The following is a 115,343-nucleotide window of genomic DNA, read 5'->3' as shown; positions in this document are numbered from 1 at the left end:
GACGGGCATGGAAATGCAACGGGGAAACTTGAAGGTCGCCGTCCTGGCATTGGTAGTCGCGGTCACCGCGGGGTGCAGCAGCGGCGGTGAGACGCCGGACGCGGCACCGAAGACCACCACGAGCGCGAGCGCACAGCCGGACACCGGGTTCGGGGGTGTCCCGCGGACGTCGGCTCCGAGCACGACGCCGCCCACGACCGAGCCGGCCGTCGAGCCGGTCAAGACCACCAAAACGGCCACGCCCACGAAGAGGCCGACCCAGGCCGGAGACTACAGCGAGTGGGTGCCCTACATGAAGGGCTGCCCCTACGACAATCAGGACATCGTGATCCAGGCCGGCACCCAGGTGGACGTCACCAAGGACGGCGTGCGGGACACGATCATCACCCGTACGTGCGAGGCCTCCACCTCGTACTGGGCGTCGACGATCGAGATCTTCAAGAACACCGGCAACCCGATCGGGGCCCAGCGCATCGGGGTGCTGCTCGAGGACGTGGCCAAGGCGGACGAGCCCGTGGTCCAAGAGGTGAACATCAAGAACGGCGTCATCGAGGTCATCGGCTACGGCACCAGCGCCAAGGGCTCGAAGTCGTGCCCCAACCTGACGCTGAACTACCGCTACGAATACCAGGGCGGCAGCTTCAAGCGGATCCAGCGCACGGTGGGCACGTCGCCCGAGTGCCTGCCCCAGACGCCGGGCGCTTAGAAGGCCCAGCGTTCGACCAAGGCCTCGTGGGCCTCGAGCCTTTCCTGCGTACGCTCCGGGTCGGTGCCGGCGATCGCGTCGAGCAGACTGATCGCCAGCACCACCACGGCCGCGTGCGAGTCGAAGAGCAGACCGGTACCGACGGGGGCCACGAGCAGCACGTCGGCGGCGTCCGCGAACGGGACGAGCGGGCTGTCGGCCACCACCACGGTCCGCAGGCCGAGCTGCCGGGCCAGCCGCAGCGCCCCCACCGTCGCGGCCGGGCACCGGGGCATGGCGAAGACGAGCACCGCCCCCGCGCCCTGCTGCCGCAACTCCAGCACGGCGTCGTCGAGGACGCTCGCGTCGGTGTGCACCTGCACCGCGGGCAGAACGCGACGAGCGAAATATCCGAAATACTCGGCCAGGGCGGCCGAGGCGCGCAGGCCGATCACGCCGAGCGGTGTCGTGGCCGCCAGCAACTCGACGGCTTGCGCCAGCCGCGGGGCGTCGAGCTCACGGCGTACGGCGGAAAGGTTGTCGATCTCCAGGTCGACGGCGCTGTGCGGAACCGCCGGACCGCCCTGGTGGGACAGCACCACCTCGCGCAGCGCGGTCCGGAACTCGGGATAGCCGGCGAAACCGAGCGCGGTGGCCAGCCGGGTGACGGTCGGCTGCGACACCCCGGCCTGCTCGGCGATCTCGATCGTCGACTGGAACGCCACGTCGGGGAACATGCCGAGCATGCGCTGCACGATCTGACGCTGGGTCGGAGAGAGCCGGTGCCGCTGGGCCAGATCGAGGAGCCAGTCCTGAGCCCGTACGGTATCGGGCTGTCTGTCCAGCGTCATGCACCCGCCCTGCGAGGAAGCTGAATACTTCGAAACACCAAGGTTATATGGTGCATTACATGATTCACACCCGCTTCCTCAACGGCGCCGACATCGAGACGCTGGCGATCACCCCGGCCGACGTGATCGCGGCCGTGGAGAACGTCGTGGCGGCCCACGGGCGTGGCGAGACGGTGTTCGAGCCACGCATGCACCTGATGCCCAACAACGGCGGGATCGGCCACTTCAACGTGCTGCGCGGCCACGTCGACACGCTCGGCGAACGTGGGCTCAGCGGGGTCAAGGTGGTCGGCGACTTCGTGCCGAACTACCAGCAGGGCCTGCCCAGCGAACTCGCGCTCATGACGCTGTACGACCCGACCAACGGCGTCCCCCTCGCCATCATGGATGCCACCTGGATCACCGAGGTGCGTACCGGCGCGATGACCGCGGTCGGCGCGAAGTACCTGGCCCGGCCCGACTCGAAGATCCTCGGCCACGTCGGCGCGCGCGGCACCGCCTTCGCCAACGTGACGATGCTCGACAGCCTGTTCCCACTCGAAGAGATCCGGGTCACGAGCCGCCGTCCGGAGTCGCGCGAGGCCTTCGCCGATGAGCTGCGCAAGGTGACCGACACGCCGGTGGTCGCGGTGGCTACCGCGGACGAGGCCTACGACGGCGCCGACATCCTGGTCGAGGCGTCCCGGCTGGAGAAACCAACCCCGCTTCTGCGTACGGCGGCGGTTCGCCCCGGCGCGTTCGTGGTCCCCTACGGCACAGTCAGCGCGGTCGAACTCGACCTGCTCGACGTGATGGACAAGGTGGTCGTCGACGACTGGCGCGAGTCGCGGTCGGGGCGGTTCGGAGCGTTGCGCGCCCACGTCGACTCCGGGCGGCTCAGCGAGGAGTCGCTCTACGCGCAGATCGGCGAGATCGTCAGCGGCCGGAAGCCGGGCCGCGAGACGCCGGACGAGCGCATCCTGTTCTGGCACCGCGGCCTGTCGATCCTCGACGTCGCGCTGGCCCACCTCATCCTGACCCGGGCCGAGTCCACCGACACCGGCACGATGCTGCGCTACCGATGACCAACAATTTTCCCGTACGCGGTGAGAAGCGCCCGAATCCACCCGAGCGCTTCTCCGTGCACAGCGACGAGCCTTTTCCCGTACGCGGTGACGAGCGCCCCGGTTCTCCTGTGCTGAGCATCGAGCGCCCGGCCGACCTCTCCCGCGCGGTCATCGGCGAGGTGGCGCGCGGCTCGTGCCGGATCGCGCTGGCACCCGCCCTGCTCGACGCCCTCGACGAGAGCCGCCGCGCCACACTGCGCGACCTGGCGGGCCGGGTCGTCTACGGGGTCAACACCGGGATGGGCGCACTCTCCGGCGTGCGCCTCGATCCGGAGGCTCAGGCCCGCCACCAGGACACCCTGATGACGGGCCGCGCGGTCGGCTCGGCTCCGTGGCTGCGCGTCGACCAGGCCCGAGCGGTAGTGGCCGCCCGCCTGCGAACCTTGCTGGATCCCGCGGCCGGCGTGTCCCCCGCGCTCTGTCAGGCGCTGGTCGCTCTGCTCGACGCCGGCGTCACGCCTGCCATTCCCGCGCGAGGCAACGGCGCCGCCGGCGAGATCATCCCCCTGGCCCACGTAGGCGCGGTCCTCAACGGCACGGGCCAAGTGCTGGCCTTGCCGGGCGCCACACCTCCCAACGCCACGCCTCCCGGGGTCGCTTCTCCCGGCACCACGGATGCGGCCGAGGCGCTCTCGGCGGCGGGCCTGACCCCGCGTCCGTTCGGGGCCAAGGAGGGCATCGCGTTCTTGGAGGGCGTCCCAGGCTTGACCGGCCTCGCCGTGGTGGCGAGCGATGCCGCCCGCACCCTGATCCGTCAGATCGTCGTCGGCGCCGCGGCCTCGCACACGGTCATCGGCGCCAGCCCCGACCCGCTGCACCCGGCCCTGGCCGACAGCCCCGAACTCCGCGACATCCTTGACGACCTGCGCAAACTCCGCGGCGACGCCCCCGCCCGAGCGTTGCAGGCGCCGGTTTCGTTCCGGGTCACCGCCCCCGCTCTGGCCGTCGCCGTGCGCGCCATCGACGCGCTCGACGCCGCCACCGAACGCGCCCTGACCGCCGTCACCGACTCCCCCGCCCACCTGGACGGCGAGTTCGTCGGCACGTTCGGCTTCGCCGGCACGGATCTGGTGGCCGCCGCGGGTGCGCTGACGACCGCGCTGGTCCACCTGGCCGAGTTGGGCACGGCCCGCCTGCACCGGCTGCTGGACCCGAACCTGACCGGCCTCAACCGTCAGCTCTCGGAGTCCCCCGGCCTGCACGCGGGCATGGCCACGGTCCACAAACGAGCCGTCGGCATCACCCACCGGCTGCGACGCTTCGCCACACCGGTGTTGTCCGGCGCGATGGAGACGTCGCTGGGTCAGGAGGACGTGCAGAGCTTCGGCTTCGAGGCCGCCGAATGCCTGGACGAGGCGATCACCGGCCTGCGCGAGGTGCTGGCCTGCGAGTTGCTGGCCGTCGTCCAGGCCGGCCGCCTAGGCGCCACGGCCCTGCTCCCCGACATCGACGCCCTGCTGCCCCCGGGAACCGCCGACCGCCCCTGGGGCCGTGACCTCGACCGCATCACCGAGCACCTGCTTCTCGACAACGCGGGCCGATAACGCATTCCCGAGCCGCACCCGCAGACCGACTCGCGATCACGCCCGGCGGTAGCGGATGTGCGTCGACAGCGGTGAGTGCAGCACCTCGACCGGCTCGTAGTCGAACGACTCGACCCCGTCGAACATGCGCTCACCCGAGTGCAGCAGAACCGGCGCGATGTCCAGCGTGAACTCGTCGATCACCCCGGCGTTCAGCGCCTGCCGCACCGCCGACGCCCCACCCGCGATGTCCACACCCTGGTCCCCCGCGGCCTCCTGGGCCGCCGCAAAGGCAGCATCGAAGCCCCCGGTGACGAAGTAGAAGGTGGTCCCACCCTCCATCGGGATCGGCTCGTGCTCGTAGTGGGTCATCACGAACACCGGCGCGTGATACGGCGGCTCGGCCCCCCACCACCCTTTCCAGTCCTCGTCCCAATCCCCGCGGATCGGCCCGAACATGTTGCGGCCCATCACATACGCCCCCCGCGGGCGCATGAGCCACTCGGCGGCGATCTTGTCGGCCTCGTTGGCCCGCGGATCGCCGATGTGCCAGCCGTGCAGCTCCCGCCCGCGCGTGCCGAGCGGATTGTCGCGGGCCTGGTCGGGCCCGGCGACGAAGCCGTCGAGCGAGATCGACATGTGGCTGGTGGTGAGTGGCATTCCGTACCCTCCGTCGGTTTGTCTCAGACCGCTGCGGTCGACCCTCGCACGACCAGTTCAGGGCGGAACAGCGGCGCGCCGCCCGGTTCCTCCAGCTGGTGGAGGGCGGCCTCGACGATCGCGTCCTCGTCCCAGGCCATGGTCGTCAGCCCGGGCTCGACCAGCACCGCCAGCTGGTGGTCGTCGTAGCCGATCACCGACAGGTCTTCGGGGATGCGCAGGCCCTCGTCGCGGGCGGCCCGATAGACCGCGAACGCCAGCGAGTCGCTCAGGCAGAACACGCCGGTCGGGCGGTTCGACCCGGCCAGCAGGTCGGTCACCGTCTCGACCGCGTCGACCGTGGCGGCGGGTGCCGTGATCGCGACCAGGTCGATGCCGAGCGCGTCGGCGATCTCGGGGGCGAGCAGCTGGGCCGGCCGCCCGGGTGTGGAGGGCAGCGCCGGCGCGAGCAGCCCGATCCGGCGATGTCCCAGTTCGACGAGATGGGCGAAGGCCGTCCGGACCCCGTACGCGTTGTCGAACAGCACACTGCCCGAACCGGGCCGGGCGGTCAGCGCGTCGCCGATCGACACCACCGTGACGTCGGGGCCGAGCAGCTGCCAGTAGCCCGCCGTCGGGTCGACCGGCGAGACCAGTGCCCCGTCGACCCGCTGGGCGGCGAACTGTTCGACGATGCGGCGTTCGAGCTCCGGGTCGGCGTCGGCGTCGGCGATCGACGCGTAGCGCCCCTTGCGGCGCAGCGCACGGGTCAGCAGCACCGAGAAGTCCTGCTGCCAGAGGTCACGCAGAGAGCCGGAGACCCCGACCCATCCCGTACGCCCGGAAGCCAGTGCCCGCGCGATCGGGTCGACCGTGTAGCCCATCTCGTCGGCGAGCTGCCGGACCCGCAGGATGGTGGCCGGTGACCCACGGATGCCGCGCAGCGCGTAGGAGGTGGCGGCGAGCGAGAGCCCCGCGGCGGAGGCCAGATCCTGCAGAGTCCGCCGCCCCTGCTGCCGTGACATCGGCCGAATGTAACACCGGACGTCAGCCCCCGCCGGCCCCGTTCGTCTCGACGCGGGCGATGAGTTGTTTGAGCCGCCCGATCTCGGCGGTCAGGGCGGCCCGGCCGCTGTCGGTGAGCGAGATCCAGGTGCGTCCGCGCCGGCCCTCGTAGCCCTTCTCGACCTCGACCAGCCCGGCCGTCTCGAGCACGTCGACGTGCTTGGACAGGTTGCCCGCGGTCAGTTCGAGGTGGTCGCGCAGATAGCCGAACTCGACCTTCCGCGCCTCGTGCGCGATGGTGAGGATCCCGAGCCGGACCCGCTGATGGACGACGTCGTCGAGCCCGTTGACGGGATGAGCCGAGTCGGTCATCGGACCGGCTGCTCGTCGAGAGGAGCCGACGCGGCCCGCCGTCGGCCGGCGAGGAAGAAGCCGATGCTGCCGAGCAGGAGCACGATGCCGTTGATGACCTGTTGCGGCAGGAATTCCAGTCGCGGGTCGGGCGAATGATATGCCCACCCGAAGTTGACGGGTACGAGCGCCACGATGAGGTAGCCGACGGTGAACGCGAGCAACGCCACATTGCGTTCGATCCGGGCCAGCACCAGCAGCGCGAGGCCCATGATGCCCCACGGCGCGAGGGTCCGGTCGAGCAGCAGGAACCAGCCGGGCAGGGGACCTTCCGGGGCGTCGTGGGTCGCGAGGTAGACGCGGATCGCGATCCCCGCGGCCAGGAACAGCCCGGTCAGCACGGCACCGGTGACCACGTAGGGCCGGACCCGGGCCCCGATGCCCCGTGCGCGGGCCGCCCGCAAGTAGAAGTAGGCGATCGCCGCGTAGGCCAGCAGCAGCGCCGGTGGCCAGAACCAGAGATAGGCCCGCCGGTCGAACGTGCACTCCATCATCTGCCCCTTGGGTAGCGAGATCGGAGGCAGGCAGTCGACCTTCATGGTGAACCAGTCGATCGGGATCGCCACCAACGTCAGCCCGGCCAGCACCAGCAACGCGACCCACGTGAGCCGCTGATCATGACGGACCTGCCGGGCGAGGCCGCGTGTGTCGGCGAGAAGCTGCCGCGGATCGGCGTCGGCGGGCAGCGAATTCGATGTCATGGCCAATAGGTTGCCATCACAAACCTGTTGGCGCTAGTCCCAACTTTCCGGTGTTTGAGAACACATTGCGCGAGGGTCGCGTGAAGCGCTTCACTTTCGTCACGTGTGAAGCGCTTCCCTACCCCGCGAGGAGGCACGATGTTGATCGACTGCCATCAGCACCTGTGGCCTGCCCGATTTGTCGACGCGTTGCGCCGCCGGCACACGTACCCGTACATGCGGGACTGGACGCTGTATCTCCCGGGCGAGGACCCGTACGAGATGGACCCGCAAGCGCACGACGTCGAGCTGCGCCGGAGCACCGAGCGCGCCGACCGGGTCCTGATCTCGCTGTCCAGCCCGCTCGGCATCGAGCACCTGCCCGCCTGCGACGGCGCCGAGCTGATCGACATCTGGCACGAGAGCGCGCTCGAGCTGGGCGACCCCTTCGAAGTGTGGGCCGCCGCGAGTGTCAGCGAGCTCGACCCGGACGGCCTGGCCAAGACCCTGCGCGACGAGCGGATCGCCGGCCTCCAGCTGCCCGCCACCGCCGTCGCCGACCCGGCCGGCATCGCGCACGTCGGGCCGCTGCTCGACGAGGCCCAGCGGGCGGGCAAGCCGGTGCTGATCCACCCCGGACCCGCGCCCGCCTGCGATCCCGGCCTGCCGATGTGGTGGCCGGCCCTGGTCCCGTACGTGTCGCAGATGCACCAGGCGTGGCTGGCCTGGCACGTCGCCGGCCGCAAGGACCTGCGCATCGGTTTCGTCGCGCTGGCCGGTCTGGCCCCGCTGCACCACGAACGCCTCGCCGCCCGTGGGGGCGCGCTCGGTGCCCTCAACGCGAACGTCTTCTACGAGACGTCGTCCTACGGAACCCGGGCGATCGACGCACTCATCCGCGTCGTCGGTGTGGACCCGATCGTCTCGGGTTCGGACCGCCCGTACGCGCAAGCCGTTGATCCCGGTCTGGGCGCCGCCTTCACGCACGCCCTCTTCACCGCCAACCCGCACCACTATCTGACAGGAGAACCGCGATGACCGTTCTGCCGGCCCTTCCCGGGCGGGTGCTCGACACGCACGAGCTCAAGCGCTGGGTGACCGAACTCGCCGACCGCCCGGAGCTGTGGGAACAGCATGTCAAGCACGACACCGGCAGCCGGCATTACGCGTCCTTCTACCGCGACAGCGACATCGACGTCTGGATCCTCTGCTGGAACGTCGCCGACGACACCGGCTGGCACGACCACGACACGTCGTCCGGTGCGGTCGCGGTCACCCGCGGCGCGGTCACCGAGGCCACGCCCCGGATGGGCGGCGAGCCGGTGACCCGGGTCGTCGAGGCGGGCCGGACGTTCGCGTTCACGCCCGACCACATCCACCGGATGGGCGGGGCGGTCGACGGGTCGGTGTCGATCCACGCGTACTCGCCCCCGCTGTGGCGGATGGGCCAGTACTCGATCAGCGCGGCCGGGGTACTGCGGCGCAAAGCGGTGAGCTACGCCGACGAGCTCAGGCCCATCGACGAGTAGTCGAGCACCGCACCCAGCTGAGGCAGCAGATCGGCCGCCCGCTCCAGATCGGGGCCGAGCGGCCGGTCCTCCTCGGCCGGGTCGAGCAGCTCGTGGGCCATCTCGAAGGCCTCGCGCAGCGGCCCGACGGTGAGCCGGCCCGGCGCCATCCGCAGCGCCCGCACGGCCGCCACCAGTTCGGCCGCCAGCAGCGTGGGGGCGAGCTGGGTCATCGTCCGCAGCGAGCGCGCACCCTGGGTGGCGAAGCTGGCGTGCTCCTCGAGCCCGAGCGAGATGCTCAGCGTGCCGGCCGCGGTCGGGGTCATGCCGACGCGGATCTCGGTCAGCAGGTCCTGCACCACGTACTCGCTGATCATCAGCCCGGAGCTGCCGGCCGGCCCGGAGGCCAGGAACGCGCGCAACCCGGTCAGGTCGGGACGCATCAGCAGGCCGAGGCGCGCGGTCGAGAGCGACAGCACCGGCAGGAACGCCCCGCGCGCCGCGTCCAGCGACGACGCCAGGGTCGCCGTGTGGAACTGCCCGTGATGCCGTACGCCCTCGGTGGTGACCAGGGGATTCTCGACCGCCGCGTTGATCTCCTCACGGAGCACGTCGTCCAGCGTCCGGGCGGCGTGGATGGCCGGGGCGGTCACCTGGGGCAGCACCCGCAGTCCGAACGGGTCCTGAATACGCACCGGCGCCGCGCACCCGGCCACGAGACGGCTCATCAGCCGCGCCACCTCGACCTGGCCCGGGTGGGCGCGGTTGCGGTGCACGCTGACCTCGTACGCCTCCGGGTTGCCCCGCAGCGCCAGGAAGCTCAGCGCCGCCACCACGACCGACGCGCGCAACTGGCTCTGCACCCGCTGCAGGGCGAGGGCGGCCGTCGCCACGGTCAGCGCGCTGGAACTGATCAGCGGCAGCGCGTCGGTGGCGTCGATCGTGGTGACCGGGCCCTTACCGTTCTGCCAGGGACGCTCGCCCGCCAGGGTCAGGCCGAGCTCGGCCAGCGCGGCCAGGTCGGCCGTGCCGATCGCACCCCATGAATGGATGGTCGGGACGGCGCCGTCGTGCAGCGCCTCGGCCAGTGCCTCGGCGACCCGGGGCGAGATGCCCGAGCCGCCGGCCAGGATCTGATTGAGCCGTACGGTCATGGCCGCGCGCGCCGTGATGTCGTCCTCGATGGGTCCGACCGCCGCGCAGTGGCTCCGCAGCAGTCTCAAACCGCGTTCCTCATCACTGGCTCGCTCGTGCCGGTTGGCGCCCACGCCGGTGTTGGCCCCGTAGACTGCGCCGTGCGCCCGAGCGTGTTGCAGCAGCGCATTACTGGTTCCGACCCGTCGCAGCGCGCCCGGATCGACCTCGACCCCGCATCGACCGGAGGAGATGGCCACCAGGCCGCCGATCGTCAAGCTTGCCCCATCGAGCCGTTCTGCCTGCATAGCGCCACCATCACACGTGTTACCAGAGCGTAAAGGCCGCTCCTTGGCCGTTGACATCCTATTCACTACACCTGAACTATGAATAGCTGTATTCATAAATCTGCCGCGGGAGTGCCATGATCACATTCGATGACGTCGTGAAGGTCTATCCCGGCGGCGGCACCGCGGTCGACCACGTCTCGCTCGAGCTCCCCACGGGCAAGCTGACGGTGCTGGTCGGGCCGTCCGGCTGCGGCAAGACCACCTCACTGCGCATGATCAACCGCATGATCAGCCCGACCTCGGGGCGCGTCCTGATCGACGGCAAGGACATCGCGGGTCAGGACGAGGCCCTGCTGCGCCGCGGCATCGGCTACGTGATCCAGAACGCCGGGCTGTTCCCGCACCGTACGGTGCTCGACAACGTCGCCACCGTGCCGGTGCTGCTCGGCAAGACCCGCCGCGAGGCCCGCACCGCCGCCCTGGGCCTGCTCGAGCGCGTGGGGCTGTCCGAGGAGTTCGCCAAGCGCTACCCGGCCCAGCTCTCCGGCGGTCAGCAGCAGCGCGTCGGCGTGGCCCGGGCCCTGGCCGCCGACCCGCCCGTCATGCTGATGGACGAGCCGTTCAGCGCGGTCGACCCGGTCGTGCGCGAGCAGCTGCACCGCGAGTTCCTGCGCCTGCAGCAGGATCTCGGCAAGACCATCGCGATGGTCACGCACGACATCGACGAGGCCATCAAGCTGGGCGACGTCGTCGCGATCTTCCGCCAGGGCGGCGTGCTGGCCCAGGTCGCCACCCCGCAGGAGCTGCTGGTGGCCCCGGCCGACGACTTCGTGGCCGAGTTCGTGGGGCGCGACCGCGGCATCCGGAGCCTGTCCTTCGACACCGCGGCCGAGCTGCCCGTGGCCGCCCTCCCCGACGACCTCGTGCTCGACGAGGCCGGTCGGCCCTCGGGCTGGCGCTCCGGGTCGCAGGTCCTGCCGACCGGTGGCACGTTCACCTCGTCCGACTCCCTGCGGCTGGTCACCGACCTGGCGATCACCTCGCCGGTCGGCACCGCGGTGCGGGTCAACGGGGACGGCAAGGCCGACGGCGTGGTGCGCCACCACGACCTCGCCGACTACCTGGCGGCCCGGCGCGCCTCATGATCACTTACCTCTCGAACAACTCCGAGATCATCTGGGCCGCGCTGCGCCAGCACATCGCGCTCGCGCTGATCCCGGTGGTGCTCGGCTTCCTGCTGGCGCTGCCGATCGGCTACCTCGGGGTGCGGTTCCCGTGGCTCTACCACCCGCTGGTCAACGTGGCCGGGGTGCTCTACTCGATCCCGTCGCTGGCGCTGTTCGTGTTCCTGCCGGTGGTGCTGGGCACGAAGATCCTGTCGCCGCTGAACATCGTGGTCGCGCTGACCATCTACACCGTGGCGCTGCTCGCCCGTACGGTGGCGGACGGTCTTCGCTCGGTCGACCGCCTGGTCACCGAGTCGGCCACCGCGATGGGCTACCGCCGCTTCCGCCGGCTGATCGATGTGGAGCTGCCGGTCGCGCTGCCGGTGATCCTGGCCGGCCTGCGGGTCGCCACGGTCTCCAACATCAGCCTGGTCAGCGTCGGCGCGCTGATCGGCATCGGCGGCCTCGGCCAGCTGTTCACCCGCGGCTTCCAGCTGTTCTACATCCAGCCCATCCTGGTCGGCATCATCCTGTCGGTGCTGCTGGCCGGTGTGGCCGACCTGATCATCGTGCTGATCCAGCGCGCGGTCACCCCGTGGACCCGCTTCCAGGGAGGCCGGGCGTGAACCTCACCTACCTGTTCGACCCGGCGCACTGGGACTTCTCGACCGGCAGCATCCCGCAGCTGATCGTGTCCCACCTCTGGTACGTGCTGCTCGCGCTCGTTCTCGGCACGATCATCGCGTTGCCGGTCGGCCTCTTCATCGGGCACACCGGGCGGGGCTCGTTCATCGCCATCAACGCGGGCAACGCCGGCCGGTCGCTGCCCACGCTGGGCCTGCTGATGCTGATGGTGACGCTGCTCGGCCTGGGGCTGCTCCCGGTGCTGATCGCGCTCACCGTGCTGGTGATCCCGCCGATCCTGACTTCCGCGTACGCTGGTCTGCGCACTCTGGACCACTCGGTGGTGGACGCCGCGCGGGGTGTCGGCATGCGGCCGATGCAGGTGCTGTTCCGGGTGGAGCTGCCGATGGCGTTGCCGGTGCTGATGAGCGGCTTCCGCAGCGCCGCCCTGCAGGTGGTCGCCACCGCGACGGTGGCCGCCTCGGTCGGCCTCGGAGGTCTCGGCCGGCTCCTGATCGACGGCCTGGCCGTCAACGACTACTCCCGAGTGCTGGCCGGCGCCATCGTCGTCGCGGTGCTGGCGGTCTTGCTCGACCTGATCCTGGCGCTCGCACAGCGCTGGATCGTCTCCCCGGGTGTCCGGGCTTCCAAGTGAAAGGTCCAACCATGTCACGTTTGCGTACCGCCGGCGCGGCCATCGCCGGCTTAGCTCTCACGCTCGGCCTCACCGCCTGCGGCGGCGGCAGCGACCCGCTGTCCAACGACGACACCGGCAGCAGCGCCGCCCCCGGCACCATCACGGTCGGCTCGGCCAACTTCGCCGAGAGCGAGCTGCTCGCCGAGATCTACTCGCAGGCCCTCGAGGCCAAGGGCGTGACCGTGAAGCGCCAGTTCAACATCGGCGCCCGCGAGCTCTACCTCAAGGCGCTGCAGGACGGCTCGATCGACCTGCTCCCCGAGTACAACGGCGCCCTGCTGTCGGCCCTGTCGTCGGGCGGCGCGCCCGAGGGCGTGAGCAAGCCCGAAGACGTGCTGGGCGCGCTCAAGAAGGTGCTGCCGTCGGGCACCGAGGTGCTCGAGCAGTCCCCCGCGGAGGACAAGGACACGCTCACCGTCACCGCCGACACCGCCTCCAAGTACAGCCTGAAGACGATCGACGATCTCAAGCCGGTCGCCAAGGATCTGGTCATCGGGGCCGGCCCCGAGTGGCAGGAGCGGTACCAGGGTCTCAAGGGCCTCAAGGAGGTCTACGGCATCGAGTTCAAGGAGTTCAAGCCGCTCGACGCCGGTGGCCCGCTGACCGTCAACGCCCTGGTCAAGAACCAGATCCAGGTCGGCAACATCTTCTCGACCGACTCGTCGATCGTGACCAACAAGTTCGTCGTGCTCGAGGACACCAAGAGCCTCTACCTGGCCGAGAACATCATTCCGCTGATCCGCACGACGGCCAACAACCCGACCGTCACCGGTGCGCTCAACGCGGTCTCGGCCAAGCTGACCACCGAAAACCTGACCAGCACGCTGGCCAAGGTCCAGGTGGACAAGCAGGACACGGCCGCCGTGGCCAAGGGCTGGCTGACCGAGAACGGTCTCGCCTGACCCGTAGTTCGACGACGGCGCCGCCCGGACCCCGGTCCGGGCGGCGCCTTTCTGTCTCCGGCGCGCGGCCGGGGCGCGGCGACTAGGGTGATCATGGTGACCGGGGACGCGCTGGCAACGTTCGTGGCGGCCGCGATGCCGCACTTCGTGGAGCGGGTGCCCGCCGCGCCGGCGCGGGTGCTCGGCCGCCTCGGTGCTTCCGGGCGGCCCGAATCGGCCCCCTTCCCGGAAGACGCCTTTCCGTACGTCGCGTTCGAGAGCTTCGCCCCGGACGACCCGGCCGCGCTGGTCGCCCTGGACAGGGTGGGCCGGCTGACGTCGGAACGCCTGCTCGGAGCCCTCGAGCTGGCGATCGGAGCCTATCCGTGGGGCGAGGCGCCGGACCTGCTCGACGGCATCCCAGGACCGCCCGACGAGTTCGGGTACTTCTCGGTCAGCGGCGGCCACGAACAGAGCGAGGCGTGGACGGCCGCGTCGCTGCTCGACCGCCTCCGCCCGGGCCTGGTCGACCGCACCGCCGATCTCGTACGCGAGCTGGCCGCTCACCCCGGAATCACTCCGCTGCTCGCCGTGCCGGCCGACGTGGTCGACGAGGACGCGATCGCCGCCGCGCACGGCGCCGCCTTCCTGGGCCTGAGCGTGGCCGTCGCCGGCGCGGTGGCGTACCGATCGGGCCTGTCGGCGCTCGCCGATCCCGCGGCGGCCTCCGTCGGCATGGCGGCCGGGGTGGCCGCGGTGCTGCTCGGCGAGTCGTCCATGCCACCGCGGTACGCCGAGGCGGCCCTGGCCAAGCGCCGGGCCGAGTACGTCCCCTTCGTCTTCTCGTCCGCCTATGCGGCGGTGGCCGGCCACCGTTTCGGACTGGTCGAGCACGGCCTGCCGGAAACGGTCGACTTCCGCACGAACGGGCTGGCCGCAGTGACCGACGGCGGCGTCGTGATCCGGACCGGCGTCGCCGAGGGTCAGGTCGAGATCGAAATGAACATGCTCGACGGGCCCCCGGACGAGATCGACGCCGGCTGGGAAGAAGTCGTCGACGTCAGCTGGCACGCCACCGAGGGCGGCGCCTCGGTGAGCGGACCCTATGACGACGACCTCGGGCCACGGCACATCACGCCGCCGTGGCCCGGCGACTATCGGGTCCGCGTGCACGCTCGCGGCCGGGACGACGACGCGGACGAAAGCTACAAGATCAGTGTGTGGAGCGGGCCCGCCGAGCCGGAGCGCGTGCACCGGCGGACCGACCGGCTCGGCCACCGGCTGCGCGGCGAGGTGGAACCGGTGCGCGTGCCCCGGCCCGAGCAGGCGTACCGGTGGATCCGCCGCAGCTCGCTGGTCGAGGCGGCGACGGTCACGGTCGTCACCGGGTCGACCCGGGAGCAGGTGCTGCGGGCGTTCGGCGCCGACCCCGCCCGCCCCCAGCCGTTCGGCGACATCCAGCGCGAGCTGGACGAGGAGTTCGACTACGGCGTCGGCCCCTGGGTCACCGTGCTCGAGACCGGCGGCGCGGTGCTGGTCGTGGAGTTCAACGGCTACGAGGGCGCCGAGTCCCGCGTGCTGGAAGCAGCGTCGTCCGGGGGCCGGGCGGCCAGCATGTACTGGAACGTCAACGCCGTCACCCGGCACTCGTTCGCCGAGCGGGGCCGGCTGCTGGCCACCTTCGAACATCCCGAGGAGGAGGATCTCCCGCCCGAGGTCAGCGCGGCCCTGGCCGGTCTCGACTTCGAGCGGATGGGCGAGTTCGCCGAACGTGGACTGGTGGGCGTCGAGCGCTTCACCGGCCACGGCATCACCCAGGCCGACCTGGCCCGCATCGAGGAGGCCGGCCTGGGCTACCGCGTCGTGTCCTGACCCGGCCTGCGTAGGCTGCAACGGTGAGCTCCCCCGTCGATGTCGATCTCGTGCTGGTCGGTGGGGGCGGTGCGGCCTCGCTCGTGCTCGCGGCGCTGGGGCGTCTCAACCCTTCTCCCGTACGGGTGGCGATCGTCGACCCCGTGCACAAGCGCGGCCAGGATCGGACGTGGGCGTTCTGGGGCTCGCCCGGCACGGAACTCGACCCGCTGCTCAGCGCGAGCTGGAACGACGTCGACGTGGTGACCCCGGCCGGGCGGCGGGTGCTGTCGCTGGCCCCGATGCGGTACGCGATGCTGCGCTCGGCGCCCCTCTACGAGCTGGCCGGGCAGGCGGAGAAGACCCTCGACGCGGTACGCGTGACGACGGAGGCCGGCCGGGTCGACGACGACGGTGACCGGGTGGTCGTGACCGATCCGGGCGGGGCTCCGATCGTACGGGGGAAATGGGCTCTTGATTCTCGCCCCCGCCCGCCGGAGCGGCCCGGACGGACCAACTGGTTGCAGCACTTCCGGGGCTGGTGGCTCGAGTCGGACCGGCCGCGGTTCGATCCGGATCGGGCCGTGCTGATGGACTTCCGGACGCCGCAGCCGGCTCGTGGCGTGTCGTTCGGGTACGTGCTGCCGGTGAGCGACCGGTTCGCGCTGGTCGAGTACACCGAGTTCTCGCCGGCCCGGCTGAGCGGCCCCGAGTACGACGCGGCGCTGCACGGTTACCTGGATCTGCTCGGGTTGGATCTCGCCGACTTCCGCGTCCGCGAGGTCGAGGACGGCGTGATCCCGATGACCGACGGCCCGTTCGAGTCCCGGCCGTCGCCGCGTGTGGTGCGGCTCGGCACGGCCGGTGGGGCGACGCGGCCGTCGACCGGCTTCACGTTCTCGGCCATGGCCCGGCAGGCCGACCAGATCGCGCGCGAGGTCGCCGCCGGAAGGCCGCCGGTGCCGGACCCGCCCTATCCGGCCCGGCACCTGTGGATGGACTCGGTGCAGTTGCGCGCGCTCGACCGCGGGCTGGTCGACGGGGTCGCCTTCTTCGAGCGGCTCTTCGACCGGAACCCGGCGTCGCTGGTGCTGCGTTTCCTCGACGGCACGACGTCGATGGCCGAGGATCTGCGGCTGATGGCGTCGACCCCTTTGGTGCCGATGACCCGAGCTGTTTTTTAGATCTCCACCAGCACTTTCCCGACGGTGCCGTTCTCGACCGCCTGGTGCGCCTCGCCGGTGCGGTCGAGCGGGAAGCGGACGAGCGGCAGGCCGTGCTCCTCACCCACCGGCAGCGCGCCGTCGGCGACGGCGGCCGCGACGTCCTCGATGCCGGCCGTGATCGCCTGCACGCCGACGGTGTAGAGCACCAGGAACTGGAACCGGCTGTTCAGGTTCATGTTCTGCCGGACGTCGAGCTCGACCGGCTGGCCGCCGTCGTTGGCGTAGGTCGCGATCGTGCCGCGGGTCTTGAGCACGGCCAGATCGAGGGCGAGGTTGGCGCCCAGGGCGACCTCGGCCACGATGTCGACCCCCTCCGGGGCCAGGCCACGGATCTCGGCTGCGGGGTCGCCCGCGCGGTAGTTGACGACGTGGTGGGCGCCGGCCGCGGTGGCGAGGGCGGCCTTTTCGGGACCGCTGACGGTGCTGATCACGGTGGCGCCGGCCCAGCGTGCGAGCTGGATCGCGGCGTGACCCACCGCGCCCGCGCCGCCCGCGGCGAGCACGACCTTGCCGTCGAGCGCGCCCGGCTGAAGCCGGCCCGGGCCGTCCTCGGCCACGGTGAGCGCCCGGTGCGCGGTCAGGGCGGGCACGCCGAGCGCGGCACCGACGTCGAAGCTCGCCTCGCCCAGCGGCACGGCCTGCCCGGCCGGGACGACGGTGAACTCGGCGGCGGTGCCGGTGGGCCGCCCGGCCGCGGCCATGAGCACCCAGACCCGCTGGCCGACCCGGCTGTCGTCCACACCCGCGCCGACCGCGTCGATCGTCCCGGCGCCGTCGAGGTGCGGGGTGACCTCGGGGAACTGCTTCGGGTTGGTGGCGCCGGCCCGGGTCTTCCAGTCGGTCGGGTTGACGCCCGACACGGCCACCCGTACGCGGACCTCGCCGGGGCCGGGCTCGGGCACCTCCCGGTCGACGAGCCGCAGCACCTCGGGTCCGCCGTTGTCGCTGTAGATGATCGCCTTCATGCCCCCGATTGTGCCCAGTTGCGGGCTGTTAGAACGCGTACGGCCCGAAGCGCCCCCACGCGACCACGGCGGCCAGGATCAGCAGGACCACGTTGGCGATCAACGGCTGGTTCTCCTTGCGGCGCGCGTGCACGACGATCGCGCCGACCATGATGATGACCAGGCCGGTGGCGGCCAGCGGGACCAGGATCGGCGCGATGTCGAGCAGCGCGGGCAGGGTCAGGCCGATCGCGGCCAGCACCTCGACCGCGCCGATCAGCTTGACCTGGATGTCGGTGTAGTCGTTGACCCAGCCCAGCCCCGACTCGGCCAGCTTGGCCCGGGGCTGCACCACCTTCATCAGACCGGCGGCGAGGAAGGCGGCGGCGAGCAGTCCGGCGATGATCCACAAAACGACGTTCACGAGGCCCTCCGGCCGATCGATGACTTCAAGCGTGAAGTGAAGGTACGCGGTGATCACTTAACGGCGCAAGTGATCGGCTACGCTCGGGGCATGGCGGCGCGATGGCTCGACGACGAGCAGGACCAGACCTGGATCGCCCTGCTGGCCATGATGATGCGGCTGCCGGCGGCGCTCGACGCCCAGCTCCAGCGGGACGCGGGCCTGAGCCACTTCGAATATCAGGTGCTCGCCGGGCTGTCCATGGCGCCCGGGCGCACACTGCGGATGAGCGTGCTGGCCGATTTCGCCGCGGGCTCGCTGCCACGGCTGTCCCAGGTGGTCACGCGGCTGGAGAAGCGCGGGCTGGTCCGGCGCTCGCCCGACCCCGGCGACGGCCGCTTCACCCTGGCCGTCCTGACCGACGAGGGCTGGGACAAGGTGGTCGCGACCGCGCCCGGGCACGTCGAAGAGGTGCAACGACTGGTCTTCGACCCGCTCACCCGGGCCCAGCAGCGCGGTCTGCGCGAGATCGGCCGGCGGGTGGTGCGGGCCATCGACCCCGACGACCCGCTGCTGGGCCCCCGGCCGCTCCCACCACCCGATCGATCATGATGGGGGCGTGACCACCAACCAACTCGGCGTGGGCTCGCCGCGGTCCAGGGTCATGGCGCTCGCCAGTTCGGTCGCTGTGATCGCGGGTTCCCTGGTCATGTTGGTAGCCCTGGTGGCGCCGCCGGGAAGCTGGTGGGACGGGTACGTCAGCGAGGCGGGCACGGCCGGCCAGCCGTACGCGATCCCCTACCGCGCCGGTCTGGTCCTGCTCGCGGCAGGCGTCGCTCTGCTGGGACAAGCCCTGCGTTCCCTCCGTACGGTCTCGGCCGCCCTGACCGCAGCGGCCGTGCTGGCGGCCACGTCCGGGTTGGTGGCGTGCACGGACCGATGCCCCTTGCCGCCGTACGAACCGACCACGTTCGCCGACGTCGTGCACGCGGCGGCCAGTGTGCTCGGCATGCTCGTGCTGGCCGGGGCGATGGCCCTGGTGTGGCTGGCCGACCTGCGTCCCGCCGTGCGCCGCCTGGCCGGGGTGGCGGTGGTCGTGACCGTGCCGCTCGGCGCGATCCTCGGGATGCTCATGCTGTTCGTCGGGCGCAGCGACTTCGGCGCGTTCGTCGAGCGAGCGGTGTTGTTCGTCGCGGTCAGTTGGCTGATCGGAACCGGCGGCCTGCTGGGTGTCCGCCGGCGCGCACTCGTGCACTGACGCGCGGCTTCATTCAGGCGACGCGCATTCGCGCGCTCAGGGCGCGCAGTTCGGTGCCGCCGGCCTGCAGGCGGGACCGGTCGAGCAACGTCTGCACCGTCGTTCGCACCTCGGCCGATCCGTGCACGTGCTGCGGCGCGACCCGTTCGGCGTGGAGCAGGAACCGGATCGCCTCCCGGTCCCGGTTGCGCAGGGCGGCCAACGCCCGCGCGGTGTCGGCGTAGTAGAAGACCTGCCTGATCCCGTACGGGATGGCTCCGGGGCCGGCCCGCAGGGCGATGTCCACCGCGTAGCCGGGATCGCCGTCCTCGACCTCGATGCTGATCCGCCAGATGTCGACGTTGGCCGGCCCGAAGTGCAGGCCCATGGCGGGCGACTCCCCGGTACGCCGGGCCAGCTTCATCGCCTCGGCCGACCACACCCGGCTCTCGTCCAGCCGGCCCATGCACTGGCTGGCCAGCGCGCACATCAGCTGCAGGGTGCCGAGCGTCTCGGCCGCACCGGGTCGCGACGCGTAACGCTGCAACTCGTCGGCGGCGCGCTCGGCCAGGGTCAGGGCCCGCTGGAAGGAACCGGCGGCGACGGCGGCGCCGGCTCGCGCGTACGTCGCGAACGCCTGAAGCACCGGATCGCCCAGACTGTCGGCGGCCTCCTGGCTGCGCTCGCCGGCCAGCCAGGCGTCGGCGCACAGGCCGAGGCTGCGCAACACGGACGATGCGGTGTGGGTGGCCATGCACAGCAGGCGCTGGGCGCGTCGCGAATCCGGCCCGGCCGTCTCGACGTGCAGGTCACGCAGCAGGCCGGGCAGCAGCCGGAGCTCCGCGGCGTAGTCACAGGACTGGTGCAGCGATTCGGCGAGGTCGACCGTGCGGGAAAGCTCGTCGACGGACGGCGCGATCCCTTCGGCCGGCTCGTCCGGGTCGATGTCGATCAGAGCCTGCCGGACGGCGTCGGCCCCGGCCAGCGCGGCCAGGGCCTGCAGCCCGGCGGTCGGGACGGGCGCCGACGTGAGCTCGGACGGCGAACATTCCAGCGCGTCGGCGACCGCCGCCAGCGTGAACCGGTTGTCGGCCGCCTGCAGCCCCCGTTCGATCCGGCTCCAGGTGGCATGCGAGACCCCGGCCCGGCTCGCCGCGAACCGGATGCTCCAGCCCCGCATCAGCCGGCGCGAGCGGATCCGGCCGCCGACATCGGGGTCGGACGTGGGTCGTGGCGTCATGGAACCGAAGGTAGCCCCGCCCGTTCCACCGGTGGTACATGCCTGTACCGCCTCGTCACGAACCGGTTCTTGCCGGACGCCTTGGCGGTGTACATGGCCTCGTCGGCGATCTGCACCAGGTGCTCGCTGCTGGTCTGATCGCCGCCCGCCTCCTCGGTCGCGACGCCGACACTGCAACTGATCGTGACCGGCTGCCCGTCGAGGTCGAACGGCGTGCTCAGGCTGCTGACGATCCGGGCGGCAATCGCGTCGGTGTCGTCGACGCTGGTCAGGCCGTCGGCCAGGATGGCGAACTCGTCCCCGCCGAGCCGCGCCACGATGTCGGTCGCCCGCGCGCACTGCTCGAGCCGCCGGGCCGCCTCGACCAGCAGCAGATCACCCGCGGTGTGGCCGAGTCCGTCGTTGACCGCCTTGAACCCGTCCAGATCGATGAAGAACACGGACAGAGGTTCCCCCGTACGTGTCTGAGCGCGCAACGCGTGCGCGAGGCGCTCATTGAACAGGGCACGATTGGCCAGCGAGGTGAGCGAGTCGTGCAGGGCGAGGTGCCGCAGCTGCTCCTCGCTCTCGCGCAGCCGGGCCTCGACCGCCTTGCGCTGCTCGATGTCGTGGCGCAGGTCCGAGGTGGCCTGATCGACGCGTTTCAGGGCGCGCCGCCGCGAGTCGGCCAGCACTCCGGCCAGCACGGTGACCAGCAGCCCGATGGTGAGGGTGGCCCCGGGCAGCCGGCGGTCGGTGTCGCTCAGCAACCGGTCGGTCGGCTGCACGTAGATCTGCCACTCCCGGGTGCCGACCATCGTGGTGCGTACCCGCCGCAGGCCCGGGTCGCGCAGCGAGGCGGCCGAGGCCGACGTCGAGGCGACCGCGGTGGCGGCCGTCCCCTCGAGGTCGCTCAGGGTGACTTTGACCAGCTCACCGGCATACGCGTGGAGCGTCTCGTCGACGAAGTCGCTGCCGCGCATCGACAGGATCATCCAGCCCAGGAACTCGCCCTCGCCGCGCAGCCCGTGCGACCGGACGACGGGTGCGGCCAGCACGAACGACCGCTGCTGCTGGGCGGCGGGCAGCTTGCGGTCCTTGAGGAAGACGTACGGGTGGCTGGCCGTGACCTCACCGCTGGCCCGGGCGGAGCGCAGCGCCACGGACGGCTCCTCGGCCTGGCTGATGTCACGTCCCGCGTCCGCGTCGCGGCCGTCCAGCGCCCGGGCGAAGACGAGGTAGAAGTGCTGATCGGCATCGCCCCGGGTGCGCAAGGTCAGGTCGGTCGCGCCGCGCTCACGCCAGAGCCGCTGCACGGCGGGTGCGTCCCGGGCCGGGGCGGCCACCACGAAGCCGACGGTGCTGGCCCCGGGCAGCCGTACCCGGCTCAGGCGTGAGGTGATCGCCTCGAAGTCGGTGTAGGTGAAATCGGTCTGGGCCGCGGCCGAGGCGCTCATGTCGCCGAGCGTCTCGGTGTAGCGGGACGCCTCGTTGGAGACGGCCCGCTGGATGGCGTCGGCGTTGTGGTCCATGAGCAGCGCCGCGTGCCGCTGCTGCACCTCACGCACCTCGACCATCGCCAGCCACGAGGCCACCGAGCCGCCGGCCAGGATGGCCAGGACCAGCGCGATGCCGATCCAGCGGCGGCGGCCGGTAGCCATCATGCTCAGCGGTCCTCGTGTTTCGGCGGCGGGCGTCCCCCTCTTATCGACCGTTCGCGGCCGGGCGTGAGCTTTGGTCCGACATCAGGGCCGATGCGGCGCGGACGCCTGATCGGCCGGTCGGCCGCTCGGTCGCCCCGTCTGCCGGCCGGTCGGTCGGTCGCCCCGTCTGCCGGCCGGTCGGTCGGTCGCCCCGTCCGCCGGTCGGCCGGTCCGCCGGTCGGCCAGTCAGGGCTGTGGAGGCGCGGACAGCTGGTCGGCCATCCAGTCGGCGATCATCGGGCGGGCCTTCGAGGGCAGGTTGGAGACGCCGTGGTTGCCGGTGGGGAAGTTGACGAAGGTGCCCTTGGGAGTCTCGTCGGCCTGACGCTGGGTCTGCTGCCACGGGATCAGCCGGTCGAGCTTCCCGGTGATGTAGAGCGCCGGGACGCTGATCCGCCCGCACACACCGGTCAGGTCGAGGGTGAGGGCGATCCGGCGGCCCTCCTCCTCGTCGCGGGCGCCGGCCTTGACGGTGAACGTCTGCCGGGTCATCGGGGGCAGGTCGTCCCACATGTCGCCGAAGCGGAACGGCCCGCTGATGCCGGCCACGGCGGCGACGCGCGGCTCGAACGCCACGGCCCGCGGCGCGTAGTAGCCACCGAGGCTGACCCCGGCCACGCCGATGCGGTCGTGGTCGAGGTCGTCGCGACCGGCCAGCAGGTCGAGCAGCGGGGTCAGGGCCACCTCGTAGTCGGGGCGGATCGGCAGCACCAGCCCGGTCTCGCCCTGGCCCGGCCCGTCGAGCGAGACGGTGGCCAGCCCGCGATCGAGGAACGACTGCTCGAAGTAGAAGAACTCCTCCTTCGTCGAGTCCAGCCCCGGGATCACCACCACGTAGGGCGGGCGCTCGACGCCGGGCGGTCGGCGCAGGTTCGCAAAGGCGGTCACGCCCTCGACGGCGATCTCGAGACGCTCGGCCGTGGGGTCGAGACGGGCCAGCGCGGTGATCGTCTCCTGCACCGACCGGCGGGTGGCCTCGGCGGCCAGGTCGAGGTCGACCATCCAGACGAACTTGCCGAAGTGCCGGTTCACCGAGGCCCGGCGCCAGGCCTGGCCGGCCGTGACCAGGTGACCGTTGGCGTCGGCCTCGCGGGCGAACTCGGCCTGCTCGTCGGCGGTGCGGTTCCACTGCGGCAGCCAGTCGTCCCAGCTGTCGGTGCGGGCCACCGTCGCCATCAGGTCGTTGTAGTCGACGCCGTTCTGAATCAGGCGCGGCCCCCAGTGGGCCAGGGCGGTCTCGATCGCGGAGTCGGGCACGGGTACCTCCGTCAAACCAGGATGCGGATCGGAGCCTCGAGCAGGCCGAGGAAGTGCGCCATCCAGCGGGCGGCGAGCGCCCCGTCGACCGGACGGTGGTCGACGGAGAGCGTCACCCGCAGGACGGTGGCCACGGCCGGGACGCCGTCGGTGACGACGGCTTCGGGCCGGGCCGCGCCGACGGCCAGGATGGCCGCCTGCGGTGGGTTGATCACGGCGCTGAACTCCTCGGTGCCGTAGACACCGAGGTTGGTCACGGTGAGGGTGCCGCCCTCCAGTTCGTCCTGCCGCAGCTTGCCGTCGCGGGCACGGCCGACGAGGTCGGCGCTGACGCCCGCCAGCGCCGACACGGTCAACCGCTGCGCCCCGCGCACCACCGGCGTGACCAGCCCGTGCTCGGTAGCAACGGCCACCGACAGGTCGACGTCGTGGAACCGCCGCACCGCACCCTCGGTCCACACGACGTTCATGTCGGGGATCGCCGCATGCGTACGCGCCGCCGCCGCGACGATCAGATCGTTCACCGAGATCTTGACGCCGGCACCCGAGTTGAGCTGACTCCGCAGGGCGAGCAGCTCGTCGACGCGGGCACTCCCCCGGATCGAGAACACCGGCGTCTCGCGGGCGGCCTCGGACAGCCGCGTGGCAATCGCCCGCCGCATCCGCGTGTGCGGAATCTCGTCATACCCCGACGCGGTCCGGACTCCGGACCCGGCCGGGCCGGCAGCACGGACCGGCGTGGCGGCCGTAGCCGGGCCGGCGGCGGTGGGCGAGGCTCCGTCGGCAACCGGACTGACCTCAGCGGGCGTAACGGGCGAGGCCGGGCCTGCGGTCGGGTTCGCCGGTTCAGGCACGGAGGCCGGGTTCGCCGGCGCGGCGATCGCCGGTGCGGTGGGCGCGGCGCGGCGCGCGGCGAGCACCTGGTGGACGTCGTCGCGGACGATGCGGCCGTTCGGGCCCGTGCCGCGCAGGTCTTCGACCCGCACGTCGTTGTCGCGGGCGAGCCGGCGGGCGAGCGGGCTGGCGAACACCCGGGCCGGGGCGGTCGCGGCCGGCTCGGCGTTCTGCGTCACCTCGCGCGCGCCGGCCGGGGTCGGCTCGTCGGCGGCGGCCGGCGCTCCCCCGACCAGCCGCCCGACGAGCTCGTCGACGTCGGCGATGACCTCGCCCGGCGCGGCCAGCACGGCCATCGGGGTGCCGACCGAGACGGCCTTGCCCGGCTCGACCAGGAACCGGACCAGCACGCCGTCGGCGTCGGCCGGCACGTCGACCACGGCCTTGTCGGTCTCGACGGTGGCGATCGCGTCACCGGCCTTGAAGGCCACGTTCTCGGCGACCGGCCACTCGCTGAGCACCGCCTCGATCATGTTGGCGGAGATCTCGGGCATCCTCAGCAGGCTCGCCATCTCACGCCTCCCCGACCTGGCGCAGAGCCTCGGCCACTTCCTCGCGGCGCGCGTAGGCCGCCCGCTCGAGGACCTTGCTGATGCTCGGTGACGCCTCGCGCCCGGTGACCCGCTGGATCGGGGCGTCGAGCCAGTCGAAAAAACGCCGCTGGATCTCGTCGGACAGCCAGCCCCCGTACGAGGTGCCGACCGGCCCCTGCTCGACGATCAGCACCCGGTTGGTCTTGCGGATGCTGGCGCCCACCGTCTCCCAGTCGAGGCTGGCCCGGTCGAGCCAGCGCAGGTCGATCACCTCGGCGTCCACCCCGGACTCCTCGACGGCCGCGAGCGCCTCGGCGACCATCGACAGGTAGGCCACCACGGTCACCGCCTCGCCGCTGCGCCGGACGGCCGCCTGCCCGACCGGCAGGTGGTAGTCGTAGTCGTCGACCGGACCGGGCCCGGTGCTGTTGTAGAGGTCGACGTGTTCGATGACGACCACCGGGTCTTCGCAGCGCAGGGCCGCGTTCATGAGCCCCACGTAGTCGTAGGGGGTCGAGGGCGCGACGATCCGCCAGCCGGGCGCGGTGGCGAAGACGCCGGCCGGGTCCATCGAGTGCTGGGAGCCGTAGCCCGAGCCGGTCGCCACCTTGCTGCGGAGCACGAACGGCACCGGGCCGTCGCCACCGAACATGTGCCGCGCCTTGCCGACCTGGTTGAAGAGCTGGTCGGCGGCGACCCACATGAAGTCGGCGTACATGAACTCGACCACCGGCCGGAACCGCCCGTCGAGGGCGATGCCGCCGGCCAGGCCGGTGAAGGCGTTCTCGCTGATCGGGGTGCCGAGGATGCGGTCGGGGAACGTGTCCTTGAGGCCCTTGGTCGCGCCGTTGGTGCCCCCGCTGAGACGGTGGATGTCTTCACCCATGACCACGATGCGGTCGTCGTCGGTCATCCGGCGGCGCATCACCTCGGCCACCGCGTCGATGAACTTCATCTCGTGGGTGGCGATGTCATCGCCGGCCGGGCGGGCGCCCTCGAACTCGCTGAGGTCGCCGCGCACGCCCACGTCGACGAAGGCCGGGTCGGGCCACTCGGCCGGGCGGATCTGCCGCTCCCCCGGTTTGCCGCCGGGCTTCGGCTCGAGCAGGACCCCGCCCGCCTCGGTCATGGCCGCCTTGGACGCCGCCACGGCCGCGTCGTGGGCCTCGCCGGTCAGCAGGCCGCGCCGGATCATGTGACCGGCCAGCCGGTCGATCGGGTCGCGGGCGCGCCACTGGGACTCCTCGTCCTTGGTGCGGTAGCGGAACGCGCTGCCCGGGAACGGGCCGTTCTGATGGAAGTAGCGGTAGGTGTCGGCCTCGATGAGTGTGGGGCCGTGACCTGCGCGCATGTGGTCGGCGGCGGCCCGCATCGCCAGGTGCACGGCCAGTGGATCCATGCCGTCGACCCGCCAGCTGGCGATGCCGAAGCCGGGGCCGCGGGCGGACAGGCGGGGCTCGCCGGTGGCCTCGGCAACGCTGGTGGACACCGCGTATTGATTGTTCTCGACGAAGAAGCAGACCGGCAGGCGCCAGGCGGCGGCCAGGTTGAACGTCTCGAGGGTGGAGCCGATGTTGGCCGCGCCGTCGCCGAAGTAGGTGACCGCGACCGCGTCGGTGCCGGCCTGCCGCCCGGCCCAGGCGAAGCCGGCCGCGAGCGGGACGCCACCGCCGACGATGGCGTTGGTGCCCATCGCGCCGGCTTCCTTCCACTGCAGGTGCATCGAGCCACCGCGGCCGTGGCTGTAGCCGCGGGCCAGTCCGCAGATCTCGGCCAGGGTGCGCAGCAGCACCGTGCGGATCTCGTCGGGCAGCTCGGCGGTCAGGTCGAAGCCCTTGGGCGCGACGTGCTGCAGCGCCTTGGCCAGGAACTGGTGGTGGCCGCGGTGGGATCCGTTGATCTCGTCGCCCGGGGCGAGCGCGAGAACCGAGCCGACGGCCCCGCCCTCCTGCCCGATGCTGGAGTGGGCCGGGCCGTGCACCAGACCGGCGGCGGCAAGCTCGAGGACGTATTCCTCGAAGGCACGGACGAGCACCAGCTGGTGGAACATCGCGGCGAGCAGGGCGGGATCGGCCGCGTCCCAGTCGTCGTCGGTGGCGACCAGCTCGGTCCATGCGGCGTCGGGGTGCAGCGGATTCAGCTCCGGCATCGGTGGGCCTCCTTCGTCCCGCCCAGGCTGCCACGCATTGGATCCAATTTCTAGTCCCAATCCCGGCTTTGCTCGACGTTCGCCGAGGCGGTAGGTTGGATTGGATCCAATAGGAGGTGCCGGATGGGAATGCCCGGGCTGCAGCGGCTCGACCACATCGGCTTCACCGTGCCTGACCTCGACGAGGCCCAGCGGTTCCTCGTCGACGTGCTCGGCTGCGAATACCTCTACTCGCTGGGGCCGTTCTCCGACGCGGGCACCTGGATGGCCGACCACCTCAACGTCCACCCGCGGGCGACCGTGCCGGAAAACCGGTTCTTCCGACTCGGCGGCCAGGCGATCTTCGAGGTGTTCCGCTACACCTGCCCCGATCAGCGCACCGAGCCGCCGCGTAACAGCGACGTCGGCGGCCACCACGTTGCGCTCTACGTCGACGACCTCGACGCCGCCGTCGCCCACCTGCGCGAGCACGACGTCACCGTGCTCGGCGACCCGACGGCGAGCCGCGGGCCGCACGAGGGCCAGCGGTGGGTCTACTTCCTGGCACCATGGGGCATGCAGTTCGAGCTGGTGTCCTACCCCCAGGGGCGGGCGTTCTTCCGAAACGAGACTGACCGATGACCGTCGCCACCCAGCGCATCGCCGCCCACCTGCGCAGCGCGATCCTCGGCGGCCACATCGCCCCCGGCGAGCGGGTCCGCCAGGAAGATGTGGCCCAGGAGCTCGGGGCCAGCCGGCTGCCGGTGCGTGAGGCGCTGCAGATGCTCGCGGCCGAGGGAATGATCGAGCACGAGCCCAACAAGGGCGCCCGGGTCCCCTGGCTGTCCATGCGCGAGGTCGACGTCATGTACAAGATGCGCGAGCAGCTCGAGCCGCTGGCGCTGTCCGAGAGCATGCCGTTCCTGACCCCGGGCGACCTGCTGCGGCTCGAGGAGATCCAGGACGAGATCGAGGCCGGGGTCGAGGTCGAGCAGTTCCTGGCCCTCGACCGCGAGTTCCACCTGCGCACCTACAGCGCCTGCGGCATCGACCATCTGACCTCGACGGTGACCCGGTTGTGGAACTCGACGCAGTACTACCGCCGCGCCTTCATGCACATCAGCGGCCCGAGCCGGCGCTGGGTGGTCAACGCCGAGCATCGCCTGCTGATGGACGCGCTGGGCCGCCGCGACGAGATCGACGCCGGACGGTTCCTGGCCGGCCACATCCGGCGGACGCGCATCGAGCTCAACCGGCATCCCGAGGTCTTCGGGGAGGACTGATGACTGAGTTCCTGGTCAACGGCGAACAGCAGCGAATCGAGGCGGACCCGGAGACCCAGCTGCTCTATGTGCTACGCAACGAACTCGGCTTGATGGGGGCCCGGTTCGGCTGCGGGCTCGGGCTGTGCGGAGCGTGTTTCGTCCACGTCGACGGGGTGTCCGTGCCGTCCTGCGACACGCCGGTGTGGTCGCTCGAGGGCAAGTCGGTCGTGACGATCGAGGGCCTGACGCCGCATCCGGTGCAGCAGGCGTTCCTCGACGAGCAGGCGGCCCAGTGCGGTTATTGCGTGACCGGCATCGTGATGACGGCGGCGGCACTGCTCGAACGCGATCCGCATCCCGGCCCGGCCGAGGTGGCGGCGGCGCTCGACCGCCATCTGTGCCGCTGCGGCGCCCAGCAGCGCATGATCCGAGCCGTGGTGAAGGCCGGCGCCACCACGCCGGAGGCGGACCCGACACCGGGATCGGCCGATGCCTGAGCTGCCGCCCAGCCTCGCGGCCAACCCGATCCTGGCGCGCTGGATCCAGCCGCGGTCCGACGGCACGATCACCGTGCGGGTCGGCAAGGTCGAGCTCGGGCAGGGCATCGTCACCGCCCTGGCTCAGATCGCGGCCGACGAACTGGGTGTCGACATCGCGGCGATCCGGATGCTCCCGGCCGGTCCCGACGGGCCCGACGAGGGGCTCACCGCGGGCAGCCTCTCGATCATGAACTCCGGTCCGGCCGTCCGGGTCGCCGCGGCCAACGTCCGCGAGCAGTTCGCCGCCGCAGCCCGCGCGAGCACGGAACCAGTCACGGCCAGCGCGAGCACGGAACCAGTCACGGCCAGCGCGAGCACCGAACCGGCCACAAACGGCGCGAGCGCAGAACGGGTCGCCGCGAACACGTTCTCTTATGCGGAGTGGGCGGGGCGGGTCGATCTCGAGGTCGACGCTGACCCGGCGGTTCCGCTGCGCGGCGGGTCGGAGTTCGTCGGCACCGACGTGGCGCGGTTCGACCTGCCGGACAAGGTGTTCGGGCGGCCGCGCTACATCCAGGACATGCGCCTGCCGGGGCAGCTGTTCGGGCGTACGGTCAAGCCGCCCTCGCGGGGTGCCGTCCTGCTCGGTCGAGCCGGAGTTGCCGGGGAGCGTGACGCTCGTACGGGAAGGAAGTTTTCTCGGGGTTGTGGGGCCGGACGAGGCCGTCGTGGTGCGGGCGGCCGAGCTGGTGCGCAAGGCGGCGCGGTGGGCCGAGCACGACTCGTTGCCGGCGGAGGACGAGCTCGACAAGTTCCTGCGCACCGGGCCGCACGAGACGATCACCGTGGCCGACGACGGCGAGGATCCGCCGGCCGGGCGGGTGGTGCGGGCGACCTACAGCCGGCCGTTCGTGGCGCACGCCTCAATGGCACCCAGCTGCGGCATCGCCGTCTGGCGCGGGCCGGGACGGGTCGACGTGTGGTCGCACAGTCAGGGGGTGTTTCCGCTGGCGCGGGCCATCGCGGGGGCACTCGGGCTCGAGGCGGAGGCGGTGCGGGTCGAGCACGCCGAGAACGCGGGCTGCTACGGGCACAACGCGGCCGACGACGCCGCGTTCGATGCGGTGCTGCTGGCTCGCGCCGTGCCCGGCACGCCCGTGCAGGTGTTGTGGAGCCGCCAGGACGAACTGGCCTGGGCGCCGTTCGGGTCGGCGATGACGGCCGACGTCGCCGCGACCCTGTCGCCCGAGGGCCTGCTGTCGTCGTGGGAGTACGACGTGTACAGCCAGGGGCACACGGCTCGCCCGGGTTATGCGGGCGTTCCGGGGCTGTTGTCGGCGACGCTGCTGGATCCGCCGGCGATCTATCCGGCGGCCGTCGATCCGCCGGCTGCGGCCGGGGCCGGGAGCACCAGGAACGCGTTGCCGGGCTACGACCTGCCGCGCCGCCGGATCACCGGGCATCGCCTGATCGAGTCGCCGATCCGCAGCTCGGCCATGCGCGGGCTGGGCGCCTATCTCAACGTGTTCGCCATCGAGTCGTTCCTGGACGAGGCGTCCGCCGCGGCCGGTCGTGATCCGCTGGAGTTCCGGCTCGCGCACCTGAGCGATCCACGTGGGCGGCGGGTGCTCGAGACTGCGGCCGAGGCCGCGGGCTGGGGCCGGCCACGGGACGACGGGGTCGGGCTGGGGCTGGGATACGCCCGGTACAAGGGCCGTGGCGCCTACTGCGCGGTCGTGGCCGAGGTGGAGGCCGAGACCGAGGTCCGGGTGCGGCGGCTGCACATCGCGGTCGACGTCGGGCTGGTCGTCAACCCGGACGGGGTCCGCAACCAGATCGAGGGCGGCGCCACGCAGTCGGCGAGCTGGACGCTGGTCGAGCGGGTCCGCTTCGACCGACGGCAGGTGACCAGCGATACCTGGGAGTCCTATCCGATCCTGCGGTTCTCGCAGACGCCGGCGATCGATGTCACCGTGATCGACAGCGCGGAGCCGTCGCTCGGTGCCGGCGAGGCCGCTCAGGGTCCGACCGCCGCCGCAATCGCCAATGCCGTGGCCGCCGCCATCGACGTCCGGGTCCGCGACCTGCCCCTGACCACCGAGGCGATCATCGCCGCGATCAACCGCGACACCTGAGCCCTGCCACAGCCGCGAAGGGCGTTGAGCCCGGTGCGGGAGCGGGCACCGGGCTCAACGATCAGGGGGCGGGTTACCAGTTGGTGGCGATGTACTTGGACTCGAGGTAGTCGAGCATCCCCTCGTGCCCGCCTTCGCGCCCGATGCCGCTCTGCTTGACGCCGCCGAACGGGGCGGCGGGATCGCTGACCAGCCCACGGTTCAGGCCGACCATGCCGGCTTCGAGGGCCTCGCTCACCCGCAGGCCGCGGGCCAGGTCGGTGGTGTAGACGTACGCGACGAGGCCGTACTCGGTGTCGTTGGCCATCGCGACCGCCTCGGCCTCCGACTCGAAGGTGACGATCGGCGCCACCGGCCCGAAGATCTCCTCGCGCAGGATCGGCGAGTCGGGCGCGACCCCGGTCAGCACCGTCGGCGGGTAGAAGAACCCGGCGCCGGACGGACGCGATCCGCCGGTGGTGGCCGTCGCACCGCCGGAGAGTGCGCCCTGCACGAGCGAGTCGACCTTGGCCACCGTGTCCTCGTTGACCAGCGGACCGACCTGCGTGTCCTCAGCCGTACCGGGCCCGACCCGCAGCGCCGACATGCGAGCGGCGAGCCGCGACGCGAACTCGGACGCCACCGACGCCTCGACGTAGAAACGGTTCGCGGCCGTACAGGCCTCTCCCCCGTTGCGCATCTTGGCGATCATCGCGCCCTCGATCGCCGCATCCAGATCGGCGTCGCCGAACACCACGAACGGCGCGTTGCCGCCGAGCTCCATCGACGTGTTCACCACGTTGTCGGCCGCCTGGGCCAGCAGGATCCGGCCCACCTCGGTGGAACCGGTGAAGGACACCTTGCGTACGCGGGAATCATGCAACATGGCCGAGACCACCTTGCCCGAGCTGCGTGACGGCAGGACGTTGACGACACCGTCGGGCACGCCGGCCTCGGCGAGAATGGCCGCCATGGCCAGCGCGGTCAGGGGCGTGTCGCTGGCCGGCTTGAGCACCACCGTGCACCCGGCCGCCAGCGCCGGACCGATCTTGCGGGTGGCCATCGCGGCCGGGAAGTTCCATGGCGTGACCAGCACACACACCCCGACCGGCTGCCGCGTGACCAGGATCCGATTCGCGCCGGAGGGGGCCGTCGCGATCGAGCCGTTGGCCCGCACGGCCTCCTCGGCGTACCAGCGGAAGAATTCGGCCGCGTACGCCACCTCGCCGCGAGCGTCCACGAGGGCCTTGCCGTTCTCCAGACTGATCAACTTGGCCAGTTCCTCGGCGCGGTCGGTCATCAGCGTGAACGCCGTCCGCAGGATCTCGGACCGCACCCGCGGCGGTTGGGCCGCCCACTCCGCGGCGGCCGCGGCGGCAGCGTCGACGGCAGCGATCGCGCTCTCGACTGTGCCGTCGGCGACCGACGCGATCACGTCGCCGGTCGACGGGTCGAGAACGTCGAAGCGGGAGGCAGCCGGCACCCACTTGCCGCCGATGAAGAGATCGGTTTCCACGAGCAACGCTCCTAATAAGGATTGGCGACGACGAGATCTTCGGCGGGGAAGAGGGTCAGGATGCGCGGGCCGTCGGCGGTGACGACCACCTCCTCCTCGATGCGGGCGGCCGAGAAACCGTCGTCGGCGGGGCAATAGGTTTCCAGGGCGAAGACCATGCCGACCTGCAGCTCCACCGGGGCGGTCATGCTGTTGAGGCGCGAGATGATGGGGCGCTCGTGCAAGCCGAGGCCCAGCCCGTGCCCGAACTGCAGGCCAAACGCGGCCATCTCGTTCTCGAAACCGAAATCCGTCGCCTTGGGCCACACAGCCGCGATCTCGTCGGTGCCCACCCCGGGGCGCACAGTGGCGATCGCCGCGTCCATCCACTCGCGCGCCTTCGCATAGGCGGCCCGTTGCGACGCCGTCGACCGGCCCACTCCGAGGGTGCGGTAGTAGCACGTCCGGTAGCCGTTGAACGAGTGGATGATGTCGAAGAACGCCTGGTCGCCGGGCCGGATGATGCGGTCCGAGAAGTTGTGCGGGTGCGGGTTGCAGCGTTCCCCGCTGACCGCGTTGATCGCCTCGACCTGGTCGGACCCCATCTCGTACAGGCGCTTGTTGGCCATGGCCACGATCTCGTTCTCGCGGATCCCGGGCTTGAGCACCTCGACGATGTCCTGGTAGACGCCGTCGACCATGGCCGCCGCCTGGTTGAGCAGGATGATCTCGTCCGGCGACTTGATCAGCCGGGCGTCGAGCATGAGCTGCTGGCAGTCCACGACCTTGAGGCCCTGCCGCTGCATCTCGAACAGGAACGCCGGCTCGACGATGTCCACGCCGACCGGGTGATCGAGGAGCCCGGCGTCGGAGAGCATCCCTTTGATTTCCCGTACGGCGGATTCCATGAGCCCGGCCGACGGGGCGATCGCGCCGCGCATCCCCAGCATGCCCGCGCGGCAGTCGGCGTCGTCGAGCCACGGCGCGTACAGCTTGTGGTGCCGGGCGGCCGACCCGAAGTCCCACAGCGTCGGACCGCCCGAGCGGGTGAGCAGCGCGTAGCGGGTCATCTTGTCGCCGAGGGCTCCGCCGATCCACGTCTGGGTGGTGTAGCGGATGTTGTAGAAGTCGAACAGCAGGAACGCGCCGCACTCGGAGCCGGCCAGGGCCTTCTGCGCGCGCTCGAGCCGGTAGCGTCGCAGCCGGTCGAAGTCGAGGCGCTCCTCGTAGTCGACCGCCATGTGCCCCGGGGCGGGGATGGGCCGGCTCATGCGGAGAGCCCGTCGTCGACCGGCGTGTCCTCGGGCTTGAGGGTCATGCCGGCGGCGGCCGCGGCCTGGTCGAGCAGGATCGCGAAGTCCTCGGTGACCCGGCCGCTGGAGACGGTCTGCTGCACCAGCTGGGCGGTCAGCGCGGCCAGGGGCATCGGCACGTCGAGCTCGTGCCCGACGGCCAGGCCGAGGTCGAAATCCTTGCGCAGCAGCAGCGGCGTGAACGTCGGCGTGTAGTCGAGGTGCACGAAGGCCGGTGACTTGTAGCGGGTGAAGACCGAGCCCATCACGCTGTCGTTGAGGAACTCGAGGAAGGCCGCCCGGGAGACGCCGCCCTTCTCGGCCAGCACGGTGATCTCGGCCATGCACTGGGTGACGACGCCGAGCATCAGGTTGTGGCAGATCTTCACGAGCCGGGCCACGTCGCCCTCGCCCACATAGGTCACCGACTTGCCGATGGTCGCGAGCAGGGGCTGCACCTGCTCGAAGGTGTCGAGCGGACCGGAGGCGGCGATCGACAGTTTGCCCGCCGCGGCCACCTTGCCGTTGCCGCTGACCGGCGCGGCCAGGAAGGCCACGCCGCGGGTCAGGCACTCGGCCCGCACCCGCTCGGACGACTCGGTCGAGACGGTCGAGCAGTCGACCAGGATCCGCGGCACCGATGCCGGGTCGGCGAGCAGGCCACCGTCGCCGAGCAGCACCTGTTCGAGGTCGGCCGGGGTCGAGACCATCGTGAACACGATGTCGCGCGAGCGGAGGTCGGCGATGGAGTCGACGACGGCGCAGCCGGTGTCCTCGGCCTTGGACCGGGTCCGGTTCCAGACGGCGGGCGCGTAACCCGCCCGGTCGAGCCGGGACACCATGGAGGAACCCATGCGGCCCGCGCCGATCCAGCCGACGGTGAGGTTGTCCGACATCTAGTTACTCCTCTGGGACTGTGCTGGGGCTGAACCACCGAGATAAAGGGACGCCATTTCGGGGTGATCACGGACTTCGGCGGCGGTGCCGGTGAGGCGGACCTTGCCGCCCTCCATGACCACGCCATGGGTGGCCAGGCCGAGACCGAGCCGGACGTTCTGCTCGACCAGCAGCACGGTCGTACCGCCGGCGTTCAGGCTCTGGATCAGCGTGGCCACGCCGGCCAGGCTGCGCGGGTCGAGGCCGAGCGACGGCTCGTCGAGCAGCAGCAGCTTCGGGTCGAGCATCAGGCAGCGGGCGATCTCGACCATGCGCCGCTGACCGCCGGACAGGTTGCCGGCCGGGTCACCGGACCGTTCGGCGACGATCGGGATGCGCTCCACGATCGAGGCGTAGCGGGAGGCCAGCAGCTTGCGGTCGCGCCGGATCAGGTAGCCGCCGAGCATCACGTTCTCCCGGACGGTCATGCCCGGGAACAGCGCCTGCGACTGCGGCACCTGGGTGATGCCGTGGGCCAGGATCCGGTCCGGGGCCAGCGAGTCGAGCCTGGTCCCGGTCATTTCGATCGATCCCGTACGGCATTTGAGCAGCCCGCTGATGACCCGCAGCACGGTCGACTTGCCGGCGCCGTTGGGCCCGACGATGCAGGTGACCGTGTTGTCGGGGCAGTGCAGGTCGACGCCCTGCAGCACGTTCCCGCCGTTGCCGTAGCCGGCCGTGACGTCCTTAAGCGTGAGCATCCTGCGGCCTCCAGTCGTCGCCGAGGTACGCGTCCAGCACCACCGGGTCCTCGCGGATCTGCCCGGGTGGCCCGGAGGCGATGCACGAGCCGCGGGCGAACACGTGCACCGGGTCGCACAGGTCGAGCACGAGCGGGATGTTGTGCTCGACGACCAGGAACGAGACGCCGGCCTGGTTCAGTTCGCGGATCACCCCGGTCAGCCGGCCGAGCAGTGACGGGTTGACGCCACCGGCCGGTTCGTCGAGCAGGATCAGCTCGGGCGAGAGCATCAGTACCTGCGCGAGTTCGACGAGCTTCTGTTGCCCGTACGAGAGATCGCCCGCCTTCTGATCCGCGAAGCGCGCCAGCCCGACGATGCCGAGCAACTCCCGCGCCCGGGCCGCCTCGTGGCCGCTGACCGCGTCGGCCAGCATGGTCCGCAGCCGCCCGTCGGGCAGGGGTGCGACCACGTTCTGCAGCACCGTCATGTCCTTGAAGAGCCGGGTCACCTGGAAGGTGCGCCCGAGTCCGAGGTGCCCGCGGGTCCAGGGCGCCAGCTTCTCGATCCGCTTGCCGTTGAACGTGATCGTGCCCGAGTCGGCCTGCATGTTGCCGGTGATCAGGTTGAACAGGGTGGTCTTGCCGGATCCGTTGGGTCCGATCAGCGCCGTGATCGACCCACGTTCGACGGTCAGGTCGGCGTTGTCGACCGCGGTCAGGCCGCCGAACCGCTTGGTGACGCCACGCACCTCGAGCAGAGGAGCAGAGGAAACCGGAGACGAGGGAAGCCGATCACGAACGATCGCCGCCGACTTCAAAGCCCCCTCCTGGTCCGTGTACTCCGTCTCGACCGGGTGCCGGCGCCGATACATCCCGATGAAGGTCGGCAGCAGCCCGGCCGGCAGGAAGAGCACGACCGCGACCAGGATCAGCCCCAGGATCAGGACCCGGGACTGGGTGCTGCCGCCGTACACGGTGGCCGCCTCGTTGATCAGCGAGACGATGAACGCGCCGAGCACCGGCCCGTACAGGGTGCCGCGCCCGCCGACCAGGGCCGACAGCACGATCAGGACGCTGCCCAGGATGGCGAACGACCCGACCGGGTTGAGGAAGGTCTGGTAGTACGCGTAGACACCGCCGGCCACGCCGATGAAGAAGCTGCTGGCCCCGTACGCCATGATCTTGAAAACGGTCGTGTTGACGCCGATCGAGGCGGCCTTGCCCTCGTCCTCGCGGATGGCGATCAGCCCGGTGCCGAACTTGGTGCGGGCGATCCAGGCGCTGAACAGCACCGCGAGTACGAGCAGGATCAGGAACGCGTAGTAGAACGGGATGTTCTGGAAGTCGCTGCTCCAGAACGGCAGCTCGAGCGTGATGCCGTCGGAGCCGTTGGTCAGGCCGTCCCAGTTGGTCGCCACGATCTGCGCCGACAGCAGCAGCGCAATGGTGATGATGACGAAGGCGTGACCACGGGTACGCAACACCACCGACCCGAACACCACCGCGACGACCACGGCGGTGACGCCGCCGAGCGGGGCGACCCACAGCGGGTTGACGCCGGTGTGCAGAGCGATGATGGCCGCCGTGTACGACCCCAGGCCCAGGAACATGCTGTGGCCGAGGGAGATGTATCCGGCGTACCCGGAAATGATGTTCCACCCGGAGGCCTGGATGGCCAGCAGGAACGCGATCAGCAGAACGCCTTGCGGGTACGGCTGCCACGGGTTGATGACCGGATAGAGGATCAGGGCCAGCAGGACGATGCCGGCGACCAGGTGCTGCCTCGGTATGCGGCGGATCAGAGTCATACCGCGTCCTCTCGGAGCCGGGCGCCGAACAACCCCTGCGGGCGGGCCAGCAGCACGACCATGATCACGAGGTAGAAGACCAGCGTGGACCACTGCAGCGACCCGTACGTGGCGGTTAAGGTCTCGGCCAGGCCGAGAATCAGAGCTCCGCACAGGGCGCCGGGCAGGCTGCCCATGCCGCCCAGCACGACGATGCCGAGCAGCCGGGAGATCCAGTCGTAGTGCGACGCCGGGAAGAACGGGTAGAGCACCGAGAGGATCGACCCGCCCACCCCGGCGCTCGCGCTGCCGAGCGCGAACGCCAGAGCGGCGGTGGCCGTCGCGCCGATGCCCACCAGGGCCGCGGCCGACGGGTTCTGCGAGGTGGCACGGATGGCCCGGCCCGTCCAGGTGCGGGTGAGCACCAGATACAGCCCGCCCAGCACGACCATGGCGGCGAGGAATCCGTACACCTGGGCCTTGGGGAGCAGGATGTCGCCCACCCGGAAGCTCTCCTCGAAATACGACGGGGTCGCCGACCGGAACCGGTTGCCGGTCACGATGTTCAGCACGCCCTCGATGACCAGGGCGATGCCGAAGGTCAGGAGCACCGACATCGAGGCCGCCTGCCCGCGGATCCGGCTGATCACGAACCGGTGCATCAGCCAGCCGAGGCCGAACATCAGCGGGGCGGTGACGACCGAGGCGAGGATCGGGTCGAGCCCGGTCGCCCGCCACAGCCACCAGGTGAACGTCGCGACCAGGATGAGAAACGCCCCTTGCGCGATGTTGACGATCCGCAGCACCCCGAAGATGAGCGTCAGGCCACTGGCCATCAGCGCATAGATGCCACCGATCAGGACACCGAGCGCGAGCGCCTGGACGAACTGGGCCATGAACAGCTCACTTCCAGTCGGGCTTGGGGTTGACGACGGTCTGCGTGGTCGCCGCCTCGGCCGGCGCGACCACCTGGGCCTTGCCGCTCTGCCACTGTCCGAGCAGGAACTTGCCCTTCGGCTCGCCGGTGGCTTCCCAGCTGAGCGGGCCGAGGATGGTGGTCACCTGGTTGGCGTGCAGCCAGTCGGCGATCTTGGTCTGGTCGATGGCACCGACCGCGGCGACGCCGGCTTCGAGCACCTCGGCCGCCGCGTACGCGTCCGCCGCGTCCTCGGCCGGGTCGGCGTTGGAGAACTTGGCCTTGTAGTCGGCCACGAACTCGGCGTTCTTCTCGGTCTTGGCGTCCTGGTGCCAGCTGACCGTGTAGAAGACGCCCTCGGTGCTGCCCACGCCGACACCGTCGCTGTACTGACCGGCGTTGCTGGGGGCGGACGTCTGGAACATGATCTTCGGCGAGTACTGCAGCTGCTTGAGCGACCGGATCAGGCCGACGCCGTCCTCGAACACCGCGCCCTGGGCGATCAGGTCGGGCTTCTTGGCCGCCATCTGCTGGGCCACCGACTGGAAGTTCGTGGTGTCGGCCGGGTACGTCTCGGTGTAGACGGTCTGCACGCCGATCGCCTCGAGCTGCTTCTTCATGCTCTCGATGACCGGCGCCGCGAACGGGTCGTCCTGGATCGGGTAGGCCGCCGTCTTGGGTCTCTGATCGGCGGGCAGCGACTGGATCCACTCGACGAACACGTCGGCCTGGTGCGGCGCGGTGGCCGGCTGGGCGAAGAACAGATACTTGAAGTTGCGGGTGAACATGTTCGGCGCGCCACCGGCGGGCTCGACGAACACCATCCGGTTCTTCTCGGCGACGGCCGAGGCCGCGTAGTTGAGCAGCGACGAGAACGTGCCCAGCACCAGGTCGACCTTGTCCTGCGTGATCAGCTTGGTGTAGTCGCTGACCACCGTGTCCTGGTTGCTGGCGTCGTCCACGATCTTGAGCTGGACCTGGCGGCCGAGCAGGCCGCCGGCCTTGTTGATCTGGTCGGCCCACACCTCGTAGCCACGCTTGGCCTCGGTGCCGGGCTGGGAGAAGTCGCCCGTCAGCGGCAGCGAGATGCCGATGACCAGGGGCTTGTCGGTTTCGGAGGCAGCCTTCTCGGACGGACGGGAACCGCAGGCGGCCAGCGAGACGCTGAGCGCGGCGGCGAGAGAGGCAGCAAGGACGGATCGTCGGGAGACGGACTTTTCGATCATCGGGGCCCTCCAGGAGGGGGTGAGCCGGGCCGCAATCGTTTGCGTTGTGATGATGACCACGGTGTTACATCCGTGTCAATGGTGCGGAGAGTTGCAGGTAAATCAAGTCTTGTGTGACTGCAATCGAGTGCGGTTCACTACCGGGCATGGCGACATCGATCACACTCGGCTCGTTCACCCCGTCCGTGCTGCTGCGCGTCGCCCGGCGGCTCGGCCGTCTGCCCGCCGAGGTGACCGAGACGCTGGTGCCCTCCTCGCCGGCCCAGTTCCGCACGCTGCTCGACGGCGGTTACGACGCGGTGCTGACCAGCCCCGACAACGTCCTCGCCTACCGCTACAGCCCGGTCAACCCGCTCGGCGTCAACGCGCCGGTCTCGATGGTGGCGGCGATCGACCGCGGCATGGGCCTGGCGCTCTACGGCTCCTTGAAAAAACAAGCCCGCCTCGCGGTCGACGTTCCCGGTTCGGGCTTCGCCTTCGCCATGTACGCCCTGGCCGAGTCGCTCGGGTTCACCCGCGACGACTACGAGATCGTCCCACTCGGATCCACCCCCAACCGGCTCAAGGCCCTGCTCGCCGGCGAATGCGACGCCACCATGCTCAACGCCGGCAACGAGCTGCACGCCGAGGCAGCCGGATTCAAACCTCTTTCCCGTACGACGGAAGTCTGCGGCCCGTATCTCGGCACCGTCCTCGCCGCACTGGATCCCGAGCCGGTCGCCGGTCTGGGCGAGGCGCTCACCACGACGGCGGCCGAGATCGTCGCCGGCCGGCACGGCTACCTGGTCGTCGCGGCCGCCGTGGACGCGCTCGGCCTCACCGAGAAGCTCGCCGTCCGCTATCTCGAGCGGCTGCGCGACCCGGCCGAAGGGCTCGTGCCCGACGGCCAGGTCGACCGGCCCGCCCTCGAGACGCTGGTCGGGCTGCGCCGCCGGTTCGGCCCGGCCCTCGAGGGCGACCCGCTCGCCGCGGCCCTTCGGTGATCCGGCCGGTCCGGCTGCTCCAGGCCACCACGTTCGTCAGCACGATGGACCGCTTCACCATGCCGCCCATGCTGATCGTGATGGCGGGGGCCCTCGGGGTGCCCCTGTCGGCGGTGGTGCAGACGGCCGGGGTCTACTTCCTCGCGTACGGGATCATGCAGCCGGTCTGGGGTGTCGTGTCCGACCGTCTGGGCCGGGTCCGCACCCTGCGCCTGACTCTGCTCGCCGCCGGGGTGGCCGCCGCGGGCTCGGCCGCCGTGACCACGCTCGGCCAGCTCGGCGTGGCCCGGGCGCTGACCGGGGCGGCGATGAGCGCCGCGGTCCCGGCCAGCCTGATCTACGTCGGCGACACCGTGCCCGCCGAGCGGCGCCAGACCGAGGTCACCAACCTCATGGTCGGCGTCGCGCTCGGCACCGCCCTGGCCTCGGCCGGCGCCGGCCTGCTGGCGGTCGCGGTGAGCTGGCGGGCCGCGTTCCTCGCCTCCTCGGTCTGCGCGCTCACCCTCGCCTTCCTGCTGCGCGCCCTGCCCGAACCGGCCCGGAGCCGTCCGCCCGAGGGTCCACTGGCCCAGTTCGGCCGGCTCCTCCGCGCGCCGTGGGCTCTGCTGCTGCTCTTCCTCGCGTTCGTCGAGGGCGGCATCCTGCTCGGCGCCCTGACTCTGCTGCCCGCGGCCGTCGAGTCGACCGGGGTCAGCGCCGCGCTGGCCGGGGCGGTGACCGCCGTGTACGGGGTCGCGGTGCTGGTCGGGGCCCGGCTGACCGGGATCCTGTCGCGACGGTGGCCGGCCTGGCGGCTGATCGCGATCGGGGCGGTCGCGGCCGCCGCGGCGTGCGGTGTGGCGGCGGTGTCCCAGCGGGCCTGGGTGGCCGGCGCCGTGGCCGTACTGATCGGACTTGCGTGGGCGGCCATGCACTCGTCACTGCAGACCTGGGCCACCCAGGTGCTCCCGGCCGCCCGGGCCACGGTCGTGTCGTTGTTCGCCGGCTGCTTGTTCGCCGGCAGTGCCGCCTCGGCGGCGATCTTCGCGGGCGCCGCCGAGGCGGGCCGCTACGAGGTGGCCTATGTGTGCCTCGGACTGGTCACCATCCCGCTCGGACTCCTCGCCACCTTGGCGAGGGCACGCTGGAGGCCGTTATGACAGAGCCTAGAGTGGTCAGGATGACGGCCCCGACGCTCCGCGACGTCGCGCAGCTCGCGGGCGTGCACCCCGCGACCGCGTCCCGCGCGCTCAACCCGCAGACCCGCCCGCTGGTCAACGCGGACACTGCCCGCAAGGTGCTCAAGGCGGCCGAGTCGATCGGCTATCAGCCCAACCCGATCGCGCGCAGCCTCAAGACCTCCCGCAGCAGCACGGTCGGACTGGTAATCCCCGATCTGACCAACCCGCTGTTCCCGCCGATCGTGCGCGGCATCGAAGACGTGCTCACTCCCGCGGGCTACAACGCGTGGATCGTGAACACCGACAACGACCCCGGTCGCGAGGAGACGCAGATCGAGTCGCTGCGCTCGCGCCAGGTCGAGGGGCTGATCGTCGCCACCGCCCGCCGCGAGCACCCGCTGCTCGTCCGGCTCCAGCAGCACGGCGTCCGCATGGTGCTGATCAACCGCCGGGTCGACGGGATCGAACTGCCGTCGGTGGCCGCGGACGACGACACCGGCATCGCGCTCGCCGTGGCCCACCTGGCCGCGCTCGGGCACACCCGGATCGCCCATCTGGCCGGCCCGCAGCAGACCTCGACCGGCGTGGCCCGGGCCCGCGCGTTCCGGCACGCCATGATCGACAACGGGCTGGGCGACGACCCGGCCCTGACCGTCGAGTGCGGCTACTGGAGCGAGTCCGAGGGCGCCCAGGCGCTGCGGCGGCTGCTCGACTCGGGTGCGAAGTTCACCGCCGTCGTGGCGGGCAACGACCTGATCGCGCTCGGCTGCTACGACGTGTTCGCCGAGCGCGGCATGACCTGCCCCGACGACATGAGCGTGATCGGCTTCAACGAGATGCCGTTCCTCGACAAGATGCGCCCGCCGCTGACCACGGTGGCCATCCCCCACTACGAGATCGGCGTCGAGGCGGCCCGGCTGCTGCTCGACACGCTCGACGACCCGGAACGGCACCCGCGCTCGGTGCTGCTGGCGCCTTCCCTGGTCGTACGGGCGTCGACCGCGCCGCCTCGCGGATAAATCTTCGCGTCCGGACGGAACCGGACGTCTCCCCGATGCCTTTGCAGTGGTGACCGGTCTTTGATGGCCGATCTTTGGTGACCGGTCTCTGCATCGGCGGCCGGTCAACACCGCGACGGACACGGGGGAACGCGATGACGCAGCATCTCAGGCGATTGCTGGACGACGCGGTGTCCGGAGTCGAACCGGCCACGCCCGACCCGGTCGCGGCGGTCGTCCGGCGCAAACGGTCGCGGCGCCGCCGGACGGTCCTGGCCGCTGCGGTGACAACGCTCGCCGTGGCGCTCGGCGGCGTCGCCGTGGCCGGCTCTTTGGGCAGCGGCCCGCCGATCGAACCCGCTGCTCCGGAACGGCCCTCGTCCCCGGTGCGGGTGGTCGACGGCGCAGTGGTCGTGGGTGCGCTGCGGCTGCCGGTCCCGCCGGGCTGGAAGGTCGTCGAGGACGCCCCGGGCCGCATCCCGTGCTCGGAGAAGGACAAGATCGTTCTGATCGTGACCCCGGATTCCGGCGGGTGCGGGATCGCCGGAATCGAGGTGCGCACCGAGCAGCGCGTGCCGTTCCCGCCCGCGGGCGTGACGGACATGGGCGGGGTGGGCACGGCCGACGTCCTCTCCGCGCCGATCTCGCTCACCCTGCCCGGCGGTGAACCGGCCTGGCTGATGTCCCGCTTCGACTCCGAGGAGACGGCACCCGGCCGCGGAGAGTCCTACAGCTACTGGAACACCGTCGTGCTGCCGTGGTCGAAGGTCACTGTGACGCTGCGGGTCGACGGGCCCACGTCGGAACGGCTGGTCGAGACCATGACCACCCACCCCGCCCACGCGGGAGTTCTCGCACTGCCCGGCACCGTGACGACGGCGACGTTGACCGTGCCGGACTCGACCGGGACGACCTCCCGGGCGGGCCGCCGCGAGATCAAGGATCAGAAGACGATCGGGTCGGTCCTCCGGCTCCTACGCGAGCACAAGACCACCGTTCCAAACGGCAAGGCCTGCGCGAGCCCGGAGCAGCCGGCTCTGCGGCTCGAACTGGACCGGTTCGTCTTCCATCCGTCGACCTCGCCGGACGAACCCAAGGAGATCCCCGCCGGGCAGGAACAGATCTCGGTGGTGGTCACGCTCGGCGATTCCTGCCCGGAGGCGGTGTCGGCCGCGGGCGGGCGCGTACGCTTCGACGACAACGCCGTACGGGAACTGAAGAAGCTCTTCGGGCTGGGGGCCAGGTGAGCGAGGACGGCTTTGGCGAGTTCGTCACCGCCCGCTATCCGGCGCTGGTCCGCTACGGCGTGCTGCTGACCGGCGACCGCGGGCACGGCGAAGATCTGGCCCAGGAAGCGCTCGTCAAGACGTACCGGGCGTGGCGGCGGCTGCACGGCGAGGGCGATCCGGAGGCGTACACGCGGCGGGTCATGACGCGGGCGGCCTGGCGATCCGCGCGGCGGTTGTGGAAACGGGAGATCCCGGCTGAGGCTCCACCCGAGCGGGCCGCGGCCGGCGATGCGTACGCGGCGACCGACACCGCCGCGGTGGTGCTGGCCGCGCTGCGGGAACTGCCGGCGGCGCAGCGGGTCGTGCTGGTGCTGCGCTATTGGGCCGGGCTGTCCGAGCAGGAGATCGCGGCCCAGCTCGGCTGCTCGACCGGCACGGTGAAGAGCCGGGCCAGCCGGGCGATCGCTTCACTCCGGCGTACGGGCGGGCCGTTGGCCGACGCGTTCACCGAGAGCTCGTTGACACCGTTCTGACGCGGGGAAACGGAGAGCGGGCCGTGCCGAGGCACGGCCCGCTCCGTTGATCAGCGACCGCGGAACCAGTGCGTCCACGCGCCGCGGTAGTCGCCACCGCGGTAGCTGTTGTACCAGCCGCCGTACCAGTTGCTGTTGTCCCAGCGGTCGTTCCAGCTGTCGACCGTCAGGACCCAGGCCCCACGACCCCAGCCGCCCCGAACGCGGTCGCAGTCGTAGTCGTCCCAACGGTCGCGCCACTCGCCGATGCGACCGACCCGCTCGCACTCGCGCCGCGACTGGAAGTAGCCGACGACCTCGTCGTCGTCCCAGTAGCCGCGAGCCTGAGTCGAGACGCTGGACGTGGTGCCCTGCGCGGAACCGGCGGCGGTGGCGGCCTGAGCCGGACCAGCACCGACGGCAACCGCGGCGCCCAGACCGAGGCCGGCGATCGCGAGCATACGAGTTACGCGATTCATGATCTTTCCCCTCTCGACATAACGCTTGCGCAAGGAGAAAACCACGCATTTCGGACAGTTCGGGCAGGAACGGTGTGGGGTAACCCGTTCGGGTCACTCTCTTTGCTTCAGTCGGTACCAGCGGACGGCTGTCCCTCCGAAGACTGCGGCCCGTTCCGGAGCGGTCAGGCCGGCGGTCCACCGGCCGGCCAGGGTCACCACGCCGTCGTAGTCGGTGCGCAGCCGCAGAACGGGCCAGTCGGAGCCGAACATCACCCGGTCCGGGCCGAAGGTGTCGAGCACGTGACGGGCGTACGGGAAAATGGTCTCGAGACCGGGACCGGCCTCGGTGACCAGGCCGGAGAGTTTGCAGGCGACGTTGGGGTGGCGCGCGATCGCGGTGAGGTGGGCGCGCCACGGATCGAGGCGGCCACTCGCGATCGGCGGTTTGCCGGCGTGATCGAGCACGAAACGCAGCCGCGGAAGTCGCGCCACCGTCTCGGCGACCACGGGTAATTGTCCGGCGGTGACGACGAGGTCGTAGACGAGACCGGCCTCGGCGACGGCGGCCAGCCCACGCTGCACGTCGGGACGGAGCAACCAGCGCGGGTCGGGTTCGGACTGCACCTGATGCCGGATCCCGACGAGGAGGGGATCGCGCGGGAAGCTGTCCGGCGTGACGGTGGTCAGGTCAGCCCAGCCGACCACCCCGAGAATGCGCGGCCGGGTGCGAGCCAGCGCCAGCATCTCCGAGGTCTCGCCGTCGTCGTTCGCCGAGGTGGCTACCGGAACAGTCATTGTCTGGACGAGGATCGTCCCGTCGATGGCGTTCCGGTCGAGCGCGGGGACCAGGTCGTCAAAGGTGAACGTGCGGCGCAGCGCGGGCAGACCGGCCGTCCAGGGCTGATCCCGGACGGCGAGATCCCAGACATGGTGATGAGCGTCGACGCGCATCACCATGACGTGGGGAGCGCTGTGGTGACGCCCGCACGGAGGTCGATCCGGGTGCGGTGGTCGCCGAATCGGACGGTTGCGGTCCGGTCCGTGTCGCTGCGGAGCTGGACGTCGGTGGGAGCGCCCAGTGACCACGTCATGTCAACGGTGACACGGCCCCGGGCGCGCAGACCGGCGAAGGCTCCCTCGGCCCACTCGGCGGGCAGGGCCGGCAGCAGGTGGATCTCGCTGTCGTGGGACTGCAGCAGCATCTCGGCGACGCCGGCCGTGAAGCCGAAGTTTCCGTCGATCTGGAACGGCGGGTGAGCGCAGAACAGGTTCCGGTAGACGCCGGCGCTGTCCTCAGCCGCCTGCAGGAACCGGTGCACGGCGGCGTAGGCGCCCGCGGGATCGCGGAGACGGGCGCGCAGGGCGATGCGCCAGGCCAGGGACCAGCCGGTGGATTCGAGGCCGCGGGCGTCGAGCGATCGGCGGGCCGCGGCGGCCAGGCCGGGCGTGCGGTCCGGGGTGATCGTGGCGCCGGGGAAGACGCCGAAGAGGTGCGAGGTGTGCCGGTGCCCGGGTTCCGCGTCGATGACATCGGTGACCCACTCGGCGAGGTGGCCGTCGGCCGTGGTCCGCTCGGCGGGGATGCGGAGCAGCGCTTTCTCCGCCCTGGCCGCGATGTCACCGGTGATGTTCTCCGTCCTCGCCGCGATGTCACCGGTGACGTTCTCCGCCCTGGCCGCGGTGTCACCGGTGACGTGGGTGAGCAGATCTCGGATCAGGGCCAGGTCGGCCGTGGTCGAGGTGCTCACCGCGGCGGGTTTCCCGTCGGGGGCGATGTATTCGTTCTCGGGGGATGTGGACGGTGATGTGCCGAGGGTGCCGTCGCCGAGTTCGGTCAGCCAGGCCAGGGCGAACTCGGCGGCGCCGCGCAGCAGCGGCAGGTAGGAGTCGTCGCCGGTGCAGGCGTGGTGCTCGGCGGCGTGGCGGGTCAGCCAGACCGCGGCCAGGGGCCAGAACGACCAGCACGGCTCGTCGTGGCCCACCCCGGCCGGGAGGGCGAAGCACCACGCGTCGGAGTTGTGATGCATCGTCCAGCCGGGGAGGCCGTAGAGCTCGCGGGCCACTTCATGGCCACGGATCTCGGCGTGCCGCAACCAGTCGAGCAGCGGCTGGTGGCACTCGGGCAGGCCGGTGACGAGCGCGGGCCAGTAGTTCATCTCCAGGTTGATGTTGGTGGTGTAGTTGGCGTTCCACGGTGGGCGCACGTGTTCGTTCCACAGGCCCTGCAGGCCCGCGGGGAGGCCGCCGGGGCGGGACGACGAGATGAGCAGGTAGCGGCCGTACTGGAATTGCAACGCGGCCAGGGCCGGATCGCTCTCCCCCGCCGCGTGCGCGCGCAGCCGGTCGGCGGTGTCGAGGCGGGCCTCCTGGGAACCGAGTCGCAGGCCCGCGCGGGAGAACAGCCGTCGGTGCTCGCGCTCGTGGGCGGCGCGGAGCGCGGTGTATCCGCCCTCCCGGGCGAGAGCAGTGGCCACGGCGTCGAGGCGGGCTCGCAGCGTACGGGAAAGGTCTTTGCCGTGGGGCGGGGAGAGCGGGTCCACGTAATCGGTTACGGCCGCGACGATCAGGACGATCTCGTCGCCCCCGTCGACGACCAGTTCGTCGCCGATGTGCTGGACCTGGCCACCGCCGAGCACCCGCAACCCGACGAGCGCCGTGACGGCCTCCGGCCCGTATTCGACCGGTGCCGGGACGGGCGGGACGTTCGACGGCATCCGTACGGTCATCACGAGGTCATGCCCTACGGCCCCGGCCGGTTGCCCACCGCCCGACGCGAGAGAGTCGCGCCCCATGGCCCCGGCCAGTAGCCCACCGCCCGGCGCGGGAGAGTCGCGCCCCACGGCCCCGGCCGGTAGCCCACCACCCGGCGCAGGAAAGTCGTGCCCTACGGCCCCGGCCGGTTGCCCACCGCCCGACGCGGGAGAGAGGTCGACGGTGGCGGTCGGATGGGGTGAGGTCAGGCGCAGGCGTAACGGTGACGGGTTCGCCATGCGGCGGCGGACGATCAGTGCGTCCGGGCCGATCCAGGCCTCCTGGCTGACCCGGCCGGCCGGGCCGCTGTAGGTGTGCGACACCACGGCCGTGCGCATGTCGAGATGCCGCTGATACACGGTCGGCTCGGTGTCCGGTGGCTGGGCGATCCACAGGTCGGCCAGAGGCTGGAACGCCTGACTGTTGCCGCCTTGCAGCCCGCGCAGGGACTCCTCGGCGGCGCGCACATCGTCACGCGCGAGGGCTTCTCGAGCCGCCGCGACCAGGCCCGGGCCGTCGGTGACGCGGCGGCTTCCGGCGGCGGTGGCCGGCGAGCCGCTCCAGCAGGTGTTCTCGTTGAGCTGGAAGCGATCCAGCCCGACGCCACCGAAGCACATCGCACCGAGGCGCCCGTTGCCCAGCGGCAGCGCGTCGGTCCATTCGGCCGCCGGGCTGCGATAGCGCAGCGTCGTGCAGGCGTCCGCCATCATCTCAGCCACGACACCCTCCGAACCGCGTCTGCTTCCTCATCTCAGCGCCGGTTCAGCCAGCGCGACGGATCGTCGACGGGGGCGGCGACGTAGCGCACCAGGCCTTGGCCGTAGTGATGCTCGGTCACCACGGGATGGCCGGCCCGGCTGAGGACCGCGGTGGCGCCGGTCAGTTCCAGATCCTCGCGCCAGTCGTCGTAGTGGCGTCTGATCACTCGTGCGCCGATCAGGTCCTCCCACGCGCCCGAGGTGACGCGGCAGTGCTCGTCGGTGAGGCCGGAACCGTAGGTCAGCACCAGGGTTCCGCCTCCCAGAACGTAGGCACGCAAGGCCTTGTGGTCCGCGGCCGAGACCAGATGCAGGAACGGGACCACCACCAGCTCGTAGTCGTCCAGCGGAGCACCGAGGGGTACCACGTCCACGGGCGCAGCGTGGTCACCGCGTTCCGGCAACACAGCAGCCGGTGCGTCACCGCCGGGAGCGACCAGGTCGGCGCATCCGAGCACGACACCAGTCGACCCGCCACCCACGGAAGCAACCGAGTCGCCACGCTCGGGCACGGCACTGCCCAACACCCCAACCACGGGAGCAACCGAACCGTCGCCGCCGGACACGGTGTCAGCCGGCGCGCCACTAAGGGGAGCGGCCGGCACAGCGCCGCCCGGCCCGACACCATTCGGCGCCCGGCCCACGAAAGCAGCACCCACGAGCACCCCGCCCGTGGGAACCACCGAACCATCGCCGCCGGACACGGTCTCAGCCGGCGCGCCACTCAGAGGAGCCGCCGGCACAGCGCCGCCCGGCCCGACACCATTCGGCGCCCGGTCCACGGAAGCAGCACCCGCGAGCGCCCCGCCCGTGGGAGCCGCCGAACCAGCAGGTGAGCCGGCCCGAGGTGGCGACGCGTCGGTGGCGGCCAGGGCTCGGTGCCAGCGGCGGGCCTCGGCGGTGTAGTCGAGGCGGGTCGGCAGGTGTGGGGACTGCCAGGCCCACATCGACTGCTCGTCGTAGATGAGGGCCCGGGTTGCGGTCACCCGCACAGGGTTTCGTTCGGCCAGGGACCGCCCGATGTCGGCGATCTCGCGGAAGAGCGGAGTCTCGGGACCCTCGTGCGGAACGATCGCGGAATGCCACTGCTCGGCGCCGCCGGGGGTGGCGCGCCACTGGAAATACATGACACCGGTGGCACCGCGGGACAGGTAGGTGGTGGCAGCTGCGGTTGCGGCGCCCGCGGGCAGAGTGTGCGGGCCTACCGCGCCGGGGGCGTGTTCCATGAGGATCCACGGGTCGCCGGTGGCCCAGCCGCGGGCCAGGTCGGCGGTGAACGCGCGGTCGGCCAGGTGTGTCACCGGTGATGTGGGGTAGTCGTCGACGGCGACCACGTCGACCTCGCGGGACCAGCGTGCGTGGTCGACCGGGACCCAGTCGCCGAGGACGAAGTTGGTGGTGACGGGTACGCCGGTGGGGCGCAAGAGGTCACGTTGGGCGATGTAGTGCGCGAGCATGGCGTCGGAGACGAAGCGCCGGTAGTCCAGCACGTGGGCGGGATTGCTCAGATACTGGGTGGCGCGCGGCGGCAGCACCTCGTCGAACGAGGCGTACTCCTGCGACCAGAAATCGGTGCTCCACACGTCGTTGAGAAGAGCGGTTTCCCCGTACGCGTCCACGAGCCAGGCGCGGAAGCCGAGCGCACAATGGTCGCAGTAGCAGGGCGTCCCGTACTCGTTGTGCACGTGCCACAGCCGCAGGGCGGGGTGCCGGCCGTAGCGAGCCGCCAGTTGCCCGACGAGGGAGGAGCAGGCGGCACGGTAGGCGGGGGCGTTGACGCAGTACGTGTCACGGGAACCGTGGGTGAGCCGTACCCCGTCCGCGGTGACGGGCATGGCGCCGGGATGTGCGCGGGTGAACCACGGCGGCGGCGAGGCGGTCGGCGTGGCCAGGCAGACGCCGATCCCGCCCTCTCCGAGGGCATCGAGCACCCGGTCGAGCCGGCCGAACTCGAACCGGCCGGGAGCGGGCTGCACGCGGGACCACGAGAAGACGCCGACGGTCACCAGCGTGACACCGGAGTCACGCATGAGGGCGATGTCTTCGTCCAGAGAAGACCGGGAGGGGTTGTAGTCGCCGCCGAAGGAGATCATCCCTTGATCGCCCCGAGCAGCACGCCCTTGGTGAAATGCCGCTGCACGAACGGATAGACCAGCAGGATCGGGATCAGCGTCAGGGTCACGACCGCCATCTGGATGGCCAGCGGGGCGATGATCTGGTTACCGAAGTACTGGCCGGTGGTGTTCTGCCCGCTGCCGGGCATGGCGTTGCCCTGCAACGTGTACGTGTAGATGACCATCTGCAGCGGCCACTTCTGGTTGTCGGGCAGGAACAGCAGGGCGTTGAAGAACGTGTTCCAGTAGCCGACGGCGTAGAACAGGGCCACCACGGCGGTGACGGCCCGGGAGGTGGGCAGCACGACCGACCACAGCGTGCGCCACTCCCCGGCGCCGTCGAGCGCGGCGGCGTCGATGAGGTCCTGCGCGGTGGCCGAGAAGAACGCCCGGACGACCAGGATGTTGAACACGCTGACCGCGGTGGGCAGGATCATCGACCAGTAGGCGTCGTAGCCGCCCAGGGCCGAGACGACCAGGAACGTCGGGATGATGCCGCCGCTGAAGAACATGGTGACGACCAGGGTCAGCAGGATCGGGCGGTGGGCGAAGGATCCGGGGCGGGAGAGCCCGTACGCGCAAAGGATCGTGACCACCATCGACACCACCGTGCCGATCACCGTGATGGCCAGGCTCACCAGCAGCGAATGCATCACGAGCTGATTGGTGAAGATCTGCCGGTACGCCTCGAACGTGATCCCGTCGGGCACCAGCACCATGCCCCCGGCGTCATTGACCGCGGCCTGGGTGGACAGGCTGGTCAGCACGACCATCCACAGCGGGACGAGCACGACGGCCAGGACGAGGAACAGCACCACGCCCTTGCCCGTCTGGCCCGCGACCGTCGGCGGTTCTTCCCAAGGCGCCCGGCGGGAAGCAGTAGCAGTAGTGGCAGTCATCGGCGATACAGTCCGTCCTCGCCCAGCAGGTGCGCGACCTTGTTGGCGGCCAGCAGGAACAGCAGCGACAGCACGCCCTTGAACAGGGAGGCGGCCGCGCCCAGGCTGAAGTTCGCGTTCACGACGCCGTAGAAGTAGGCGTACGTGTCGAGCACTTCGGCGGCATCACGCCCGACCGCGCCGCGCTGGACGAGCATCTGCTCGAAGCCGACGGTGAGCACGTTGCCGAGGCGTAGCACCAGCATCAGAACGATGACGCCGCGGATGCCGGGCAGCGTGATGTGCCACATGCGCCGCCACCGCCCGGCCCCGTCGGCGGCGGCCGCCTCGTAGAGCTGGGAGTCGATCGCGGCCAGCGCGGCCAGGAACACGATGATGCCCCAGCCCGCCTCCTTCCAGATCACCTGCGAGGTGACCAGCAGTTTGAACGTGTCCGGGTTGGTCATCACGTCCCAGGTGGCCAGGCCGTTGCCGCGCAGGAACTGGTTGAGCGCGCCGGCCCCGCCGAGCATCTGCTGGAAGATCGTCACCGCCAGCACCCACGAGAAGAAGTGCGGCAGGTAGACGACCGACTGCACGATGGTCCGGATCCGGGTGCTGAGGATCGAGTGCAGCAGCATCGCGAGGGCGATCGGGATCGGGAAGAACAGCACCAGCTGGACCAGGCTGATCAGCAGCGTGTTCTCGAGCGAGGCCCAGAACAGCGGGTCCGCGAACATGAGCCGGAACGTCTCGAAACCGGTCCACGGGCTGTGCCAGAAGCCGGCGTAGATGCTGTAGCGCTGGAACGCCGTCGTCGTGCCGAACATGGGGATGTAGTTGAAGACGAACAGCAGCACCACGGCCGGCACGACCATGATCAGCAGCGAGCGGTCGCGTCTCCACCGGCGCGTCTTCACGGGCGCGACCTCGGCCTGGCGGGTCGGACGCGACTGCAGGGCGGTCACTGGCCGGTGCCGTACTTGCTGCGGATGTCCTCGTAGAACGCGCGCAGCTGCTCCCCGCCCTGCGCCTTCCAGGTCTTGAGGCCGTCCGCGTACGCCGAGACCGGCTTGCGCCCGTACCGGATGTCCTTGATCAGGTCGACCATCGGCTGGTTGATGTTTGCGTACTGGGCCGGCTCGGTGACGTTCATGCCGTAGAAGGCCGGCTTGGCCGCGTACTTGACCATGTCGGCCTCCCACGCGGCGTAGTCCTTGACCACCTGGGTCTGCCCGGCGATGACGGTGGTCGGGCTGATCGGCGTGATCAGGAACTGATAGGTCGTGGCGACCTCCTTGCTGCCGCGCTCGGTCAGCACCGGATTGCCGTCGACCATCGTGTAGTCGGTTCCCTCGACCCCGAAGTTGACCGTGAGGTATTCGGCCGACCCGTACGGCGCGGCCAGGTAGTTGGCGATCGACAGGCATTCCTTGATCTGGTCGGCGCTCAGCTTCGCGTTGAGGAAGCTGTACATGCCGGCGCTCGGGTTCATCCAGATCTGCGGCTTGCCGTCGGTGGACAGCAGTTTGAAGGCCTGCCGCTCGTACGAGGGATTGGCCGCCTTGCCGCTCTTGGCGTCGTCGCCCTTCCAGGCGCCCGGGCCGTCCCCGGTGATGGCCACCTTGCCGCTCCAGAAGCGCTGCTTGGCCTCCTGGTTCTTGTCGGCCAGGGCGTCCGGGTGCACGTGTCCGGCCTTGGCCTGGGCCTGGTACCACTCCAGGGCGGCGAGGATGCCCGGGGTCTCGTACCGGTGAATGATCTTGCCGCTCTCGTCGATGACCCAGCGGTTCGGGTCGACCGGGAACTTGAAGATCTGGCCGGTCGCGTCGAACACGTCGTCGAACGCCCACCGCCCGGCCGCCGCACTGGTCAGCTGCTTGCCCAGCTCGGCCAGGTCGTCCGGGGTCTTGATGTCGTCCGGGTTGATCCCCTCCTTGGCCAGGATGTCCTTGCGGTGGAAGATCGTCCCGGCGATGGTCGCGCCGCTGTAGTAGACGGGCAGGCCGAACAGCTTGCCGTTCCAGATGCAGCACTGCCAGGCGCTGGTCGGGATGGCGGCCAGGTTCGGATACGCCTTGATCGCGTCCCCGGACAGGTAGGGCCCGAGGTCGGCGAACTTGTTGACCGCGTCGGCGAACCCGAGGTTGCCCATGTTCCAGCTCGGCACCTGCACCCAGTCGGGCAGCTTGTCCCCGGCGAACAGGGTGGGCAGCACCTTGTCGTAGTTGTTGCCGTCGGCCGGCTGCAGCTTGAGCGTCGCGCCGATCGCCTTGTTGACGGCCGCGTAGTACGCGTTGCCGCTCGCCGACGGGATCGCGCCCCACAGCGGGGTCATCGTCGTGTACGTGCCGCCCTTGCCGGGCACGCCGGACGTGGTCGTGACCGGGCTGGCCGGGTACTTCAGGAAGGCCGGGTTGCTGAAGAAGCCGTTCGCACCGGTGACGCTCGGGATGTCGGCCTTGACGAGCTCGTTCGGGGCGTACGCGGGAAGCAGTTTCTGCAGTTGATCCTGGGTGGTGGTGCCGGGGCCGCCGGACGGTTTGGCGTCGCCGCACGCGGTCAGGAGGCCGCCGCCGGCCATCGACAGGGCGCCGAGCCCGGCGAGCCCCAAGAACCGTCGTCTATCGAAAGAGTTCACTGTCTCGCTCCGTCTCGGGTAATCTTTAGTTGGGACGGTAAACGAACTAACGCCGGGGCCACAAGCCCCGGGAGCGGCTGGTGCCGTAGGCTGCGGGGGTGAGTGGGGGCGTTGGTGATCACTAGGGACAGCGGTCCGCAACCGGCCGACTTCGCCGACGTCCGGGCGACCAACCTGGCCGTCGTGCTGCGACATCTGCGGACCGAGGCGCCCTGCTCGCGGGCCGACATCGCGGCCACCACCGGCCTCAACAAGGCAACCGTGTCGTCGCTGGTCACCGACCTGATCGACCGGCGCCTGGTCCGCGAGATCGGGATGACCGAAAACCGGATCGGCCGCCCGGCCACGATGCTGGTTCTGGACGGTTCCCCGTACGCGGCGGTGGGGCTGGAGATCAACACCGACTACCTGACCGCCGTCGCCCTCGACCTGGCCGGCGAACGGCTGCTGTCGTGGCGCCGCGCGTTCACCGGCCAGGCCGTCGCATCTTTGGCCGCGCTCGCCCGGCGCGCCGTCGGCAAACTGGAACGCGAGGGCCGCCAGGTGCTCGGCCTGACCGTCGCCGTGCCCGGGCTGGTCGAACCCGGCTTCGCCAAGTCGCTGGCGGCCGCCCTCGGCGAACCCGCCTACCCGCTGCTGGTCGAGAACGACGCCAACCTGGCCGTCCTGGCCGAACAACGCCTGGGCGCCTCGCCACAGACGGCCGACCTGGCCTATGTCACCGGTGGCACGAGTATCGGGGCCGGCATCATCAGCGACGGCCGGCTGCTGCGCGGCACACGCGGGTTCGCGGGCGAGTTCGGGCACTTGCCGCTCGACCCGGCCGGCCCGGTCTGCTCGTGCGGGCGGCGGGGCTGCCTGGAGGCGTACGCGGGACTGGGTGCCGTCATCCGCCGCGCCCTGCCCGACGCCACCCTCTCCCCCTCGGAGTTCGGACCCCACCTCGACGAGATCCACCGGCTGGCCAAGGCGGGCGACGAGCGGGTGCTGGCCGCGCTGACCGACGTGGGCCGCCACCTCGGGCACGCCATCTCGCTGCTGGCCAACCTGGTCAACCCGGCCTGCGTGGCCCTGGGCGGGCACTTCGCCGTGCTGTCACCGTGGCTGATCCCGCCCGCCACCGCGGAACTGGAGGCGCGCTCGGTCGCAGCCGACTGCGGCGGCACCCGCATCGTCGCCTCGGCCCTCGACACGAGCGCGGCCGCGGCCGGCGGGGCGACCCGGGTGCTGGACGCGATCGACGCGGGCACACTGCCGCCGCCGCTGGCACGATGACCGCATGACCCTGCGCACGCTCGACGCCGGTCACCGGGATGCGGATCCGCCCGAGCCCGGGCTCCACCCGGTGCGCACAGCGGAGCACTGAGACAACTCCACATAGCTCACGGCGGCAGAAGGACGTCCAGCCGGGGATCGAGGATGATCTCTTGACGGGCCCGGCGCCGCTCGGGTAGACAGTTCGTCAATCAGCTGAAACACGGACGACATGAACGCCACCCCCGTGTCGAAGCGCTTCGAAGGCGGACGGCAAGCCCGTCTCGTGGACGCCGTTGAAGCGCTTCGACGACAGCCCACGGATGTGACCCCGCATGAGTGAGACACCGCTGTTCCGCCGGCACGACGCACCCCTCACCGAGCGCGTCGACGACCTTCTGGCCCGGCTCACGCTGCCCGAGAAGGTGGCGATGCTCCACCAGCACCAGCCCGCGATCGACCGGCTCGGGATCGCTGCCTTCCGCACCGGCACCGAGGGCCTGCACGGCGTCGCCTGGCTGGGCGAGGCGACCGTCTTCCCCCAGGCGATCGGTCTGGCCACCAGTTGGGACCTCGACCTGCTGAAGCGGGTCGGCGCGGCCACTAGCGACCAGGTGCGAGCCCTCCATCAACAGGGCCGGTGCGGCCTCAACGTCTGGGCGCCGGTGGTCAACCCGCTGCGCGATCCGCGGTGGGGGCGAAACGAGGAGGGCTACGCCGAAGACCCGCTGCTCAGCGGCCTGATGGGCGACGCGTACGCGCGGGGCCTGGCCGGCGACCACCCCCGGGTGCTGCGGACGGCGCCGACCCTCAAGCACTTCCTCGGCTACAACAACGAGACCGACCGCTGCCTCACGTCGAGCAACCTGAGCCCGCGGGTGCTGCACGAGTACGAACTGCCCGCCTACCGCCCGGCGATCGAGCGCGGTTCGGCGGTGGCCGTGATGGCGTCGTACAACCTGGTCAACGGCCGTCCGGCGCACGTCACCCCCTATCTCGAGGACGAACTGCGGACGTGGACCGGGGACGAGATCTTCGTGGTTTCCGACGCCTACGCCCCGACCAATCTGGCCGATCCGATGCAGCAGGCCTGGTTCGCCGACCACGCCGAGAGCCACGCGGCCGCCCTGCGCGCGGGCATCGACAGCTTCACCGACGCCGATCAGCGCACCGAGGTCACCGTCGAGCGGATCACCGAGGCCCTGCGGCGCGAACTGATCAAGGAGGAGGACGTCGATCGGGCGGTGCGCCGGGCGCTGACCATGCGCGTCCGGCTCGGCGAGTTCGATTCGAGCGGCCAGAATCCGTACGGGGAAACAAAGATCGACGAAGAAGCGCACAGAGGACTGGCCAAGGAAGCGGCGCGCGCCTCGATCACGCTGCTCAAGTCGGAATGCTGCCTGCTCCCGCTCGACCCGGCCCGCCATCGCACGGTCGCCGTCGTCGGGCCGCACGCCGACCGCGTCTTCACCGACTGGTACAGCGGCACCCTCCCGTACGCGGTCACCGCCCGCGCCGGCCTGGCCGAAGTGCTGCCGGAGGTGGTGCACGCCGAGGGCGCCGATCGCGTCGTGCTCACCTTGGGAGCGCTCCATCTGGCCGCCGACGAGCACGGCCTGCGGCTGAGTCCCGAGCCGGCGGCGTTCGACGTGTTCGACTGGGGTGGCGGAGTCGTCACCCTGCGATCGACGATCAACGGCAAGTTCCTTCGCGCGTACGAGGGAAAGCTCGTCGCCGATTCCGCAGGCCCCTCGGACTGGGTCGTCCACGAGATGTTCCGGATCGACCGCCGTCCGGACGGCTCGGTGGCCCTGCGGACGCACAGCTCCCCCGGCAATCCCGACCGCGGCGCGGTGACGGCGCAACTGACGCTGGGCCCGCGCGCGGCCCGGTTCACCATGGAGACGATCGTCGACGGCGCCTCGGACGCGGCCGACCTGGCCGCCACGGCCGACGCGGTGATCGTCGTGATCGGCAACCACCCGCTGGTCAACGGGCGCGAGACCGAGGACCGGGCCGACCTCGAACTCCCGTCGGCCCACGACCGGCTGCTGCGCGAGGTCTACGCGGCCAACCGGAACACCGCGCTGGTGCTGGTCTCGAGCTACCCCTACGCGATCGGCTGGGCCGACACCCACCTGCCGGCCGTGCTGTGGATGTCGCACGCCGGGCAGGAACTCGGCCACGCCCTGGCCGATGTGCTCACCGGGCGGGCCGACCCGGGCGGGCGGCTCACCCAGACCTGGTACCGCAGCGCGTGCGAACTGCCGGACATCCTCGACTACGACATCATCACCAACGACGCGACCTACCAGTACTACCGGGGCACGCCGCTCTATCCCTTCGGGCACGGCCTCTCGTACGCTTCGTTCGACTACTCGAATCTCGACATCTCGCACGCCACGGCGGCGGCCGGCGACCAGGTCACGGTGACCGTCTGGGTGACCAACACCGGGCGGCGGGCCGGCACCGAGGTCGTCCAGCTCTACACCCACCAGCAGGTGTCCCGGGTCAAGCAGCCGTTGCGGCGCCTGCGGGCGTTCGGCAAGGTGGGCCTCGAGCCCGGCGAGTCGCGTCTCGTCCGCCTGACCCTCGACGTGGCCGAGCTGGCGTTCTGGGACGTGACGTCCAACCGGTTCGTGGTCGAGACGGCCCGGCACAAGATCCTGGTCGGGCGTTCGGCCAGCGACATCCGGCTCACCGGCACCCTGCCCGTGCGGGGGCGGCGGATCGGGGCGCGGCGGGCGGTGGACAGCACGATCCGGGCCGGCGACCACGACGAGTACAGCGGGATCACGCTGGTGGCCACGGGCGATCCGGTGCGGGGTGAGGCGGTGCGGGCGACCGAGGACGGCGCCTGGTGTTGTTTCAACGGCACCGACCTTTCCCGCGTACGGGCGGTGTCCGTCGACGGGTCCGGCCCGCCGGTCGCTCTGCGGCTCGACGACCCGTACGGCGAAATCGATTTCGCTCTGGTCCCGCCGGGCGAGACGGTGAGCGTGCCCGGAGTGGAGGGCGTCCACGATCTGTATCTGGCCATGGACGCGGGCAGCCGGGTCAGTGCGGTCACGTTCCGGTCGTGAGCCCGCGCCGGTCACGATCGCCGATGTCGCCCGGCACGCCGGCGTGTCGGCCAGCACGGTCTCCTACGTGCTCAGCGGCAAACGGGCGATCTCGGCCGTGACCCGGGCGCGGGTGCTGGCGAGTGTGCGGGCGCTCGGCTTCCATCCGCACGCGGGCGCGCGGGCACTGGCCGGGAACCGGTCGCACATCATCGCGCTCGCCCTGCCGCTGCGCTCGGAGGTGAGTGTGACGGCGGTGCTGCGGTTCGCGGCGGCGGTGGTCGAGGCGGCCCGGGCCTGCGGGTACGACGTGCTGCTGGTGCCCGCGGACGGGCTCCGGCGGGTGGCCGACAGCGCGCTGGTCGACGGGATCGTGGCGATGGAGGTGGCCAACGCGCCGCGGCCGGTTCGGCTGTCGCGGCCCAGCGTGCTGGTCGAGCTGCCCGCCGACATCGATCTCGAGACGGCCGACACGTTGGGACGACTGGCCGTCGATCGGCTGGTCGCGGCCGCCTGACTCCCCGTCCGCCAGTTCTGAGCTCGTCCGCCTGTTCTGAGCTCGTCCCCCAGTTCTGAGCTCGTCCGCCAGTTCTCAGCTCGTCCGCCAGTTCTGAGTGAGTCGTCGACGAGAAGGGCGGGGCCGTGAATAATCCGGACATGATCAAGGATGTGCGATGCCGAGCGGCGGGGTAGGCCGCGTCATGGAACTCACGCCGGGGCAGCAGGACCAGTTGCAGCGTCTCCTCGAGGACGAACTGCGGCAGGCTCTGCGCGACGCCCTCGAGCGAACCGACGCGGCGGCGGTCGGCGATCTGGTCGCCGACCGCCGCCGCGCACTCGAGGCCCTAGCCGGCGGACCCGTCCACGATCGGCAGGATCCGCTGGACCAGGGCGGCGAAGGCGACGCGGTCACCGAGCAGCACTGACACCCGCTCCGTGACCTCTCCGTGGCCCGGCATCCGGCCGATCTGGTCGGCTCCGGTGCCGCCCAGGAACAACTCGGAGAGAACCGTCTCCACCGCGGCTGCGGCGTCCTCGCCCCGCCCCAGCCCGGCCCGGATCGCCTCGACGGCGGCCGCGGCCAGTTCCCGCACCCGCGCCTCGTCGGCGTCGCCCGGATCGGCCAGCAGCGGCCGCGGATCGCCCGGCCCCTCGCCGGGGCACCCGCCGACCGGTGCCGTCTTGCGGCCGAGCGGCCGTTCGACGTGCCGGTGGAACCAGTCCGGCCGCCGGCGCATCACGCCGAGCACCCGGTCCACGTCGGCCACCACCCGCGCCGGCGTGCTGCCGTGATGGTCGCCGGTGCGGGCGGCCCGGTCGGCGGCCCAGCTGTCCACCGGCCACACCGTGGCGCCGAGCCCGGCCGGGATGCCGACCCAGTCCAGGATCTTGAGCGCGAGGTCGCACAGCCACGGATCGTGCCCCAGCCCTCGCGACAGCGCCTTGGTCATCCGCGGGCGTTGCGGGGCACCGGTCGCGCCCCGGCGGCGGCGGTAGGCGTCGATGGCCGCGCCCTTGGCCCGCTTGGCCAGCCACGCCTCCAGGTCACCGATCCGCTCGGTGCTGGTGAGCAGCCGGTCGACGGTCGCCTCGAGATCGTCGTAATAGCCGTCGAGGCAGCACTCCCGCATCCGGTGCAGCCCGGCGGCGCAGGCGTGATGGCCCCGGCCCCGGGCGACGCGGCGGATCACCACGTCGTAGACGATGCGGTACGCCAGTTCGTAGGCGGCCGGGCGCAACCTTTCGCGCTCGGCCTCGTTGAGCCGTCCGAGGTGTCCTCGTCCGGCCAGCTCGCGCAAGCGAGCGTCGTTGCTCGTTGTCACCACCGGCACTCCAGTGGCACTGTCATCACAAAGTGACGCAGAGTGATCGTAGCCCCCCAGATCATCCTGCCAGTCTGGCCAGGCATTTACCCGGATCGAGGCCCTTCGCTGGCCTTTTTGTGGCCAGCGGTCTGGCAAATTCCGTCACCCTCGGTAGCTCACGCTGACCGGTTCCCTACAGGACGGTCGCCACAGAGAGCAACGTGCACTACGTTCTGTCTTTAGTAGACGACAGACAGTACTGCTAGGAGTTCCATGGCCCCCGACTCCGCCTTCTTTCAGGAACTCAAGACGCTCCGCAGCCGTGAGGGCGTCCAGCGCGGCAATCTGCACGACTACCTCGGCCCCCGGATCCGGACGCTGTGCGGGCTGCTCAAACGGGAGAACGACGCCAAGACACGGACGGTCGTGCAGGCCTGGCTGACCGAACTGGCCGGCACGCTGACCAAGGATCACGGCCAGGCCGTCCTGGTGTCGTTCGCGGTCGGCCGGGAATTCGGGCTGCAGACGCTCGGGGCCCGCATCGGCGAACTGGCCCGGCTGCAGCGCGTCTCCACCCGTACCGCCCGGAGACTGGCCGACCAGGCCCTGAACGCCCTCGCCGCGGCGGCCGGGGAGGACGATCGCGCCATCGACGTCGACACCGCCGGCTCGGGGTGGCGGGTGTCGTCGCTGTGCTCGCTGTACCGGCTGGACACCCCGACCCCGGAGCTCTACGAGATCCGTACCATCGTGGCCACCCGCGAACTCCGCGAGGTCGTCATCCGGATCAGCTTCCCCGAACCCCCGCCCGGCGTCGGCGAACCGGTGGTCAACGCCCTGTTCGGGGCCGGCGTACGGAAGAACGAACGCCTCGAACGCAGCCGCCTGCTGACTCTCGACCTGCCGCGCCCGCTCGAACGCGACGAGAAGCACGAGTTCTGGTTGCACGTCACCCTGCCGGAGGACCAGCCGACCAGCCCGCACTACGCGATCGTGCCGCTCGCACCGTGCGACTACGGCACCGTACGGGTGCGGTTCGCGGCCGACCGCATGCCGGACGAGGTGTGGCTGCTCGACGAGGTCCCCTACATGGAGATGGACGCCCGCTCGCCGGAACGCCCGGCGGTCACCCCGACCGCGCACGGGGAGGTGTTCCGCGAGTTCCACGGGCTGCGCGAGGGTCACGCGTACGGGTTGGCCTGGAGTTTCTGTCCGTCAGAGAGCGGCATGGAGTCACACCGTTGAGCCGCCGTCGTCAGCGGTCACTGTCCTCGATGATGGTCAGCGCGGCCGACACGATCGCGTTGACCCGTCGCTGGTCGGACAGCGCGCCGGTGACCCCGCCGAGCGGGTCGGCGCCGCCGTGCGGGGCCTGGTCGAGGGTGCCGGTGAAGACGCCACCGAACACCGTGCGGACGACCTCGACGACCGCGGGCTCGGCCGGCTCGCCCCGGTGGATGCGGTCGCCGATCGCACGTACGGCGTCCGCGGCCAGCCGGCGCAGCTCCGACTCGACCCGGTCGTCGGGTTCGCCCAGGCCCAGCGGGGCGACCGGTTCCCCGTACGGGTCGGTCGCCATCGCGACCACCGGAGCCTGCTTGGCGCCGAGCGGACGTTCCACGAACGACGCATACCAGTGCGGGCGCCGCCGCATGACCGCGAGCACGTGGTCGATGTCGCGCCGCACCGCCGCCGGGTCGCTGCCGGCCCAGTCCCCTGTGCACGCCGCACGGGCCTGCGCCCACGCCTCCACCGGCCACAGCTCACTACCCGCCGTACCGCTCACTCCCACCCAGTTCAGGATGTCGACGGCCAGCGCGGTCAGCCACGCGTCCCCGCCCAGCCCGTCGGCCAGCCAGCCCGGCAGCCGCGGACGCTGCAACGCCCCCCGCTCCCCGCGCCGCCGCCGGTGCGCGTTGATGGTGGCCGCGTTGACCCGGGTCGCGACCCAGGCCTCGACGTGCCGGACCGGCCGGTCGGCGTGCACGAGCAGATCCTCGACCACGGCCTCGACGTCGTCGTGGAACCGGTCCAGGCACTCGTCGGCCAGATTGGTCACCGCGGCCGCACACGCGGCGTGGCCGCGCTGCCGCTCGAACCGCCGGGTCACCCGGGAGAAAACGATCGGCCAGACCAGGGTGTACGCCGCCGACGTGAGCGAGGCCCGCTCCGGACTCCCCTCGGCAGCCGCGGCGGCCAGTCGCCCGGCCGCGGCGAGCTCCCGAAGCCGGCGGCCCGGGTCGGCCTGGCTGTCACCGGGACGTGCGGTGCGGGAGGCGTAGAGGCCCGGCTGCACGTTCCGAGGACCACGCCGTGCCGCGGCGGTCTGGAGATGCACCGTACGAGCGTTGGCAGTGCCCACCGAGGGCTCCTTTCGTCCGCAGGTTGCGATCGGTGGTTGAAGCTTGCGGCAAGCACCCCCGGTTCGGCAGCGGCGCGCGCCGGGTTGGGCCTCTTCGGAGTCCGATTCGGAACACTCAGACCACCCATTCCGGCAACGACACCGGAGTCATGGGGTGGCCGGCCCGCGTGACGTGTCCGCGGACGCTTCTCTGCTCGCGCGGAGTGCCGCTTCCGGGCGGGGCGGTCCTTTCGAATTTTGCCGTGCGTCACTTTCTCATTCTCCATTTCCAATTTTCGGAGAACGCATTCTTCCCCGAAACAATTGCAGGAAAGAGGGAGATGAAGCGGAGCAGCCGACCCGCGCCGCGAACCATCGTATGATCGACAACGCACCTAGGGTGGACATGACCAGCCGTGACGGGACACGACACTCCTGGTTCGAACCTTTTACCGGTCCGATGTGGTTGGATGTGCCGCGCCCACCGCCGGGTGCCGGCCATTAACCCATGACTGTGGAGTTCTAGAAGAACGGAAACGTCGTGACATTCGCTCAGCGTGACATCACCACGGAACTACCGGATTTGAACGACTACTCACTGCTCGAACTGCGCTCGAACGCCCGGAAAGATCTGAACGGAGCCGTTAGACTAGTCTTGCGACAAGTTGAGCGGCCGCGCGCCAACCTGGGCGGCTCCGGCCCGCCCGGACGCGCCGACTGATCGCGAACCGTTCATCGAAGCTCGCCCCTTGCGTGACGCTTGAGGAGCTACGAAAAACCGTGACAGAGAACGAGACGGCCGCCGAACAGCGGGCACGGATGCAGCTGCCGGGATCGGCGTTCGCAGAGCTCGCGCACGGCAACGGGTCACCCGCTGTCGTGCGCACCCTGTGGGACGGTCAGTGGAACAGACGCCTGGTCATGCTCCTCGCGTTCCGCCGGGCCGTCACCCAGGATCCCGGCCTGTTCGGTCCACTCCCACCGGTGGACACGGCCTGGCACGCCCTGGAGGATGCACAGGTCAGCGCGCCGGCCGAGGTGGCCGCGCTGATCATGCATCCCCAGGTCGGCAACTGGCTCGCCTACGCCCTGCGCCGGCAGCTCGGCGGGGCCGCGAGCCCGGCGCCCCTCCACACCGACTTCGGCCAGTTCAATACCCTCGCCCTCGCGGCCGCCGCCGCGGCACGACAGCCGTTCACCACGGTCGTGCCGCTGCGCGACGGTCGGGTGATGGTGCCGCGGCTGGGCATGGCGCATTTCTCCCGCGGCACGGGCTACGACGTGGCCGAGGCCGGCACCGCGGGCGGCCGCATCTGGTTCAGCCACGGCGACCAGCGGATCGACGTGCCGGACGACGGTGGCGAGGCCGACGGCTGGTGGCCGCTGCCGCAGGTGTCCGTCGGCACCGGACCGGAACTGATCGTCTGGCTCGACCGCCTCGATCCGATGCGGGACCTGGCCGACCCGGTCGACCCGGCCCCCTTGAGCCCGGCCGAGCTCGGCCGGTGGACCGAGCTGCTCGACGACGCGTGGACGATTCTCACCCGCGACCACGCCGAGCTCGCGGCATCTCTCGCCGCCGGCGTGACCTCGCTCGTCCCGCTGCCGGTCGGCGACGGATGGGACACTCGCAGCGCCTCCACCGGCGAGGCGTTCGGCGCCGTCATGTGCTCGCCCCCGCCCGACGCCGAGACTCTCGCGGTGTCGCTCGTCCACGAGTTCATGCACATCAAGCTCGGCGGCCTCATGCACCTGGTCCCGCTGACCACCCCGGCCGGGAACCCTTCGTTGTACGCGCCGTGGCGCGACGACCCCCGCCCGCCCGGCGGCCTGCTGCAGGGGGTCTACGCATTCCTCGGAATCACGGCGTTCTGGCGGGAGCGGAAGCGGTCCGGCCGCCGGCTCCACCACTTCGAGTACGCCTACGCCCGGATGCAGACCACCGAGGCGCTCGCCACCGCACGACAGGCCGGCGGCCTGACCGACCAGGGTGTCCGGTTCATCGACGGCCTTCTCGAGGAGCTCGCCTCGTGGCAGCACGACGAGGTCGACGGCGAGGCGGCCGCCCTGGCCAGGCTGGTCGCCGACGGTCATCGGGCCGGGTGGCGGATCCGGCACTGCCGGCCCGAGGCGGAGGACATCGAGGCGCTGGCCCGGCTCTGGTCGGACGGCGCCCCGGCTGCGATTGTCCGGCCGTCGACGGTCCTGCCCGATCCGGAGATGCGGTACTGGTCCGCGGGCCGGCTCGGCCTCGCGCGGCGCCGGTTGATCGCGCCGGACCACTTCCACGACGTCCGCGCCGAGGACTGGGCGGCCGGCCTGACCGACGCCGACCTGGCGCTGTTCCTCGGCGAGCGCGACACCGCGGCCAAGGGATTCGCCGACCGGCTGATCGACGATCCCGAAGACGTGGACGCCTGGACCGGGCTCGGCCTCGCTCTGAAGCCGGGGCGGGCCGCACGCGCCCTCCATGAACGACCGGAGATCGTCCTGGCCGTTCATCGCCGTCTGCTCGCCGGACCGGGCGAGAATCCGGCACCCCGGGAGCTCGCCGAGTGGGTGGGCCGGGCGCTTCCGGACTAGCGTCAGAGCGGCATCGGGTCGACGTCACCGTTGGCCCGCTCCCCCGCCTCGGCCGCCCGGATCGCCGGGTGCTGATCACCGAGCACCCGGCGACAGCCGTCCATGACGGCCCGGTAGATCTCGCGAGCCTCGCCCGCCCGGCCCAGGGCAATCAGGTCGAAGTGGAGATTCAGCGCGCAGGCCAGCGTCGACGGATGGTCTTCGCCCAGCCGAACCCGGGACCGCGACCACGCATCCCGGTCGATCTCGTGGGCGGTGGCCGGGTCTCCCTGGGCCGCGTAGTCGCCGGCCAGGTTGGTGGCGGCGGCCAGCGTCATCGCGTGGTCGGGGCCGAGCCGCGCCCGGAGGCCGTCGTAGGCCGCCGAGTCGTGCTGCCGAGCCTCGTCCAGCCGCCCGAGCAGCCGCAACACGATGCCCAGGTTGGTGCGGGCGTACAGCGTGTAGGGGTGGTTCGGACCGAGGAGGTGTTCGTAGTTCTCCCGGGCCTGAACGGCCAGCGCCAGTGATTCCTCGAGCCGGTCGTCCTCGCGCAGGTCGACCGCGTAGTTCAGAGCCGCCGCGACGGTCTCCGGATTGAGCGGGCCGAACCGCTGCGCCAATCGGGTCATGGTGTCATGAGCGAGTTTGCGCGCGGTTTCGTGCTCACCGGCCCGCCGCCTGGACACTGCGAGATTCCGCGCCGCCATTAGCGTTTGCGGGTGATCCTCACCCAGCACGGTCCGGGTCCGAGCGTAGAGCTTCTCCTGGTCGATGTGGGCCTCGATGTAACGCCCGCACTCACGTAGATCCAGCGTGAGGCCGTTCAACGTGGACAGGGTGAGCGGGTGGTTGATGCCGAGCACGTCGGCCAGCCGGCGCGATGTGTCCGAATCCCGCTCCAGGGCCGTCCGGAACTCGCCGGTCAGCCGCAGGCTGACCCCTAGGCCGTGCGCCGCGCTCAGAGTCGCCGGATAGTCCGGGCCGAAGGTGGCACGGCACGTGTCCAGCGTCTCCTGGTCCAGGTCCCGGGCCTGCTCGAACCGGCCCTGAGCGCGCAGGTCCCCGGCGACCAGGGCCATCGCGTCGAGCGTCTCCTCATGGTTCGCCCCGAGACTCGCTCGCAGCCGGGTCAGCGACTCCGCGTTGATGTCCCGCGCCTCCGCGAAGTCGCCGAGGACGCGCTGGATGAATCCGAGCCACCGCGCGGCTTTCAGCGTCTGCGGATCGTCCCGCCCGAGGCTCGAGCGCCTCCCCGAGCTGGATCAACGCCCGCAGGATCTGGGCGGGTTGCTCCGACGGGATCCACCAGACGATGTCGTAGTCGTCGCGATGCCGGTACGCGTACTCGGTGGCGATCTGCGACTTGCCGACACCACCCATGCCGTGCAGAGCCCGCGGCAGCAAGGCCGTCACGCTCTGCGTCCGCAGCCTCTCATCGAGGGCCGCGAGCAAGTCGCCGCGGCCGGTGAAGTCGGGATTACGCGAGGGAACGCCGCCCCAGACCGTGTACGAGGAGTCGAGAGGGGACATCGCTTCATCGCCTCGCTCAGATTTGTCCCACATCGGAATGTGCCCGGCGTTGTGAGAATAGCCTCCCGGTGACCGGTTATCGGTCCACGATTCCAGCGATAGAAATGCGGAAGGTGGGCGCGATATTATCGCGCCCACCTCAGGGCCGGACAATGCGTCAATCGGGTCGGCGACCGTCAATACCGGAAAGAATCAGCGCGCGGTGTAGCCGCCGTCAATGGGGAGGACCACTCCGGTGATCATTGCGGCCGCGTCGCTCAGCAGGAAAACGATCGGGGCGGCGATCTCCTCCTCGGTGGCGTATCGGCCCAGCGGCATCTGGGACAGGAACGGGTCCTGGATCTCGGGGCGCCCCCAGTAGGACGCCGACATCGGGGTCATCACGACGGTGGGGTTGACGCTGTTGACCCGGATGTTGTGCGGGCCCAGTTCCAGCGCGGCCACCCGGGTCATGCTGTCCAGGGCCGCTTTCGAGGCGCCGTACGCCATGTGCCCCTGGAGTGCGACCAGGGCGGCCTGGCTCGACACGTTGACGATCGCGCCGCCGCGACCGGCCGCGATCATCGTGCGGGACGCGTACTTGGTCACCAGGAAGGCGCCGCGGGTGTTCACCGCCATGACGCTGTCGTAGACGTCGAGGTCGGCGTCGACCAGCGGGCCGACCACGCCGCCGAGGCCGGCGCAGTTGACCACGCCGTCCAGCGGCAGGTCGCTCAGCGCCCGGCGGACCGCGTCCTCCGAGGTGAGGTCGAAGGCCAGGCCGCGTACGCCGGTCTCGGCCACCAGAGGAGCGAGGAGTTCGTCGCTCGGGCCCGCGGCGATCACCTTGGCTCCACTGGCGACCAGGAGCCGGACGGTGGCGGCACCGATGTTTCCGGAGGCGCCGGTGACCAGGATCGTACGGTGGGAAAGGTCCATGAAGTTGATCATCACACCTATTTGACGGCGCCCATGGAAAGACCGCGGACGAGTTTGTTCTGGGCCACCCAGCCGGCGATGAGCACGGGCAGGGACACGATGGTGGCCGCCGCGCACAGCCGGGCCAGGAAGGCACCCTCGCTGGAGATGAAGCCGACCAGGAAGATCGGGGCGGTGCTGGCGTTGGTGGCGGTCAGGTTGAGGGCGAGGAAGAACTCGTTCCAGCTGAAGATGAAGCAGATCAGCGCGGTGGCGGCCAGCCCGGGACTCACGATCGGCAGAATGATCTTGCGGATCGAGGTGATCAGGGACGCGCCGTCGACCTCGCCCGCCTCGAGTACCTCGCGCGGCACCTCGAGCAGGAACGACCGCATCATCCAGACGGCGAGCGGCAGGTTCATCGACGTGTAGAGGATGACCATCGTCCACACGTTGTCGAGCATGCCCAGGTGCTTGACCAGCAGATAGACCGGCAGGAAGGCGGCCACCGCGGGCATCATCTTGGTGCTGATGAAGAAGAACAGCGAGTCGCTCCACTTGGCCACGGGGCGCAGGGAGAGCGCGTACGCGGCGGGGGTCGCCAGCAGCACCACGATGAGCGTGGAGAACAGCGAGGCCATCAGGCTGTTCAGCAGGAACGGGGTCATGTTGCGGTCGAACACCAGCGCGAACTGGTCCAGCGTGGGCGTGAAGAACCACGTCGGCGGGTTGGTGGCGGCCGCGTTCTCCTGCTTGAAGGCGGTCAGCACCATCCAGATGACCGGGAACACGAAGACGATCCCCGCGATCCAGGCGACGACACCCCACAAGGAACGGCGAATCATCGGCTGTCCTCCATCTTGAACAGACCCGAGATGACGCGCAGCGCGAAGGTCGCGACGATCAGGGTCAGCAGCACCACGATCACACCGGCCGCGGACGCCTCGCCGTACTCGAACTTGCGGAACATCGTCAGATAGATCTCGTACGGCAGATTGGTCGTCGCCGTGCCCGGGCCGCCCTGCGTGATCGTGAAGACCGCGTCGAACGTGTTGACCAGATAGATGGAACCGAGCAGCGCACCCAGTTCGAGGTACATCCGCAGGTGCGGCAACGTCATCCGGCGGAAGATCTGCCACGCGTTGGCGCCGTCGACCTTGGCCGCCTCGAGCACCTCCTCCGACTGCGACTGCAGGCCGGCCAGCAGGATCAGCATCATGAACGGCGTCCACTGCCACACCAGCGTGGCGATCACGGCCGCCTTCGGATACGAGGACACCCAGTCGGTCGAGCCACCGAAAAGACCATTGATGAGCCCGTACGTCGGGTTGTAGATCGCGTGTTTCCAGAGGAGCGCGGCGGCGATCGGCATCACCAGGAACGGTGTGATGAGCATGGTGCGCACCACCGACCGGCCGATGAACTTGCGATCGAGCAGGACGGCCAGCGCCAGACCCAGGATCAGCGAGAAGATCACCGCACCCGCGGTCAGCAGCACCGTGTTGGCCAGCGCCGCCCGCAGCCGCGAGTCGGTGAGGACGGACGCGTAGTTGTCGAGGCCGACGAATTTGCGCTGGCCCGGCCGCAGCGCGTTCCAGCCCTGCGTGGAGAGATAGAGCGTGACCAGGAACGGCACCTGGGTCACGACGATCGCGAAGATCAGAGCCGGCAGCAACGGTGCCCGGCGTACCCAACGGTCCTTGGCTCCGCCCTTGACGGGCCGGACAGGCGGCTGGGTGCGCCTGTCCGGCCGGGCGACCGTAGTGGTCACCTACTTGTAGTTCTTGGCCACGGCCTCGGCCAGCTTCTGGCTCTCGTCGAGCGCCTGGTCGACCGTCTTACGACCGGTGAGCGCGGCCGCGATCTCCTGCGACACCTTGGTGCCGAGGTCCTGGAACTCGGGGATGGCCACGAACTGGACGCCGGTCGCCGGTCGCGGCTGCAGGCCCGGGTTGGCCGGGTCGGCGTTGGCGATCGAGTCGAGCGTGATGTCCGCGAACGCCTTGGCGGAGTCCTTGTACTCCGGGATCGAGTACGTCGAGGTGCGCTTGCCGGCCGGGACGCGCGACCAGCCCAGCTCCTTGCCGACCAGCTGCTCGTAGTCCTTGCTGGTGGCCCAGCTGATGAACTTCCACGAGGCGTCGGCCTTCTTGGTGGTCTTGGGCATCGCCCAGTCCCACGACCAGAGCCAGCCCGAGTACTTGGTCTTGTTCACCGGGGCGTACACGTAACCGACCTTGCCCGCGACCTTCGAAGCGTTCGGGTCTTCGACCGTGCCGGCGGCGGACGTGGCGTCGTACCACATGGCCGACTTGCCCTGGCTGAAGATGTTCAGGCACTCGGTGAAGCCGGACTGCGCCACACCGGGCTCGCCGTGCGCACGGGCCAGGTCGACGTAGAACTTGGTGGCTTCCTTGAACTCGGGTGCGTTCAGCTTGGGGGTCCAGTCCTTTTCGAACCAGGTTCCCCCGTACGTGTTCACGATGGTGGTCAGCGACGCGACGCCCTCACCCCACCCGGGCAGCCCGCGCAGACAGATGCCCGCGACGCCGCCGGCCTTGTCGTCGACCTTGGCGGCCAGGTCGGCCACCTGCTCCCACGTGGGGCGCTCGGGCATCGTCAGGCCCTTGGCCGCGAACATCTCCTTGTTGTACATGAGCAGCGACGACTCGCCGTAGAACGGAGCGCCGTACATCTTGCCGTCCTCGCCGCTGGCCACGGTGACCATCGGCTTGAGCAGGTCGGCCTTGTCGTACGCGGTGTCGGCGTCCATCTGCGTGGACAGCTCGTGCAGCCAGCCGTTCTTCGACCAGATCGGCACCTCGTACGCCCCGATGGTGACCACGTCGTACTGGCCGCCCTGGTTGGCGACGTCCTGGGTCACCTTGTCGCGCAGTTCGTTCTCCGGCAGGATCGTGTACTTCACCGTGATGCCGGTCTGCTTGGTGAAGTTGTCGGCGGTCAGCTTCTGGATGTCCTCCATCTGCGGGTTGCCGACCATCAGGACGGTGATCTCCTGCGCTCCCCCGTCGGAAGAGCTCGCGTTGTCCGACGTCCCGGCGCCGGAACAGGCCGACAGCGCCAGTGCGCAGGCCGCGGCGGCGGCGACGGCTATTCTCGATTTCCCCATGGTGTGACCTCCAGAAATGCGTGTATCAGCCGGGGAGGGCTTCTCTCTCGGTTTTTTGCGGAACTGCGGCTATGCGGTGACGACGACCTTGACGTGACGGCCGCTGCACGCGGCGGCGAAGGCCTCGTCAATCTCGGCCAGCGGGTAGCGGGCGGTGATGATCCGCTCGGGGTCGACGGCCCCGGCGGCGAGCAGGGCGACGGCGTTCTCGATGTCGTCGCGGGTGTAGGTGGCGCTGCCCTGGACGCGTACCTGAAGGTCCTGGATCTCGGGCAGCGGAACGGTGACCGGCGCGGCCGGCACACCGACGATCATGACGGTGCCGCCCTTGAGCGCGATGGCGATGGCCTGATCGACCGAGCTCTGCACGGCCACGCAGTCGAAAACGATGTCGGCGCTGGTGCCGAGGTCGTCCCGGATGTCCTGGACCATCGACGCCGACGCCGCGTCGTGCACGGAGTCGGCGCCGAGGGCGCGGGCCAGCTCGCGTTTGCCGGGGGCGAGGTCGCTGACGGCGATCCGGGCGGCGCCGGCGTGACGGGCGGCGACGAGGGTGAGCAGGCCGATGGTGCCGGCGCCGAGGATGGCGACGGTGCGGCCGGTGAGGTCGGGTCCGGCCAGCCGGACCGCGTGGACCGGGGTGGAGAGCGGTTCGACCAGGACGGCGGCCAGATCGCTGACCTCGTCGGGGACGGCGACGACACGGTCGGCCGGGACGACGAGGTAGTCGGCGAGTCCGCCGTCGGCCGTGGTGCAGCCGAAGAACGACATGGTGGTGCAGAGGTTGTAGCGGCCGTCCCGGCAGTACTTGCAGTCGCCGCAGGACAGAATCGGCTCGACGACGACCCGTGCGTTTGCGGTGACACCGGTGACATCGGGGCCGACTGCTTCGACAACGCCGAAGATCTCGTGGCCGGGGCTGTAGGGCAGGGACACGAACGGGTGCCGGGCGTGGAAGGCGTGCACGTCGGAGCCGCAGATGCCGACCATCCGCATACGGATGACGACCTGGCCGGGGCCGGGTGCCGGCACCTCGGCGGGCTGGATCTCGACCCGGCCGGGCTCGGTTACTACGGCTCGGCGAGCGGCGTGCGCTTCCATGCGAATTCCCCTTCCTGGCTTCGTTTCCAGCCCTGATCGGCGTGGCTTCCGGTCCTGCTCGGCTCGTGCTTCCGACCTTGCTCGGCTTGCGCTTCCGGTCCTGCCCGGCTTGTGCTTCCGGTCTTGCTCGGCTCGTGCTTCCGGTCCTGCTCGGCCTGGCTTTCGGCCCTGTGAGCGGGACCACTTGTTAACTCGTTTGAAACGCACAGTAGGGCATGTCACCGGTGTTTGTCACCGGTGTCATGGCTAAATCTTCAACACCATGTCATCGGTGTCATGGTCATGCTCCGGCAGGTCGGCCGAGGGCAGCACCCAGCACCGGACGCGCGCTTCCGCGACCGGTGCTTTCGCAGGCAGGGCTAAGGTCTGTCCGGTGGATCACGCGGGTCTGCGGTGCGGACCAGGTGGTGGCTGACGTCGGCCGATTGGCCGTTCTACGGACGCCGTCAGGCGCCGCCTGGGCCTCGGCGCAGGCCTTACGGCTTGGCGACCTTGCAGGACTCGCGCTCGATGAGCGAGACGTCCAGGATGTTGGTGCGCTTCAGACGGCGCCGGGGGAAATCGGCCCGCTCGAACACGCGATTGGCGGCCAGCATGCCGATCTGGTCGGGATCCTGGTCGACGACCGTGAGGGCCGGCCGCAACAGGTCGGCCATCGGGAAGTCACCGAAGCCGACCACGGCCACCGATTCCTCGGGCAGCACGCGCAGCAGATGCATGGAGCTACGCGCGTTCGACGAGAACACGGCGGTGGGCCTGTCCGGGGCCGCCATCAGCCGGGTGACCGCGGCCTGGGTCGAGTCCCGATCCTTCACGTACGAGGCCACGAGCTGCTCGTCGAACGGGATGCCGGCCTCGTCCAGCGCCCGGCGGTAGCCCGCGAGACGGCTCACCTCGGTCGACAGGTGGAAGCTGTCGCCCACGTACGCGATCCGCCGGTGCCCGTGGTCGATCAGGTGACCGGTCGCGAGGTAGGCGCCGGCCTCGTCGTTGTCGGTGAAGATGTCGGCCGACAGCCCGGTCGGTGACCGGTCGACGAACACGACCGGAGTGCTGTCGGTCCACCGCTTCAGCCACGAGTGGTCGGTGCCGATCGGGGCGACGATCAGGCCGGCCAGGCGCCGGCTGAGCAACGACTCCAGCACGTCACGCTCGCGGGCCGGGTCGTCACCCAGATTGGTGAGCAGGGTGGCCACGCCCCTCTTCCGGGCGACGTCGTCGACCGCGCGGGCGATGGCGGCGAAGAACGGGTCGACGATGTCGGGCACCGCGATCCCGATCGCCGACGACTTCCCCGACCGGAAGGTGGTGGCCAGGATGTTCGGGACGTAGTTGAGCTCCCGCATGATCTGCTCGACGTGTGCCCTGGTCTCAGGCAGCACGTGCGGGTCATCGTTGAAGACCCGGGAAACCGTCTTCGCCGAGACTCCGGCTCGGGCGGCAACGTCTCGCATGGTCGCCATGGCTCACCTCCGCACGTCCGTCGAAACCGCCGCAGCATATCGGAATCGCCGCCGCTCCGGTCGCACTCCCGGGTCAGTTACGCCCATCGACCACGTCGGCGAGTTCGTGCAGGCGGGGCAGCGCCCGCTTGGTGAGGTAGTCCTTGCGGAGGTCGTGCGAGATCGACAGGCTGTCCTTCCACAGCGACCGCCCGGCCATCGCCCCGCTCGCGCCGTTCGCCATCGCGGTGGCGACCTGGCCGAGGAACGTCTCGTGGTCGACGCCGGCCGACAGCACGGCCCACGGCACACCGCTGGCGGCCGCGGTGACCGCCGCGCACGCCTCGGCCGACCCCGGGTACTGCAGCTTGAGCACCTTGGCCCCGCACTCCACGGCCAGTTTCGCGCCGTCCGCCACGAGCTGGGGGAACTTGGCCGCGTACTCCTCCTCGGTCTCGCCCTTGAGCTGATAGGTCAGCAGCTCGACGATGAGCAGCAGCCCCTCGTCGGCGCACGCGGCCACCAGCTCGCGCATCTCGTCGGCCACACGGGAATCGGCACCCTGCCGATCCGGGCGGATGTGCCACAACATCTTGGCGACATCACCCCCGAGTTCCCGTACGCGCCGAGCCGTCATCCCCGGCACGTAGCGCGCGAACCGCAGGCCGTCGTCCGTCTCGTACCCGGACGCGTCCATGCCCACGACCAGCGACGTGCCGCGGGCCAGCACGCCGTCGTCGACCACCGCGGGCAGGGCCACCTCGGGGTCGAGCAGGATGGCCGGTGCGTTGTTGGCGAGATAGCGCAGCAGGTCGGCCTTCGCCTCGGCCAGCTCGGCCGCGCTGATCGAGTCGGGGCCGCCGGGCGCATCCTTCATCGCGGCCTTCATGCCGTTGCGCTGATCAGCGGCGACGATGAGCATCCGCCCGCCCGGGGTCGAGATCGCAGACATGCCGCGGCGTTCGAGGGTGGTCAGCTTGTTCACGGTGCGGTTCCAATCTTCTTCAGGGGTGTTACTCAGCAGGTCTTCCGGGGTGGTGCTCAGCAGGTCTTCCAGGGGGTGGTGCTCAGCCGGCCTTCCAGGCGTAGTGCCCAACAGGTCCTCCGGGGTGATGCCCAGCAGGTCTTCCACGGGTCGTGCTCAGCCGGCCTTCCAGGCGTAGTGCCCAACAGGTCCTCCGGGGTGATGCCCAGCAGGTCTTCCACGGGTCGTGCTCAGCCGGCCTTCCGGGAGTGGTGATCAGCCGGTCTTCCGGGGGTGGTGTTCAGCGGGCGGGCAGCGGCTCTGCATCAGCGGGGGTGCTCAGCAGACGGGCGGCGACGCGGGTGGCGCCGTAGGCGGTCTCTTCCTCGCGGGTCGAGGCGGTCATGGCGGGCAGGACCTTCTCGCGGGCACGGCGAACCGCGGCCATCCCGGCCCACCCGCCGGTGATGGTCGATGTGGTGGCCGGTGGGAGCTCACGGTCCATGGCTTCGATGAGCAGTGCGATCTCGTCGTTGCTGTGCCGCAGCACGGCACCGAAGATCTCCGCCGGGCTCACACCGTCGGCGCGCACGGTCAGATGCAGGACGCCGTCGTCGTTACGCGCGCCGATGACGTCGATGGCCCCGGCCGGGAGTTCCCCTTCATACGGCAGCGCCATTGCGGCCATGTCCAAGGCGTCCCGGCCGGGGCGGTCATGGATGCCGGCGCTCTGCAACACGCGCCGAAGCAGCAGCCCGGTCTTCACGCCGGCGACGAGGACATGCTTACCCGGCACGACGTGGCGGACCTCATTGATCAGATGCTCGGCCAGGCGCCCACGGGCCTCGAACCCGAGCGGGGCGTCGATGACCCGCAACAGAACTTCGGCCGTGCCGAGCGAGACGTGGTAGTGGCCGCCGGGCAGCCCGCCGGTCGCTTCCGCCGCCACCAGATGGTCGTGCCCCGCCACGGTCAGCAGCGCACCGACGACGTTGTCCGGCAGCTCTCCCCGCGTCACTCCCCCACGGTTCGCGCCTCCACGGCTCACTTGGACACGACCTGCACCAGCACGGTCCGGTCCGACACCGGCTGCTCGGGCAACGCTTTCGGCGCCTGCGACGGCTGCTCCGGCAACGCTTTCGGCGCCTGCGACGGCCGCTTCGAGCATCGCCATGTCACCGATGACACCGAGTGGTGTTCCGGCGTCCACGAGGGGCGGCAGGAACGAATCGTCGACGCCGAGGTGGTGCAGCATGTCCGTCCACGGCAAGCCGGTGTCCTGGTCCAGCAGTCCGGTGCGCGAGGCAAGTGAGTACTCACTTACCGCGCGACCGCCGAGCGACAGGGCCACGAACTCGGGCAGGTTGAGCCAGCGCAACCCGGCCAGCGATCGGCCCTGATCGCGCAGGTAGGCCAGCTTGGCCACGCTCACCTGGGCGCCGAGGGGCAGGCCGGTGCGGCCGGCGAAGTCGGCCCGGATCCGCGGCGGGAAGGCCGCGGCCTGCTCGGCCCCGCGCGGATCGAACCAGGCGTAGGCCGGAGCGACCGGGACGCCGTTCGCGTCGATCAGCATGCCGGTCTCGCCCATGCCGGCCAGCGCGACGGCGACGATCGGCGCGTCGGTGACCTCGGCCGCCCGGCGTGCGGCCGTGCCGATCAGGTCATGGACGGCGGTCAACAGGGCGCCGGCGTCCATCTCGGTCGTGCCGCCCGGTCCCGACCGCCAGGGGGTGGACACCTGGGCGGCGGAGACCACGTCGCCGGCCTCGTCGGTGACGAGCATCTTCATGCCCGTGCTGCCGAGATCGATGCCCGCGACCAGGCGTGCCGGGTTCACCACAGGCGTTCTCCTAGCCGCTTCGAGTTGGTCATGTCACCGGTGTCGCGATTGACCATGACACCGGTAACATGACGCTCATGATGTGGCGCTCCCCGACGGATTGTCAACCGCCCGACCGGCTCACCGTGGTCGTCTCCGGCGTGGCCGGCAGCGGCAAGTCGACGCTCGGCCGGGCCCTCGCGACGGCCTTGGCCGCACCCCTGCTCGACCTGGATTCCCTGACCAATCCCCTGCTCGACGCGCTGCCGCCCGACGCGCTGGGCGGCCACTGGCTGGCGTCGCCGCACGCCGCCCTCATCCGCGACGGCCGATATGCAGCTTTACGCGCAGCCGCACATGACGTCATCGCCACCGCCGGCCGCGCCGTGCTGGTAGCCCCGTTCACCGCCGAGCTCCGCGGAGGCCCGGAGTGGACCGCTTTGTCTGCGGCCGCGGGCGCCGTAACCGTGATCCACCTCGAGGGCACCGACGACCTCTTCGCCACCCGCCGAGCCATCCGCACCGAGCCCCGCGACCGTCACCGCGTGCCCGAGCCGCTCGAGCCACCCGCCGTGCCGGTGATCCGCATCGACGCCGAGCTGACCACAGAGCAACAACTGCTGCGAGCATTGGTGGCCCTCGGCCTGCGCCGTCCGTTGGTGTTCACACGCTTCGACTCCGCCGGCGTTCCTCACGCCACCGGCAACAACGACCTCGGCACCAGCGGCGCCACCGGTGACATTGACCTCGGCGTCAGCGGCGCCACCGATGACATCGACCCCGGTGCCAGCGGTGCCACCAACCTCCGTGCCACCGGCGACATCCACCCCGGTGCCACCGGTGACATCGACCCCGGTGCCAGCGGTGCCAGCGGTGCCACTAACCTCGGCGCCACCGGCGACATCGACGTCGGTGCCGGCGGTGCCACCAACCTCGGTGCCACCGGTGACATCGACCCCGGCGCCGCCGGTGACATCGACCTCGGTGCCGCCGGTGACATCGACCTCGGTGCCAGCGGTGCCACCGGTGACACGACCGGGGTTCTGCTCGGGCGCGACTTCGATGCGGTGTTGTTCGATCTGGACGGGACGCTCGCTGACTCGACGGCGTCGGTGTTGCGGTCGTGGCGGCGCTTCGCCGACGAGATGGGCGTCTCTGCGCAAGCGGTGGCCGAGAATCACGGGCGGCCGGCGCGGGCGCTTCTGGAGAAGTTGCTGCCGTACGACCGTACGGAGGAAGGGTTGGCTCGTGTCACCGACCTCGAGATGACCGATGCGGCGACGGTGCGTCCGGCTCTGGGTGCGGCCGACTTCTATGGTGCCGTGCCCGCCGCGCGCCGCGCGATTGTCACCTCCGGCACCCGTCCGCTGGCCACCGCCCGGCTGCGGGCCGCGGGACTGCCGCTGCCCGATGTCATGGTCACGGCCGACGACGTCCGGCACGGCAAGCCCGACCCCGAGCCGTTCCTCCTGGCGGCCGAGCGTCTCGGCGTCGACCCTCGGCGGTGTCTGGCCGTCGAGGACGCGCCCGCCGGAATCCGATCCGCCCGCGCCGCCGGTTGCACAGTCCTGGCCGTCACGGGCACCTCCCCCGCCGACGAACTGAAGGAGGCCGACCTCATCACCGACGGCCTCGACCGCCTGAGCATCACCACCGCCGACGGCCGGATCCACCTCACGCCCGGACGGCCCTGACCGCGCCGGCACCACCCTCGCTCGACCAGTCCCGATCACCGTCCGAACCCGCCACACGCAAACGTCCAAAACCCGCCAACACCCAACCTGACCCCGAAGGCCGACCCACCAGGAACGTCCAACTCCCACCAATGGCGGCCACAGACGGTCAGCTCCAGGAACCGGCGCGCCCGACGACGACATGGCCGACGGACGGCGGTCGGGGCAACCGCCACGCAACGGATACGACCAGCGCCGCGGCGATCTGGTGCTCGTGCGTCTCGTCCGGTGGTTCAAGGAGCCGGGTCGCGGGTGGGCCGGCTACACCGGAGAAAGCAATCGGGACGTAGACCGCCAGGCAAGCCGACCACATCGAAGAAGCGGCTCGAGGACGAGTCGGGCGACGATCTGGCCGCCGGGAAGGACGCCCAGGAGCAGCCCGGCCACATCGACAAAACCTCAGGTCCTCAAGGCCGAGGCGGGGTCTGGACCCCTCCGCAGCCCCGCCTCAGTTGTGAAAAGGCCTTAGTTGCGGGCCAGGTCCAGGGCGTACTGGGGATACCACTGGCCGGCCGCCGGGGCGCCGGCTCCGCACGGGCCGTCGGATTCGCCGGGGCGTTTGATCCAGAGGTAGGCGTCGGCCAGTTTGTGGCCGGTGTGCAGGGTCGGGACGTCGCCCAGGGCTCGGCCGGCCGGGTTGCACCAGTGGCCGTCATGGTTTGTCTTGCGAGCCGGGCCGTTGCCGTTGCGGCTGGTGTCGACCACGAAGTGAGCGTTGTTCAGGTGGGCGGACAGCTTGGTGCCGTATTTGAGGTTCGACGCCGTGGTCTCGAAGTTGGCCACGTTCAGGGCGAACCCGTCGGCCCGCTGGACGCCGGCCTTCTTGAGGGCTTCGCCCATGCGAGCAGTATCGGTGATCCAGCTGGGGTTGCCGCCGTCCAGATAGACGCGCAGCAAAGGGTTGGCGGCCAGCGTGTCGATCGCCTTGCCCAGCATGGCGTAGCGCTGGGTGCGTTCGGTGTTGTTCAGGCAGCCCTGCACGGCCTGGGCGACCGAGTCCGGCTCGACGATGACGATCGCGCGGTGACCGGCGATGGCGGCGGCGATCGAAGCCACCCACGCCTCGTACTCGGCCGCCGTCGTGGCGCCGCCGCCGGAGTGGCTGCCGCAGTCGCGTTGGGGAATGCGGTAGAGCGTCAGCACCGGCATCTGGCCCGCGGCGGACGCCGCCGTCACCAGGGCTCGGGCCCGCACGGCGGGATCCGTTGTCTCGTCGGCGAACCAGGCCGCGACCGGGCGGTCGGCGATCTTCCGGATCAGGGTGGCGTCGGCGGTCTGACCGGCGGCCTCGTAAGCGCGGAGCTGGTCGACGGCCGGGCCGGTCGGATCGACGTACAGGGAAAGGGGTTTGGCCGAAGGCGGCGTGGCGGGAACCGCGGTCGGAGAAGATGCCGGCCGAAGCAGGAACCAAGCCGCGACGAGAGCCCCGGCCAGAAGAACAAGAAGAATGAAGCGCGCACGGAAAGCGGGGCGGGCGGCGCGATGGGCAGCCACTACTCGACCCGCACCCACCGGGCGACCGAGGGCACACCCTTGTCATCGACCAGGAAGAGCATGTACCAGCCGGACGGCACCAGGCCCTTCGACTCGGGAATCCGCAGAGCCAATCCGTCCTCCGCCGGCGTGAGGTCGACCGCGACCGACCGCTGGTCGACGTCGACCACATGGGTCACCGCGCTCGGCCGCACCAGGCGGGCACGCTGCACGTTCTTGCTCGGAGAGAGGAACTTTACCGTCGCACCGCGCGAAACCGTGTCAGGCCCGCCGGTGATGACCGGCCGGGTGCCCTGGAAGAGGTACGGCGGGCTGTAGACCTCGATCCGCTTCTCGAAGCTTCCGGGATTCCGGCCGGTCTCGTCGTAGAGCGAGTCGCTGCCGAGCGTGATGACCCGGCCGTCGGGCAGCAGGATCGCCTCGGAGTGGTAGTTGCGGCCCACGGTCGATTCGGCCGCGGTGACGAACGCGTTCGTCGACGGCTGGTAGATCTGCGAGTTGAACAGGTCGCTGCGCGGCTTTCCCATGTACGGACCACCGCGGTACCCGGACGACCCGCCGGTGGTGAACACGGTGTCGTCCGGAAGCAGCACGGTGCTCAGGTAACGCGCGGGCTGGGGCAGGTCGGGTCCGGGCTGATAGATCGGGTTGGACGTGTCGAGGTCGGCGATGGCCGTACGGGTGGTCGAGATCGGCGACTCCCCCACCTCGCCGCCGCCGAACAGCATGACCTTCTGGTCCTGGGCCGGGGCGAGCAGCACGGACGAGCTCGTCTCGGTCATCCGCGGCTGCGCGAGGCCGGGCACCACCTCGAACGTGTTGTCCTTCAGGTTCCAGAGCCCGGGGGTACGCCCTTCGGTGTCGCTGCCGTAGCCCGAGTTCGATCCCGAGTAGAACAGCCGGTCGTCGGCCATCAGGTGCAGCGCCGGATAGGTCGGGAAGTAGCGCTGGAGCTCGGGCGCGGCCACCCACTTCTTCTCGTCGCGCAGGTACTTCTCGTTGTCGCCGGGCAGGATCCGGCCGAAATGGTCGAGCCCGGACACGGCCAGCACGTCGCCGTCGGGCAGTTCGGCCAGGGTCGGGTACCAGCGGCTCCGCACCATGTCGGCGGTGCGCACGTACCGCTCGGTGACCGGGTCGAACTCGTACGACGTGTTGTCCCCGCCGTACTCCTGCTTCTCCCGCGTGATCTTGTCGGACACGCCGTACAGGTTGTTCTTGTCGGCACCGGTGAGGCCCTGGATCGCGTACTGGGCGGGCTGGTCGACGATCGCGGCGTTGCCGGGGAGCATGGCGTCGACCCACACCTCGGCCTCGCCCGCGTGCTGCATCATCAGACCGTCATGGTTCATCTGGTACGCGGGTGGAACGGTGACGTCCGCACGTGTCTCGTAGACGAACCCGGTCGGCGACTCGAGCCGGGTGCCTTTGACGAACGTACGGGAGCCGGAAGTTGCCGATTCGTTCTTGATCTTCATGACTCCGGCGGCGTTGGTGATGTCGCCCTCGAGCACCTCGTAGCTCTTGGTGCCGCCGGCGATCAGCAGGTTGCCGTTGGGCAGGAACGTGTGCCCGGCGCAGAAGACGTCGGTCGGCGTCGGCACCTCGAAGAACACGTCACCGGCGGGGTCGTACAGGATGGTGCGGAAGGTGCCCGCCTCGAAGTTCTCCCGGTTGTTGCCGCTGCCCGCGATGATCAGCACCTTGCCCGTGTTGAGCAGTGCGGCGTGGATCGCGTTGACCTGGAACCCGGCCGGCACGGGCAGGCGCGCCCAGTGGCCGTACTGCTCCTTGTAGGACTGCCGGTTGATCGCGAACGTGTGGTAGGCGTCGGCACCGAACGCGACCATCGGCCGGTTCACCACCACGACCACGGTGAGGACGACCAGCGCGACCAGGCCGCTGCCCAGGCGACGAGCGAGACTCGGGCGGGGGCGGGGAATCATGCGTACGTCTCCACTGGCTCTTCGATCTTGATGGTGGGCACGGCCGCACGGCGCCGATGGGTGAGCCACACGAGCGACGGCAGCAGGCTGATGACGACGTTGAGCAGCGGCCACAGCCACATGAACCCGTCGACGTGTCCGAACATCGGGGCGAGCGACAGCAGTACGGCGTAGAACGCGGCCCAGCGCAGGCCGTGCTTGAACGTCCGAACGGTGTCGGGGCTGGCCGATTCACCCTTGGGCGTGACCACGAACCGGGCCGGCCGGCGCAGCAGCGCGGACAGGAACGCGGACACGTAGACCGGCGTGGACAGCGTCGAGACGAGCATGCCGGCCAGACCGGACGAGCCGGCCACCTCGTGCGGGCTCACGTTGTGCCGCCGGTTCCACAGATAGAGCAGGAACTGGAAGAGCGCGGCATCGACGTACAGCATCAGCCAGACCTGCTGCGGCACCTGCACGCCCTTGGCGCCGAGCACGAGATAACAGACCGCGTTGACGGCACCGAGGATCCAGGCCAGCGCGGTCAGCGGGTAGTAGGACATCAAAAGGCCATAAAAGAGGCTTCGCCGTACGCCGAGACGGCGCACCATTCCCGCGAACTTCGCCACAGCGACCTCGTCGGTGCCGCGCGACCAGCGGTACTGCTGGCTGAAGTAGTCGGTCCAGGAGGACGGCCCCTCCCCCACGGCCAGCACATCGGGCGTGTAGACCGAGCGCCAGCCCGCGGCGTGCAGGGCCAGGCTGGTCGCCATGTCCTCGGTGATCGAGTCCTGGATGCCACCGATCCGGCGAAGAGCTTCTATGCGTACGGCGTTGTTGGTCCCCACCAGCATGGCCGCGCCGAACCGGTTGCCGGCCCGCTGGAGCAACGAGTGGAACAGGTACTGCTGCGACTCGGCCCAGCGGGTCACCACGTTGTCGTAGTTGCCGTAGATCTGCGGGCCGACCACGAAGGCCACCTCGGGGTCGGCGAAGTAGCCGAGCAGCCGTTCGGCGAAGTTGGGCAGCGGCACGTGGTCGGGGTCGACCGACAGGAAGACGTCGTAGTCCTGGCCGTGCCTGCGGATCCACGAGTTGTAGTTGCCGTGCTTGGTCTTCTCCTTGAAGGCGCCGGCCGGGGTGTTGTCGAGCGGGCGGCCCTTGCGGCTGAAGTGGCGCACGCCGATCCGCTCGCACATGGCCTTGACCTCGTCGTCGTCGCCCTCGTCGAGCAGCCAGACGTCGTACGGGCCCGCGTGCCGGATCTTGGTGGCGGCGACCAGCGTGCGCTCGACCATGGCGATCGGTTCCTTGCTGGGCACGATCGTGGTCAGGAACGCCACCCGCAGCGTGGGATCGGGCTCGACCGGGACCGGGTCGCGCGCCCAGATCGTGGCCAGGCACAGCGTGACCACGTTGACCAGGCGGAACACCTCGATCAGCAGGGTCGCGACGATCATGAACCAGGTCGCCGCGTGCAGCACCGGGTGCAAGCCTGCGTCGGGCACCGCGATCGAGGTGAGCAGCCAGGTCACGAACGTGGCCTCGAACAGGAACGCGAACAGGGTGATGGCCACGTTGCCGACCGGGCGGCGGCCGGCCAGGCGGCGCATGGCGATCGGGCCCTTTCCGGCCGCCTGTTCGGCCGCCGCCGGGCCGGCGAGGCGGCTGTAGGCGTCGTAGTCGATCACGGGGGGCTTCTGGTCCTCTCGACAAACGGTGACAATCAGTGATGTCGACCGGCGCCGGCTGGCAACCTGATCGACATCACCGTGTGTCATCGCCGTAACCATCTACTGCGGGTCTGACCTGCGTTGACAGCGCTGGTTGACGTCGCACAGTAGTGGCTTCTCGAGAACTAGATCAACCCTGTGATCGACTTCACTGACTACATTAAGTAATCTTCGGGCCTCAGGAGGACGAAACGGTCACCCGGTAGACGACCCCGGCGAAGTCGTCGCTCACGTAGAGCGAACCGTCCGGGCCCATCACGGCCATCACCGGCCGGCCCCAGCGGGAACCGTCCTCACGCTGGAAGCCGGTGAGCAGCGTCTGCTGCGGGCCGAGGGTGCCGTCCCGCCAGGCGAAGAACGAGACCTCGGGTGGGCGGGGCGGGTTGCGGTTCCACGAGCCGTGGACGCCGACCAGCGCGCCCGGCCCGTAACCGCCGGGCACGTCGGCGGCGAAGCTCAGGCCGAGCGGGGCCGAATGCGCGCCCATGCCCTGCTCGGACGGCTTCAGCTTCGAGCAGTCCAGGTTCCTGCCGTCCCGGTTGGTCTGCACGTCGCGGATGAACGGCCGGGCGGTGTAGGCCCGCGCGCCGGCGTCCAGGTCGGGGTCGGGATTGCAGTACGGCCAGCCCAGGTCACGGCCCTCGGTGAGCAGCGCGAGCGGTTCGAGCGGGTGGTCGTTGACGTACGACTCCTCGACATCACCGTTCTCCGGGTTCGCGGTGTTGTCCCGGTTGTTCACGGCCGTCCACACCCCGCCGTCGGGATCGATGGCCAGACCGGTGCCGTTGCGCACGCCGCGCGCAAAAGTCTGCACGTTTCCGGTCGGCGGTTTACGCAGGATGGCGGCCCGCTCCGGCTTGGCCTCACGGTCCTCGGCCGAGATGTTGCCGGTCGAACCGATCGAGACGTACAGCGACTTGTCCGCGCCGACGGCCACACTCTTGAGCGCATGTGCGTATTTGCCGCCCAGTTCGAGGCTCTTGGCGTCGGGCAGGTCGTCGATCACCACGGTCTTGGCCGTTGCCTTCCCTCCCGCGTACCGGAAGGAATCGACCTGGTCGCTCTCGGCCACATAGAGGGTGTCGCCGTCGAAGGCCAGGCCGTGCGGCTGGTTGAGCGAGCCGACCAGTGTCTGCGGCCGGCCGTCCTGATCGAGAATGAGTACATCGCCGGATTCGGGCCGCGAAACGAGCAACCGGTCGTCCGGGGTCCAGGCCATCAGACGGGCGCCGGGGATCTTGGCCCAGACACTGACCGTCCAGCCGGGTGGAGCTTTGACGGTGTGGCCGTCGCTGCCCTTGACCTCCGTGCTGACCAGGCCCTTCGTGGTCGTACTGGCGGTCGGCTCGACCGGTGCGGCCGGAGCCGCGGCCGGCTCGTCGGTGGAGCAGGCGGCCGTCGTGGCCAGGAGCAGTGCCACGGCCAGCGCCGCCGGTGCTTTCGTCCTCATCGTCGTCCTTTACCCCGGCTCGGCCTCTTCGAAGACGAGCAGCGTGCGTGTGTTCACGACGCCCGGCATCCCCTGGATCTCGTCGAGCACCAGGCGGCCGAGCGCAGCGTTGTCCTCGGCCCGCACCAGCATGATCACGTCGAACTCACCGCCGACCAGCGCGATGTGCACGACCCCGGGCAGCGCGCGCAACCGGTCGGCCACGTCCCGCCACTCGGCCTGATTCAGATTCACCGTCACGTACGCCGTGGTGCCGAGCCCCGCCGCAACAGGGTCTACGTCCGCGCGGAAGCCACGGATCACTTCGGCGGTACGAAGTCGCTCGACCCGGGCATAGGCATTGGCGCGGGAGATGTGCAGACGCTCGGCCAGGGTGCGCATCGACATGCGCCCGTCCTGGGTCAGCTCGGCCAGGATCCGCCGGTCGATGTCGTCGAGGGTCCCTGCCACTTGTCTCGCCTCCCCCGGTCGCGGTGCCGGATTCCTGGACGTTCGGCTTTCCTGCTCCGGCGATTGAAGTACATCTTCTCGGTTAATGCCCAGTAGTGGAATCCAAATGGCAACGCGACCAGCATGACGTCATGACAGGTGACGCACACCACCTTCTGCCCACCGCCACTCCCGTGAGCCTGATCGGCCCCGACGGCCACCCCGTCGCCGACCCGGCCCACTCCCTTCCCGCCCCCGGCGACCTGCGCCGGGCCCTGGCCGCGCTGATCACCGCCCGGCGGCTCAACGACCAGGCGTACGCGCTGGTCCGGCAGGGCCGGCTGGCCGTCTACCCGTCGTCACACGGGCAGGAGGCCTGCCAGGTCGCCTCGGCGCAGGTCCTCGCCGACGGCGACTGGCTGTTCCCGACCTACCGCGACACGGTGGCCGTGGTCGGCCGCGGCGTCGACCCGGTCGAGGCGCTGACCCTGCTCAAGGGCGACTGGCACTGCGGCTGGGACCCGTACGAACACCGGGTCGCCCCGCACGCCACGCCCCTGGCCACGCAGCTGCCGCACGCCGTCGGGGTCGCCCACGCGGCCCGGATGCGCGGTGAACCGACCGTGGTGATGGCGCTGTGCGGCGACGGCGGCACCAGCGAGGGCGACTTCCACGAAGCGCTCAACTTCGCGGCCGTTCTGCGCGCCCCGGTCGTCTTCCTGATCCAGAACAACGAGTACGCGATCAGCGTGCCGCTGGCCCGGCAGACCGCGGCGCCGTCGCTGGCCTACAAGGGCATCGGCTACGGCATCCCGTCCGAACGGGTCGACGGCAACGACGTGGCCGCTTTGCTGAGCGTGCTCGGTTCGGCGGTGGCGCGGGCACGGGCCGGTGAGGGACCGCAACTGGTCGAGGCGCACACCTACCGGATGCAGGCGCACACCAACGCGGACGACGCCACCCGCTACCGCACGGCCGACGAGGTGGAGGCGTGGGTGATGCGCGATCCGCTCACCCGGTTGTCCACTTTCCTGGACCTGCCGGCCGACGACATGACCGCGATGAACGACGAGGCCGAGCGGGTCGCCGCCCATCTGCGCGACGGGCTCAACCGCGACGTCGAGCCGGACGCCGCGCAACTGTTCGCTCATGTCTACGCCGCGCCGACCGCGCAACTGCGCGAACAGGAAGCGCTCATCGCGGACGAACTTCTGCGGGACGGAGCTGCGCGATGATGCACGAAAAGCTGACCATGGCGCAGGCACTCAACCGGGCGTTGCGCGACTCGATGACCGAGGACGAGTCGGTCGTGGTGTTCGGCGAGGACGTCGGCCCGCTCGGCGGCGTCTTCCGGGTCACCGACGGGCTGAGCGCGCAGTTCGGCGAACGCTGCTTCGACACGCCACTGGCCGAATCGGGCATCGTCGGCGTCGCGGTCGGGATGGCGATGAACGGGATGCGCCCGGTCGTCGAGATGCAGTTCGACGCGTTCGCCTACCCCGCGTTCGAGCAGATCGTCAGTCACGTCGCCAAGATGCGCAACCGCACCCGCGGCAAGGTGGCACTGCCGATGACGATCCGGATTCCGTACGCGGGCGGGATCGGCGGAGTGGAACACCACTGCGACTCGTCCGAGGCCTACTACGCGCACACACCCGGACTGCACGTGGTCGCGCCGTCGACGCCCGGGGACGCGTACGCGCTGCTCCGCGAGTCGATCGCCTCGCCCGACCCGGTCGTGTTCCTCGAGCCCAAGAAGCTGTACTGGGCCAAGGACGAGGTTGCTCTCGGCGCCGTTTCCCCGTCGATCGGAAAGGCGGTGATCCGCCGGCCCGGGACGGACGCGACGCTCATCGCTTACGGGCCGAGTGTGCCGGTGGCGTTGGAGGCGGCCGAGGTGGCCGACCGTGAGGGGCGCAGCCTGCAGGTGGTCGACCTGCGCTCGATCGTGCCGTTCGACGACGAGACGGTGTGCGCGGCGGTGCGCTCGACCGGGCGGGCCGTGGTGGTGGCCGAGGCGTCCGGGTTCGCCAGTGTGTCGTCCGAGATCGTCGCCCGGGTCACCGAGCGGTGCTTCCACTCGCTGGCCGCGCCGATCCGGCGGGTGACCGGCTTCGACATCCCCTATCCCCCGCCGAAACTCGAGCACCTGCACCTGCCCGGGGTCGACCGGGTGCTCGACGCCGTCGACGACCTGCAGTGGGAGGACTCGTGAGCGACCAGGTGTTCACGCTGCCCGACCTCGGCGAGGGCCTGACCGAGGCGGAGGTCGTGCGGTGGCTGGTGGCCGAGGGCGAAACCGTGGCCGTGGACCAGCCGGTGGTCGAGGTCGAGACGGCCAAATCGATGGTCGAGGTTCCGACGCCGTACGCGGGGAAGGTGTCCACCCGCCACGCGCCTGAGGGTTCGGTGCTCGAAGTGGGGAAGCCGTTGCTGACGGTCGCCTTGGCCGAGAGTGCCGCCGAGACCTATCGCGAGGAGGAGCGGGCCGGATCGGGCAACGTCCTCATCGGGTACGGCACCACGTCCGCCCCGCCGGCGCCCGGCCGTCGCCGCCGTCCGCGCAACCCGACCGTCCACGCCGTTCCCGCACCTGCGCCCGCACCTGCGCCGGCGCCTGCGCCTGCGGCCGCGGCTGCTCGCTCGGTGCCGCTCGTGGTGTCCCCGCTCGTGCGGCGGCTCGCTCGCAACCGCGGCGTGGATCTGCGCGTTCTCGACGGCAGCGGCGCCGACGGCCTCATCGTTCGCGCGGATGTGGAACGTGCGTTGTCGGCGCCGCCGGTAGCCGACGGCCTCAACGTGCGCGCGGATGCGGAACGTGCGTTGTCGACGCCGCCGGTGGCCGACGGCCACATCGTGCGCGCGGATGCGGAACGTACGCTGCCGACACCGCCGGTGGCCGACGGCCACATCGTTCGCGCGGATGCGGAACGTGCGTTGTCGACGCCGCCGGTGGCCGACGGCCACATCGTGCGCGCGGATGCGGAACGTACGCTGCCGACACCGCCGGTGGCCGGCTCCGGCGGTGCGGGCGCGGCGGGGGAAGTGCGCATTCCGCTCACCGGGTTCCGCAAGGCGGTGTCCGCGGCGCTCACCCGCAGCCGGGCCGAGATCCCCGAGGCCACCGTGTGGGTCGACGTCGACGCCACGCGGTTGTGGGAACTGCGCGAAGCCACCCGTCCCGGGCCGGGCATCCTGGCTTACATTGCGCGTTTCACCGTGGCCGCACTGCGCGAGTACCCGGTGCTGAATGCGCGAGTGGACACCGAACGCCAGGAGATCGTGCAACTCGAACGCGTCGATCTCGGCATCGCCGTACAGGGAAATCGGGGTCTGGTCGTTCCCGCCGTGACCGATGCGGGCCGTCTGACCACGATGGGGCTGGACACGGAGATCCGCCGCATCACCGAGAGCGCCCGCCAGGGCACCGTGGTCGGCAACGGCACGTTCACGCTCAACAACTACGGCGGTTTCCGGGTGGACGGCAGCGCCGCCATCATCAACCATCCGCAGGTGGCGATCCTCGGTTTCGGCCGCATCCTCGACCGCCCGTGGGTGGTCGACGGCGAGGTCCGCGTCCGCAAGATCACGCAGATGAGCTTCGTGTTCGACCACCGCGTCTGCGACGGCGGGACGGCGGCCGGCTTCATGCGCAGCGTCGCCGACGCCATCGAGGACCCGGCGTCGGCGATCGCGCGTTTGTGACGGGTCGCGGCCTGTTCACGCCTTCCTGACCCCGCTACGACGAGGACGACAGGTCGCGGCTCGCCGGGCCGCGGACAACCGCCCGGCAGCGCCGGAAACCACGTGCTGCCGGGCCCACGTCATCAGTAGGGTCGGACGATGCTCGAACTGACGAAGCTGCACGCCGATCACGCCGCGGTCGTCCTGGCCTTCGAACAAGTGAACCGCGCCTGGTTCGCCTCCTCGATCTCCGACCGCGGCGATGACTATTTCGAGCAGTTCCCCGTCCATTTCGACGCCGTGCTGGCCGAACAGGAGGCCGGTGTTCTCGCCTTCTACCTCCTGCTCGACAACGACGGCTCGGTGGTGGGCCGCTTCAACCTGTACGACCTCGACGACCGCCAGGCCGACCTCGGTTACCGGGTCGCCCAGCACTCGACCGGCCGGGGCGTGGCAACCGCCGCAGTCCTCCAGCTGTGCCGGCTGGCGGTAGTCCACCACGGACTGCACACGCTCCGAGCAGCCACATCCGACCAGAACACCGCGTCGCGCCGGGTGCTGACCAAGGCCGGTTTCCTCCCCGTCGGCCCAGCCGACCCGAGCGAGGTCGGCGGCAAGCCCGGCACCTGGTTCCACCTCGACCTGAAACCCGTCGTCACTCGCGGGTGAGGCGCAACGTCGACGCGACGGCCTCGTCGGACACCATCTGGCCGACTGTGTCGGTGCCGTAGCGTCCGTACTTGCTGTGGTAAGCCTCATCGACCTCGGCCCGCGACTCCGCACCGGCCTCCGTCACGGTCACGGCGGCCTCGACACCGGGAACCCGGATCCGGCCCCGCCCCGACCGCACCGCGTCGCCGTACCAGCCGGTGTCCCGCCGATGCCAGGTCCGCACGAACACCTCGCCACCGACGCGGACCACCCAGATCGGTGTCCACTTGCGCAGGCTTCCGTCCACCCGCGGAACGGCGATCTCCAGCTCGTCGCTGTCCTGGATCTGCCGCAGATCCGCGGGCGTCCACATCTCGCTCATGACCCGAGTCTGCCCCCGCCACAGCCGACCGACACGAAACCGGCGCACTTGAACGACACGACGTCCGGCACACCCGACCGACACGAACCGGCACGCCCGAACGACACGACGTCCGGCACACCCGACCGACACGAACCGGCGCACCCGAACGACACGACGTCCGGCACAACCGATCGAGACAAATCAGGCCTGCCTGGGCCGGCTAAAGGCGGGCCCCGGCACAAGCCGGGCCGGGCCGAAGGCCGAGCGAACCCAGATCACCCCACCGGTTCGAGGACGGTGATCGTGTAGCACGACTCGTCATCGAGCGAGTTCGACGACGGGTCGATGGTTATCCGGGTCGGGTGTCCGGTTGCGGGGTCGGTGTCGATGTCGGCCACCTCGGCGCCGGCCGCCCGGGCGGCGTTCAACTCGTCGACCAGCTGACGCAGCGTCGGTATGACCTCCCGTGGCGAGTCGGCGACAGTCCGCGCTCCCGGCGCGTCCAACCCCCTGACATCGGTGACACGCCCGTCGGCCACGGTGATGCGATATCGGCCGATCAGGGCCCGCTCCCCGCAGGCGGAATCGAGCACGTAGCTGTACCGAGCCGGCTCCGCCCAGGTCACCGCGGGCTCACCGCCTCCGCCGCATCCGGCCAGTCCGCCCGCCACTAAGATCACGACGCCCCACTGCCGCACAGCCATCCCCCGTCACCGCCTCCTGACGCCACGCCTCCGCGCGCCGTGCCTCATGAGACGTCGCTCACGACCATCGCGTTCCCGCTGAGAAGGTGGACGACCAAGCGGCGACAAACCGGACGACCGCAGGGGAGGAAAGCCACAAGACCGGCACCCCACCGCACCGCAAGAGAACTGACGGTAGCGGGACAGAGACGGGATAGCGATCGATCAGACCATTCCGGTTGATCGACGATCTCCCGGGTACGGCGTTGATGATCCAAAAACGTGAAAGGGGTACGTAGTGCCGGCCCAGACCCATGACATTGAAGACCTCCGGCTCAACAGCCGGATGTACGACGCCGTCATTGAGGAGATCGACGGCCGCCGGATCCGGATCGGACAGGACTGGCTCGTCGATTGGGCGTCCTGCAACTATCTCGGGTTCGACCTGGACGAAGAGATCATCGAGGCCGTCGAGCCACAGCTGCGCCGGTGGGGCACTCACCCCAGCTGGTCGCGCATGCTCGGCAGCCCGCGGCTCTATCCGCAGCTCGAGGAGCGCCTGACCGAACTGCTCGGCGCCGAGGACGTGCTGCTCCTCCCGACGATCTCGCAGATCCACCTGGGCGTGATCCCCGCGCTCATCGGCAAGGGCACGGTCATCATGGAGAGCCGCGCCCACCGCACCATCTACGACGGCTGCGTGTTCGCGCGCGGTCAGGGCGCGACCATGCGCCGGTTCCGCAGCGGCGACCTCGGCGAGCTCGAGACGATGTTGCAGGAGGCCACCGCCCGCCCGGTGATGGTCTGCATGGACGGCGTCAACAGCATGACCGGCGACATCCCCGACCTCAAGAAGTACGCGGCCCTGTGCCGCCAGTACGACGCCACCCTCTATGTGGACGACGCTCATGGCACCGGTGTCATCGGTGAGCGCAGCCCGATCGAGTCCTCCCCGTACGGCATGCGCGGCAACGCGATCGTCAAGCACAGCGGTGAGTCGTACGACAACGTCATCCTCGTCGGCGGCTTCTCCAAGGCGTACTCGTCGCTGCTCGCCTTCCTCGCCCTGCCGACCGCGGTCAAGAACAAGCTCAAGGTCGACGCCCCGACCTACCTCTACTCGGGCCCGTCACCGGTGGCATCGCTGGCCACCGTGATGGCCGGCCTCGACGTCAACGAGAAGCGCGGCGACGACCTCCGCACCCATCTCTACCGTCTGACCAGCAAACTTCTTTCCCACGTACGCGGGATGGGCGTCCACACCCTCAACGTCCACGACACCCCGGTCGTCGAGATCCCCATCTCCCCGGAGCACGACCTGATCGAGGTGTCGGAGCGGTTGTGGCGGGCCGGCCAGTACGTCACGCTCGCGCCCTACCCCGGCGTGCCGCGCGACGAGATCGGCTTCCGCGTGCAGCTCACCGCCGCGCACACCGAGCAGCACGTCGACGACCTCAACAGCGTGCTCACCGAACTGGCTCGCGACGGCGCGCTGCGACCCGCGATCCCCCAACAACGCCGCCCCGCATGACACCGGCGGCGGACCCCGACGAGTCACCGGTGACAGACTCCAACACGTCACCGGTGATAGAGCCTGGCACACCGGCGGCGGAACCCGGCGAGTCACCGGTGACAGACTCCAACACGTCACCGGTGATAGAGCCTGGCACACCGGCGACGGAACCCGGCAAGTCACCGATGACAGGGCTCACCACGTCACCGGTGACCGGGGCGCTGACGGAATCGATCGAGACGGCGTCACGGGACGAACTCCGGGCACTCCAGCTGGCCCGTCTGCAATGGACACTGCAACACGCGTACGGAAATGTGCCTCTCTATCGCCGTAAGTTCGACGAGGCCGGCGTACGCCCGGAAGACTGTCGCAGTCTGGACGACCTCGCGCGGTTCCCGTTCACGACGAAGCAGGATCTGCGTGAGACGTACCCGTACGGCATGTTCGCCGTCCCGCGGGAGCGGATCGCCCGCATCCACGCGTCCAGCGGCACCACCGGCCGTCCCACCGTCGTCGGTTACACCCAGGGTGACCTCGACATGTGGGCGAACGTGGTGGCCCGGTCGATCCGCGCGGCGGGCGGGCGGCCGGGCGATCGCGTCCACGTCGCGTACGGCTACGGGTTGTTCACCGGCGGCCTGGGCGCGCACTACGGCGCCGAACGCCTCGGCTGCACCGTGATCCCGGTGTCCGGCGGCATGACCGAGCGGCAGGTGCGGCTGATCGCCGACTTCGAGCCGGACATCATCATGGTGACCCCGAGCTACATGCTCACCATCGTCGACGAGATGGAACGGCAAGGGCTCGACCCGCGTGGGACGACGCTGCGGGTGGGCATCTTCGGCGCCGAGCCGTGGACCGAGGACATGCGGGCCGAGATGGAGGGCCGGCTCGGGCTGGACGCGGTCGACATCTACGGGTTGTCCGAGGTGATCGGGCCCGGGGTGGCTGCCGAGTGCGTCGAGACCAAGGACGGCCTGCACGTCTGGGAGGACCACTTCTACCCGGAGATCATCGACCCGGCCGACGGGAGCGTGTGCGCCGACGGCACGGAGGGCGAGCTGGTGTTCACCTCGCTCACCAAGGAAGCCATGCCGATCATCCGATACCGCACGCGTGACCTGAGCCGGCTGCTGCCGGGCACGGCTCGCACGATGCGGCGCATGCAACGGATCACCGGCCGCACCGACGACATGATGATCGTCCGGGGCGTCAACGTGTTCCCGACCCAGATCGAGGAGCTCATCCTGCGGGTACCCGGCCTGGCCCCGCACTACCAGTGCGTGCTCACCCGTCCGGGCCGCATGGACGAGCTCACCGTACGCGTCGAGGCCCGCCCCGGCGCGACCGCGGAGGGCCGCGAGCTGGCCGCCCTGATCAAGGAGAACATCGGTGTCACGGCCGCGGTCGAGGTGCTGCCGCCGGACGCCCTGGAACGTTCCATCGGCAAGGCGAAACGGATCGTGGACAACCGCTGACACCGCGGGGCGGGCGCCATGACGACGCCCGCCCCCGGGACTTCAGCTACCGGTGATCGACCAGTGCCACGGCTCCGACGGCAGGTTGATGAAGCCGTACGCGGCCGCGTGCGCCGACAACCACTTGAAGCCGGTCGTGTTGCGGGACAGAGTCTTGCCGTTCTGGGTGATGTCGATGGCCATGCCCAGCTCGTGCAGCGAACGGCCCGGGACGGCGGTCGGCACCCGGCAGGACGAGGACGGCGCGGTCCACACGTCGGGGCAGCCGTTGGACTTGCGCAGCTCGATCTGGCGCTCCCTCGTGCGGAACCCGCCGCCGGACAGCGTCACCCCGTTGGCCCGGGCGTCGTCGAGCATGCGCTTGAACGCGTACGCCACGTTGCGGTTGACGGTGATGCCGTAGACCTGCGTCGTGTCGGCGGTCGTGAACCCGGTCCGCGACTGGGTCACCACGTCCCGGCTGATCGCCTTGGCCTGGGTCGCCAGCGCGTACGCGGTCGGCAGCACGGCCAGCTTCTGCTGGGTCACCACGACCGCGGCCGCGGCGGCGTCCCGGTTGGCGATGGCGGTCGCGAGCGTCCCGGTCGCCGTCCGGACGTTGAGCTGCGCGGCGGTCAGGGAGGTCGCGGTCTGCCCGGCCTCGGTCTTGCGCAGGGTGAGGGTCCTGGTCGCGGCGGTGACCGCGTTCCTGGCCTTGGTCAGGGCGGCGGCGGTGCTCTTCGGCTTCTTCTTGGCGACGGCCTTGGTGAGGTTCTTCTGGGCGGTGGTCAGGGCGGTCTGGGCCGAGGTGACCCGGGCCCGGGCGGCGGTGTCGGTGCTGGTGGCGGTAGTCAGGGCGGCCTGGGCGACGGTGCCGGCGTTGGTGGCGTTGGTGACCTCGGACGTACGGGTCACCACGGTGCCCTGCTGGGTGGCGATGGTGGTGCGCAGCGTCTCGGCCACCTGCTGGCGGGTGAGGCTGCGGTACATCAGCGTGTTCCAGGTCTGCGCCACCGCGGGCGGGGCGGCCTGGGCCGGAGTCGGTGCCGCGAGAGCGCTGAGCCCGAGGGCCACCGCCGCGATCGGCAGGGTGATGGCCCGGCGGGCTCGGGCGCGGGCCTGGTGGTCCGGTCGGAGTTCCTGTCGTGTCGTCACCCCGAGAAGGCTCGGGGCGCCGGGGTGCCGGACCGGATCCGATCAGGGAGCGGCGAGGTAGCGAGGCGACGGGCGGAGGATCAGGGAGCGGCGAGGTAGCGAGGCGACGGGCGGAGGATCAGGAAGCGGCGAGGCAGCGAGGCGACCGGCGGAGGATCAGGGAGCGGCGAGGTAGCGGGCGGCCTGCACGGCGCGGGCGGCGAGGTCGTCGACCGTGTGCGCCTTGCGCGCGAAGAAGCCCTCGGCATAGAGCGAGGCGTAGCCGTGGGCCAGCGCGATGGTCGAGTCGATGAGGCTCAGCGACTCCTCGGGGCTATGGCCGCCGGCCAGCTCGAACAGCCGCGTGATCAGCGCCCGGGTCTGCACGCGACGGGCGTCGTCGGGCACCGCGTAGAGCTCGCCGGCGAAGATGACCTGAAACCCGGCTCCCGTACGGGCGACGAAGCGCACATAGACTCCGGCGCCCTCGGCCATGTCGACGGCCGTCGCCAGTTCCTCGCGCAGATCGTGGGCGGCCTGGGCCGAGACGGCGCTGAGCAGCCGCGCCCGGTCGGGGAAGTGCCGGTAGGGCGCGGCCGAGCTGACCCCGAGGCTACGGGCCACCGCGGCCACCGAGAAGTTCTGCAGCCCGCACTCGGCGAGCAGGTCGAAGCTGGCCTGGATCAGGGCGGCCCGGAGGTCGCCGTGGTGATAGCCACGTTTTTCCGACACCCGGTCCTCCCGCTTGCGACACTTGTAAGTAGGCTCTTACATTAGCAAGTGATAGGCCTCTTACATCAGACGGCTGACAAGCGCGGAGGAAGACGTGAGCATCAAGCTCGGCTACCAGATTCCGAACTTCACCTATCCCGGGGTTCCGGACATGGACCTCTTCGACACGGTCGCCGCGCAGGCGCGCGAGGCCGAGGCCGCCGGCTTCGACACCGTGCTGGTGATGGACCACTTCTATCAGCTGCCCGGCATCGGGACGCCCGACCACGCGATGCTGGAGTCCTACACGACGCTGGGCGCGCTCTCCGGGGTCACCTCGACGGTCCAGCTCTCCACGCTCGTCACCGGCAACACCTACCGCAACCCGGCGATGCTGGCCAAGACCGTGACCACGCTCGACGTGGTCTCCAAGGGCCGGGCCATCCTGGGCATCGGGGCCGGCTGGTTCGAGCTCGAGCACCACGAGATGGGCTACGAGTTCGGCACGTTCACCGAGCGGTTCGAGCGGCTCGACGAGGCCCTGAACATCATCGCGCCGATGCTCAAGGGCGAGCGCTCGACGCACGAGGGCAAGTGGTACACGACCCGTGGCGCCATGAACAACCCGCGCGTACGGCCGAACATCCCGATCATGCTGGGCGGTTCCGGCGAGCAGAAGACGTTCCGGCTGGCCGCCCGCTTCGCCGACCACATGAACATCATCTGCGACGTGACCGACCTGCCCCGCAAGGTGTCGGTGCTGCGCGAGCGGTGCGAGGAGATCGGCCGCGACCCGGCCACGCTGGCGACCAGCTTCCTGGTGATGGGCATGGTGGGCGAGACCGAGCAGGAGGCCAGGAAGCTCGGTGAGCTGATCCCGGAGGACCGGCGCAACCGGGCCTTCCTCGGCACCCCCGACCAGGTGGCCGAGCAGGTCCAGGAGAAGATCCTGGGCGCCGGCATCGACGGCATCTGCATCAACCTGGTGCCCAACGGCCACCGCCCCGGCGTGGTCTCGGCGGTCGGCGCCGCCCTCAAGCCGCTCGTCAAGTAGGTCACTTCGTCGCGGTGGCCCAATCGGCGGCCAGCGTGGGGCTGTAGTAGCGAGTGAAACCGCAGCCCCACGCGATCGGGTCGGCGAGCGGCTCGCCGCCCCAGCGCGGCATGCCGGACACCAGCATCCGGGTGCCGATCCGGTAGGCCGGGGCGTTCTCGGATGTGACATCGCCCCCGCCGGGCGCGGACATGTCCACCGCGACCGTGGCGCCGGAGCCACCCTTGAACCAGGTGTGCACCTGGAAGGTCACCGATCGCAGGTCCAACGGTGGTTGCTCGTCACGCGAGGTCTGCGCCGGGCCGATGGCCGTCACGGTGCCGTCGAAGGCGAAGGCCTGCTCGGCGAGCGTCTCGGCCGAATACTCCTTGACGCACTGCGCCGCACCGGAGGTCAGCGGGTCGCCCGGCTCGGCCCCGGCCGGCGGGGCGACCGCCGGCGCCGCCCAGGCCGGCGCGGACGAGGACGTGACCGGCGGCTGCGCCTGCGGCGGCGTGGCGTCCGGCCGGGAGACGCCGTACACGCCCGCCCCGACGATCACCGCGGTCGCGGCCGCGGCCGTCGTCGCCAGGGCCCGGCGCCGGCGATGGACCCGGCGCACCGCCGCGGCGGCCACGACCTGCTCGTCGGGGGCCGCGGCCGCGTCGGCGGCGAACAGCTCGGCCAGCTCGCGTTCGATCGACTGACTCATCGCGTCTCCCTCTGTGCGTCGATGGTCGCGGGACCGCGCAGGCTGGCCAGGGCCCGCGAGGCGGTGGCCCGCACCGAGCTCTCACTGACGCCCATGGCGGCGGCGATCGCCGCGTCGTCCAGGTCGGCGTAGTACCGCAGGACCAGCACGGTGCGGGCGCGCGGGGCGAGCCGGCTCAGCAGCATCCGCATCTGGTCCCGGGCGGCGACGGCCTCGGCCGGGTCGGCCACCGGGACGCCGGTCTCCGGGCGCAGGTCGGCGGGCCGTTCCGTCGTCCAGCGCCGACGGCGCCAGCTCAGATGCGCGTTCACCAGCATCCGGCGTACGTAAGCCTCGGGGTTGGCCGCCGCCCGAACGCGTTTCCAGTGCCGGTAGACATCGGCCAGCACGGTCTGGGCGAGATCCTCCGCCACCTGCCGGTCACCGCTCAGGGCGAACGCCAGGCGCACCAGCGACCGGCCGTACCCCGCCACGAAATCCTCGAACGACACGCCCGCTCCCGTCAGTGCTCCTCACCTTCAACGACGCATCGGCCACCGCCCCGCGCTGCACACTCTTTTTGCTAGCCCAGAAGTGCGCGTTTGTCAGCCCGCTCCCGACTTCTGTCAGCAATCGAACTCGGTCGATTTACGTTCGGCTTCCGTGCCCTAGCGTAGGGATCGGCATCGATCGATGCCGATCTGACATCGGGGGTAAAAATGCAGGTCAATCACCGATCACGGTGGCTGTTGGCCACCGCCACGTCCATCGTGCTGACCGTGGTCACCCTCCCGGGGGCCGCCCAGGCGTCCGCCGGAGCGATCATCGACCCGGACCAGCAGTACGCCTCCTTCCTGGCGGAGAAGAAGACGGACGGCAGCTGGGCGGGTTCGGCCGACCCGGGCGCCAAGGCCAAGGCTCCGGCCACCGACCTTGCCGCCTACCCCAAGCTCACCGACAAGCAGATGGACGCGATGCGGGCGGCGACGGCCAAGGCCGAGCCGGCCGACGCGGAGGCGGTGACCGTGCAGAGCGTGCAGGTCACCTCGGAGGGCACCAGCGTGACCACCTACGACCCGGCGCCGGGGTTCACGCCGGACCAGTTGGCGGCCAAGCTGCGGGCCCAGGGCAAGGCGTCCGTACGCGTCGTCAAGTCGGCGTCGACCGGCGGCGTCTCGACCAAGGCGGCCAGCGACTGCTCGTACGGCAACGCGCGGACGTGGAGCTGCCCGGTGTCGTTCTGGCGCAACCAGGGCTGGGAGGACCCGTACGTACGGTTCAACGACCACTCGGGCGCGTCGTGGCCGGTCTCCTCGGTCGTGCCGAAGTGGAACACGGTGCAGAACATCGACAGTGAGTACCGCTGGAACAGCTGCCCGGCGGTGTCCGGTTCCCGGTGCATCGACGTCTTCTCGGGCAACTACGGCGCGGGCTGGACCGGGCGGACCACGCTGTACTACGCGTCGGGTTCGTACGGCGCGTTCTCCAACTCGGGCGCCATGGTGCAGCTCAACGACTACTACGACTCGGCCGCGATCGGCGGCACCCGCAACAACACCACCACCCACGAGCTGGGCCACGCCCTGGGGCTCGGCCACAACCTCTACAGCGGCGACGTCATGTACTACGCCGCCAACAAGCGTGAGGACCTCGGCGGCCAGAACCCGGTGATGCTGGCCAGCATCTACTCGATCACCCGCTGATCTTCGCCCGCCCCGGTGCCGGCCCGCGACGTCGCGGGCCGGCACCGGCCGTCAGCGGTGGCCCTCGGTGAAGCGGGACGACTTGTGGTCGAGCAACGCCTCGTCCGGGATCAGCGGCGGCAGATCGGGGTCGTCCGGCAGAGCGAAAACCGAACGTAGCCGCAGGTCGCGGGAGGAAGCACCGACCTCGATGACGAACTCGCCGCCCTCGCGCCGCCAGGCGCCGCGCTCGCCGGTGGCGACGTCCCAGTAGGCGAAGTCGCGGCCGGCCAGCTCGAACACGACCCGCGTGCTCTCCCCCGGTTCGAGGGTCACCTTGTCGAAGCCGCGCAGTTCCCGTGCCGGCCGGCGGACCGCGGCGTCCGGGTCACCGACGTAGAGCTGCACGACCTCCTTACCGGTCACCGATCCCGTGTTGGTGACCGTGCACGAAACACGGACCGCGCCCGCGAACGCATCCACGATGGACACGTCGAGGTCGTCGTACGCGAAGGTGGTGTAGGACAGCCCGTGCCCGAACGGATAGCGGACCGCCCGGCGCAGAGCGTCGTACCAGCGGTATCCGATGAACACGCCCTCGCCGTAGAGGACCGTGCCCCGCTCCCCCGTCCAGGTCACGTAGCCGGGGGTGTCCTCGACCGCGAGGGGGAACGTCTCGGCCACCTTGCCGGACGGGTTGACCCGGCCCAGCAGGACGTCGACCACGGCGGCGGCACCGGCCTGTCCGGGCAGCCAGGCCTCGACGATCGCGTCGACCCGGTCGTGCCAGGGGTCCATGGTGACGGCCGAGCCGTTGGACAGCACGACCACCACCGGCGCCGATAGGTCGGCCAGCCGCCCGATCAGCTCGATCTGGTCGGCGGGCAGGGCCAGCGTCGTGCGATCGTCGGCCTCCTGTTCGAAGGCGAGCGGCAGCCCGGCGAAGACCACGATCACGTCGGCGCCGGCCGCGACGCCGACCGCGTCGTCGATCAGCGCGGTCGCCCGCGCGAACAGCGGGCCGGCCGCCACCCGTTCCGCCGCCGCGGCCAGGCGCAGCGCCTCGGCGAGGGCGGCCGACCGGCGGGCCGGACCGTGGCCGTCGTCGACGAATGTGGCGTCGTGCGCGGCCAGGTAGGCGGCGACGTCGTCCTGGTAGGCGTCCTTGGGCGTGTGGACGTAGCCAGGGGCGTACGCGACGCGGTCCCCGAAGGAGGAAATGAGCAGGTCGAGCGCGTTGTCGACGCGGGTCGGGTCGACGCCGGACGAGCCACCGCCCTGGATCCGGGCGTGCGCGGCGAACGCCCCGATCACCGCGATCCGCTCCGGAGAAGCGAGCGGCAGCACCCCGCTCTCGTTACGCAGCAACGTGATGCAGCCGGCCGCGGCCTCCCGGGCGAGGGCGTGGTGCTCGTCGGCGCGCAGCAACGACAACTGCTCGGACGAGAGCCGATCACCGGGCGCGACGCCGAGGTCCATGATCGGGCCGTTCACCAGGGACGGGCCCGGGTGACAAAGAGCGACCAGTCGCAGGACCCGCCGGGCGGCCGCGTCGACTATGCGTTCGTCGAGCTCTCCCGCGCGTACGGCCGCAATTATCTCTTGATCTGTCGCCCCGCCGACGCCCGGCATCTCGAGATCGAGCCCGGCGACGAGGGCGGGCACCCGGTGGTGCACCGCGTTCCAGTCGGAGACGACCACCCCGTCGAAACCCCACTCGTCGCGCAGGATCTCGGTCAGCAGCCACCGGTTCTCCGAGGCGTGCACCCCGCGCAGCCGGTTGTAGGAGCACATCACCGTCCACGGGTCGGCCGCCTTCACCACCCGCTCGAACGCGGCCAGATAGATCTCGCGCAACGTCCGGTCATCGGCCTCGACGGAGATGCGGGTCCGTTCGATCTCCTGATTGTTCGCCGCGAAGTGCTTGAGCGAAGAGCCAACCCCGACCGACTGCATTCCCCGTACGTACGCAGTACCGAGCTCGCCGGACAGCAGCGGGTCCTCGGAGAAGTACTCGAAATTGCGCCCGCACAGCGGCGACCGTTTCATGTTGACGCCCGGCCCGAGCACCACCTGCACACCCTCGGCCCGCGCCTCCTCGCCGATCGCGACCGCCACCCGGCGGACCAGGTCGCGGTCCCACGAGGCACCCATCGCCGACGCTGTCGGGAACCCGGTGGCGGGCACCCAGACCATGTCGACGCCGGTCTCCTTGCGCAGCCCGTGCGGGCCGTCGCCGACCTCGATGGCCGGGATGCCGAGCCGCTCGATCGTCTCGGTGTACCACTCGTCGTGCCCGGAGAGCAGCGACGCCTTCTCTTCCAAAGTCAGGCCGTCGATGTCGTCGATCATGGTGCCCTTCAGAGCGTCGAGAGGAAGTCGTCGGGATGGGCGCTGCGGACCCGGGCGAGCAGTTCGGGGCCGATCGCGACACCGCCCTCGGCCAGCGCGTCCAGCACCACGCCGCTCAGCGGTGAGGCGTCGGCTACCACGACCCGGGTGGCCGGCCCGAGTTTCGCGATCAGCGCGTTGCGCATCGCGGGGTGCTCCGAGGTGGCGACCGATCCGTTCAACAGCACCGGAAGGTCGCCCAATTCGGTGCCGACCCGCGCGGCACACCAGGTGGCGTAGCGGACGAACGCCGTCGCCTGCGCCTCCACCAGGCCGACCGCGACCGCATCGCCGTCGGATGCAGCGGCCAGGACGGCCCGCGACGCCTGCCACAGATCGGAGGCCGGCCGGGCCCCGAACCGGCGCGTGAAGTCGTGCCGCAGATGCCAGGCGTCCGGCACGTCGTACAGCTCGCAAAGAGCAGACGTCAGCGAGGTCGCCGGCCCGATGCCCATCCACGCCTGGCAAACAGCCTTGAGCGCCTCACCCCCGAGCCCGCCCCCGCCGAGATGGTCGAACACGAAGAAGCCGGAGTGCTCCTCCTGCCCATCAGCGGCGCGCGCCGCCACGGCCGGCCCGGTCCCGACGGTGATCGACACCGCGATCCCGGTGCCGTCGAGCAGCCGCAGCGAGGCGTACGCGTCGTTCTTGACGCTCCACCGCCCCAGGCCACCGAGCCGCTCACGGATATGCCCGTCCCAGAATTCGGCGTCCTCGGGATAGTCGACGCCGGCCATCCGGAACGCGGCCGAGACAATGTCCGACGGGGTGAGGCCGGCATCCGACAGCGCGGCGGCCACGGCGTCGAAGACCGAGGAGAGTGCTGAGGGCACTGAAGCCGCCCCGTAGATGTCGCCGTTGCCACCCCGGCCCCGGCCCAAGACGGTCCCCTCGGCGTCGTTGACGAGGGCGACCGTCTTGGAGTTTCCGGCGTCCACCGCCAGGTAGGCGCGGCTCACTTGAGCAGACGCTCCGGCAGGTAGGCGCGGTGGGCGTACGCCATCTCGTCGTACAGCTCCTCGGCGACCGCGAGCGTCGGCACCATCGGATTGGCGGCCATGGCCCGGATGCCGTCGGCGCGGTTGCCCTTCCACGCGGCCTCGGCGGCGAGGTACTGGAATTCGGCGAGTTGCTGCACCAGACCGCGTACGGCATGGGGAAGGGGTTTCTGCGGCAGCGGTCGCACACCTTGACCGTCGACGGTGCACCACATCTCCACCACGACATCGTCGTCGAAGCCGGGCAGCGCTCCCCCGGCGTTGGGCAGATTGACCGGCAGGCGGGCGCTCCTGTTGTTGTAGTAGGCGCTCATCACGTCGATCGCCAGCTCGAGCTCGTGGATGCCGCCGCGCGAACGAGCGGGGTCGAGCGAGGGAACCTCGACGTTCATCTGCTCCTCGTAGTGCTGCCAGTAGCCGGGCAGCGCCGCGAGGAGGTCTTCGGCGCGGGTGGTGCGGGCGCCCTGCAGTTCGCGCAGCACCTCCTCGCGGAAGTAGTAGTACTGGAAGTAGTCGGCCGGCACCGATCGCATCGCCACGGCCAGCCGCAGCATCCGCTTGGCGTGCACGCTGAGCGTCGGATCGTCGCGGCGCGCTTCCCAGGCCGCGTCGAGCAGGGGCATGAGATCCTTCCCCTCGTACGTGTGCTCGACCGACCAGATGTTGTGATTGATGCCCGACATGACGATGTCGGCCTTCGCGGGGTCCAGTCCCGCGGCGTGGAGCACGGTCTTGGGGAAGACGATCGGGCCCTCGCACATCGACCAGATCGTGCGGTCGGTGAAGCGGGTGACCGCCTGCGACACGATGTTGACCGGGTTGGTGTAGTTGAAGATGACGGCGTTCGGCGCCACCGCGTCGAGGTCGCGGATGATGTCCTCGTAGATGTGGATCGACCGTAGCGCCATGAAGAAACCGCCCGGTCCCTGCGTCTCCTGGCCGATCACGCCGTGTTTGAGCGGGATCCGCTCGTCCAGGGCGCGGGCGGCGAAGTTGCCGGGGCGGAAGCTGGCCAGCACGGCGTCGGCGTCGGTGAGCGCGGCCCGCCGGTCGGTGGTCGACGAGATCCGGATGTCCAGGCCCTGCGACCGGGCGATCTTGCGGGCGATGGTCTCGACGGCGTGCAGGCGGTCGGGGTCGACGTCCTGGATGACGATCTCGGAGCCGTCGAACTCCTTGCCGTGGGCCAGGATCGACGCCATCGTCCCGGCGCCGCGCGACGATCCGCCGCCGATGTAGACGAGCTTGATTCCTGCCATGGTCAGTTGCCTCCAACAGCCGCGTGGTCCGCGATGAGCGTGGGGTTCTTGCATTCGACGACGACGGTGGCCGGCCAGTCCGGCTCATAGGCCCCGGCCCGGCTGATCCGGTTGTACGCCGCGTGTTTGTGCGCCCCGCAGACGATCATGATGACCTCGCGGGACAGTCCGGCGATGGTGTCAACGCCGACCGTCACCCCGTGGGTGGGCACCATGTCGAGCCGGGTGAACTCGGGGAAGGTCCCCATGTTGTCGCGCCGGGTGGCCTCGCCGAGCGGGGTGACATGCGTACGGGCGTCTCGGGGTGTGCCCGGCTGGTTGAACGCGATGTGACCGTCACCCGCGCCGCTGGCCAGCAGGAACAGGTCGATCCCGCCGGCCGCGTCGATGGCCTCGTCGTAGCCCGCCGGGTCGGCCGGGTCGGGCACCCAGATCTCGTTCGACGCCCCGAGCGGCCCGGCGATCTCGCGCTGGGCGAAACCCAGGCACGAGTACGGCAGTTCGGGCGCGACCCGCTGGTCGCCGTCGAGGTAGTCGTCCATCATCACGATGACCAGCCGGGACAGGTCGGCGCCGGCGGCCGCGTGCCGGGCCAGGGCCCGGTAGACCGGCATCGCAGTCCGGCCGCTGGGACAGCCGAGCAGGAACGGCCGGTGGCCGGTCGCGGCCAGACGGTCGAGGATCGTCGCCGCCACCGCGTCACCGACGGCGTCGGTGTCCGGCAGCACAAGGGGTTGGAGAGCCACGGTGTTACTCCTTGATCGCGCCGGCCAGCATTCCGGAGATGAATTTGCGCTGGAAGACGACGTAGAGGGCGAGGACCGGCGCGGCGACGATGAGACCGCCGGCGGCCATCAGGTTGATCTGGGTGACGTACTTGCCCTGGAAGACGCCGAGGGCGACGGTGGCCGTCTGGTTGTCCCCGTGCAGGAACACCAGCGAGAGGAAATAGTCGTTCCAGGTCCACATGAAGCTGAGCAGGATCAGCGTGTAGATGGCGGGCCGGGCCATCGGCGCCGCCATCGAGCGCAGCATCCGCAGCGGTCCGGCCCCATCCAGTTCGGCCGACTCGAACGCCGAGCGCGGCAGGGCCCGGAACGCGGCCCGCATCCAGAAGATCCCGAACGGCACACCCATGCCGAGGTGGATCAGGATGATGCCGGGCAGCGAGTTGGTCAGCCCGAACGTCCGGAACTGGTAGTAGAGCGGCACGATGATGGCCTCGAGCGAGATCATCATGCCGAGCAGGACGACCGGGAAGAGCCACTTGTCCCCGGCCACGCCGAGCACCCCGAAGGCGTACCCGCCGAGCAGGGCCAGGATGACCTGGCCGGCCACCACGCAGACGGCCACGATCAGCGAGACGGTCATGGCCCGCGAGAAGTCGGCGTCGCGCCAGGCGGTGGCGAAGTTGTCCCAGGCGAAGTCGGAGAAGCCGACCGGCTTGCCCGAGCGGTCGGGGCTCAGCGCCGCGACCAGGAACGTGCCGACCGGGAAGAGCACCAGCACGGCCAGGATCGTCAGGATCACGTAGTTGAACGCGCGTTCCATCCTCGAGATCACGATCAATCCCTTTCCGATACGCGGGTGATGACGATCGCGATGATCAGGCAGAGGATCGCCATCACGACGCCGATCGCGGCGGCCAGGCCGACCTGCGGGTTCTGGAACGCGGCCTTGTAGAGCGCCACCGCCGGAGTCAGCGTCGAGGTGCCCGGGCCGCCGTGGGTGGTGACCCAGACCAGGTCGAAGGTGCGCAGCGCGGCCGTGATGGTGAGCGTCAGCGCGACCGCCATCTGGCCTCGCAACCCGGGCAGGGTCACCGCGAAGAACTCCTTGACCGGTCCGGCGCCGTCGATCCGGGCCGCCTCGTACAGCTCCGGGGCGATGGCCGACGTTCCGGAGATGAACAGCACCATGCAGAACCCGAAGGTGACCCAGGTGCCGATCATGCCGAGCGCCGGCAGCGCCCAGGTGAAGTCGCCCAGCCACGTCTTGGCGAAGGAGCCCAGGCCGACCGCTTCGAGCGCGGTGTTGAGCGGGCCGTCCGGCGCGTAGATCCGCTTGAACACCAGGGCGATGACCACGGTCGTCATCACCTGGGGCAGGAAGAAGATCCAGCGGTAGACGGCCATGCCCGGCTGCTTGGCCCGGGTCAGCAACGCCGCCGACAACAGGCCGAGCGCGATCGGCAGCAGCGCGAAGAAGCCGATCAGGACGAGCACGTGGCCGAACGTCGAGCGCAGCACCGGGTCGGTCAGGAACGTCTTGTAGTTGTCCAGGCCGGCCCAGGTCGACGCGCTGACCCCGTCCCACTGGTAGAACGAGAACTGCACCGACTGGGCCAGCGGGACGAGCACGACGAGCGCGTAGACGGCCAGCGGGAGGGCGGCGAAGCCGAGACCGATCCACCGGTTCCGGCGCCGCGGCCGGGCGCTCTTCTGGTGCGTGGTCGGCTCACTCACCGGAGTAGGCGTGCCGGTCGCGGTGGCGGTCATGTCAGCTCTGCCCGGCCAGGAAGGCGTCGCGGTCCTTGTCGACGGCCGCGGTGAACTTGTCCGGCGTCATCTTTCCCGCGTACACCAGCTGAAGATTCTGGCTGATGGTGTCGAGCATCGTCGGGCTGGACCAGTCGAAGTAGGGCACGTAGCCGTCGTCGGAGTCGAGCGTCGCCGCACCCTTCGACTCGTCGGTCAGGCTGAGCGACGTGGCGGGCACCTTGACGTCGGGCGACAGCGCCGGCACCAGGCCCCGGTCGGCGGCCAGCTGACCGGTCTCGGGCGACATCAGGAAGTCGAGGAAGGCGGCCGCCACGTCCGGGTTCTTGCTCTTGGACGAGATCACCATGGCCCCCGGCGCGGCACCGACGCCGACCGTCCCGCTGCCGCTCGCCTGGGCCAGCTGCAGGTAGCCGTACTTGCCCTGCTTGGCCGCGTCGAGACCGAGCGAACCGGTGTACTCCCACCGGAACACGCCCTTGCCACCCACGTAGTTGGCGACCGCGGTCTGGTAGTCGATGCCCTCGAACTTGGGCGGGAAGTATCCGGCGTCGGCCCACTTCTTGGTCAGCGTGATGGCGTCGGTCATCCCGATGTCGCCCGCCTTGATCGAGGCGTCGCCGTAGATGTAGTCGTTGAGCTTCTTCTTGTCGGCCAGCATCGCCTGCGTACCGAGCAGGATGGTGGTCGAGCCGTCCAGACTCCCGTACTCGAACGGAATCTCGCCCGCCGCCTTGGCCTTGGCCGCCGCCGTCTCCAGGTCGGCCAGCGTCTTGGGCGGCTCGAGGCCGAGCGACTTGAGCTTGTCGGCGTTGTAGTAGAGGCCGATCAGCGACGTCCGGGCCATCGGGGTGGAGAACCACGACCCGGTGCCCATGGTCTTGAAGTCGCCGCTGAACTGGTTCTGCCGGGCGATCGTGGTCGGCACTTTCTTGTCCCAGCCATAGGCTTTCGCGTACGCGTCCAGGTTGCGCACCAGACCGCCCTTGGCCAGGGTGCCGAGCGACTGCCAGCCGTTGTTCGCGGTCGCGATGTCCGGCCCGCTGTCGTCCTGCAGCTGCAGGTTGAGGGTCGAGTTGAGCTGACCCCAGTCCTCGTTGGTGCGCTGGATCGTGACGTTCGGGTACTTCTTCTGGAAGTCGGCCACGACCTGCTTGATCCACTCGCCCTCGGCGCCGCCCCAGAAGTCGGTCAGCTTGAGGGTCACGTTGCCGGCCTTGGCGACATCGGTGGACACCGTGTCCGGGGCCTTGGTGGCATCGGTCGCGCTGGTGCCACTGCCCGGGGAGCAGGCGGTCAGGCCGAGCGCGAGCAGAGCCGCGACCATTCCCGCTTTATAGATCTTCATAGGTGCACTCCGTTGTGTCTCTGGCCTCGCCCGGTGGGATCGCGTGGCCGATCTCCGGACACTAAGCCTTCCTATACCAGTTAGTCCAGTACTGAACCAGAAACGAGAACTGGTCCCACCAATGAGCTAACTGGTACAGTGCTCGCCGTGACCGCTTCGACGCAGGCCTACGAGCAGCTGACTCGCGACCTCACCGTCGGCCGCTACGCCCCCGGCACCCGGCTGCCCGGTGAGCGCGACCTGGCCGGTTTGCTCGGGGTCAGCCGGGCCACGCTGCGCCTGGCGCTGAGCCGGCTCGAGTCCGAGGGGGTGCTGCAGCGGTCGGCCCAGCGCGGCTGGTTCGTGCCGACCCAGGTGCTCGGCGAGCCGCCCAGCACGCTGCAGTCGTTCACCGAGATGGCCCGGGCGCGGGGGTTGCGGCCGACCGCGCGGGTCATGGTGCAGGAGGTCCGCCCGGCCTCCCTCGACGAGGCGGCCAAGCTGCGCATCGCGCCCGCGGCTCCGGTGCTGCAGATCGACCGGCTGCGCGGCATGGACGGCACACCCGTCTGCTACGACGTCGTGATCCTGCCCGCCCTGGCGCTTCAGGACTCCGACCTGACCGACAAGTCGCTGTACGACGAGCTGCGCGAGCGATGCGGCATCGAAGTGCACCGCAGCGCGTACACGCTGGTCGCCGAGAGCGCCGACACCGAACTGGCCCGGCTGCTGGGCATCACCGCGGGCGCACCGGTGCTGGTCGGCGACGAGGTCGCGTACACGGCCGACGGCACCCCGGTGCTCATCGGGCACAACAAATACCGCGGCGACGCCTACCGGTTCGAGGCCGACCTGTTCCGGGTCAGCTCCAGGGCTTGAAGGCGTTCTCCCCCGGCGCGAGTCCCGGGCAGTGCCGCCGGATCAGGTCGCTCATCGTCGTCGCCGCGATGTGGTCCAGGCCGAACTGGGTGTAGATCTCGGGCCGGTAGTCGGCGGTCAGGAACCGGTCGCTCTGCAGCCGCCGTGACGCCATCAGGATGAAGACGCGGAACGCCGTGTCGGAGAAGCCGAACCCCTCGGGCGGCGTCTCGGCGAACAGCCCGACCATCGTGTCGACCTCGTCGATGCTGCGGTAGACGGCCTTGAGCTTCGCCACCGACGCGGGGTCCGCGGTCAGGTCTTCCCACCGCGTGATCCGGGGCAGGTGCAGGGCGGCGCGGAAGTCGTTGTAGCGCGGCACTCCGCGCATCCGGGTGCGCACCAGGTCGACCACCGACAGGTCGACCAGTTCGCCCTCGCGTTCCAGGTTGAGCAGTGCGAGGGGATAGTTGTGCAGCGTGATCGCGCCCGGGTGGGCCGTGCCGAACGAGTGCAGCACGTTGCCCAGGCCCAGCTCGCGCAGCTCGTCGTCGGCCTTGTTTCCCAACAGCTCTTCGAACTTGCGCGTTCCGATATCCTGACCGTCCGGTGTGGAGAATGCGTAGTCGTCCGGGATCAGCGGGTGCATGCGGTAGACGGTGACGAAGTCCTCGGTCAGCGAATAGGGCGTCCCGTGGTGGTCGGGCGTCGTCTTCGGAATGCCGTGCAAGGCATTGGCATCCGTCAGCCAGAGACCGATCCGACTCAGAAGATCGTTTGCCGGTACGCCGTTCCAGTTGACGTTCATGCCACGCTCGAGCACCTTGGTGGCCAGGATCGCCGGCGTCCACTCGACCGTGTGGATCTTCGCGATCATCGCCGCCACGATGAGCCGGGCGGTCTGATAGACGCGCTCTTCGTCCCAGTCGGGATTCCTTTTCGTGAGCTCGTCGCACATCGCGTTGTGCTCGCGGGCGAAGAGCGTGTGCATGCTGCTCAGACCCAGCCACCAGGCCTCGTTGAAGCCGGTGATCTCGGAGCCGGCCACGTCGACCGGCAGATAGCCCTCGGGGGTCAGCCGGATCTTGGCGCCGTCGCGCAGCTCGCGGGCCTTGGCCGTGTTCGTGCCGTAGACCTCGGAGCCGTCCCACCAGTGCGAGGCGACGTTGCCGGTCCCGATGTTGCCACCGATGCGCATCTCGGGTTCGAGCGGCCCGCCTGGGGTGTTGACCCAGCCGGGCACACCGGGCGGTAGCGGGACGCGGACGTCGTCGACGCCGAGCGGGTGCCGCTGGTGCACGACCCAGTCGTGGACCTGGAACTGGATCCAGGTCGCGGCCAGGATGTTCAGCGACGTGGCGGGGCGGAACGTGTCGCGGCGCAGCAGTTCGCGGCTGACCACCAGCGGGTTGGGCTCGTTGGCCAGCTCCGGATGAGGCATCGCGGGGACGTTGCGGCCGAACGCGGCTCCTACAGCGCCCATCTCGGGCGCGGACAGGTCGTTCGCGCGGCCCTCGTGCGTACGGAAAACTCTCTCGTCCTCGCTCGGTGGAACCGGGACATCGCGCACCCGGGGCGGCGCCTCCCGGGTCTCGGTGTCGATCAGATTGTCGCGGCGCAGCACGTCACGCAGGGCGGCCAGGTTGAGCAGAGCCAGGGAGTCGGGCAGCCGGTGCCAGGGCCGGAACCGGTTGACCACGCCGAAGATCGAGACCATGGCCGCACTGGCGATCCGGTTGCGGGCGGGCACATCGGTCAGCCAGCGTTGCCGGTCGCGGTGGGCGGCACTGGCGTCGTAGGCGACCTTGCGGACCCGGTTCAGATTGCCCAGCGGCCGGAACTCCTCGGTGGTGTTCCACGGGTTGAAGCGCATCGCGTGGACAACCGCGTTGTCGCAGGATCCGGCCCGGATGGTGAGGGTGGCGATCGGTTCCGGTTTCGCGTGTTCCGAGCGCCAGTCGACCGCGGCGTCCTCGATCGGTGTCTCCTCCGGACTCCGGAACCGCTGCACGCAGAGTTCGAAGCGTACGTCTCCTGTGCGGAGCCGCTCCCCCATCTCGGCGGTGAGGAAATCCGGCCCGTCGGCCACCTCTACTTTGGCGTTCTCGAGAGGTCGCAGCAGGTATTGGACCGCGTGCTCGCCGCCCCACGTGATCGGGGTGCGACTCCAATACGTCTCGGTGGCCACGCTGTCGATCCGGCGGCGGGCGGCCAGGACGTTGCGGGCCATCCGGATCGTCTCGTCCGGGCCGAGCACGAAGGCCAGCCGGACCAGGCCCAGGTAGCGGCCGAGCCCGCCGCCCGCGGTGGCCAGCGCGAACTCGGCGAACTGGCGGGCGTCGCGGGCGTGCGAGACGGGCGCGTTGGTCATCAGCAGGTCGTGCTGCTCATCCGGGGATGCGGCTATCCGCAGGGCGGCCCCACGAAGGTCGGGCTCACGATCGTCGAGGATGCGGCCTTCGGCGTTGCTGAACCGCACCGACGTCCGGTAGACCGCGCCGGGCTGGGCGAAGCCCACCCGCAGCTCAGCCGGGAGGTCGTCGCGGAATCTGAGCTCGGCGTCGTCCACCGCGTACGTGCCCTTGGCCTGGAATCCCGCCTTGACGGGCCGGCCGTTCTTGAGCTGTGTCTGCATGATCTGGACGGCCATGTGCTCGAACAGCCGCCGTTCGGCCTCGGGCGAGCCGCCCAGGTAGACCTCGCGCCACAACACCCCGGTCCCCGTTGTCATCGCAACACTATGGACCTCCGGGGGCCGGGGGTGCTGTCGGCTATCGGCCTCTTAGGCCGGTTCTGGTACGCCGCCGGGCTCGGGCGCGGGCTCCGTGGGTACGGGTGACGGCTCGGCCGGCGGGGGCGGCAGCGGGTCGGGGCTGCCCGGTTCGAGCTCGCCCGGGTCGTCCGGGATGGGCGCGCCCGGGTCGAGCGGCGGGTATTTGTCCGGATCAGACGGGATGCTCATGCCCCGCGTCGTACCCGCGTGATCTTTCGTCAAACCCGCTTCACCCGTTGACGGCGTCCCGCCACACCACCCATTCGCGCAGCTCATCGAGGTTGTAGTCGGGGCCCCCGACGCCCACCGTGAACAACGAGGCGCCCAGGTTGAGCAGCTCCGGGCCGGAATCGGCAGGCTTTCCCCGTACGCCGGTGGAGATCTCGATCTCGCCCGGATCACGGCCCACGTCGGCGCAGTGCTGTCGCAGGATGCCGGTCTTGCGCTCGAGCGTCTCGGCGTCGCCGAAGCTGTGCCAGATGTCGGCGTGCCTGGCCACCAGACGCAGCGTCTTCTTCTCGCCGCCGCCACCGATCAGCACCGGGATCTTGCGGGTCGGGGCCGGGTTGAGCTTGCCGAACCGCGACTCGATCCGCGGCAGGTCCTCGGCCAGCTTGTCGAGCCGGCCGCCGGCGGTGCCGAACTCGTAGCCGTACTCCTGGTAGTCCTTCTCGAACCAGCCCGAGCCGATGCCCAGGATGAGGCGCCCGTCGCTGATGTGGTCGACGGTGCGGGCCATGTCGGCCAGGAGTTCCGGGTTGCGGTAGCTGTTACAGGTGACCAGGGCGCCGATCTCGACCCGGGACGTCTGCTCGGCCCAGGCGGCCAGCATCGTCCAGCATTCGAAATGGGCGCCCTCGGGCTCGCCGTACAGGGGATAGAAGTGATCCCAGTTGAACAGCACGTCGACGCCGAGCTCCTCGGCCTCGGCGGCAGTGCGGCGGATGGTCTGGTAGTCGGCGTGCTGCGGCTGGAGCTGCAGGCCGATGCGGACGGGCCTCGAAGTCATGATCGCCAGCCTATGCCGGGAAGACAGGTACTGGGCCCACCCCTTTCGGGGTGTCATCACCCGTGGCCGGGGACCTGCCCCGGACGACGATCACCTCATGGGAATCACACGACGCACTCTGCTGTCCATTGTCCCGGCTGCGCCTCTCGCTTCCTTGGCCGGCGGCCCGGTCACCGGTGTCACCGCCATCACCGGGGTGACCGTCATCGACGCGGACGGGCGGCGGCGGGGCCAGACCGTCCTCGTCCGCGGGGATCGCATCGTCGACGTGGGACGGGTGTCCGTGCCGCACGACGCGCGGGTGGTCGACGGGCGGGGCAAGTTCCTCATCCCCGGACTGGCCGACATGCACTCGCACGCGACCGGCATCGACCCCACCGACCCCGAGCTGTACGTGGTCAACGGCGTCACCACGACCCGGGAGATGTCCGCCAACGAGCCGGCCCGGGGCTGGCAGCGGGAGATCGACAGCGGGAACCGGATCGGACCACGCTGGATCATCGGCAGCGCGATCGTGGACGGCGCACCCTCACTGTGGGAGGGCATCGGGGTCCCGTACGTGTCGGTGGCGAACGCGGCCCAGGCCCGCGCGGCGGTGCGGGAGCAGGCGTCGGCCGGGGCGGCGTTCATCAAGACGTACACCCGCCTCAACCGCGAGTCGTTCCACGCCATCGCGGCCGAATCGCACCGCGCAGGCTTGCCGTTCCTCGGCCACGTCCCCGACTTCGTGCCGGTCACCGAGGCCGCCGACGCCGGGCTGCACACGATCGAGCACCTGTTCGAGTTCTGGTACGACACGTCCCGCGACGAGGCCCGCCTGCGCCGCGAGATCGCCCGGATCAAGGTGGCCGGCGGCGATTACGCGGGCTGGTTCACCGGGCTGCACCCGGTCGAGTACGCGGCCGCCCGCACCTACGACCGCGACAAGGCGGCCCGCGTCTTCGAACGCCTGGCCCGCAACGGAACCCGCGTCACGCCGACCCTGACCGTGCACTGGACCTGCGACACACCCCAGGACGTACCCATGGACGACCCGCGCTTCCGCTACTTCAGCGCGGACATGATCGCGTACTGGAAATGGGCCACCGACCTGTTCTACCTCAAGGGCCGCACGGCCAAGGAGAGCGCCGAACGACGCGAGCTGTTCACCCGGCGTCTGCACCTGGCCGGCGAGCTGGCCCGGGCCGGCGTGCCGCTGATGACCGGCACCGACCTCGGCACGTCCTACCTGATGCCCGGCTTCAGCGTCCACGACGAGCTGAAACTGCTGGTCCGCGCGGGCGTGACGCCGTTGCAGGCGCTGCGGGCGGCGACCCTCGAGCCCGCCCGCAGCCTGGGCCGCCACGACGCCGGCACGATAGCCCGGGGCAAGGTGGCCGACCTGGTCCTTCTCGACGCCGACCCGCTGACGGACATCTCGCACACCACCAAGATCAACAGTGTTCTCGTACGGGGCACGCTGGTCGACTCCGCCGCCCGCCACCGGATGCTGGCCGACATCGAGGCCGCCGCCCGGAGCAGGCCCGCCTCGGGCGCTGTTCCCGTTGCCGCCGGTTGCGCCTGCCATTCTCCGCGTGTTGCGGTGGGCGGTTCATCGACCAGCCGTTAGGGTGGGACGCATGGTGATGAGGGCGCTACTGACGCTTCTCGCCGCCGTCTTCCTGCTCCGCCGGCCCGCTCCGGTCCTGGTGTCCACGGCGGCGGTCCCGCCGCCGCCGGCCGACCGCACCCCGATTCTTCGCGCGCAGTTCACCGCGGGTGTCCGCGGCTCCCGCGCTCCCCCGTTCGCGACCGTCTGACCGTCCGCTCGCGGGTGGTCACAGTGACCATCGACGACGCTCGCGAACGGAAGTCCTGTCATGAACACGGTTGCCGAACTGATGCTGGCCGACCCCAAGCCCATGGCCATCTGGGCCATGCTGATCCTGCTCACCTTCCCGGCGTTGCTGATGCTGGGCAGCCCCGAGGCGATGCGCCGTCCCGGCCGGATGATGCGCGACCTGGTCGCCGCGCTGCTCGGTGACGAGCTCGAGCGCGACGAGCAGGATCATTTCGCTTCGGAGGTACGCGTCGCAGCCGAGCGCGCGGCGGCCGGGGCGCAGCGGTGGCGCGAACTGTGGGAACAGTCCGAGACCGCGGTGGCCGACGCCTACCAGGCCTGGCTCGACGCCGACGCTCGCCTGCGGGCGGCGACCTCGGCCGCGGCCTGGGGCACGCCCTGGTCGGTGCGGACGTGCGAGGAATACGCGGCACGCGAGCGTTTCCTGCACCGCACGGTCTCGTCCGCGGCCGCCCGCGGTGATCTCCCGCCCACCGCCGTCGCCGACGCGCTGGCCGGCCGCAACGGCTGGGACGCCCGCCTGCACCCGGTCGACCAGGAGTTGGTCATCGCCCGCGCCTCGGTCGCGTGGCTGCGGCAGCGCTACGAGGCGGCCCGGCTCACCGAGCAGCGCACGTGGCACGACGCCGAGCTGTCCCGCCGCACCGCCGCCAGCCTGGCCGACGAGGCCCGCACCGCCGCCGCCTCGCCGAGCGTCACCGCTCGCGGTCCCCGTGCCCGAGCCGCGATCGTCGCGGCCCGTCGCCGCGCCGCAGTGCCCGCCTGAGTCGCAGTCGATCGCTCCTACGGCGTGACGTGCTACCGCGGCCTGCGCGGCACCAAACCGTCCCCACCACTCGCGTGTCCCGCACCCGAACCGCGATCGTCGCGGCCCGTCACCGCGCCGCAGTACCCGCCTGAGGCGCCGTCGATCGCCCTTACGGCGTCACGTGCCACCGCGGCCTACACGGCCTCCAAACCGTCCCCACCACTTGCGCGCCCCGTACCCGAGCCGCGATCCTCGCAGCGCCGCAGTGCCCGCCCGAGTCCCTGTCGACCGCTCGTACGGCGTGACGTGCTACCGCGGCCTGCGCGGCACCAACCGTTGGCATCGCGTAGGCATGCGCGGTCGGTCAATGATTCGACGGACGTTCCGGCGTCAACATCGAGCGTCCCCGCGGAAGCGGGCTCACCGTTGCGGTGGCGGGGCGGTCGTGCCGCGGATCACCAAGCGGGGTGAGATGACGGCCGCGCGAACCGGGTCGGGCGTGCCGTGCGCGCGAGCCAGCGCCCGGTCGACGGCCTGACGGGTCATCTCGGGAACGTTCTGGGCGATCGTCGTCAGGTTCACGTGGGCTAGACGGGCCAGGCTGCTGTCGTCGAAGCCGACCACACTGATCGACTCGCGCCCGGTGAGCCCGAGCCGGTTGAAGACGTCGAGCACCCCGGTCGCACAACGGTCATTGAAGACGGTCACGGCGGTGGGCCGGTCGTCCGGACCCGAGGTGCCGAGCAGGAGTGACCGGGCCGCCTCGGCGCCGTCCTCCTCGGTCAGCCCGCCGGGGACGATCTCGATATGTGCGGTCAATCCGTGACGGCGCATCGCGGCACCGTAGCCCCGGCGGCGGTCGGCGGCTCCCGGGGCCCGACCGCCGTCGATGAGCGCGATGCGGCTGTGCCCCAGGGCGACCAGGTGATCAACAGCCAGGCGCAGACCCTCCGCGTCGTCCGTGCGGACGACGTCGAGATCGGTAACCCGCACCGACCGCGCCAGGACAACCACGGGCATGCGTGCCGCAAGGCCGCCGAGGGACGCCGCCGTCGACTGGGGACCGAGCAGGATCAAGGCTTCGCAGCGGTCCTGCAGGAGGCTCGCGATCGCGGCGGCCTCGTCCCGCTCAGCGGTGACCGCGCTCAGGGCCAGTTCATAGCCGGTCTCGCGGGCCGCGGTGTAGAGCCCCGTGACCAGGTCGGCGTGGAACGGGTGCTGAATGCCGAACACCACGCCGAGCAGCCGGCTCCGGCCACTGCGCAGAAGCCGGGCCCGGCTGTCCGGGTGATAGCCGAGCTCGCCGGCCGCCTCGAGCACCCGCCGCCGGGTCTCCGGGCTCGCCCCCGGCTCGTCCCGCATGACCAGGGAGACCAGCGACTTCGAGACGCCGGCCCGGGTCGCCACGTCGGCCAAGGTGGGTCGCACGAGCGCATCGTAGCCATCCAGCCTGGAACGTTCCAGTCCTCCCGCAGGCGTTGTCGCAAATCCTGGAACGTTCCAGGCCGCCACCTTGACCGAAGCGGCGCCGCCGGACACTCTGCGAGGGTCACCTGGAACGTTCCAGGATGGGCGAGCCGTTCCGGCGCTGTCACGGCTGGCGGCTCGCCCAACACCTCCGCAACGAACGGGAGGACAGGCGGTCGCACAACCTCCGATCGACAATGGCCCGGTGATTGCCGCTTCGCATTGATCAGCCGCTGTTGCTCCCTCCGCAGCGGCGTAAAGATCAAGCGCAGGTCGCCACGCCACACGGGGGCCGACCGGAAGCCGACATGTCGGCGGCACGCACGACCAGCTTGCCCTCGGAGCCGGCCGGACGCCGACGTGCCGGCAGCACGCACGACCGGCATGCCCTCGGAGCCGGCCGGACGCCGACGTGCCAGCAGCACGCACGACCGGCATGCCCCCGGGGCCGACCAGACGCCGACATGCCAGCAGCACGCACGACCGGCATGCCCCCGGGGCCGACCAGACGCCGACATGCCAGCAGCACGCACGACCGGCATGCCCCCGGGGCCGACCAGACGCCGACATGCCAGCAGCACGCACGACCGGCATGCCCCCGGGGCCGACCAGACGCCGACATGCCA

Annotated in this window: 100 protein-coding genes and 2 pseudogenes; 42 read left to right on the top strand and 60 right to left on the bottom strand. The window is 70.4% G+C overall.

Features of this window, described 5'->3' with window-relative positions:
• The first annotated feature begins 7 nt into the window (after positions 1-7).
• Positions 8-706 carry a hypothetical protein gene (locus KOI35_RS43375; protein ID WP_215795595.1) on the top strand — a complete coding sequence of 233 codons (699 nt, stop codon included), beginning with the start codon at positions 8-10 and terminating at the stop codon, positions 704-706.
• Here the strand turns inward: KOI35_RS43375 and KOI35_RS43370 are convergent.
• Positions 703-1,536 (bottom strand): MurR/RpiR family transcriptional regulator, encoded by an 834-nt coding sequence (locus KOI35_RS43370; RefSeq protein WP_215795594.1) that lies wholly within the window; start codon positions 1,534-1,536, stop codon positions 703-705. The genes KOI35_RS43375 and KOI35_RS43370 overlap by 4 nt on opposite strands.
• Positions 1,537-1,595: 59 nt before the next feature.
• Between KOI35_RS43370 and KOI35_RS43365 the strand changes: the two genes are divergently transcribed.
• Positions 1,596-2,600, top strand: coding sequence for an ornithine cyclodeaminase family protein (locus KOI35_RS43365; protein WP_215795593.1), 1,005 nt, complete (start codon positions 1,596-1,598; stop codon positions 2,598-2,600).
• Positions 2,597-4,186: an aromatic amino acid lyase gene (locus KOI35_RS43360; RefSeq protein ID WP_215795592.1), complete on the top strand. Its 1,590-nt coding sequence runs from the start codon at positions 2,597-2,599 to the stop codon at positions 4,184-4,186. The genes KOI35_RS43365 and KOI35_RS43360 overlap by 4 nt, the downstream gene beginning before the upstream one ends.
• 36 nt (positions 4,187-4,222) lie before the next feature.
• Here the strand turns inward: KOI35_RS43360 and KOI35_RS43355 are convergent, their stop codons facing one another.
• The 4 genes from KOI35_RS43355 to KOI35_RS43340 are packed head-to-tail and all read right to left on the bottom strand — an operon-like array spanning position 4,223 to position 6,921.
• A complete protein-coding gene (locus tag KOI35_RS43355) occupies positions 4,223-4,825 on the bottom strand; it encodes a dihydrofolate reductase family protein (RefSeq protein ID WP_215795591.1) in 603 nt (200 codons plus the stop codon).
• Between the two features lie 23 nt (positions 4,826-4,848).
• Entirely contained in the window at positions 4,849-5,829 is a 981-nt protein-coding gene (locus KOI35_RS43350) for a LacI family DNA-binding transcriptional regulator (RefSeq protein WP_215795590.1), read from the bottom strand.
• A gap of 22 nt (positions 5,830-5,851) precedes the next feature.
• Positions 5,852-6,181, bottom strand: coding sequence for a transcriptional regulator (locus tag KOI35_RS43345; protein WP_215795589.1), 330 nt, complete (start codon positions 6,179-6,181; stop codon positions 5,852-5,854).
• On the bottom strand, positions 6,178-6,921 hold the full coding sequence (locus KOI35_RS43340) for a hypothetical protein (protein ID WP_215795588.1): 744 nt from the start codon (positions 6,919-6,921) through the stop codon (positions 6,178-6,180). Before KOI35_RS43340 ends, KOI35_RS43345 begins: the two co-directional genes overlap by 4 nt.
• 138 nt (positions 6,922-7,059) lie before the next feature.
• Here KOI35_RS43340 and KOI35_RS43335 point away from each other — a divergent pair, with 138 nt between their 5' ends.
• Together KOI35_RS43335 and KOI35_RS43330 are read left to right on the top strand one after the other, a co-directional pair.
• Positions 7,060-7,938 carry an amidohydrolase family protein gene (locus KOI35_RS43335; protein ID WP_215795587.1) on the top strand — a complete coding sequence of 293 codons (879 nt, stop codon included), beginning with the start codon at positions 7,060-7,062 and terminating at the stop codon, positions 7,936-7,938.
• Positions 7,935-8,429 carry a cysteine dioxygenase gene (locus KOI35_RS43330; protein ID WP_215795586.1) on the top strand — a complete coding sequence of 165 codons (495 nt, stop codon included), beginning with the start codon at positions 7,935-7,937 and terminating at the stop codon, positions 8,427-8,429. The genes KOI35_RS43335 and KOI35_RS43330 overlap by 4 nt, the downstream gene beginning before the upstream one ends.
• Here KOI35_RS43330 and KOI35_RS43325 read toward each other — a convergent pair.
• Complete coding sequence (locus tag KOI35_RS43325) at positions 8,396-9,850, bottom strand: aromatic amino acid lyase (protein WP_215795584.1); 1,455 nt, start codon at positions 9,848-9,850, stop codon at positions 8,396-8,398. The two genes, KOI35_RS43330 and KOI35_RS43325, sit on opposite strands and share 34 nt — an antisense overlap.
• Before the next feature lie 116 nt (positions 9,851-9,966).
• On the opposite strand from KOI35_RS43325, the gene KOI35_RS43320 reads away from it, so the two are divergent.
• From KOI35_RS43320 to KOI35_RS43295, 6 genes are all read left to right on the top strand, one after another.
• Positions 9,967-10,977, top strand: coding sequence for an ABC transporter ATP-binding protein (locus tag KOI35_RS43320; RefSeq protein WP_215795582.1), 1,011 nt, complete (start codon positions 9,967-9,969; stop codon positions 10,975-10,977).
• The gene (locus tag KOI35_RS43315) at positions 10,974-11,624 is read left to right on the top strand and encodes an ABC transporter permease (protein WP_215795581.1); all 651 of its coding nucleotides are present in this window, start codon (positions 10,974-10,976) and stop codon (positions 11,622-11,624) included. The genes KOI35_RS43320 and KOI35_RS43315 overlap by 4 nt, the downstream gene beginning before the upstream one ends.
• The gene (locus tag KOI35_RS43310; protein WP_215795580.1) at positions 11,621-12,277 is read left to right on the top strand and encodes an ABC transporter permease; all 657 of its coding nucleotides are present in this window, start codon (positions 11,621-11,623) and stop codon (positions 12,275-12,277) included. The genes KOI35_RS43315 and KOI35_RS43310 overlap by 4 nt, the downstream gene beginning before the upstream one ends.
• Before the next feature lie 11 nt (positions 12,278-12,288).
• Entirely contained in the window at positions 12,289-13,221 is a 933-nt protein-coding gene (locus KOI35_RS43305) for an ABC transporter substrate-binding protein (RefSeq protein WP_215795578.1), read from the top strand.
• Positions 13,222-13,314: 93 nt separating this feature from the next.
• A complete protein-coding gene (locus tag KOI35_RS43300; protein WP_215795576.1) occupies positions 13,315-15,072 on the top strand; it encodes a DUF6461 domain-containing protein in 1,758 nt (585 codons plus the stop codon).
• A 23-nt stretch (positions 15,073-15,095) separates the two neighbouring features.
• Positions 15,096-16,235, top strand: coding sequence for a lycopene cyclase family protein (locus tag KOI35_RS43295; protein WP_215795574.1), 1,140 nt, complete (start codon positions 15,096-15,098; stop codon positions 16,233-16,235).
• Here the strand turns inward: KOI35_RS43295 and KOI35_RS43290 are convergent.
• Both KOI35_RS43290 and KOI35_RS43285 read right to left on the bottom strand, forming a co-directional pair.
• On the bottom strand, positions 16,232-17,242 hold the full coding sequence (locus tag KOI35_RS43290) for an NADPH:quinone reductase (protein WP_215795573.1): 1,011 nt from the start codon (positions 17,240-17,242) through the stop codon (positions 16,232-16,234). The two genes, KOI35_RS43295 and KOI35_RS43290, sit on opposite strands and share 4 nt — an antisense overlap.
• Positions 17,243-17,270: 28 nt before the next feature.
• Complete coding sequence (locus tag KOI35_RS43285; RefSeq protein ID WP_215795572.1) at positions 17,271-17,645, bottom strand: DoxX family protein; 375 nt, start codon at positions 17,643-17,645, stop codon at positions 17,271-17,273.
• Positions 17,646-17,735: 90 nt separating this feature from the next.
• On the opposite strand from KOI35_RS43285, the gene KOI35_RS43280 reads away from it, so the two are divergent.
• Positions 17,736-18,236, top strand: coding sequence for a MarR family winged helix-turn-helix transcriptional regulator (locus KOI35_RS43280; RefSeq protein WP_215795570.1), 501 nt, complete (start codon positions 17,736-17,738; stop codon positions 18,234-18,236).
• A gap of 7 nt (positions 18,237-18,243) precedes the next feature.
• Positions 18,244-18,882 (top strand): DUF998 domain-containing protein, encoded by a 639-nt coding sequence (locus KOI35_RS43275; RefSeq protein WP_215795569.1) that lies wholly within the window; start codon positions 18,244-18,246, stop codon positions 18,880-18,882.
• A 13-nt stretch (positions 18,883-18,895) separates the two neighbouring features.
• On the opposite strand, the gene KOI35_RS43270 is transcribed toward KOI35_RS43275, so the two are convergent.
• The 5 genes from KOI35_RS43270 to KOI35_RS43250 form a co-directional block, all read right to left on the bottom strand.
• Entirely contained in the window at positions 18,896-20,101 is a 1,206-nt protein-coding gene (locus KOI35_RS43270) for a helix-turn-helix domain-containing protein (RefSeq protein ID WP_215795568.1), read from the bottom strand.
• Entirely contained in the window at positions 20,098-21,744 is a 1,647-nt protein-coding gene (locus tag KOI35_RS43265) for a diguanylate cyclase domain-containing protein (RefSeq protein WP_215795566.1), read from the bottom strand. Before KOI35_RS43265 ends, KOI35_RS43270 begins: the two co-directional genes overlap by 4 nt.
• A 225-nt stretch (positions 21,745-21,969) precedes the next feature.
• Positions 21,970-23,040 (bottom strand): alpha/beta hydrolase family protein, encoded by a 1,071-nt coding sequence (locus KOI35_RS43260; protein ID WP_215795565.1) that lies wholly within the window; start codon positions 23,038-23,040, stop codon positions 21,970-21,972.
• 11 nt (positions 23,041-23,051) lie between these two features.
• A complete protein-coding gene (locus KOI35_RS43255; RefSeq protein WP_215795563.1) occupies positions 23,052-24,428 on the bottom strand; it encodes a dihydrolipoamide acetyltransferase family protein in 1,377 nt (458 codons plus the stop codon).
• 19 nt (positions 24,429-24,447) lie between these two features.
• Entirely contained in the window at positions 24,448-26,616 is a 2,169-nt protein-coding gene (locus KOI35_RS43250; RefSeq protein ID WP_215795562.1) for an alpha-ketoacid dehydrogenase subunit alpha/beta, read from the bottom strand.
• A gap of 123 nt (positions 26,617-26,739) precedes the next feature.
• Here KOI35_RS43250 and KOI35_RS43245 point away from each other — a divergent pair, with 123 nt between their 5' ends.
• The 5 genes and pseudogenes from KOI35_RS43245 to KOI35_RS43225 all read left to right on the top strand — a co-directional run bounded on the left by KOI35_RS43245 (position 26,740) and on the right by KOI35_RS43225 (position 30,474).
• A complete protein-coding gene (locus KOI35_RS43245) occupies positions 26,740-27,237 on the top strand; it encodes a VOC family protein (RefSeq protein ID WP_215795561.1) in 498 nt (165 codons plus the stop codon).
• On the top strand, positions 27,234-27,878 hold the full coding sequence (locus tag KOI35_RS43240; RefSeq protein WP_215795560.1) for a GntR family transcriptional regulator: 645 nt from the start codon (positions 27,234-27,236) through the stop codon (positions 27,876-27,878). The genes KOI35_RS43245 and KOI35_RS43240 overlap by 4 nt, the downstream gene beginning before the upstream one ends.
• Complete coding sequence (locus KOI35_RS43235) at positions 27,878-28,357, top strand: (2Fe-2S)-binding protein (RefSeq protein ID WP_215795559.1); 480 nt, start codon at positions 27,878-27,880, stop codon at positions 28,355-28,357. The genes KOI35_RS43240 and KOI35_RS43235 overlap by 1 nt, the downstream gene beginning before the upstream one ends.
• A pseudogene (locus KOI35_RS43230) lies at positions 28,350-28,649 on the top strand (molybdopterin cofactor-binding domain-containing protein); the annotation flags it as partial. The gene KOI35_RS43235 and the pseudogene KOI35_RS43230, both read left to right, overlap by 8 nt.
• Before the next feature lie 397 nt (positions 28,650-29,046).
• Complete coding sequence (locus KOI35_RS43225; RefSeq protein WP_215795558.1) at positions 29,047-30,474, top strand: molybdopterin cofactor-binding domain-containing protein; 1,428 nt, start codon at positions 29,047-29,049, stop codon at positions 30,472-30,474.
• 73 nt (positions 30,475-30,547) lie between these two features.
• Here the strand turns inward: KOI35_RS43225 and KOI35_RS43220 are convergent, their stop codons facing one another.
• From KOI35_RS43220 to KOI35_RS43190, 7 genes are read right to left on the bottom strand one after another with little or no spacing between them, the layout of a single operon-like run.
• Positions 30,548-31,969 (bottom strand): NAD-dependent succinate-semialdehyde dehydrogenase, encoded by a 1,422-nt coding sequence (locus tag KOI35_RS43220; RefSeq protein ID WP_215795557.1) that lies wholly within the window; start codon positions 31,967-31,969, stop codon positions 30,548-30,550.
• A gap of 11 nt (positions 31,970-31,980) precedes the next feature.
• The gene (locus KOI35_RS43215) at positions 31,981-33,219 is read right to left on the bottom strand and encodes a M24 family metallopeptidase (protein WP_215795556.1); all 1,239 of its coding nucleotides are present in this window, start codon (positions 33,217-33,219) and stop codon (positions 31,981-31,983) included.
• Positions 33,216-34,136 (bottom strand): NAD(P)-dependent oxidoreductase, encoded by a 921-nt coding sequence (locus KOI35_RS43210; RefSeq protein WP_215795555.1) that lies wholly within the window; start codon positions 34,134-34,136, stop codon positions 33,216-33,218. The genes KOI35_RS43215 and KOI35_RS43210 overlap by 4 nt, the downstream gene beginning before the upstream one ends.
• Positions 34,137-34,877, bottom strand: coding sequence for an ABC transporter ATP-binding protein (locus tag KOI35_RS43205; RefSeq protein WP_215795554.1), 741 nt, complete (start codon positions 34,875-34,877; stop codon positions 34,137-34,139).
• Positions 34,864-36,666, bottom strand: a complete 1,803-nt coding sequence (locus KOI35_RS43200) for a branched-chain amino acid ABC transporter ATP-binding protein/permease (RefSeq protein WP_246614732.1) — start codon at positions 36,664-36,666, stop codon at positions 34,864-34,866. Before KOI35_RS43200 ends, KOI35_RS43205 begins: the two co-directional genes overlap by 14 nt.
• Positions 36,663-37,541 carry a branched-chain amino acid ABC transporter permease gene (locus KOI35_RS43195; protein ID WP_215795553.1) on the bottom strand — a complete coding sequence of 293 codons (879 nt, stop codon included), beginning with the start codon at positions 37,539-37,541 and terminating at the stop codon, positions 36,663-36,665. The genes KOI35_RS43200 and KOI35_RS43195 overlap by 4 nt, the downstream gene beginning before the upstream one ends.
• A gap of 7 nt (positions 37,542-37,548) precedes the next feature.
• Complete coding sequence (locus tag KOI35_RS43190) at positions 37,549-38,787, bottom strand: amino acid ABC transporter substrate-binding protein (protein WP_215795552.1); 1,239 nt, start codon at positions 38,785-38,787, stop codon at positions 37,549-37,551.
• A gap of 146 nt (positions 38,788-38,933) precedes the next feature.
• Here KOI35_RS43190 and KOI35_RS43185 point away from each other — a divergent pair, with 146 nt between their 5' ends.
• From KOI35_RS43185 to KOI35_RS43165, 5 genes are all read left to right on the top strand, one after another.
• Positions 38,934-39,770 carry a substrate-binding domain-containing protein gene (locus tag KOI35_RS43185; RefSeq protein WP_215795551.1) on the top strand — a complete coding sequence of 279 codons (837 nt, stop codon included), beginning with the start codon at positions 38,934-38,936 and terminating at the stop codon, positions 39,768-39,770.
• A complete protein-coding gene (locus KOI35_RS43180) occupies positions 39,767-40,909 on the top strand; it encodes an MFS transporter (RefSeq protein ID WP_215795550.1) in 1,143 nt (380 codons plus the stop codon). The genes KOI35_RS43185 and KOI35_RS43180 overlap by 4 nt, the downstream gene beginning before the upstream one ends.
• Positions 40,910-40,929: 20 nt before the next feature.
• Complete coding sequence (locus tag KOI35_RS43175; protein WP_215795549.1) at positions 40,930-41,949, top strand: LacI family DNA-binding transcriptional regulator; 1,020 nt, start codon at positions 40,930-40,932, stop codon at positions 41,947-41,949.
• Between the two features lie 134 nt (positions 41,950-42,083).
• Positions 42,084-43,175, top strand: a complete 1,092-nt coding sequence (locus tag KOI35_RS43170) for a hypothetical protein (protein ID WP_215795548.1) — start codon at positions 42,084-42,086, stop codon at positions 43,173-43,175.
• Positions 43,172-43,690: a SigE family RNA polymerase sigma factor gene (locus KOI35_RS43165; RefSeq protein WP_215795547.1), complete on the top strand. Its 519-nt coding sequence runs from the start codon at positions 43,172-43,174 to the stop codon at positions 43,688-43,690. Before KOI35_RS43170 ends, KOI35_RS43165 begins: the two co-directional genes overlap by 4 nt.
• 50 nt (positions 43,691-43,740) lie before the next feature.
• Here KOI35_RS43165 and KOI35_RS43160 read toward each other — a convergent pair whose 3' ends face one another.
• The 7 genes from KOI35_RS43160 to KOI35_RS43130 form a co-directional block, all read right to left on the bottom strand.
• The gene (locus tag KOI35_RS43160) at positions 43,741-44,130 is read right to left on the bottom strand and encodes a hypothetical protein (RefSeq protein ID WP_215795546.1); all 390 of its coding nucleotides are present in this window, start codon (positions 44,128-44,130) and stop codon (positions 43,741-43,743) included.
• Between the two features lie 111 nt (positions 44,131-44,241).
• On the bottom strand, positions 44,242-45,081 hold the full coding sequence (locus KOI35_RS43155; protein ID WP_215795545.1) for an amidohydrolase family protein: 840 nt from the start codon (positions 45,079-45,081) through the stop codon (positions 44,242-44,244).
• A complete protein-coding gene (locus KOI35_RS43150; protein ID WP_246614755.1) occupies positions 45,081-47,591 on the bottom strand; it encodes a glycosyl hydrolase family 95 catalytic domain-containing protein in 2,511 nt (836 codons plus the stop codon). Before KOI35_RS43150 ends, KOI35_RS43155 begins: the two co-directional genes overlap by 1 nt.
• A 41-nt stretch (positions 47,592-47,632) precedes the next feature.
• A complete protein-coding gene (locus KOI35_RS48125) occupies positions 47,633-49,732 on the bottom strand; it encodes a beta-galactosidase (protein ID WP_246614731.1) in 2,100 nt (699 codons plus the stop codon).
• Positions 49,729-50,652 carry a carbohydrate ABC transporter permease gene (locus tag KOI35_RS43140; RefSeq protein WP_215795543.1) on the bottom strand — a complete coding sequence of 308 codons (924 nt, stop codon included), beginning with the start codon at positions 50,650-50,652 and terminating at the stop codon, positions 49,729-49,731. The genes KOI35_RS48125 and KOI35_RS43140 overlap by 4 nt, the downstream gene beginning before the upstream one ends.
• Positions 50,649-51,551, bottom strand: a complete 903-nt coding sequence (locus tag KOI35_RS43135; protein WP_308121418.1) for an ABC transporter permease — start codon at positions 51,549-51,551, stop codon at positions 50,649-50,651. Before KOI35_RS43135 ends, KOI35_RS43140 begins: the two co-directional genes overlap by 4 nt.
• 44 nt (positions 51,552-51,595) lie before the next feature.
• Positions 51,596-53,245 (bottom strand): type 2 periplasmic-binding domain-containing protein, encoded by a 1,650-nt coding sequence (locus KOI35_RS43130; protein ID WP_215795542.1) that lies wholly within the window; start codon positions 53,243-53,245, stop codon positions 51,596-51,598.
• Positions 53,246-53,386: 141 nt separating this feature from the next.
• Between KOI35_RS43130 and KOI35_RS43125 the strand changes: the two genes are divergently transcribed.
• The 4 genes from KOI35_RS43125 to KOI35_RS43110 all read left to right on the top strand — a co-directional run bounded on the left by KOI35_RS43125 (position 53,387) and on the right by KOI35_RS43110 (position 58,514).
• Complete coding sequence (locus KOI35_RS43125; RefSeq protein WP_308121417.1) at positions 53,387-54,547, top strand: ROK family transcriptional regulator; 1,161 nt, start codon at positions 53,387-53,389, stop codon at positions 54,545-54,547.
• 314 nt (positions 54,548-54,861) lie between these two features.
• Positions 54,862-57,609, top strand: a complete 2,748-nt coding sequence (locus tag KOI35_RS43120) for a glycoside hydrolase family 3 protein (protein ID WP_215795540.1) — start codon at positions 54,862-54,864, stop codon at positions 57,607-57,609.
• Positions 57,587-58,105, top strand: coding sequence for a LacI family DNA-binding transcriptional regulator (locus tag KOI35_RS43115; protein ID WP_215795539.1), 519 nt, complete (start codon positions 57,587-57,589; stop codon positions 58,103-58,105). Before KOI35_RS43120 ends, KOI35_RS43115 begins: the two co-directional genes overlap by 23 nt.
• Before the next feature lie 184 nt (positions 58,106-58,289).
• On the top strand, positions 58,290-58,514 hold the full coding sequence (locus tag KOI35_RS43110) for a hypothetical protein (protein WP_215795538.1): 225 nt from the start codon (positions 58,290-58,292) through the stop codon (positions 58,512-58,514).
• Here KOI35_RS43110 and KOI35_RS43105 read toward each other — a convergent pair.
• Positions 58,434-59,411, bottom strand: coding sequence for a hypothetical protein (locus KOI35_RS43105; protein ID WP_215795537.1), 978 nt, complete (start codon positions 59,409-59,411; stop codon positions 58,434-58,436). The two genes, KOI35_RS43110 and KOI35_RS43105, sit on opposite strands and share 81 nt — an antisense overlap.
• Before the next feature lie 255 nt (positions 59,412-59,666).
• On the opposite strand from KOI35_RS43105, the gene KOI35_RS43100 reads away from it, so the two are divergent.
• Positions 59,667-60,638, top strand: a complete 972-nt coding sequence (locus tag KOI35_RS43100) for a hypothetical protein (RefSeq protein ID WP_215795536.1) — start codon at positions 59,667-59,669, stop codon at positions 60,636-60,638.
• 10 nt (positions 60,639-60,648) lie between these two features.
• Here KOI35_RS43100 and KOI35_RS43095 read toward each other — a convergent pair whose 3' ends face one another.
• The gene (locus tag KOI35_RS43095) at positions 60,649-61,755 is read right to left on the bottom strand and encodes a hypothetical protein (protein WP_215795535.1); all 1,107 of its coding nucleotides are present in this window, start codon (positions 61,753-61,755) and stop codon (positions 60,649-60,651) included.
• A gap of 759 nt (positions 61,756-62,514) precedes the next feature.
• Between KOI35_RS43095 and KOI35_RS49205 the strand changes: the two genes are divergently transcribed.
• Entirely contained in the window at positions 62,515-64,317 is a 1,803-nt protein-coding gene (locus tag KOI35_RS49205; RefSeq protein WP_215795534.1) for an HEXXH motif domain-containing protein, read from the top strand.
• Between the two features lie 2 nt (positions 64,318-64,319).
• Here KOI35_RS49205 and fxsT read toward each other — a convergent pair.
• The 9 genes and pseudogenes from fxsT to KOI35_RS43045 all read right to left on the bottom strand — a co-directional run.
• Positions 64,320-65,522, bottom strand: a pseudogene (gene fxsT / locus KOI35_RS43085) (FxSxx-COOH system tetratricopeptide repeat protein); the annotation flags it as partial.
• Positions 65,523-66,018: 496 nt separating this feature from the next.
• On the bottom strand, positions 66,019-66,744 hold the full coding sequence (locus KOI35_RS43080; RefSeq protein ID WP_215795532.1) for an SDR family oxidoreductase: 726 nt from the start codon (positions 66,742-66,744) through the stop codon (positions 66,019-66,021).
• A gap of 17 nt (positions 66,745-66,761) precedes the next feature.
• Complete coding sequence (locus tag KOI35_RS43075; RefSeq protein WP_215795531.1) at positions 66,762-67,568, bottom strand: carbohydrate ABC transporter permease; 807 nt, start codon at positions 67,566-67,568, stop codon at positions 66,762-66,764.
• The gene (locus KOI35_RS43070; RefSeq protein ID WP_215795530.1) at positions 67,565-68,494 is read right to left on the bottom strand and encodes a carbohydrate ABC transporter permease; all 930 of its coding nucleotides are present in this window, start codon (positions 68,492-68,494) and stop codon (positions 67,565-67,567) included. Before KOI35_RS43070 ends, KOI35_RS43075 begins: the two co-directional genes overlap by 4 nt.
• Entirely contained in the window at positions 68,495-69,853 is a 1,359-nt protein-coding gene (locus KOI35_RS43065) for an ABC transporter substrate-binding protein (protein WP_215795529.1), read from the bottom strand. It lies immediately after the preceding gene.
• Positions 69,854-69,922: 69 nt separating this feature from the next.
• Complete coding sequence (locus KOI35_RS43060) at positions 69,923-70,954, bottom strand: zinc-dependent alcohol dehydrogenase (RefSeq protein WP_215795528.1); 1,032 nt, start codon at positions 70,952-70,954, stop codon at positions 69,923-69,925.
• 476 nt (positions 70,955-71,430) lie between these two features.
• Positions 71,431-72,417 (bottom strand): LacI family DNA-binding transcriptional regulator, encoded by a 987-nt coding sequence (locus KOI35_RS43055; RefSeq protein ID WP_246614729.1) that lies wholly within the window; start codon positions 72,415-72,417, stop codon positions 71,431-71,433.
• Positions 72,418-72,490: 73 nt separating this feature from the next.
• Positions 72,491-73,528 (bottom strand): tagatose-bisphosphate aldolase, encoded by a 1,038-nt coding sequence (locus KOI35_RS43050; RefSeq protein ID WP_308121416.1) that lies wholly within the window; start codon positions 73,526-73,528, stop codon positions 72,491-72,493.
• A gap of 133 nt (positions 73,529-73,661) precedes the next feature.
• A complete protein-coding gene (locus KOI35_RS43045) occupies positions 73,662-75,197 on the bottom strand; it encodes an FGGY family carbohydrate kinase (RefSeq protein ID WP_308121415.1) in 1,536 nt (511 codons plus the stop codon).
• 80 nt (positions 75,198-75,277) lie between these two features.
• Between KOI35_RS43045 and KOI35_RS48670 the strand changes: the two genes are divergently transcribed.
• Complete coding sequence (locus KOI35_RS48670) at positions 75,278-76,873, top strand: HAD-IA family hydrolase (protein ID WP_215795527.1); 1,596 nt, start codon at positions 75,278-75,280, stop codon at positions 76,871-76,873.
• A 504-nt stretch (positions 76,874-77,377) separates the two neighbouring features.
• Here the strand turns inward: KOI35_RS48670 and KOI35_RS43035 are convergent.
• From KOI35_RS43035 to KOI35_RS43015, 5 genes are all read right to left on the bottom strand, one after another.
• Positions 77,378-78,406 (bottom strand): glycoside hydrolase family 6 protein, encoded by a 1,029-nt coding sequence (locus KOI35_RS43035; protein WP_308121414.1) that lies wholly within the window; start codon positions 78,404-78,406, stop codon positions 77,378-77,380.
• Positions 78,406-80,352 (bottom strand): radical copper oxidase GlxA, encoded by a 1,947-nt coding sequence (glxA, locus tag KOI35_RS43030; protein ID WP_215795526.1) that lies wholly within the window; start codon positions 80,350-80,352, stop codon positions 78,406-78,408. The genes KOI35_RS43035 and glxA overlap by 1 nt, the downstream gene beginning before the upstream one ends.
• Positions 80,349-82,025, bottom strand: a complete 1,677-nt coding sequence (locus tag KOI35_RS43025; RefSeq protein WP_308121413.1) for a glycosyltransferase family 2 protein — start codon at positions 82,023-82,025, stop codon at positions 80,349-80,351. The genes glxA and KOI35_RS43025 overlap by 4 nt, the downstream gene beginning before the upstream one ends.
• 220 nt (positions 82,026-82,245) lie before the next feature.
• Entirely contained in the window at positions 82,246-83,517 is a 1,272-nt protein-coding gene (locus tag KOI35_RS43020) for a PQQ-dependent sugar dehydrogenase (protein ID WP_215795524.1), read from the bottom strand.
• A 9-nt stretch (positions 83,518-83,526) separates the two neighbouring features.
• A complete protein-coding gene (locus KOI35_RS43015) occupies positions 83,527-83,967 on the bottom strand; it encodes an Lrp/AsnC family transcriptional regulator (protein WP_215795523.1) in 441 nt (146 codons plus the stop codon).
• Positions 83,968-84,098: 131 nt separating this feature from the next.
• On the opposite strand from KOI35_RS43015, the gene KOI35_RS43010 reads away from it, so the two are divergent.
• From KOI35_RS43010 to KOI35_RS42995, 4 genes are all read left to right on the top strand, one after another.
• Positions 84,099-85,181: a thiamine pyrophosphate-dependent enzyme gene (locus KOI35_RS43010; RefSeq protein ID WP_215795522.1), complete on the top strand. Its 1,083-nt coding sequence runs from the start codon at positions 84,099-84,101 to the stop codon at positions 85,179-85,181.
• The gene (locus tag KOI35_RS43005; protein ID WP_215795521.1) at positions 85,178-86,161 is read left to right on the top strand and encodes an alpha-ketoacid dehydrogenase subunit beta; all 984 of its coding nucleotides are present in this window, start codon (positions 85,178-85,180) and stop codon (positions 86,159-86,161) included. The genes KOI35_RS43010 and KOI35_RS43005 overlap by 4 nt, the downstream gene beginning before the upstream one ends.
• Positions 86,158-87,651 carry a dihydrolipoamide acetyltransferase family protein gene (locus KOI35_RS43000; RefSeq protein ID WP_308121412.1) on the top strand — a complete coding sequence of 498 codons (1,494 nt, stop codon included), beginning with the start codon at positions 86,158-86,160 and terminating at the stop codon, positions 87,649-87,651. The genes KOI35_RS43005 and KOI35_RS43000 overlap by 4 nt, the downstream gene beginning before the upstream one ends.
• A 138-nt stretch (positions 87,652-87,789) precedes the next feature.
• Positions 87,790-88,299 carry a GNAT family N-acetyltransferase gene (locus KOI35_RS42995; RefSeq protein WP_215795519.1) on the top strand — a complete coding sequence of 170 codons (510 nt, stop codon included), beginning with the start codon at positions 87,790-87,792 and terminating at the stop codon, positions 88,297-88,299.
• Here KOI35_RS42995 and KOI35_RS42990 read toward each other — a convergent pair.
• A complete protein-coding gene (locus KOI35_RS42990) occupies positions 88,286-88,663 on the bottom strand; it encodes a DUF2255 family protein (protein ID WP_215795518.1) in 378 nt (125 codons plus the stop codon). The genes KOI35_RS42995 and KOI35_RS42990 overlap by 14 nt on opposite strands.
• A gap of 257 nt (positions 88,664-88,920) precedes the next feature.
• Complete coding sequence (locus tag KOI35_RS42985) at positions 88,921-89,271, bottom strand: DUF6174 domain-containing protein (RefSeq protein ID WP_215795517.1); 351 nt, start codon at positions 89,269-89,271, stop codon at positions 88,921-88,923.
• 355 nt (positions 89,272-89,626) lie between these two features.
• Here KOI35_RS42985 and KOI35_RS42980 point away from each other — a divergent pair, with 355 nt between their 5' ends.
• Positions 89,627-90,859 (top strand): aminotransferase class I/II-fold pyridoxal phosphate-dependent enzyme, encoded by a 1,233-nt coding sequence (locus tag KOI35_RS42980; RefSeq protein WP_308121411.1) that lies wholly within the window; start codon positions 89,627-89,629, stop codon positions 90,857-90,859.
• Between the two features lie 167 nt (positions 90,860-91,026).
• The gene (paaK, locus tag KOI35_RS42975; protein WP_215795516.1) at positions 91,027-92,319 is read left to right on the top strand and encodes a phenylacetate--CoA ligase PaaK; all 1,293 of its coding nucleotides are present in this window, start codon (positions 91,027-91,029) and stop codon (positions 92,317-92,319) included.
• 42 nt (positions 92,320-92,361) lie between these two features.
• On the opposite strand, the gene KOI35_RS42970 is transcribed toward paaK, so the two are convergent.
• Positions 92,362-93,453, bottom strand: coding sequence for a M15 family metallopeptidase (locus KOI35_RS42970; protein WP_308121410.1), 1,092 nt, complete (start codon positions 93,451-93,453; stop codon positions 92,362-92,364).
• Between the two features lie 156 nt (positions 93,454-93,609).
• Positions 93,610-94,164, bottom strand: coding sequence for a TetR/AcrR family transcriptional regulator (locus KOI35_RS42965; protein WP_215795515.1), 555 nt, complete (start codon positions 94,162-94,164; stop codon positions 93,610-93,612).
• 94 nt (positions 94,165-94,258) lie between these two features.
• Here KOI35_RS42965 and KOI35_RS42960 point away from each other — a divergent pair, with 94 nt between their 5' ends.
• Positions 94,259-95,197, top strand: coding sequence for an LLM class F420-dependent oxidoreductase (locus KOI35_RS42960; protein ID WP_215795514.1), 939 nt, complete (start codon positions 94,259-94,261; stop codon positions 95,195-95,197).
• 1 nt (position 95,198) lies between these two features.
• Here KOI35_RS42960 and KOI35_RS42955 read toward each other — a convergent pair whose 3' ends face one another.
• Complete coding sequence (locus tag KOI35_RS42955; protein ID WP_215795513.1) at positions 95,199-95,888, bottom strand: hypothetical protein; 690 nt, start codon at positions 95,886-95,888, stop codon at positions 95,199-95,201.
• Positions 95,885-96,379, bottom strand: coding sequence for a SigE family RNA polymerase sigma factor (locus tag KOI35_RS42950; protein WP_215795512.1), 495 nt, complete (start codon positions 96,377-96,379; stop codon positions 95,885-95,887). Before KOI35_RS42950 ends, KOI35_RS42955 begins: the two co-directional genes overlap by 4 nt.
• Positions 96,380-96,616: 237 nt before the next feature.
• Here KOI35_RS42950 and KOI35_RS42945 point away from each other — a divergent pair, with 237 nt between their 5' ends.
• Positions 96,617-97,570, top strand: a complete 954-nt coding sequence (locus tag KOI35_RS42945) for a zinc metalloprotease (protein ID WP_215795511.1) — start codon at positions 96,617-96,619, stop codon at positions 97,568-97,570.
• A 51-nt stretch (positions 97,571-97,621) separates the two neighbouring features.
• Here KOI35_RS42945 and KOI35_RS42940 read toward each other — a convergent pair whose 3' ends face one another.
• The 7 genes from KOI35_RS42940 to KOI35_RS42910 are packed head-to-tail and all read right to left on the bottom strand — an operon-like array spanning position 97,622 to position 106,043.
• Positions 97,622-99,901 carry a glycoside hydrolase family 3 C-terminal domain-containing protein gene (locus KOI35_RS42940; protein ID WP_246614727.1) on the bottom strand — a complete coding sequence of 760 codons (2,280 nt, stop codon included), beginning with the start codon at positions 99,899-99,901 and terminating at the stop codon, positions 97,622-97,624.
• Between the two features lie 8 nt (positions 99,902-99,909).
• Complete coding sequence (locus tag KOI35_RS42935; RefSeq protein ID WP_215795510.1) at positions 99,910-100,899, bottom strand: BadF/BadG/BcrA/BcrD ATPase family protein; 990 nt, start codon at positions 100,897-100,899, stop codon at positions 99,910-99,912.
• Entirely contained in the window at positions 100,896-102,197 is a 1,302-nt protein-coding gene (locus tag KOI35_RS42930; protein ID WP_215795509.1) for a family 4 glycosyl hydrolase, read from the bottom strand. Before KOI35_RS42930 ends, KOI35_RS42935 begins: the two co-directional genes overlap by 4 nt.
• A gap of 2 nt (positions 102,198-102,199) precedes the next feature.
• Positions 102,200-102,943: a 6-phosphogluconolactonase gene (locus tag KOI35_RS42925; protein WP_215795508.1), complete on the bottom strand. Its 744-nt coding sequence runs from the start codon at positions 102,941-102,943 to the stop codon at positions 102,200-102,202.
• A gap of 4 nt (positions 102,944-102,947) precedes the next feature.
• Complete coding sequence (locus KOI35_RS42920) at positions 102,948-103,760, bottom strand: carbohydrate ABC transporter permease (protein WP_215795507.1); 813 nt, start codon at positions 103,758-103,760, stop codon at positions 102,948-102,950.
• A 2-nt stretch (positions 103,761-103,762) separates the two neighbouring features.
• Positions 103,763-104,695 carry a carbohydrate ABC transporter permease gene (locus tag KOI35_RS42915; protein ID WP_246614726.1) on the bottom strand — a complete coding sequence of 311 codons (933 nt, stop codon included), beginning with the start codon at positions 104,693-104,695 and terminating at the stop codon, positions 103,763-103,765.
• Position 104,696: 1 nt separating this feature from the next.
• Positions 104,697-106,043 (bottom strand): ABC transporter substrate-binding protein, encoded by a 1,347-nt coding sequence (locus KOI35_RS42910; RefSeq protein WP_215795506.1) that lies wholly within the window; start codon positions 106,041-106,043, stop codon positions 104,697-104,699.
• 147 nt (positions 106,044-106,190) lie between these two features.
• On the opposite strand from KOI35_RS42910, the gene KOI35_RS49200 reads away from it, so the two are divergent.
• Complete coding sequence (locus tag KOI35_RS49200; protein ID WP_308121409.1) at positions 106,191-106,901, top strand: GntR family transcriptional regulator; 711 nt, start codon at positions 106,191-106,193, stop codon at positions 106,899-106,901.
• Here KOI35_RS49200 and KOI35_RS42900 read toward each other — a convergent pair.
• From KOI35_RS42900 to KOI35_RS42890, 3 genes are read right to left on the bottom strand one after another with little or no spacing between them, the layout of a single operon-like run.
• Positions 106,885-109,611 (bottom strand): peroxidase family protein, encoded by a 2,727-nt coding sequence (locus tag KOI35_RS42900; RefSeq protein ID WP_215795504.1) that lies wholly within the window; start codon positions 109,609-109,611, stop codon positions 106,885-106,887. The genes KOI35_RS49200 and KOI35_RS42900 overlap by 17 nt on opposite strands.
• Before the next feature lie 51 nt (positions 109,612-109,662).
• Entirely contained in the window at positions 109,663-109,842 is a 180-nt protein-coding gene (locus KOI35_RS42895) for a hypothetical protein (protein ID WP_202997893.1), read from the bottom strand.
• 40 nt (positions 109,843-109,882) lie between these two features.
• Positions 109,883-110,662, bottom strand: coding sequence for an LLM class F420-dependent oxidoreductase (locus KOI35_RS42890; protein WP_215795503.1), 780 nt, complete (start codon positions 110,660-110,662; stop codon positions 109,883-109,885).
• Between the two features lie 97 nt (positions 110,663-110,759).
• Here KOI35_RS42890 and KOI35_RS42885 point away from each other — a divergent pair, with 97 nt between their 5' ends.
• From KOI35_RS42885 to KOI35_RS42875, 3 genes are read left to right on the top strand one after another with little or no spacing between them, the layout of a single operon-like run.
• Positions 110,760-112,271, top strand: a complete 1,512-nt coding sequence (locus KOI35_RS42885; RefSeq protein ID WP_215795502.1) for an amidohydrolase family protein — start codon at positions 110,760-110,762, stop codon at positions 112,269-112,271.
• A gap of 10 nt (positions 112,272-112,281) precedes the next feature.
• Positions 112,282-112,461 carry a hypothetical protein gene (locus tag KOI35_RS42880; RefSeq protein WP_215795501.1) on the top strand — a complete coding sequence of 60 codons (180 nt, stop codon included), beginning with the start codon at positions 112,282-112,284 and terminating at the stop codon, positions 112,459-112,461.
• Positions 112,462-112,521: 60 nt separating this feature from the next.
• Positions 112,522-113,268: a hypothetical protein gene (locus KOI35_RS42875; RefSeq protein WP_215795500.1), complete on the top strand. Its 747-nt coding sequence runs from the start codon at positions 112,522-112,524 to the stop codon at positions 113,266-113,268.
• 402 nt (positions 113,269-113,670) lie between these two features.
• Here the strand turns inward: KOI35_RS42875 and KOI35_RS42870 are convergent, their stop codons facing one another.
• The gene (locus KOI35_RS42870) at positions 113,671-114,678 is read right to left on the bottom strand and encodes a LacI family DNA-binding transcriptional regulator (protein ID WP_308121408.1); all 1,008 of its coding nucleotides are present in this window, start codon (positions 114,676-114,678) and stop codon (positions 113,671-113,673) included.
• Positions 114,679-115,343 lie beyond the last annotated feature (665 nt).

The organism is Paractinoplanes bogorensis (assembly GCF_018829635.1).
Classification (GTDB): domain Bacteria; phylum Actinomycetota; class Actinomycetes; order Mycobacteriales; family Micromonosporaceae; genus Actinoplanes; species Actinoplanes bogorensis.
This window is presented reverse-complemented; position numbering and strand designations above follow the sequence as displayed.

Bases quoted from the DNA above. Each gene is read 5' to 3' on its own strand.
- KOI35_RS43375 (WP_215795595.1), top strand. From the start codon at position 8: ATGGAAATGCAACGGGGAAACTTGAAGGTCGCCGTCCTGGCATTGGTA.
- KOI35_RS43370 (WP_215795594.1), bottom strand. From the start codon at position 1,536: ATGACGCTGGACAGACAGCCCGATACCGTACGGGCTCAGGACTGGCTC.
- KOI35_RS43365 (WP_215795593.1), top strand. From the start codon at position 1,596: ATGATTCACACCCGCTTCCTCAACGGCGCCGACATCGAGACGCTGGCG.
- KOI35_RS43360 (WP_215795592.1), top strand. From the start codon at position 2,597: ATGACCAACAATTTTCCCGTACGCGGTGAGAAGCGCCCGAATCCACCC.
- KOI35_RS43355 (WP_215795591.1), bottom strand. From the start codon at position 4,825: ATGCCACTCACCACCAGCCACATGTCGATCTCGCTCGACGGCTTCGTC.
- KOI35_RS43350 (WP_215795590.1), bottom strand. From the start codon at position 5,829: ATGTCACGGCAGCAGGGGCGGCGGACTCTGCAGGATCTGGCCTCCGCC.
- KOI35_RS43345 (WP_215795589.1), bottom strand. From the start codon at position 6,181: ATGACCGACTCGGCTCATCCCGTCAACGGGCTCGACGACGTCGTCCAT.
- KOI35_RS43340 (WP_215795588.1), bottom strand. From the start codon at position 6,921: ATGACATCGAATTCGCTGCCCGCCGACGCCGATCCGCGGCAGCTTCTC.
- KOI35_RS43335 (WP_215795587.1), top strand. From the start codon at position 7,060: ATGTTGATCGACTGCCATCAGCACCTGTGGCCTGCCCGATTTGTCGAC.
- KOI35_RS43330 (WP_215795586.1), top strand. From the start codon at position 7,935: ATGACCGTTCTGCCGGCCCTTCCCGGGCGGGTGCTCGACACGCACGAG.
- KOI35_RS43325 (WP_215795584.1), bottom strand. From the start codon at position 9,850: ATGCAGGCAGAACGGCTCGATGGGGCAAGCTTGACGATCGGCGGCCTG.
- KOI35_RS43320 (WP_215795582.1), top strand. From the start codon at position 9,967: ATGATCACATTCGATGACGTCGTGAAGGTCTATCCCGGCGGCGGCACC.
- KOI35_RS43315 (WP_215795581.1), top strand. From the start codon at position 10,974: ATGATCACTTACCTCTCGAACAACTCCGAGATCATCTGGGCCGCGCTG.
- KOI35_RS43305 (WP_215795578.1), top strand. From the start codon at position 12,289: ATGTCACGTTTGCGTACCGCCGGCGCGGCCATCGCCGGCTTAGCTCTC.
- KOI35_RS43300 (WP_215795576.1), top strand. From the start codon at position 13,315: ATGGTGACCGGGGACGCGCTGGCAACGTTCGTGGCGGCCGCGATGCCG.
- KOI35_RS43290 (WP_215795573.1), bottom strand. From the start codon at position 17,242: ATGAAGGCGATCATCTACAGCGACAACGGCGGACCCGAGGTGCTGCGG.
- KOI35_RS43280 (WP_215795570.1), top strand. From the start codon at position 17,736: ATGGCGGCGCGATGGCTCGACGACGAGCAGGACCAGACCTGGATCGCC.
- KOI35_RS43270 (WP_215795568.1), bottom strand. From the start codon at position 20,101: ATGACGCCACGACCCACGTCCGACCCCGATGTCGGCGGCCGGATCCGC.
- KOI35_RS43265 (WP_215795566.1), bottom strand. From the start codon at position 21,744: ATGATGGCTACCGGCCGCCGCCGCTGGATCGGCATCGCGCTGGTCCTG.
- KOI35_RS43255 (WP_215795563.1), bottom strand. From the start codon at position 24,428: ATGCCCGAGATCTCCGCCAACATGATCGAGGCGGTGCTCAGCGAGTGG.
- KOI35_RS43250 (WP_215795562.1), bottom strand. From the start codon at position 26,616: ATGCCGGAGCTGAATCCGCTGCACCCCGACGCCGCATGGACCGAGCTG.
- KOI35_RS43245 (WP_215795561.1), top strand. From the start codon at position 26,740: ATGGGAATGCCCGGGCTGCAGCGGCTCGACCACATCGGCTTCACCGTG.
- KOI35_RS43240 (WP_215795560.1), top strand. From the start codon at position 27,234: ATGACCGTCGCCACCCAGCGCATCGCCGCCCACCTGCGCAGCGCGATC.
- KOI35_RS43235 (WP_215795559.1), top strand. From the start codon at position 27,878: ATGACTGAGTTCCTGGTCAACGGCGAACAGCAGCGAATCGAGGCGGAC.
- KOI35_RS43215 (WP_215795556.1), bottom strand. From the start codon at position 33,219: ATGAGCCGGCCCATCCCCGCCCCGGGGCACATGGCGGTCGACTACGAG.
- KOI35_RS43210 (WP_215795555.1), bottom strand. From the start codon at position 34,136: ATGTCGGACAACCTCACCGTCGGCTGGATCGGCGCGGGCCGCATGGGT.
- KOI35_RS43205 (WP_215795554.1), bottom strand. From the start codon at position 34,877: ATGCTCACGCTTAAGGACGTCACGGCCGGCTACGGCAACGGCGGGAAC.
- KOI35_RS43200 (WP_246614732.1), bottom strand. From the start codon at position 36,666: ATGACTCTGATCCGCCGCATACCGAGGCAGCACCTGGTCGCCGGCATC.
- KOI35_RS43195 (WP_215795553.1), bottom strand. From the start codon at position 37,541: ATGGCCCAGTTCGTCCAGGCGCTCGCGCTCGGTGTCCTGATCGGTGGC.
- KOI35_RS43190 (WP_215795552.1), bottom strand. From the start codon at position 38,787: ATGATCGAAAAGTCCGTCTCCCGACGATCCGTCCTTGCTGCCTCTCTC.
- KOI35_RS43185 (WP_215795551.1), top strand. From the start codon at position 38,934: ATGGCGACATCGATCACACTCGGCTCGTTCACCCCGTCCGTGCTGCTG.
- KOI35_RS43175 (WP_215795549.1), top strand. From the start codon at position 40,930: ATGACGGCCCCGACGCTCCGCGACGTCGCGCAGCTCGCGGGCGTGCAC.
- KOI35_RS43170 (WP_215795548.1), top strand. From the start codon at position 42,084: ATGACGCAGCATCTCAGGCGATTGCTGGACGACGCGGTGTCCGGAGTC.
- KOI35_RS43160 (WP_215795546.1), bottom strand. From the start codon at position 44,130: ATGCTCGCGATCGCCGGCCTCGGTCTGGGCGCCGCGGTTGCCGTCGGT.
- KOI35_RS43155 (WP_215795545.1), bottom strand. From the start codon at position 45,081: ATGCGCGTCGACGCTCATCACCATGTCTGGGATCTCGCCGTCCGGGAT.
- KOI35_RS43150 (WP_246614755.1), bottom strand. From the start codon at position 47,591: ATGATGGCGGACGCCTGCACGACGCTGCGCTATCGCAGCCCGGCGGCC.
- KOI35_RS48125 (WP_246614731.1), bottom strand. From the start codon at position 49,732: ATGATCTCCTTCGGCGGCGACTACAACCCCTCCCGGTCTTCTCTGGAC.
- KOI35_RS43140 (WP_215795543.1), bottom strand. From the start codon at position 50,652: ATGACTGCCACTACTGCTACTGCTTCCCGCCGGGCGCCTTGGGAAGAA.
- KOI35_RS43120 (WP_215795540.1), top strand. From the start codon at position 54,862: ATGAGTGAGACACCGCTGTTCCGCCGGCACGACGCACCCCTCACCGAG.
- KOI35_RS43110 (WP_215795538.1), top strand. From the start codon at position 58,290: ATGGAACTCACGCCGGGGCAGCAGGACCAGTTGCAGCGTCTCCTCGAG.
- KOI35_RS43100 (WP_215795536.1), top strand. From the start codon at position 59,667: ATGGCCCCCGACTCCGCCTTCTTTCAGGAACTCAAGACGCTCCGCAGC.
- KOI35_RS43080 (WP_215795532.1), bottom strand. From the start codon at position 66,744: ATGGACCTTTCCCACCGTACGATCCTGGTCACCGGCGCCTCCGGAAAC.
- KOI35_RS43075 (WP_215795531.1), bottom strand. From the start codon at position 67,568: ATGATTCGCCGTTCCTTGTGGGGTGTCGTCGCCTGGATCGCGGGGATC.
- KOI35_RS43065 (WP_215795529.1), bottom strand. From the start codon at position 69,853: ATGGGGAAATCGAGAATAGCCGTCGCCGCCGCCGCGGCCTGCGCACTG.
- KOI35_RS43060 (WP_215795528.1), bottom strand. From the start codon at position 70,954: ATGGAAGCGCACGCCGCTCGCCGAGCCGTAGTAACCGAGCCCGGCCGG.
- KOI35_RS43055 (WP_246614729.1), bottom strand. From the start codon at position 72,417: ATGGCGACCATGCGAGACGTTGCCGCCCGAGCCGGAGTCTCGGCGAAG.
- KOI35_RS48670 (WP_215795527.1), top strand. From the start codon at position 75,278: ATGATGTGGCGCTCCCCGACGGATTGTCAACCGCCCGACCGGCTCACC.
- glxA (WP_215795526.1), bottom strand. From the start codon at position 80,352: ATGATTCCCCGCCCCCGCCCGAGTCTCGCTCGTCGCCTGGGCAGCGGC.
- KOI35_RS43020 (WP_215795524.1), bottom strand. From the start codon at position 83,517: ATGAGGACGAAAGCACCGGCGGCGCTGGCCGTGGCACTGCTCCTGGCC.
- KOI35_RS43010 (WP_215795522.1), top strand. From the start codon at position 84,099: ATGACAGGTGACGCACACCACCTTCTGCCCACCGCCACTCCCGTGAGC.
- KOI35_RS43005 (WP_215795521.1), top strand. From the start codon at position 85,178: ATGATGCACGAAAAGCTGACCATGGCGCAGGCACTCAACCGGGCGTTG.
- KOI35_RS42995 (WP_215795519.1), top strand. From the start codon at position 87,790: ATGCTCGAACTGACGAAGCTGCACGCCGATCACGCCGCGGTCGTCCTG.
- KOI35_RS42990 (WP_215795518.1), bottom strand. From the start codon at position 88,663: ATGAGCGAGATGTGGACGCCCGCGGATCTGCGGCAGATCCAGGACAGC.
- paaK (WP_215795516.1), top strand. From the start codon at position 91,027: ATGACAGGGCTCACCACGTCACCGGTGACCGGGGCGCTGACGGAATCG.
- KOI35_RS42955 (WP_215795513.1), bottom strand. From the start codon at position 95,888: ATGAGTCAGTCGATCGAACGCGAGCTGGCCGAGCTGTTCGCCGCCGAC.
- KOI35_RS42940 (WP_246614727.1), bottom strand. From the start codon at position 99,901: ATGATCGACGACATCGACGGCCTGACTTTGGAAGAGAAGGCGTCGCTG.
- KOI35_RS42930 (WP_215795509.1), bottom strand. From the start codon at position 102,197: ATGGCAGGAATCAAGCTCGTCTACATCGGCGGCGGATCGTCGCGCGGC.
- KOI35_RS42915 (WP_246614726.1), bottom strand. From the start codon at position 104,695: ATGACCGCCACCGCGACCGGCACGCCTACTCCGGTGAGTGAGCCGACC.
- KOI35_RS42910 (WP_215795506.1), bottom strand. From the start codon at position 106,043: ATGAAGATCTATAAAGCGGGAATGGTCGCGGCTCTGCTCGCGCTCGGC.
- KOI35_RS42900 (WP_215795504.1), bottom strand. From the start codon at position 109,611: ATGACAACGGGGACCGGGGTGTTGTGGCGCGAGGTCTACCTGGGCGGC.
- KOI35_RS42895 (WP_202997893.1), bottom strand. From the start codon at position 109,842: ATGAGCATCCCGTCTGATCCGGACAAATACCCGCCGCTCGACCCGGGC.
- KOI35_RS42890 (WP_215795503.1), bottom strand. From the start codon at position 110,662: ATGACTTCGAGGCCCGTCCGCATCGGCCTGCAGCTCCAGCCGCAGCAC.
- KOI35_RS42885 (WP_215795502.1), top strand. From the start codon at position 110,760: ATGGGAATCACACGACGCACTCTGCTGTCCATTGTCCCGGCTGCGCCT.
- KOI35_RS42880 (WP_215795501.1), top strand. From the start codon at position 112,282: ATGGTGATGAGGGCGCTACTGACGCTTCTCGCCGCCGTCTTCCTGCTC.
- KOI35_RS42875 (WP_215795500.1), top strand. From the start codon at position 112,522: ATGAACACGGTTGCCGAACTGATGCTGGCCGACCCCAAGCCCATGGCC.